General features: G+C 32.0%; 106 protein-coding genes (2 of these 106 cut by a window edge). 39 read left to right on the forward strand and 67 right to left on the reverse strand.

The window, feature by feature from the left end; all coding sequences use genetic code 11:
• From BUC03_RS04875 to BUC03_RS04885, 3 genes are all read right to left on the reverse strand, one after another.
• On the reverse strand, positions 1–692 hold the 5' portion of the coding sequence (locus tag BUC03_RS04875; RefSeq protein ID WP_317041145.1) for an MFS transporter. 478 nt of this gene lie to the left of the window's left edge; the window shows 692 of its 1,170 coding nt (coding positions 1–692); its start codon is at positions 690–692; its stop codon lies off the left edge, out of view.
• A 101-nt stretch (positions 693–793) separates the two neighbouring features.
• Positions 794–1,165 carry a response regulator gene (locus BUC03_RS04880; RefSeq protein WP_073148849.1) on the reverse strand — a complete coding sequence of 124 codons (372 nt, stop codon included), beginning with the start codon at positions 1,163–1,165 and terminating at the stop codon, positions 794–796.
• Between the two features lie 2 nt (positions 1,166–1,167).
• Positions 1,168–3,486: a sensor histidine kinase gene (locus tag BUC03_RS04885; protein ID WP_084112814.1), complete on the reverse strand. Its 2,319-nt coding sequence runs from the start codon at positions 3,484–3,486 to the stop codon at positions 1,168–1,170.
• Between the two features lie 146 nt (positions 3,487–3,632).
• Between BUC03_RS04885 and BUC03_RS04890 the strand changes: the two genes are divergently transcribed.
• From BUC03_RS04890 to arsM, 6 genes are read left to right on the forward strand one after another with little or no spacing between them, the layout of a single operon-like run.
• On the forward strand, positions 3,633–3,968 hold the full coding sequence (locus tag BUC03_RS04890) for an arsenosugar biosynthesis-associated peroxidase-like protein (protein WP_073148853.1): 336 nt from the start codon (positions 3,633–3,635) through the stop codon (positions 3,966–3,968).
• Between the two features lie 60 nt (positions 3,969–4,028).
• Positions 4,029–5,084 carry an arsenosugar biosynthesis radical SAM (seleno)protein ArsS gene (gene arsS, locus BUC03_RS04895; protein ID WP_073148855.1) on the forward strand — a complete coding sequence of 352 codons (1,056 nt, stop codon included), beginning with the start codon at positions 4,029–4,031 and terminating at the stop codon, positions 5,082–5,084.
• 1 nt (position 5,085) lies between these two features.
• Positions 5,086–5,580 carry a rhodanese-like domain-containing protein gene (locus BUC03_RS04900; protein WP_073148856.1) on the forward strand — a complete coding sequence of 165 codons (495 nt, stop codon included), beginning with the start codon at positions 5,086–5,088 and terminating at the stop codon, positions 5,578–5,580.
• The gene (locus BUC03_RS04905) at positions 5,581–6,189 is read left to right on the forward strand and encodes a TIGR04282 family arsenosugar biosynthesis glycosyltransferase (RefSeq protein WP_073148858.1); all 609 of its coding nucleotides are present in this window, start codon (positions 5,581–5,583) and stop codon (positions 6,187–6,189) included. It abuts the gene before it with no gap.
• A complete protein-coding gene (locus BUC03_RS04910; protein ID WP_073148860.1) occupies positions 6,186–7,001 on the forward strand; it encodes a purine-nucleoside phosphorylase in 816 nt (271 codons plus the stop codon). Before BUC03_RS04905 ends, BUC03_RS04910 begins: the two co-directional genes overlap by 4 nt.
• Positions 6,998–7,966, forward strand: a complete 969-nt coding sequence (gene arsM / locus BUC03_RS04915) for an arsenosugar biosynthesis arsenite methyltransferase ArsM (RefSeq protein ID WP_073148862.1) — start codon at positions 6,998–7,000, stop codon at positions 7,964–7,966. Before BUC03_RS04910 ends, arsM begins: the two co-directional genes overlap by 4 nt.
• 61 nt (positions 7,967–8,027) lie before the next feature.
• Here arsM and greA read toward each other — a convergent pair whose 3' ends face one another.
• A complete protein-coding gene (greA, locus tag BUC03_RS04920; RefSeq protein WP_073149408.1) occupies positions 8,028–8,504 on the reverse strand; it encodes a transcription elongation factor GreA in 477 nt (158 codons plus the stop codon).
• 117 nt (positions 8,505–8,621) lie between these two features.
• Here greA and BUC03_RS04925 point away from each other — a divergent pair, with 117 nt between their 5' ends.
• On the forward strand, positions 8,622–9,059 hold the full coding sequence (locus BUC03_RS04925) for a Rieske (2Fe-2S) protein (protein WP_084112816.1): 438 nt from the start codon (positions 8,622–8,624) through the stop codon (positions 9,057–9,059).
• A 54-nt stretch (positions 9,060–9,113) separates the two neighbouring features.
• Here the strand turns inward: BUC03_RS04925 and BUC03_RS04930 are convergent, their stop codons facing one another.
• A complete protein-coding gene (locus BUC03_RS04930) occupies positions 9,114–11,516 on the reverse strand; it encodes a TonB-dependent receptor (protein ID WP_073148864.1) in 2,403 nt (800 codons plus the stop codon).
• 287 nt (positions 11,517–11,803) lie between these two features.
• Here BUC03_RS04930 and BUC03_RS04935 point away from each other — a divergent pair, with 287 nt between their 5' ends.
• On the forward strand, positions 11,804–14,248 hold the full coding sequence (locus BUC03_RS04935; protein WP_073148866.1) for a hybrid sensor histidine kinase/response regulator: 2,445 nt from the start codon (positions 11,804–11,806) through the stop codon (positions 14,246–14,248).
• On the opposite strand, the gene BUC03_RS04940 is transcribed toward BUC03_RS04935, so the two are convergent.
• The 7 genes from BUC03_RS04940 to BUC03_RS04970 all read right to left on the reverse strand — a co-directional run bounded on the left by BUC03_RS04940 (position 14,243) and on the right by BUC03_RS04970 (position 20,685).
• The gene (locus BUC03_RS04940) at positions 14,243–15,601 is read right to left on the reverse strand and encodes a sigma-54-dependent transcriptional regulator (protein ID WP_073148868.1); all 1,359 of its coding nucleotides are present in this window, start codon (positions 15,599–15,601) and stop codon (positions 14,243–14,245) included. The two genes, BUC03_RS04935 and BUC03_RS04940, sit on opposite strands and share 6 nt — an antisense overlap.
• Positions 15,602–15,940: 339 nt before the next feature.
• Positions 15,941–16,246, reverse strand: coding sequence for a hypothetical protein (locus tag BUC03_RS04945; protein ID WP_073148870.1), 306 nt, complete (start codon positions 16,244–16,246; stop codon positions 15,941–15,943).
• A gap of 195 nt (positions 16,247–16,441) precedes the next feature.
• Positions 16,442–16,849, reverse strand: a complete 408-nt coding sequence (gene arfB, locus BUC03_RS04950; RefSeq protein WP_073148872.1) for an alternative ribosome rescue aminoacyl-tRNA hydrolase ArfB — start codon at positions 16,847–16,849, stop codon at positions 16,442–16,444.
• The gene (locus BUC03_RS04955) at positions 16,849–18,378 is read right to left on the reverse strand and encodes a DUF4301 family protein (RefSeq protein ID WP_073148874.1); all 1,530 of its coding nucleotides are present in this window, start codon (positions 18,376–18,378) and stop codon (positions 16,849–16,851) included. Before BUC03_RS04955 ends, arfB begins: the two co-directional genes overlap by 1 nt.
• A gap of 264 nt (positions 18,379–18,642) precedes the next feature.
• On the reverse strand, positions 18,643–19,278 hold the full coding sequence (gene pnuC, locus BUC03_RS04960) for a nicotinamide riboside transporter PnuC (RefSeq protein ID WP_073148876.1): 636 nt from the start codon (positions 19,276–19,278) through the stop codon (positions 18,643–18,645).
• Positions 19,279–19,311: 33 nt separating this feature from the next.
• Positions 19,312–20,049 (reverse strand): phosphoglycerol geranylgeranyltransferase, encoded by a 738-nt coding sequence (locus BUC03_RS04965; RefSeq protein WP_073148878.1) that lies wholly within the window; start codon positions 20,047–20,049, stop codon positions 19,312–19,314.
• Between the two features lie 3 nt (positions 20,050–20,052).
• A complete protein-coding gene (locus BUC03_RS04970) occupies positions 20,053–20,685 on the reverse strand; it encodes a 4'-phosphopantetheinyl transferase family protein (RefSeq protein ID WP_073148880.1) in 633 nt (210 codons plus the stop codon).
• A gap of 63 nt (positions 20,686–20,748) precedes the next feature.
• Between BUC03_RS04970 and ahcY the strand changes: the two genes are divergently transcribed.
• A complete protein-coding gene (gene ahcY / locus BUC03_RS04975) occupies positions 20,749–22,065 on the forward strand; it encodes an adenosylhomocysteinase (RefSeq protein WP_073148882.1) in 1,317 nt (438 codons plus the stop codon).
• Between the two features lie 84 nt (positions 22,066–22,149).
• Here the strand turns inward: ahcY and BUC03_RS04980 are convergent, their stop codons facing one another.
• The 4 genes from BUC03_RS04980 to BUC03_RS04995 all read right to left on the reverse strand — a co-directional run bounded on the left by BUC03_RS04980 (position 22,150) and on the right by BUC03_RS04995 (position 28,710).
• Positions 22,150–23,133, reverse strand: coding sequence for a metallophosphoesterase (locus BUC03_RS04980; RefSeq protein WP_159432696.1), 984 nt, complete (start codon positions 23,131–23,133; stop codon positions 22,150–22,152).
• The gene (locus BUC03_RS04985; protein WP_073148886.1) at positions 23,102–24,115 is read right to left on the reverse strand and encodes a phytase; all 1,014 of its coding nucleotides are present in this window, start codon (positions 24,113–24,115) and stop codon (positions 23,102–23,104) included. The genes BUC03_RS04980 and BUC03_RS04985 overlap by 32 nt, the downstream gene beginning before the upstream one ends.
• Positions 24,116–24,185: 70 nt before the next feature.
• Complete coding sequence (locus tag BUC03_RS04990) at positions 24,186–27,020, reverse strand: TonB-dependent receptor (RefSeq protein ID WP_143159140.1); 2,835 nt, start codon at positions 27,018–27,020, stop codon at positions 24,186–24,188.
• A gap of 178 nt (positions 27,021–27,198) precedes the next feature.
• Positions 27,199–28,710: a tetratricopeptide repeat protein gene (locus BUC03_RS04995; protein WP_159432697.1), complete on the reverse strand. Its 1,512-nt coding sequence runs from the start codon at positions 28,708–28,710 to the stop codon at positions 27,199–27,201.
• 376 nt (positions 28,711–29,086) lie between these two features.
• Between BUC03_RS04995 and BUC03_RS05000 the strand changes: the two genes are divergently transcribed.
• Together BUC03_RS05000 and BUC03_RS05005 are read left to right on the forward strand one after the other, a co-directional pair.
• On the forward strand, positions 29,087–30,061 hold the full coding sequence (locus BUC03_RS05000) for a ribonucleotide-diphosphate reductase subunit beta (RefSeq protein WP_073148890.1): 975 nt from the start codon (positions 29,087–29,089) through the stop codon (positions 30,059–30,061).
• Positions 30,062–30,086: 25 nt separating this feature from the next.
• Positions 30,087–31,778 carry a ribonucleoside-diphosphate reductase subunit alpha gene (locus BUC03_RS05005; protein ID WP_073148892.1) on the forward strand — a complete coding sequence of 564 codons (1,692 nt, stop codon included), beginning with the start codon at positions 30,087–30,089 and terminating at the stop codon, positions 31,776–31,778.
• Between the two features lie 78 nt (positions 31,779–31,856).
• Here BUC03_RS05005 and BUC03_RS05010 read toward each other — a convergent pair whose 3' ends face one another.
• From BUC03_RS05010 to BUC03_RS05025, 4 genes are all read right to left on the reverse strand, one after another.
• Positions 31,857–32,435: a DUF3332 domain-containing protein gene (locus BUC03_RS05010; protein WP_073148894.1), complete on the reverse strand. Its 579-nt coding sequence runs from the start codon at positions 32,433–32,435 to the stop codon at positions 31,857–31,859.
• 158 nt (positions 32,436–32,593) lie between these two features.
• The gene (rpmA, locus tag BUC03_RS05015) at positions 32,594–32,854 is read right to left on the reverse strand and encodes a 50S ribosomal protein L27 (RefSeq protein ID WP_073148896.1); all 261 of its coding nucleotides are present in this window, start codon (positions 32,852–32,854) and stop codon (positions 32,594–32,596) included.
• 40 nt (positions 32,855–32,894) lie between these two features.
• The gene (gene rplU, locus BUC03_RS05020) at positions 32,895–33,506 is read right to left on the reverse strand and encodes a 50S ribosomal protein L21 (protein ID WP_073148898.1); all 612 of its coding nucleotides are present in this window, start codon (positions 33,504–33,506) and stop codon (positions 32,895–32,897) included.
• Positions 33,507–33,627: 121 nt separating this feature from the next.
• Positions 33,628–34,092 carry a DUF4199 domain-containing protein gene (locus BUC03_RS05025; protein ID WP_073148900.1) on the reverse strand — a complete coding sequence of 155 codons (465 nt, stop codon included), beginning with the start codon at positions 34,090–34,092 and terminating at the stop codon, positions 33,628–33,630.
• Positions 34,093–34,250: 158 nt separating this feature from the next.
• Between BUC03_RS05025 and BUC03_RS05030 the strand changes: the two genes are divergently transcribed.
• Both BUC03_RS05030 and BUC03_RS05035 read left to right on the forward strand, forming a co-directional pair.
• Positions 34,251–35,576, forward strand: a complete 1,326-nt coding sequence (locus BUC03_RS05030) for a M16 family metallopeptidase (RefSeq protein ID WP_073148902.1) — start codon at positions 34,251–34,253, stop codon at positions 35,574–35,576.
• Between the two features lie 23 nt (positions 35,577–35,599).
• Positions 35,600–37,666 carry a M16 family metallopeptidase gene (locus BUC03_RS05035; RefSeq protein ID WP_073148904.1) on the forward strand — a complete coding sequence of 689 codons (2,067 nt, stop codon included), beginning with the start codon at positions 35,600–35,602 and terminating at the stop codon, positions 37,664–37,666.
• Positions 37,667–37,713: 47 nt separating this feature from the next.
• On the opposite strand, the gene BUC03_RS05040 is transcribed toward BUC03_RS05035, so the two are convergent.
• The 5 genes from BUC03_RS05040 to mutY are packed head-to-tail and all read right to left on the reverse strand — an operon-like array spanning position 37,714 to position 42,132.
• Positions 37,714–38,592 carry a DMT family transporter gene (locus BUC03_RS05040; RefSeq protein WP_073148906.1) on the reverse strand — a complete coding sequence of 293 codons (879 nt, stop codon included), beginning with the start codon at positions 38,590–38,592 and terminating at the stop codon, positions 37,714–37,716.
• A 51-nt stretch (positions 38,593–38,643) separates the two neighbouring features.
• Positions 38,644–39,213 (reverse strand): gliding motility lipoprotein GldD, encoded by a 570-nt coding sequence (gldD, locus tag BUC03_RS05045; protein ID WP_073148908.1) that lies wholly within the window; start codon positions 39,211–39,213, stop codon positions 38,644–38,646.
• Positions 39,194–40,540 (reverse strand): gliding motility-associated protein GldE, encoded by a 1,347-nt coding sequence (locus BUC03_RS05050; RefSeq protein ID WP_073148909.1) that lies wholly within the window; start codon positions 40,538–40,540, stop codon positions 39,194–39,196. The genes gldD and BUC03_RS05050 overlap by 20 nt, the downstream gene beginning before the upstream one ends.
• 20 nt (positions 40,541–40,560) lie before the next feature.
• On the reverse strand, positions 40,561–41,031 hold the full coding sequence (locus BUC03_RS05055; protein WP_073148911.1) for a single-stranded DNA-binding protein: 471 nt from the start codon (positions 41,029–41,031) through the stop codon (positions 40,561–40,563).
• Between the two features lie 36 nt (positions 41,032–41,067).
• Positions 41,068–42,132 (reverse strand): A/G-specific adenine glycosylase, encoded by a 1,065-nt coding sequence (mutY, locus tag BUC03_RS05060; protein WP_073148913.1) that lies wholly within the window; start codon positions 42,130–42,132, stop codon positions 41,068–41,070.
• 139 nt (positions 42,133–42,271) lie between these two features.
• Here mutY and BUC03_RS05065 point away from each other — a divergent pair, with 139 nt between their 5' ends.
• From BUC03_RS05065 to BUC03_RS05075, 3 genes are all read left to right on the forward strand, one after another.
• Complete coding sequence (locus tag BUC03_RS05065) at positions 42,272–42,562, forward strand: HU family DNA-binding protein (RefSeq protein ID WP_027885039.1); 291 nt, start codon at positions 42,272–42,274, stop codon at positions 42,560–42,562.
• A gap of 265 nt (positions 42,563–42,827) precedes the next feature.
• Entirely contained in the window at positions 42,828–44,366 is a 1,539-nt protein-coding gene (locus BUC03_RS05070; RefSeq protein ID WP_073149415.1) for an Rne/Rng family ribonuclease, read from the forward strand.
• A gap of 82 nt (positions 44,367–44,448) precedes the next feature.
• A complete protein-coding gene (locus BUC03_RS05075) occupies positions 44,449–44,928 on the forward strand; it encodes a regulatory protein RecX (protein ID WP_073148915.1) in 480 nt (159 codons plus the stop codon).
• A 66-nt stretch (positions 44,929–44,994) separates the two neighbouring features.
• On the opposite strand, the gene BUC03_RS05080 is transcribed toward BUC03_RS05075, so the two are convergent.
• From BUC03_RS05080 to BUC03_RS05175, 20 genes are all read right to left on the reverse strand, one after another.
• Positions 44,995–46,791 (reverse strand): LamG-like jellyroll fold domain-containing protein, encoded by a 1,797-nt coding sequence (locus BUC03_RS05080; protein WP_073148917.1) that lies wholly within the window; start codon positions 46,789–46,791, stop codon positions 44,995–44,997.
• Between the two features lie 245 nt (positions 46,792–47,036).
• Positions 47,037–48,128 carry a biotin synthase BioB gene (gene bioB / locus BUC03_RS05085; protein WP_073148919.1) on the reverse strand — a complete coding sequence of 364 codons (1,092 nt, stop codon included), beginning with the start codon at positions 48,126–48,128 and terminating at the stop codon, positions 47,037–47,039.
• Positions 48,129–48,229: 101 nt separating this feature from the next.
• Positions 48,230–49,390 (reverse strand): beta-ketoacyl synthase N-terminal-like domain-containing protein, encoded by a 1,161-nt coding sequence (locus tag BUC03_RS05090; RefSeq protein WP_317041146.1) that lies wholly within the window; start codon positions 49,388–49,390, stop codon positions 48,230–48,232.
• Positions 49,391–49,615: 225 nt separating this feature from the next.
• On the reverse strand, positions 49,616–50,890 hold the full coding sequence (gene bioA / locus BUC03_RS05095; protein WP_073148923.1) for an adenosylmethionine--8-amino-7-oxononanoate transaminase: 1,275 nt from the start codon (positions 50,888–50,890) through the stop codon (positions 49,616–49,618).
• On the reverse strand, positions 50,887–51,510 hold the full coding sequence (gene bioD, locus BUC03_RS05100) for a dethiobiotin synthase (protein ID WP_073148925.1): 624 nt from the start codon (positions 51,508–51,510) through the stop codon (positions 50,887–50,889). The genes bioA and bioD overlap by 4 nt, the downstream gene beginning before the upstream one ends.
• Positions 51,507–51,923, reverse strand: coding sequence for a putative signal transducing protein (locus BUC03_RS05105; RefSeq protein WP_073148928.1), 417 nt, complete (start codon positions 51,921–51,923; stop codon positions 51,507–51,509). Before BUC03_RS05105 ends, bioD begins: the two co-directional genes overlap by 4 nt.
• Positions 51,920–53,065 (reverse strand): aminotransferase class I/II-fold pyridoxal phosphate-dependent enzyme, encoded by a 1,146-nt coding sequence (locus BUC03_RS05110; protein WP_073148930.1) that lies wholly within the window; start codon positions 53,063–53,065, stop codon positions 51,920–51,922. Before BUC03_RS05110 ends, BUC03_RS05105 begins: the two co-directional genes overlap by 4 nt.
• Positions 53,066–53,482, reverse strand: a complete 417-nt coding sequence (gene mnhG / locus BUC03_RS05115; protein WP_073148932.1) for a monovalent cation/H(+) antiporter subunit G — start codon at positions 53,480–53,482, stop codon at positions 53,066–53,068.
• Positions 53,475–53,786, reverse strand: coding sequence for a cation:proton antiporter (locus BUC03_RS05120; RefSeq protein ID WP_073148934.1), 312 nt, complete (start codon positions 53,784–53,786; stop codon positions 53,475–53,477). Before BUC03_RS05120 ends, mnhG begins: the two co-directional genes overlap by 8 nt.
• Entirely contained in the window at positions 53,783–54,259 is a 477-nt protein-coding gene (locus BUC03_RS05125; RefSeq protein WP_073148936.1) for a Na+/H+ antiporter subunit E, read from the reverse strand. The genes BUC03_RS05120 and BUC03_RS05125 overlap by 4 nt, the downstream gene beginning before the upstream one ends.
• 1 nt (position 54,260) lies before the next feature.
• The gene (locus BUC03_RS05130; RefSeq protein ID WP_073148938.1) at positions 54,261–55,775 is read right to left on the reverse strand and encodes a proton-conducting transporter transmembrane domain-containing protein; all 1,515 of its coding nucleotides are present in this window, start codon (positions 55,773–55,775) and stop codon (positions 54,261–54,263) included.
• Positions 55,776–56,132 carry a Na+/H+ antiporter subunit C gene (locus BUC03_RS05135; protein ID WP_073148940.1) on the reverse strand — a complete coding sequence of 119 codons (357 nt, stop codon included), beginning with the start codon at positions 56,130–56,132 and terminating at the stop codon, positions 55,776–55,778. It abuts the gene before it with no gap.
• A 1-nt stretch (position 56,133) separates the two neighbouring features.
• Positions 56,134–56,547, reverse strand: coding sequence for a Na+/H+ antiporter subunit B (locus tag BUC03_RS05140; RefSeq protein WP_073148941.1), 414 nt, complete (start codon positions 56,545–56,547; stop codon positions 56,134–56,136).
• 12 nt (positions 56,548–56,559) lie between these two features.
• Positions 56,560–58,875 carry a putative monovalent cation/H+ antiporter subunit A gene (locus BUC03_RS05145; protein WP_073148944.1) on the reverse strand — a complete coding sequence of 772 codons (2,316 nt, stop codon included), beginning with the start codon at positions 58,873–58,875 and terminating at the stop codon, positions 56,560–56,562.
• A gap of 271 nt (positions 58,876–59,146) precedes the next feature.
• Entirely contained in the window at positions 59,147–59,587 is a 441-nt protein-coding gene (locus BUC03_RS05150; protein ID WP_073148946.1) for a hypothetical protein, read from the reverse strand.
• Between the two features lie 99 nt (positions 59,588–59,686).
• Positions 59,687–62,311, reverse strand: a complete 2,625-nt coding sequence (locus BUC03_RS05155; protein WP_073148948.1) for a TonB-dependent receptor — start codon at positions 62,309–62,311, stop codon at positions 59,687–59,689.
• Positions 62,312–62,468: 157 nt separating this feature from the next.
• Positions 62,469–63,725 carry a peptidoglycan DD-metalloendopeptidase family protein gene (locus BUC03_RS05160; protein ID WP_073148950.1) on the reverse strand — a complete coding sequence of 419 codons (1,257 nt, stop codon included), beginning with the start codon at positions 63,723–63,725 and terminating at the stop codon, positions 62,469–62,471.
• Positions 63,726–63,819: 94 nt separating this feature from the next.
• Positions 63,820–64,596 (reverse strand): DUF3108 domain-containing protein, encoded by a 777-nt coding sequence (locus tag BUC03_RS05165; RefSeq protein WP_073148952.1) that lies wholly within the window; start codon positions 64,594–64,596, stop codon positions 63,820–63,822.
• A gap of 304 nt (positions 64,597–64,900) precedes the next feature.
• Positions 64,901–66,061, reverse strand: coding sequence for a 4-hydroxyphenylpyruvate dioxygenase (gene hppD / locus BUC03_RS05170; RefSeq protein WP_073148954.1), 1,161 nt, complete (start codon positions 66,059–66,061; stop codon positions 64,901–64,903).
• 59 nt (positions 66,062–66,120) lie between these two features.
• Positions 66,121–67,284: a homogentisate 1,2-dioxygenase gene (locus BUC03_RS05175; RefSeq protein WP_073148956.1), complete on the reverse strand. Its 1,164-nt coding sequence runs from the start codon at positions 67,282–67,284 to the stop codon at positions 66,121–66,123.
• Between the two features lie 177 nt (positions 67,285–67,461).
• Between BUC03_RS05175 and BUC03_RS05180 the strand changes: the two genes are divergently transcribed.
• Positions 67,462–68,475 (forward strand): LLM class flavin-dependent oxidoreductase, encoded by a 1,014-nt coding sequence (locus BUC03_RS05180; protein WP_073148958.1) that lies wholly within the window; start codon positions 67,462–67,464, stop codon positions 68,473–68,475.
• A gap of 32 nt (positions 68,476–68,507) precedes the next feature.
• Here the strand turns inward: BUC03_RS05180 and BUC03_RS05185 are convergent, their stop codons facing one another.
• The 3 genes from BUC03_RS05185 to uvrC are packed head-to-tail and all read right to left on the reverse strand — an operon-like array spanning position 68,508 to position 72,917.
• Positions 68,508–68,879 (reverse strand): ribosomal maturation YjgA family protein, encoded by a 372-nt coding sequence (locus tag BUC03_RS05185; protein WP_073148960.1) that lies wholly within the window; start codon positions 68,877–68,879, stop codon positions 68,508–68,510.
• Positions 68,880–71,120: a patatin-like phospholipase family protein gene (locus BUC03_RS05190; RefSeq protein ID WP_073148962.1), complete on the reverse strand. Its 2,241-nt coding sequence runs from the start codon at positions 71,118–71,120 to the stop codon at positions 68,880–68,882.
• A gap of 3 nt (positions 71,121–71,123) precedes the next feature.
• Positions 71,124–72,917 carry an excinuclease ABC subunit UvrC gene (gene uvrC, locus BUC03_RS05195; protein WP_073148964.1) on the reverse strand — a complete coding sequence of 598 codons (1,794 nt, stop codon included), beginning with the start codon at positions 72,915–72,917 and terminating at the stop codon, positions 71,124–71,126.
• Between the two features lie 170 nt (positions 72,918–73,087).
• On the opposite strand from uvrC, the gene BUC03_RS05200 reads away from it, so the two are divergent.
• The 4 genes from BUC03_RS05200 to BUC03_RS05215 are packed head-to-tail and all read left to right on the forward strand — an operon-like array spanning position 73,088 to position 75,943.
• Positions 73,088–73,522, forward strand: a complete 435-nt coding sequence (locus tag BUC03_RS05200; protein ID WP_073148966.1) for an ATP-dependent zinc protease family protein — start codon at positions 73,088–73,090, stop codon at positions 73,520–73,522.
• Positions 73,523–73,525: 3 nt separating this feature from the next.
• Positions 73,526–74,398 (forward strand): 30S ribosomal protein S6--L-glutamate ligase, encoded by an 873-nt coding sequence (gene rimK / locus BUC03_RS05205; protein ID WP_073148968.1) that lies wholly within the window; start codon positions 73,526–73,528, stop codon positions 74,396–74,398.
• 3 nt (positions 74,399–74,401) lie between these two features.
• Positions 74,402–75,373 carry a succinylglutamate desuccinylase/aspartoacylase family protein gene (locus tag BUC03_RS05210; RefSeq protein WP_073148971.1) on the forward strand — a complete coding sequence of 324 codons (972 nt, stop codon included), beginning with the start codon at positions 74,402–74,404 and terminating at the stop codon, positions 75,371–75,373.
• Between the two features lie 3 nt (positions 75,374–75,376).
• Positions 75,377–75,943 carry a 5-formyltetrahydrofolate cyclo-ligase gene (locus BUC03_RS05215; protein WP_073148973.1) on the forward strand — a complete coding sequence of 189 codons (567 nt, stop codon included), beginning with the start codon at positions 75,377–75,379 and terminating at the stop codon, positions 75,941–75,943.
• Here the strand turns inward: BUC03_RS05215 and BUC03_RS05220 are convergent.
• The 4 genes from BUC03_RS05220 to ileS form a co-directional block, all read right to left on the reverse strand.
• Entirely contained in the window at positions 75,940–76,557 is a 618-nt protein-coding gene (locus BUC03_RS05220) for a lipoprotein signal peptidase (RefSeq protein WP_073148975.1), read from the reverse strand. The genes BUC03_RS05215 and BUC03_RS05220 overlap by 4 nt on opposite strands.
• Before the next feature lie 30 nt (positions 76,558–76,587).
• Positions 76,588–77,214: a DUF4097 family beta strand repeat-containing protein gene (locus BUC03_RS05225; protein ID WP_073148977.1), complete on the reverse strand. Its 627-nt coding sequence runs from the start codon at positions 77,212–77,214 to the stop codon at positions 76,588–76,590.
• A gap of 69 nt (positions 77,215–77,283) precedes the next feature.
• Complete coding sequence (locus BUC03_RS05230; RefSeq protein WP_073148979.1) at positions 77,284–77,673, reverse strand: TraR/DksA family transcriptional regulator; 390 nt, start codon at positions 77,671–77,673, stop codon at positions 77,284–77,286.
• 4 nt (positions 77,674–77,677) lie between these two features.
• Complete coding sequence (ileS, locus tag BUC03_RS05235) at positions 77,678–81,100, reverse strand: isoleucine--tRNA ligase (protein ID WP_073148981.1); 3,423 nt, start codon at positions 81,098–81,100, stop codon at positions 77,678–77,680.
• A 381-nt stretch (positions 81,101–81,481) separates the two neighbouring features.
• Between ileS and BUC03_RS05240 the strand changes: the two genes are divergently transcribed.
• Entirely contained in the window at positions 81,482–81,907 is a 426-nt protein-coding gene (locus tag BUC03_RS05240; RefSeq protein ID WP_073148983.1) for a tellurite resistance TerB family protein, read from the forward strand.
• Between the two features lie 27 nt (positions 81,908–81,934).
• On the opposite strand, the gene fbp is transcribed toward BUC03_RS05240, so the two are convergent.
• On the reverse strand, positions 81,935–82,948 hold the full coding sequence (gene fbp / locus BUC03_RS05245) for a class 1 fructose-bisphosphatase (protein WP_073148985.1): 1,014 nt from the start codon (positions 82,946–82,948) through the stop codon (positions 81,935–81,937).
• 75 nt (positions 82,949–83,023) lie between these two features.
• On the opposite strand from fbp, the gene BUC03_RS05250 reads away from it, so the two are divergent.
• The 7 genes from BUC03_RS05250 (at position 83,024) to BUC03_RS05280 (ending at position 90,145) form a co-directional block, all read left to right on the forward strand.
• Positions 83,024–83,500: a GNAT family N-acetyltransferase gene (locus BUC03_RS05250; RefSeq protein ID WP_073148987.1), complete on the forward strand. Its 477-nt coding sequence runs from the start codon at positions 83,024–83,026 to the stop codon at positions 83,498–83,500.
• 3 nt (positions 83,501–83,503) lie between these two features.
• Positions 83,504–84,757, forward strand: a complete 1,254-nt coding sequence (locus BUC03_RS05255; protein WP_073148989.1) for an aspartate kinase — start codon at positions 83,504–83,506, stop codon at positions 84,755–84,757.
• A gap of 51 nt (positions 84,758–84,808) precedes the next feature.
• A complete protein-coding gene (locus tag BUC03_RS05260; protein WP_073148991.1) occupies positions 84,809–86,620 on the forward strand; it encodes a GNAT family N-acyltransferase in 1,812 nt (603 codons plus the stop codon).
• A 40-nt stretch (positions 86,621–86,660) separates the two neighbouring features.
• Positions 86,661–87,641: a carboxypeptidase-like regulatory domain-containing protein gene (locus BUC03_RS05265; RefSeq protein ID WP_073148993.1), complete on the forward strand. Its 981-nt coding sequence runs from the start codon at positions 86,661–86,663 to the stop codon at positions 87,639–87,641.
• A 92-nt stretch (positions 87,642–87,733) separates the two neighbouring features.
• Entirely contained in the window at positions 87,734–88,372 is a 639-nt protein-coding gene (locus tag BUC03_RS05270) for an SDR family oxidoreductase (protein ID WP_073148995.1), read from the forward strand.
• Between the two features lie 4 nt (positions 88,373–88,376).
• The gene (locus BUC03_RS05275) at positions 88,377–88,790 is read left to right on the forward strand and encodes a DoxX family protein (protein ID WP_073148997.1); all 414 of its coding nucleotides are present in this window, start codon (positions 88,377–88,379) and stop codon (positions 88,788–88,790) included.
• Complete coding sequence (locus tag BUC03_RS05280; protein ID WP_073148999.1) at positions 88,787–90,145, forward strand: dihydrolipoyl dehydrogenase family protein; 1,359 nt, start codon at positions 88,787–88,789, stop codon at positions 90,143–90,145. Before BUC03_RS05275 ends, BUC03_RS05280 begins: the two co-directional genes overlap by 4 nt.
• 86 nt (positions 90,146–90,231) lie before the next feature.
• Here BUC03_RS05280 and BUC03_RS05285 read toward each other — a convergent pair whose 3' ends face one another.
• The 9 genes from BUC03_RS05285 to BUC03_RS05325 all read right to left on the reverse strand — a co-directional run bounded on the left by BUC03_RS05285 (position 90,232) and on the right by BUC03_RS05325 (position 101,503).
• Entirely contained in the window at positions 90,232–92,022 is a 1,791-nt protein-coding gene (locus BUC03_RS05285; RefSeq protein WP_073149001.1) for a hypothetical protein, read from the reverse strand.
• A 96-nt stretch (positions 92,023–92,118) separates the two neighbouring features.
• Positions 92,119–92,910: a hypothetical protein gene (locus tag BUC03_RS05290; protein ID WP_073149003.1), complete on the reverse strand. Its 792-nt coding sequence runs from the start codon at positions 92,908–92,910 to the stop codon at positions 92,119–92,121.
• A gap of 148 nt (positions 92,911–93,058) precedes the next feature.
• The gene (gene pdeM, locus BUC03_RS05295; RefSeq protein ID WP_073149005.1) at positions 93,059–93,688 is read right to left on the reverse strand and encodes a ligase-associated DNA damage response endonuclease PdeM; all 630 of its coding nucleotides are present in this window, start codon (positions 93,686–93,688) and stop codon (positions 93,059–93,061) included.
• A 4-nt stretch (positions 93,689–93,692) separates the two neighbouring features.
• Positions 93,693–94,145, reverse strand: coding sequence for a protease complex subunit PrcB family protein (locus tag BUC03_RS05300; protein WP_073149007.1), 453 nt, complete (start codon positions 94,143–94,145; stop codon positions 93,693–93,695).
• Between the two features lie 406 nt (positions 94,146–94,551).
• Positions 94,552–97,056, reverse strand: coding sequence for a ligase-associated DNA damage response DEXH box helicase (locus BUC03_RS05305; protein WP_073149009.1), 2,505 nt, complete (start codon positions 97,054–97,056; stop codon positions 94,552–94,554).
• 145 nt (positions 97,057–97,201) lie between these two features.
• Positions 97,202–97,564: an endonuclease domain-containing protein gene (locus BUC03_RS05310; RefSeq protein WP_073149011.1), complete on the reverse strand. Its 363-nt coding sequence runs from the start codon at positions 97,562–97,564 to the stop codon at positions 97,202–97,204.
• A gap of 176 nt (positions 97,565–97,740) precedes the next feature.
• Positions 97,741–98,559 (reverse strand): sugar-binding protein, encoded by an 819-nt coding sequence (locus tag BUC03_RS05315; protein ID WP_084112818.1) that lies wholly within the window; start codon positions 98,557–98,559, stop codon positions 97,741–97,743.
• Between the two features lie 195 nt (positions 98,560–98,754).
• Positions 98,755–100,350 carry an ATP-dependent DNA ligase gene (locus tag BUC03_RS05320; protein ID WP_073149013.1) on the reverse strand — a complete coding sequence of 532 codons (1,596 nt, stop codon included), beginning with the start codon at positions 100,348–100,350 and terminating at the stop codon, positions 98,755–98,757.
• A gap of 139 nt (positions 100,351–100,489) precedes the next feature.
• Positions 100,490–101,503, reverse strand: coding sequence for a ligase-associated DNA damage response exonuclease (locus tag BUC03_RS05325; protein WP_073149015.1), 1,014 nt, complete (start codon positions 101,501–101,503; stop codon positions 100,490–100,492).
• 491 nt (positions 101,504–101,994) lie between these two features.
• Here BUC03_RS05325 and BUC03_RS05330 point away from each other — a divergent pair, with 491 nt between their 5' ends.
• Positions 101,995–102,477 (forward strand): GyrI-like domain-containing protein, encoded by a 483-nt coding sequence (locus tag BUC03_RS05330; RefSeq protein WP_073149017.1) that lies wholly within the window; start codon positions 101,995–101,997, stop codon positions 102,475–102,477.
• On the opposite strand, the gene recO is transcribed toward BUC03_RS05330, so the two are convergent.
• The 3 genes from recO to gdhA form a co-directional block, all read right to left on the reverse strand.
• A complete protein-coding gene (gene recO, locus BUC03_RS05335) occupies positions 102,474–103,190 on the reverse strand; it encodes a DNA repair protein RecO (RefSeq protein ID WP_073149019.1) in 717 nt (238 codons plus the stop codon). The two genes, BUC03_RS05330 and recO, sit on opposite strands and share 4 nt — an antisense overlap.
• Positions 103,190–105,487: a type IX secretion system anionic LPS delivery protein PorZ gene (gene porZ, locus BUC03_RS05340; RefSeq protein WP_073149021.1), complete on the reverse strand. Its 2,298-nt coding sequence runs from the start codon at positions 105,485–105,487 to the stop codon at positions 103,190–103,192. The genes recO and porZ overlap by 1 nt, the downstream gene beginning before the upstream one ends.
• Before the next feature lie 138 nt (positions 105,488–105,625).
• The gene (gdhA, locus tag BUC03_RS05345) at positions 105,626–106,969 is read right to left on the reverse strand and encodes an NADP-specific glutamate dehydrogenase (RefSeq protein ID WP_073149023.1); all 1,344 of its coding nucleotides are present in this window, start codon (positions 106,967–106,969) and stop codon (positions 105,626–105,628) included.
• Positions 106,970–107,175: 206 nt separating this feature from the next.
• On the opposite strand from gdhA, the gene BUC03_RS05350 reads away from it, so the two are divergent.
• Positions 107,176–107,967, forward strand: a complete 792-nt coding sequence (locus BUC03_RS05350) for a THC0290_0291 family protein (RefSeq protein WP_073149025.1) — start codon at positions 107,176–107,178, stop codon at positions 107,965–107,967.
• 81 nt (positions 107,968–108,048) lie between these two features.
• Here BUC03_RS05350 and BUC03_RS05355 read toward each other — a convergent pair whose 3' ends face one another.
• On the reverse strand, positions 108,049–109,194 hold the full coding sequence (locus BUC03_RS05355) for a cystathionine gamma-synthase (RefSeq protein ID WP_317041150.1): 1,146 nt from the start codon (positions 109,192–109,194) through the stop codon (positions 108,049–108,051).
• 100 nt (positions 109,195–109,294) lie between these two features.
• Here BUC03_RS05355 and BUC03_RS05360 point away from each other — a divergent pair, with 100 nt between their 5' ends.
• The 3 genes from BUC03_RS05360 to BUC03_RS05370 are packed head-to-tail and all read left to right on the forward strand — an operon-like array spanning position 109,295 to position 111,349.
• The gene (locus BUC03_RS05360) at positions 109,295–110,086 is read left to right on the forward strand and encodes a DUF3298 and DUF4163 domain-containing protein (protein ID WP_073149029.1); all 792 of its coding nucleotides are present in this window, start codon (positions 109,295–109,297) and stop codon (positions 110,084–110,086) included.
• Between the two features lie 11 nt (positions 110,087–110,097).
• Positions 110,098–110,451 carry an arsenate reductase family protein gene (locus BUC03_RS05365; protein ID WP_073149031.1) on the forward strand — a complete coding sequence of 118 codons (354 nt, stop codon included), beginning with the start codon at positions 110,098–110,100 and terminating at the stop codon, positions 110,449–110,451.
• A complete protein-coding gene (locus BUC03_RS05370) occupies positions 110,444–111,349 on the forward strand; it encodes a DMT family transporter (RefSeq protein WP_073149032.1) in 906 nt (301 codons plus the stop codon). Before BUC03_RS05365 ends, BUC03_RS05370 begins: the two co-directional genes overlap by 8 nt.
• Here the strand turns inward: BUC03_RS05370 and BUC03_RS05375 are convergent.
• Entirely contained in the window at positions 111,330–111,818 is a 489-nt protein-coding gene (locus tag BUC03_RS05375) for an acyl-CoA thioesterase (RefSeq protein WP_073149034.1), read from the reverse strand. The genes BUC03_RS05370 and BUC03_RS05375 overlap by 20 nt on opposite strands.
• Positions 111,819–112,058: 240 nt before the next feature.
• Between BUC03_RS05375 and BUC03_RS05380 the strand changes: the two genes are divergently transcribed.
• The 5 genes from BUC03_RS05380 to BUC03_RS05400 all read left to right on the forward strand — a co-directional run.
• Positions 112,059–112,925 carry a YicC/YloC family endoribonuclease gene (locus BUC03_RS05380; protein ID WP_073149419.1) on the forward strand — a complete coding sequence of 289 codons (867 nt, stop codon included), beginning with the start codon at positions 112,059–112,061 and terminating at the stop codon, positions 112,923–112,925.
• Positions 112,925–113,497: a guanylate kinase gene (gene gmk, locus BUC03_RS05385; RefSeq protein WP_073149036.1), complete on the forward strand. Its 573-nt coding sequence runs from the start codon at positions 112,925–112,927 to the stop codon at positions 113,495–113,497. The genes BUC03_RS05380 and gmk overlap by 1 nt, the downstream gene beginning before the upstream one ends.
• Positions 113,498–113,501: 4 nt before the next feature.
• Positions 113,502–114,086: a nicotinate (nicotinamide) nucleotide adenylyltransferase gene (gene nadD, locus BUC03_RS05390; protein ID WP_073149038.1), complete on the forward strand. Its 585-nt coding sequence runs from the start codon at positions 113,502–113,504 to the stop codon at positions 114,084–114,086.
• Positions 114,087–114,298: 212 nt separating this feature from the next.
• Positions 114,299–115,303 (forward strand): NAD(P)H-dependent glycerol-3-phosphate dehydrogenase, encoded by a 1,005-nt coding sequence (locus BUC03_RS05395; RefSeq protein WP_073149040.1) that lies wholly within the window; start codon positions 114,299–114,301, stop codon positions 115,301–115,303.
• 13 nt (positions 115,304–115,316) lie between these two features.
• Positions 115,317–115,343, forward strand: partial view of an EamA family transporter gene (locus BUC03_RS05400; RefSeq protein ID WP_073149042.1) — the 5' end (the start) only. Its footprint extends 873 nt past the window's final position; only the first 27 of its 900 coding nucleotides appear in the window; it begins with the start codon at positions 115,317–115,319; its stop codon lies beyond the right edge, outside the window.

Genomic DNA, 115,343 nt, shown 5'->3' on the forward strand with positions numbered 1-115,343 from the left:
ACATCTGTTAAAAGAGGAGTTATATAACTAAACCAAGCAAAAAAACCACCAGTACCTATTGCTGTGGTTAATAGCACTAACCAAGGTTCTAAATGTAAAAAAACTTTTAAACCATCTTTAGGCTTTTCTTCTGTGTTTTTTTCTATAGATGGCATCCAAAAGATTAAAGATAAAATTGCAAGCAAGCCAATAGCTGCTACAATAATAAAGCTATACCTCCAAGAAATTGCTTGCCCCACATATGTGCCTAACGGTATACCTATAATATTAGCAAAAGTCAATCCGCTAAACATAATTGCCACTGCACTAGCTTCTTTACCTTCTTTAGCTAACTTACCAGCAACCACCGCACCTACTCCAAAAAAAGCCCCATGCGGTAAGCCAGATAATAATCTTGTAAAGAGAAAAAAGTTATAAGAAGGCACAATAATAGATAAACCATTAAATACGGTAAACAAAACCATTAAACCTATTAGTATTTTTTTTGGCGAAAAACTTCCTGCAATAAGTACCAATAACGGAGCACCAATAACCACCCCAAGTGCATACGAAGAAATTAAATAACCTGCTTCTGGAATAGTTACATTTAAATCTTGAGCAATATCTGGTAACAAGCCCATCATCATAAACTCTGTCATCCCAATACCAAAACCACCTATTGCTAGTGTGATTAAACTTTTCTGTATATTCATATTGCTTCATTTTGAAGCTACAAATGTAATTTGAATAAATGAAACTTATAATTTCATTTATATTTAATTTTACTTACTATTAAAAACAGCTAAGTTCTTTTTTAAATAATATAAGGTTTTATGAGTTCTCTAATTTTTTCTTTGGTAAGAGGCTTAACTAAATAGTCTTCAATAATTGAGTATTTTTTTGCTTTTTCTTTATCTGAATACGCTATAGAAGAAGTAGTGAGGTATATTTTTGAGTTTTTAAACTTTTTTTCTTCTATATTATCTAAAAACTTCCATCCATTCATTTTAGGCATATTAATGTCTAGTAGTATTATCTCTGAAGTACAAGTGTTTTCTTTATAAAAATTAAAAGCATCTTCTCCGTTACAAAATACTTTTACAGTGATATTTGCATCTATTTTAGAAATTAGCTTTCTCATTAATAACTGATAGATTTTATCATCATCTATAATACATATCTTCATAGCTATTTTTTAAAATAAAGCGTAAATTCTGAACCTTCTGTTAATTCACTTTTAACTTCTATTTTACCTCCCATAGATTGCATTTGATTGTTACTTACAAATAGACTTATACCTCTTGAGTTTTTAAAATCTTTAAAAGTACTATACATCCCTAAAATATCACTATTATTAGTTTCTAGATCCATCCCTCTTCCATTATCTTCAACCTTTACAATTTTATAACTTTTATTTTCTTGATAAGTTAGCTTGATTTCAGATTTCACATCTGGGTTAGAGAATTTAATTACATTAGATATTATATTTAGAAGTATGCTTTCAAGATAAGAAGAATTAAAACTGATTGTTGCATCTCTAGGTATTTCATTAATAATGTAGATACGATTTACTTTTATTTCTCTTTTTAAAATATTTTCTACTTTTTTTATAAACGGAAAGAGTGGAACATTTTCTATAATACCTTCTTTATCTTGCCTTACTCTTACCACTTCATTTAAATCACTTAAGGTTTCATCTAAAGATTTGGTTACATTTTCAAGTAAGTTAAACATTTGAAGTTCTTCTTCTTTATCGTCTATATCTTTTATTAATTCAATAATACCTTGAATATTACTGGAGTGAGCTCTTAAATTATGAGATATTATATAGGAGAAGTTTAAAAACCTTTCGTTTTGTTCTACCACCATTTGGTAGGAGTGTTGTAAATTTATTAGTATTTCTTTTTTATCTGTAATATCTAGAAGAGTACCTTTAATCTTAGCTAGTTCTCCAAAATCATTAAGATCACAGTCTACTCTTGCTAGCATGTGTTTGACTTTGTTATCTTCAGTTTTAATTCTACCTTCAAATGTAGATCCTTTTCTAGTAGAAAGAATATTTCGTAACTGTTGTTCATACTCTTCTACATCATCTTCATGTACAGAATTAGCTATTAAATTTCTAGTAAGCTGTGTGTTTTTATCAAAGCCAAAAAGCTCATACATCTCATTAGACCAAGTTATACTATCACTAGCTAAATCCCACTCCCAGTAACCTAATTTAGATAATCTAATAGCCATTTCCATTTGGCTACGTAAATCTTTTAGCTTCTTCTCAGATAGTTTCTTTTCTGTAATATCTTCAATTAATAAAATATGAGTTTTCCTGTTGTTTAGGTTTAAGGTAGAGTTAATTACTCTAACACAAATCTCTGACTTATTTTTACAAATTAAATGACCTTCAAATTTTTCATGATCAAGTATATTACTATAAACATCATGATTAGTTTTAATTAAATCTGAAAATCTAAAATTTGTTACCTCAGCAAAAGTAAATCCTGTACTATTTAAAAACTTACCATTTACTTCTATTAATTGTTCATTTTCGTCTAAATGAACTACACTTAAGCCTACTTCTTGAAAGATTGCTCTATATTTAATTTCAGAATTTAGTAGTTTTCTTGTTTGTAATCTAATATGATGCTGTAACTGAGCAGGTTTCTTTAAAATTAAAAAGGTTAAAAACGCAAATAATAGTGCTAAGAATAAACCAAAAATCACAAATGGAGATAATATTAAATAATGGGTTTTATGATTAATATTTATTAAATATATCTCCCATCCTGCATCTTCTACTCTAAGCTTTATTGCATTATTTATATCAAAATTTTCTTGAGGCGCATTAAAAAATTCTCTCTCTCCTGTATTAGGGTTTATTTTACTCAAGAAAGCGTGGTAACCATCTTTATTGAGTCTTCTCATTCCAGATTTTTTCAAGAAAGTATCTAAATCTATAATTACAGCAGAAAATCCCCAAAATTGATTATCAATAAAAATGGGTAATCTACCAATAATACCTAACCCCTTTTGCTTAAAGTAAAACGGACCTGCAAAATACATTTTACCTTGTTCAATTGTATATAAAGCTTCTTTTTTAGAAATTTCATACTCTAATACATTAAGGCCCAACGCCTCATTATTTCTTTCATACGGATAAACATAGTTAATAACACCATCTTTAGCCATCTCTACCCCATTAATATTAGGATTAGAGTTTAGAAGTTTTTTTGCTACCTCATCAAAATCTTTTGGGTTACCTTCTAAATCTATAGTTAAAGCTAAAGATAACGTCGTAACATAACTACTTTTTAAAATTTGATCTATATTATCTTCTACTCTTCTTAATTTCTGTGCTAAAGCACGTTCTTTTTCATTATTTTTTATAGTACTATCTTTTACTGCAATCAAAATAGATAAAAAAAGAATAACGCAAAAAGCAATCAATGCCATTAATTTAGGATGATTGTAGAACCAATTATCAAAGTATTGATTATCCTTTGGTATCATATGTAGTTAGGTAGTGAGGGTTATAAGTTAATAAATTTAACTAATACTACCAATTATGCAAATAAACAGTTAAACTATTTTATTAATATAAAGGTTTCTAATATAGAAATAGTTGTTTTACCTTTAAAAATCAACAATATAAAATTATGGCTAAAAATTATTACGATCCTTCAGATTTAAGAAAATTTGGAGAAATAACAGAGTGGAGCGAAGAATTAGGTGAAAAATTTTTTGATTACTACGGAAGTGTTTTTAAAGAAGGTGCTCTTTCTGCTAGAGAAAAATCTTTAATTGCATTAGCAGTTGCACATGTGGTTAAATGCCCCTATTGCATAGATGCTTATACTAAAGATGGTCTAGAACGAGGTATTACAAAAGAAGAAATGATGGAAGCAGTACACGCTGGCGCTGCTATAGAAAGTGGAGCAACCTTAGTACACGGTGTACAAATGATGAATAAGTATAAAAAACTATCGATGTAAGTTTTACAAAACTGAAGAGACTTAATATTCGTTATATAGTTAAGAAGCAACAAAAAATTTATGAGTACAAAATCACTTTCAGCAAGAAAAAACGACTTATCAATTCCTCAAAAACAATTAGAATATTTAAATGATGGATTATTTGCTGAAGGTGAATTACCTACTTTTAAACATAAGCTAGAGCAAGAAAACAGCTTTCCGCTGCAACCAAAGCCTTTAGAAATACTGCAGATTAATTTAGGGTATATGTGCAACCAAGTTTGCTCTCATTGCCACGTAGATGCAGGGCCAGACCGTAAAGAAATTATGACCGTAGAAACCATGCAGCATTGCCTACAGGCAATTAAAACTACGGGAGCACATACTTTAGATTTAACTGGTGGCGCACCAGAGATGAACCCCAACTTTAGGTGGTTTGTAGAAGAAGCTTCTAAAGCTGGAATCAAAGATTTTATTGTACGCTCTAACCTTACCATTATTGTGGCCAATAAAAAATACTACGATTTACCAGAGTTTTTTAAAAAACATAATGTGCACGTAGTTTCATCTCTACCATTTTATAAAAGAGAAAAAACCGACAAGCAGCGTGGCAAAGGCGTTTTTGACAAATCTATACAAGCCTTACAAATGTTAAATGCTGTAGGTTATGGTAAAGAAGGTAGCGGTTTAAAATTAGACTTAGTTTATAACCCTTCTGGAGCTTTTTTACCTAAAGACCAAACTGCGATGGAAAGTGATTTTAAAACTGCTTTAAAAGAAGATTTCGATATCGAATTTAATAGTCTTTTTGCAATCACTAATTTGCCTATTAGTCGATTTTTAGAGTATTTAATAGCTTCTGATAATTATGAAGATTATATGTATGAGCTGGTAAATGCCTACAACCCTACTGCGGTACAAAATGTAATGTGCAGAAACACCCTTTCTGTTAGTTGGGACGGTTGGCTGTACGATTGTGATTTTAACCAAATGCTAGAGCTAAAAGTAAACAGCAAGGTAAAACATATTAGTAATTATAATGAAGAAGCTGTACAAAACAGAAATATAATTGTTTCTCAACATTGTTACGGTTGCACTGCTGGTGCAGGAAGTAGTTGTCAAGGTACTGTAGCATAATATGAAACTCTTTAAAATTTTAATTCTCTTTATAAGTATTACTAGTACCGCACAAAAATCTGTGCAAGATGTGCTAGAAAAATACAATTCTCATTCTATACCTTATATTTCTGTAGAGCAACTAAAAGCTATTCAGCAAAAAGACAGCGTAATTTTATTAGATGCTCGCGAACCCGAAGAATTTCAGGTAAGTCATTTAAAAAATGCCAAATACGTTGGATTTAAAAATTTTTCTTCAGAAGAAATTCAGCAACAATTTCCAGATAAAAATCAACCTATTGTAGTGTATTGCTCTTTAGGCGTTCGATCAGAAAAAATTGGAGAAAAGCTTCAAAAGTTAGGTTATAAAAATATTCAGAATTTATACGGCGGAATTTTTGAATGGACCAACAATTATTACCCTGTATACAACTCTACCAATAAAGAAACCGACACCGTACACGCATTTAACAAAAAATGGTCTAAATGGCTTAAAAACGCTGAAAAAGTTTACTAAATGAAATCGAAAAACCTGTTAATTATATTTACTAAAAACCCAGAATTGGGTAAATGTAAAACCAGATTAGCTAAAAGTATAGGAGATATTTCTGCCTTAGAAATATATAAATATTTATTACAGCATACCGCAACAGTAACTAAAAAAATAGAAGCTGAAAAAGAAGTTTTTTATAGCCAAGCACCTATAGAAAATGACAATTTCTCTTCTACTTATTTTTTAAAGAAAACCCAAACAGGTGCAGATTTAGGCGAAAAGATGAGTAACGCCTTTCTACAAGGTTTCTCAAACAAATATGAGAAAGTAGTGATTATAGGTAGTGATTTATATGATCTTGAAACTGCAGATATACAAGAGGCTTTTCTTCAATTAGAAAAATTAGACTACGTAATAGGACCAGCAAAAGATGGCGGCTATTATTTATTAGGAATGAATAAATTTACGCCTGAAATTTTTCAGCAAATCAACTGGAGTACTTCTACAGTTTTAGAAGAAACCCTTCAATTATTAAAAAATAAAAAAGTAGTTTTATTACAAGAAAAAAACGATATAGATACCATAGAAGATATTAAACATATTAATGTCTTTCAACAATACATAAACAAATGAGATATATAGAACAAACTGTAAAATACCTTAAAAATAAAGGTTTTGAAAACCCAGAAGTGGGTATAATTTTGGGTACTGGATTAGGTAAATTACTAAATGAAGTAAATATTATTGCTGAAGTAAGCTACAACCACATTCCTAACTTTCCTACGGCAACGGTAGAGTTTCATAAAGGCCATTTAATTTTTGGTGAGCTTGCAGATAAAAAAGTAGTAATTATGCAAGGGCGCTTTCATTTATACGAAGGTTACACCTTGCAAGATGTCACCTTTCCCGTAAGAATTATGCATCGTCTTGGTATTAAAAAACTCTTAGTTTCTAACGCATCTGGCGCTATAAATCCAAACTTTAAAAAGGGTGAGTTAATGATGATTGACGACCATATTAACCTACAAGGCGGCTCTCCACTTGCTTTTAAAGGGGTGTCTCAATATGGCGAACGTTTTGTAGATATGAGTGAACCATACAACAAACAGATTTGTGATAAAATTGAAAAAATTGCAGAAGAAAAAAACATTAAACTTCACAAAGGGGTTTACGCTTCTGTAGTGGGACCTCAACTAGAAACTAGAGCAGAGTATAGAATGCTTAAAATTATTGGTGCAGATGCTGTAGGTATGAGTACCGTGCCAGAGGTTATTGTTGCCAACCATTTAAATTTACCCGTAGCGGCCGTTTCTGTATTAACCGATGAGTGCAACCCAGATCATTTAAAACCGGTAGACATTAAAGAAATTATAGCTATGGCAGAGAAAGCTGAGCCTGATATGATTGTTCTATTTAAAGAACTTATAAAAGCAGTAGAGGTATGAGCTATTTAGAAACTACTAAAGATGTGTATAAGCAAGCTGCTTTAACACCAGATGTTGGTCTTTGCTGTACAACCAATCCTATTTGGGAATTGCCTGGATTAAAAATCCCAAAAATAATGCAGGAGATGAATTATGGCTGCGGAAGCACCGTACATGCAAGAGACTTAGTAAACAACCCAAAAACACTTTATGTAGGAGTTGGCGGCGGAATGGAGCTTTTGCAATTTGCCTATTTTTCTAGACAAAAAAACGCCGTAGTTGGGATAGATGTGGTAGATGAAATGCTAGAAGCTTCTCGTAAAAACTTTCAAGAAGCAGAAGAGATGAATTCTTGGTTTAAATCAGAATTTGTAGATCTAAAAAAAGGAGATGCATTAAACCTTCCTGTAGAAGACAACTCTATCGATGTGGCTGCCCAAAACTGTCTCTTCAATATTTTTAAAACTGAAGAATTAAAAAAAGCTATTGCAGAAATGTACCGCGTCTTAAAACCTCATGGTAGATTAGTAATGAGTGATCCTATTTGTGAGCAGAAGATGAACGATACCCTGCGTAATGATGAGCGTTTACGTGCTCTTTGCTTAAGCGGAAGTTTACCTCTAAATGAATATGTAAAAATGCTAACCGATGCTGGATTTGGTACTATAGAAATTAGAGCTAAAAAACCTTACCGAATTCTAGACCCTAAAAACTATCCTACAGAAGAGTTAATTTATATTGAAAGTATAGAAGTAGCTGCTATTAAAGACCCTATGCCAGAAGATGGACCTTGTATTTTTACAGGAAAAGCAGCTATTTATTATGGTGCAGAAGATTTTTTTGATGATAAAAAAGGACATATTCTTTTAAAAAATCAACCCTTAGCCGTTTGTGATAAAACTGCTGCTGCATTAGCTAGTTTAAACCGAGAAGATATTTTTATTAGTGAATCTACTTACCACTATGATGGTGGCGGTTGTTGCTAAAATATAATATCAAAAAAAAAAGCCTCTTTCCAAGAAAGAGGCTTTTTTATAAGTTAATTTTTTAATCTCTAGAAATTTCTAAAATCTCGAAAGTCATGGTACCATTTGGCACCTGAATATCTGCAGTATCTCCCACCTTTTTTCCTAATAAACCTTTACCAATTGGAGAATCTACAGATATTTTACCCGTTTTTAAATCGGCTTCACTTTGCGCTACCAATTTATACTTCACCTCCATACCATTAGTAGTGTTTTTAATTTTAACGCTACTATGTATTAACACTTTAGAAGTATCTAGTTGAGACTCATCTATAACCCTAGCATTTGCCACAACTTCTTCTAACTTAGAAATTTTCATTTCTAACAAACCTTGAGCCTCTTTTGCAGCATCATATTCGGCATTCTCACTTAAATCTCCTTTGTCTCTAGCTTCAGCAATGGCTTGTGAAGCTGCAGGACGCTCAACATCTTTTAGTTGATTTAATTCGTCTCTTAACTTTTTAAGTCCTTCTTCAGTATAATAAGATACTTTACTCATAACTTCATCGTTTATATATACAAAAAGAACCCCATTCTCATGAGATTCTATTATAACAAATATAATAAATTTTAACAAGCTTAGCAATTATGTTACCTTCCGCCCTCAAAAAATTTAATGATGAATAGATATTTTACAGCATTGGTCAGTATTTTATTATTAATCGCTTGTAGTAGTGATAATATTAATCAAAATAACCCTTATTTACTAGATGTTAATGTAAGCTTTACTGTAAATACGAGTTTACCTCAATATACGAGTTTAAACTTCCCTAGTGACCCTGTTTATGTGAGTAATTACGGTAACGGTGGTATTGTAATTATAAATACTGGTAGCGGATACGTTGCTTGGGATGCTACTGATCCCAACCATATAAGAAATACAGATTGTACCTCTATGAGTATTAACGGTCTTACCTTAGTATGTTCTTGTGAAGATAATACCTATGATTTATTTACTGGTAATTTTATAAAAGGAGATGAACTTGAATATACTTTATACAATTACAGAGTGACAGAAGTAGGAGAAGGGGTATTAAAAGTATCTAATAATTAAATAAAAAAGACTCTCTAAAAGTAGAGAGTCTTTTGATAGATTGGTTAGTGATTTTTAAAACTTTAGAGTTACCCCTGCTAAGAAATTGATAGTTGCTTGTGGGTAATACCCAGCGCCACCGATAGTTTCTACGCCGTTTGGTAAATCTAAATTTTCAATATTGTAAGTGTAGTAATAACCATTAGAAACATAGTTTACATTAAAAATATTATTAACTAAACCTGTAAACACTACTTGTTTAAACCAAGGTGCAGTGTCCCAAACATACTGTATATTAAGATCATTCACAAAATATGAGTCTAATTTAGACCCTTTTGCCTCATAATTACTCATGTATTGCTCTCCAACAAATTTAGACAAGAAGTTTACTTGTAAGTTTTTTAATGGTTTTACCACAATCATATTTCCTAATACTAAGTTTGGTGAGTATGCTATATCTGTATCTTCAAAAGTTACAGCCTCTCCATTTAAAATAGTACTGTACTCTCTATTTTTATTTTGACTTAATGCTACGTTTGGTCGAATATTTAGATACTTATTAATTTTAAAAGTAGCATCTATCTCTAAACCTAAACGATAACTTTCTCCACTATTTCTTCTTATTGCAGCACCTTCATCATCTATTTCTCCTGTTAAAACTAATTGATCTTGATAATTCATCAAATAGAAGTTAGTATTAATCTGAGTTTTCTGGGTTTTAAAACGCCAACCTAATTCATAATCTACTAATTTTTCTTCTGTTGGTGCATCCTCTCCATTTTCAAAAGCATCTTCATAATCAGATCTTACAGGCTCTCTATATGCTACCGCTACAGAACCATAAAATTGATTTACCTCATCTAATTGATAGGTTAACCCTCCTTTTGGATTAAAGAAAGTAAAGTTTGCATCTATAGGAAAATTAGCTACATCTTCTGTTGGGCCCTCCCCTTCATAATTAATAGTTCTAAGCTGAAGGTCACCAAAAGCTGCCAGTTTATCTGTCAAAGAAACTGTAGCTTTTGCATATACATTAAAATCTGTTTTTATCGCATTGTTCTCGTAAAATGGCTCGTACGGATCATTATTTTGTGCAAATCTTGTATAAATCACCTCTCCAAAATGGTCTCCATCATAACGGTTCCAGCCTCCACCAAGTATAACATCTACTTTAGAGTTTTGGTAATTAGCACTAAATGTAGTACCATAAAAGTGGTTATCTAACCAACTTGTGTTTACTAAATCTGATGTGGTAATTAAACTTCCGTTTGCAGTAAAAGGGTTTAAACCAAAATCTTCTAAATTACCATCTTCTTCAAACTCTTCATAATAACCTTTACCTCTTGTATAATGAAATGCTAAGTTAGTAGACCAATTATTATCGTATTTTTGATTCCAAAGTAATTGATAGTGGTCTTGTTGGTAATTATCTGTTTGATTGTTATAAAACTTTTCGTTTCCATTTTCATCTTCATAAACACCTGCAGGATTGTAAGTTCTGTTATCTCTTAAAGTAGTTGCATCTATACCGTACCAAGCTTGATATGTACGCTCTTTACCACCAAACATAATTGCTTTTATTCTTGTACCATTATTTACATAACTACCTTGCACGAAATAAGATTTTAAATCTGATTCTGCACGATCTATATAACCATCACTTTTAATTTGAGAAGCTCTTGCTATAAAAGACCAGTGATTATTAATTAAACCTGTACTAAATTTAGCAGTATGTTTATGGGTGTTAAAAGAACCGTAACTGTTTGATATTTCTGCATACGCCTCATCACTATATTTATCTGTAGAAATATTTATACTTGCCCCAAAAGCACCTGCACCGTTGGTAGAAGTACCTACCCCTCTTTGCAATTGTATATTTTCTACAGAAGAAGCAAAATCTCCCATATTTACCCAAAATGTACCTTGACTTTCTGAGTCGTTAATAGGAATGCCATTAACTGTAACGTTGGTTCTAGTTGCGTCACTACCACGTACTCTAATACCGGTATAACCAACTCCGTTTCCTGCATCTGTAGTAGTAACCACAGATGGCAAATAATTCATAAGCACAGGAATATCTTGCCCTAAATTACGTTCTGCAATCTCTTCGTTTGTTAAATTACTGTAAGTAATAGGTGAGTCTGCATCTACTCTAATAGAAGATAAAAATACTTCTCCCAAGGTTTCTTGAGCATGAGTTAAATCTATATCTAAAGTTTGGTTTTCTGTTAAATTTACTTGCACTTCTTTTTTGTTTCCGTAGCTAAAAACAATAGTATAATTACCTTCTGGAAGCTGTATACTATAATTTCCATCTGCATCGGTAATAGTAGTAGTATTACTATTTTTTACTACCACTTGCGCGCTAGCAACAGACTGCTGATTTAAGGTTACTTTTCCGCTTAGCGTGTAATTTTGCTGAGCAAAAGTTACTAGACTTACTAAGAATAAGCCTATTACAAATAATACGTTTTTCATTCGTAATATAAATTTTACGAATAAAAGGGGCGATTATTCTTAAGTTAGATTAATGATAAAAAAAAATCCTGAAAAACTTATTAAATAAAGCTTTATCAGGAGTGTACACAAAAATAAAAGTAAAAAACTTTTATTATCCCTTGGCAGCATTACCCGCCCAGGTTCTTTGGGTATGATCTCAGCCTTGCGGCACCCCTTTGAGATTAGGAGCAAAACTATAAGTTATTTTTTAATTTACCATAATTTTAAGGAGATTTATCTACAGACTATTTATTTTTGGTTTTACCGTGAAAAACACAAAAAAATCTATCACCTACAAAGTACTATTTGGGTACATTTTGCTTACCGTATTTGCGGTAATTACTGTTTGGTTTATCTATGGTAAGGTTGAAAGTTTAACGCAATCTAACAAAATAGGTAATACCAATAACCAACGTTTAATTTTAATGAGTGAAGCGGTTACTTATTTATATACCGCAGAAGGAATTAGTAGAAACATTATTCAAAATCAACGGCCAGAAAAAATTAAAGATTTTAATACACAGCTAGATACTATTTCTGTATTACTGTCTTCTTTAAAAGAAACATACCCAAAAAGCGACTCTACCATTATTGATTTAGATAGTATTAATCAATTACTTACCTTAAAAAAACAAAACCTTTTAGAGTTATTAAACCTAAGAAAGAAAAATGGCAGTCAAAATTATTATGACAGAGTATTGGGTGAGTTAGAAAAAACCAACTCTATTTTTGAAGATGATAATTATGAAGAAAGATTAAAGGGCTATAAACCACACGTAAGAGCAGTATTGGTAAAATACTTAGAGTATGCAAAAGAAGATAATGCTAATAGACTAACCCAACAATCTGCAGATTCTCTTATTAATACTATGAAAAATGTATTAAGTAGGTTAGAGAGTGAAGAGATAGAATACCAAAACTCTGTTATTTCTAAAGAAAATGAATTATTAGAAAACGACAGAAACCTATCTATTCAGCTTAGAAAATTAAGATCTCAAATAGAACAAGAAGAGGTTCAAAAATCTGTAGCACAAGTAGCATCTGCACAAAAAACCTTAAATGATACTTCTAACCTAATTATTGTATTAGGTATTGCCTGCGTTATAACTATTTTGTTCTTTGTAATATTAATTATTAAAGACACCAATAAAAGCCAGAAATACAGAAGTGAGTTAGAAGAATCTAAAGCATATGCAGAGTTATTGCTTAAAAGAAGAGAGCAATTTATGGCCGCTGTCACCCATGATTTAAGATCTCCGTTAACCACCATTACAGGTTATTCTGATTTGCTAAAAAAAACCATTCTTTCTGAAAAACAACAACATTATTTAGAAAAACTCCAAAAATCTTCTGAATATATTTTACACTTGGTAAACGATTTGCTAGACTTCTCTAAGTTAGAGTCTGGTAAAATGACCATAGAAAAATTACCATTTACTCCTGCTAACCTGATAAAAGACAGTATAGATGGTATAATCCCATCTGAAGATCCTAAAAATTTAGAAATAGATTTACAGTTAGAAGAAGCTTTACAACAATCTTATTTATGTGACCCATTTAGAATTCAGCAAATACTAATGAATTTAATTGGTAATGCGTACAAGTTTACAGAAAAAGGAAAAATCACTATTAAAGGAGAATTAGACACCTCTTCTATTACTACTAATAAATTAAAAATAGTGATTGAAGACTCTGGTATTGGTATCTCTAAAGAGCAAGAAAAAGTAATTTTTAAAGAGTTCTCTCAGGCCAAATCATCTATAGAAAAAAAATATGGCGGTTCTGGACTTGGTTTGGCAATTACCAAACAATTGGTTAATTTATTAGATGGTGAAATATACTTAGAAAGTAAACTTGGCATTGGTAGCCGTTTTATTTTATTTATTCCTGTAGAGAATGCTAAACATATTTCTACCAGCAACCCTAATAAAGAAATTATAATTAATGGTAACACAGAACAAAAAAAGGTTTTTATCTTAGATGATGAGGCTACTCAACTTGCTCTTACCAACGAAATTATGAGTCAATCCGGTTTTAACATTACCACTTCTAACCAACCAGAAAATGCTATTAGAGATCTTAAAAAAGATAATTATGATTTAATTCTTACAGATATTCAAATGCCTGTTTTAAACGGTTTTGAATTAATTAGAAAAATAAAAAACAACAAAAAATTAAAACATATACCAGTTATTGCATTATCTGGAAGAACCGAAATTAGAAGAAAGTTTTATATAGAAAAAGGGTTTGAAACAAATATTATTAAACCATTTCACGCTAATGAGCTTCTTTTAAAAGTAGCTAAAATTTTAAATCTAGAATACCAAGAAGTATCTTCTAAAACACCTATAGAAACAGAAACCGATATAAAAAAATCTGATTTATATGATTTACATGATATTCTCGTTTTTACAGATGGTGATAAAGAATCACTAAGAGTATTATTAAATACATTTATAGAAAGTTCCTCTATCAACCTTGCTAAATTAGAGAGTGCAAAAGACCAAGAAAACTTAAAAGAAATAGCATTTATAGCTCATAAAATGTTGCCTATGTTTAGACAAATAAAAGCAGAAAGTGTAGTAAATATTATAGAGCAGTTAGAGAAACAAAACGAGTTAAAATTAGAAACTATAGAAATAAAAGCTTTAGTTAAAAAAGCAGTTATTAAAACTAATTTGGTATTAACAGATTTAAAAGAAAATTTATAATTTAATATCGTATTGCTTCAATTTATTGTAAAGTGTTTTTCTATCTATATTTAATAAACGAGCTGCCTTACTTTTATTTCCATTAGCTTCTTCTAAGGCGTCTAAAATTAACTCTTGTTCATTTTTATTTTTAAACAAACCGTAGTTGCTTTTTTCTTCTGGTTTATCGGTATGCATTTGCATAGGTAACTCTTCTGTATGTATTAACTTATCTTGAGTAAGTAAGACAGAGCGCTTAATTATATTTTGCATTTCTCTTAAATTACCTGGCCAAGAATAGCTTTGAAACAGCTCTAAAGCATCATCAGAAAAACCTACTACTTCTTTCTCAAGCTCATTATTTGCTTTCTCTAAAAAGTAATTAGCAAATAACATTAAATCTTCTTTTCGCTTTTTAAGAGCAGGCACTTGTATACTAAACTCATTAAGCCTGTGAAAAAGGTCTTCTCTAAAATCTCCTTCTTCTACTGCCTTTTTCAAATCTTCATTGGTTGCAGCAATAACTCTAATATCTACTTTAATTTCTTCGTTACTACCCACAGGTTTAATCTTACGTTCTTGTAAAGCTCTTAGCAATTGTACTTGTAACTCGTAATTTAGGTTTCCTATTTCATCTAAAAACAAAGTACCACCGTTAGCAGCTTCAAAGTGACCTGTTTTATCATTTACCGCTCCAGTAAAAGAACCTTTTATATGCCCAAAAAACTCACTAGAAGCAATTTCTTTAGGTATAGCACCACAATCTACAGCTATAAAAGGCTTACCAACTCTTTTACTTTGATCGTGTATATTTTTAGCTACATACTCTTTACCCGTACCGCTATCGCCTATAATTAAAACAGACATATTGGTTGGCGCTACTAATTTTATATAATCATTTAATTTTTTAGAAGCATCACTTACTCCTGCAACATAACTAGAAACTGTAGTAGATTCACTTACTTTATTAGAAGACTTAGTAGAAACTGTTTTAGGTTTTTCTGAAATTTCTTTTGCAGACTCTAATGCTTTCTGAATTATTTGAAGCATTTTTTCTGGGTTAATTGGTTTTGAAATATAATCAAAAGCTCCCGTTTTTATAGCATTTACAGCTAAATCTACCTCTGCATACCCCGTCATTAAAATGACTTTTACCTCTGGGTTATTTTCTGTTACACTCTTTAAAATTTCATTACCATCTTTATCTGGCAGCCTAACATCTGTGAGTACAATTTGAAAATTATTATTCTTTATTTTAGATAACGCATCATTCCCTGAGTGAGAGATCATCACATCAAATCCTTTTTTCTTTAAAAAGGTTTCTAGCATTTGGCAAAAAGCCACATCATCTTCAACAATTAGAATTTTAGCCATAAATAAAGATCTACTTAATTACACAAAATTATAAAATATGATGAGCTGTGGTGCAAAAAAATCATAAAAAAAGAGGCCTATTACAGACCTCTTTTTAAAATGCAGTAAAATTACTATAAAGGGTAACCTTAGACTGGTTAAGAACAAACGTTTAGTTATAGTACAAAACAAAATATTAAAAAATCACGCTTAACTACCTGAAATTGTACTATAAAAATATCTGGTTACCCCTGTAAAAAACTACTCAACTCTACTCAACTTATACGACTAGAATTTTACTGCAATTTTACCTTTAGTAAACGCCAATTAACTAAAGGCCTCTCATTTATGGATAAAGATTTATTTGGTTGGTTTAATCCACTCCCCTTCAGAATTTGTAAAAACAGTTCTAGAAGATGATTCTGAGCTTTTTATTTCTAATTTATATTCTTTATAACTATTAATATAAGCGTTTACTATAATTGCTTTAAAATCATTTTTAACAGCATTTATTACTGATGGCGGTACTTCTTGTAACTCTATTTTTTTAAATGAGCTAGTTGTTTTTTGCAACTTAACTTTTTTAGAAAAATTATTTTGAGCTATAGTTTTACTATTAACAACCATACCACATATAAACACAACTAACATTACTATCTTTTTCATAATTAGAATATTAATTATAAATAAGTATATAGAAATATCTATGCCATTAATTTATATGTAGATGAAAAATCTTCAATACACTGGATATAAAGAAGTTTACAGACAATAAAGAGAAGAAAACAAAAATTAATAACTGTAGAAAACAAAAAAATCTACAGGTATACTGTAGATTTTCAACACACTTTAATGAGCTTGTTATTGTAAGGGATTTCTTCTATTTAATTTTTTATCTGATTGTATTTTCTTTTGTTTCAACCTTTTTAGCTTAGATAATTTAGAGGGCTTTGTTTTTTTTCTTGGTTTTTGTACAATTAAGGCATCTTCTAAAATTTTAATAAATCGCTTTATTAGTAGTTCTTTATTTTTATGTTGGCTACGAGTGTGATCTGCACTTATTTGAAGTACGTTTTCTTTAGTCAGCCTATTTTTTAGTTTAAATGCTAAACGTTCTTTTTGCTCTTCAGAAAAAATATTTGAGTTAATTAAACTCCAATCTAAAACTACTTTAGTACTGGTTTTATTAGCATGTTGCCCTCCTGGTCCAGAACTTAAAACAGCTTTAAATTCTACTTCTTGAAGTAGCTCATCTACATTATTAATCATTACACTTGGTGATTTTCATTTAGCAAGTCTACCACATTTTTAACAGGGTTAAATGTGATTACTGGTACCTCTACAAAAATAGTGTTCCAATAAGCCATAGCACCGTTCCACAAACCAGGTAATTCTAAAGCTTTTACATTTCTACCAAATTTAGATTTTTTGGTAATAAAGCCTTTTTTAGGATTTACATAATCTTTAAGATTAAACTTCTCTCCCTTATAATTTTTAACGCTACAAACTAAATCTACGGGATTAAAATGTGTGGCGTTCTGTACAATTTCTTGTTGTTGAGGGTCTTCATTATCCATTTGTGCCCCTTCTACAATTTGTAATGAAATATTACCTTCTCCGTCTTTCACCCAAAAAGGACCTCCACCAGGGGCTCCTTGATTTTCTACCATACCACAAATACGAATAGGCCTATTTAGTACAGATCTTACTTCTTCTTCATTAGTTAAAGTGGTTTTTACACTTAGCTTTTCATCTAACAAATTATTAGCTGCACGTAGAATGTGCTCGTTAAAACCGTCTTTATCAATTCTATTTAAAATTTCAAAGATTCGTTCTTGCACGTTTATTAGCTCTCCTGCTAAAGCTTTTTTATATCTAGCTACGGTATCTAAATGCTCTTGTTTAATAACATTATCTATGTTTTTAATAAATATAATGTCTGCATTAATATCATTTAAATTTTCAATTAAAGCACCGTGACCTCCTGGTCTAAATAAAATTTTCCCTTCGTTGTCTCTAAATGGGTTATTATCAAAATCTACAGCAATAGTATCTGTAGATTTTTTCTGAAAAGAATAATCTACTTCAAAACAAACACCTGTTGTTTTTTCTACGCGGTCTTTAATTGATGCAAAAGTTTCTTTAAATTTATTTAAATGATCTTCTGTAACTGTAAAATGTAATCTTGCTTTGCCATTTACACTTGCGTATTTAGCTGCCTCTACTAAATGCTCTTCAAAAGCGGTTGCATAATTAGTGTTGTAATTATGAAAAGGCACTAAGCCTTTTGGTAAATTAGAGTAATTAAGACCTTCTTCTTTTAATAGGGTTTTTACAAAAATGTAATGCTGCTCATCTATAGATAATTCTTTATAATTATTTACAGATTTTTCTATTTCTTGCATTACTTCTTCATAAAAAGCAAAGTTTTTATACCCTTTGAAAAAGCCTTTAAGCACTTCAGATTTTTCTTTAGCTAAAAACTCTTCTACAGATTGTTGTTCTGGATTGTATTTTGCTAAAAACTGATGCAATGCTTTAAACATTCTAGTAGCAGCACCACTAGCAGGCACAAACTTTATTACATCTACTTTAGAATCTTCATATTTTCTAAAAAACAATTCAACCTCTTCTTCGCTAAAAGATTGTATCCCACAATTAATGTTAGCTGCACTTACCAATTCTACTTTAGGTATACCTTCTTTAAAAGTTTTTAATTGTTCTCTTACAGTATCTAAATTTAATTGATGCTTTTCTATTTGAGTAATATCTTCTTTACTTAAATCTATATCTAACATTATTGATTGAGTTATTTGCTTGATTTGTACTATTAATAAAGTGCTTTAAACTTTAGCTTTTGCCTTACCATCACCCTGCTAAAATTTTAAAGCTAATTAACATAAAATATAAATATTATCTCATACCCTATGTTAATTTGTATTTTTTTACTTATAAAAATTTAAAAATACAATTTACTTAAAAATCTAAATTGCATTTACCAAAAGATTAATAAACAGATGTGTATTTTTTACATTTTTTTTAGAACTTAATTGTATATAAAACTAAGTTATATCTTCTATGGGTTGATTAAGTAGTTTTTTCCACGCTAAATAACCATAAATTGCTAAAATAGTCATTACTAAATATAAAATAGCGCTAAACATTAATCCTTTGTAAAAGTAAAGCGGTACAGATATAATATCTCCTACAATCCATAACAACCAATTTTCTATTTTCTTTTTTGCCATAAGCCACATACCTACAAAAAAGATAGCAGTTGTTAATATATCTGTATAAGAATACCAAGCTTGCCATTTATTAAATAATTCATACACTAATATTATACTTACTAATGTGGCAATAAAAATTATAACACAGGTTTTTTTCTCAGATATGGTAGTTTTTGTAATTGGGGTAAGATGTTCTCCATCCGTTTTAAGAGTCCATACATACCAACCATATATACTCATAGAAAAGTAATAAACATTAATAAGCATATCTCCCAATAATCCATAATGAGTGAGTATGTACACAAAAAGTAATGTGCTTATCATCCCCGTTGGATATACCCAAATTTTATTCATTTTTGAAAAAACAACGCTTAGTACTCCAAAAATTACCCCTATAAACTCTAATACAATTAAATGAGTAGGAGTACCTTCATATTGAGCAAATAGCCAGTCTATAATTTCATTCATAATTAAAATATTATCTGTAAGTAATATAGGGTTTTATTTTATTGCAATTATTTCTTCTGAACTAGTATTAAGAAAGCTAGGGTTATTTTCAAAAGCTGTCCCTATTACTACCATAGTAGCTCCTGCTTGGTAAGCTTCATCTATTGCTTTTTTAGATCTAATGCCGCCTCCCACTATTATAGGTATAGAAACTTCTTTTTTTACTGCAGAAATTATTTTTGGAGAAACTCTATTTTTTGCGCCACTTCCTGCTTCTAGGTATAAAAGTTGTTTTCCAGAATATTCTCCTGCTAAAGCGGTATTTACTATTTCTTGAATATTATTTTGACTTATAGGTAAAGTTTTACTTACTCGTTGCACAGAGGTTTCTTTACCTCCATCTATCAATAGATATGCTGTAGGAATAATTTCTAATGAAGTAGTTTTGAGTATTTCTATAGATTTTACTTGTTGCTCTATTAAAAACTCTGGATTTCTACCCGAAAGTAAAGACAAAAATAAAAGTGCATCTGCTTTATTAGTAATCTGCGTAAAATCACCAGGAAAAATTATTATAGGTAGAGTAGTATTCTTTTTTAAAAGGTTTACTAATTGCTCGGTTAAGTTTTCTTTCACTGTACTACCGCCTACTAATAAATGAGAGGTGTTTTTTGGCAGCTTGCTTATCAAGACATCTATTTCAGAAAAATTTACCTTATCGGGATCTATTAAAATAGCCAACAACTTGGTAGAGGTTTTTATATGCTGCAGTAAATTAGTTTTTCTTTTCATTATTTATTCTGCTAAAAGCGTATAGACACACGTAAAACCTTCAAACTCTAAATAGTTTAATTTAAAATTAGTTTGCTCTCCTTGATAATTTAAACGAGCAGATAACTCTTCTTCATCAAAAGAAAAATCTTCTACATATATATGGTGTAAAAACAACAAACCAGGTATACCCACTAATTTGTAAATACCTTCTTTTGCTCCCCACACAATTGTTAACTTTCTAATAATTGCTTCTTCATTAGCCAAGGTGTGGTATTCTTCTAAAGGAGTAAACTTATTAGCTATTTTTAAAATTTTATCTCTTTGTTTTTCTATATCAATACCTATGGGTTTATTGCTCACTATAATCCCTGAAAACTCAAAAGAATGTGTAATAGAAATATATTTCCCGTCGTTTAAATGTGGTTTTCCTTTTTCGTCATAAAATAAATCAAAGTCTGTATAACCAGCTTCTGCCAACAAATGTCTAATACTCATAAAACCACGTTTATGAATTTCAGATTTCATTCCGTCTACTCGTTTTTGGCAGTGATCTGTTAGTTTTACATCTTTAGATAACCACTCAAACGACTCTTCAATCTTCCAAATGAAGACTTTAGTAAGTTCATCAACTGTTATAGTTTTATAAAGAGCCATAAAATTTATTAGATATTATGTATTTTTGCGCTAGAAAAATTGCGAATAAACAAATATAAGAATATGAGTACGAAAACAGTGCCTTACACGGCTTATAAAGTAAAAGATATTACCCTTGCAGATTGGGGTAGAAAAGAAATTGAACTTGCCGAAGCAGAAATGCCTGGGCTTATGTCACTTCGTGAAGAATATAAAGATGAACAACCGTTAAAAGGAGCTCGTATTGCAGGATGTTTACATATGACTATACAAACTGCGGTTCTTATTGAAACTTTAGTAGCTCTTGGTGCTGAAGTTACTTGGAGTTCTTGTAACATATTTTCTACTCAAGATCAAGCTGCTGCTGCAATTGCTGCTGCAGGAATACCTGTTTATGCCTGGAAAGGGATGAATGAAGAAGAATTTGAATGGTGTATTGAACAAACACTTTTCTTTGGAGAAGACCGCAAGCCTCTAAATATGATTTTAGATGATGGTGGAGATTTAACCAATATGGTGTTTGATAAATACCCAGAATTAGCAGAAGGTATTAATGGTCTTTCTGAAGAAACTACTACTGGAGTTCACCGTTTATACGAGCGTATGAAAAACGGAACTTTAGTTATGCCAGCTATTAATGTAAACGATTCTGTTACCAAATCTAAATTTGATAACAAATATGGTTGTCGTGAAAGTGCCGTAGATGCTATTAGACGTGCTACAGATGTAATGCTTGCTGGTAAACGTGTGGTTGTTTGTGGTTATGGTGATGTTGGTAAAGGTACTGCTGCTTCTTTTAGAGGTGCTGGTAGTATTGTTACCGTTACAGAAATTGACCCAATTTGTGCTCTACAAGCTGCAATGGACGGTTTTGAAGTAAAGAAACTAGAAAATGTATTACATAAAGCAGATATTGTTATTACTACTACAGGAAACAAAGATATTGTACGTGGTGAGCATTTTGAAGCTATGAAAGACAAAACTATTGTTTGTAACATTGGTCATTTTGATAATGAAATTGCCGTTGCTTGGTTAAATGAAAAATATGGAGACTCTAAAGTTGAAATTAAACCACAAGTAGACAAGTATACTATTAATGGTAACGACATTATTCTTCTTGCAGAAGGACGTTTAGTAAACCTTGGTTGTGCTACTGGTCACCCTAGTTTTGTAATGAGTAACTCATTTACTAACCAAACTTTAGCACAAATTGAACTTTGGAAACATGCAGATAAGTACGAAAACAAAGTTTACATGCTACCAAAACATTTAGATGAAAAAGTTGCTGCTTTACACTTAGAGAAAATTGGGGTAGAGTTAACAGATTTATCTAAAGAGCAAGCAGAGTACATTGGTGTAGAAGTAAAAGGTCCTTTTAAACCAGAATACTACAGATACTAAACCAGCTTTATGCTTACATATAAAATCGAAAAATCCCGCTTTAGGCGGGATTTTTCTTGAAAAGAAAACTTGATTTGAGATTTATTATTTGGGTATCTCATATTTATAGGTTATTTCTCCTTTCCAGTTTACGGCTTGTACCAGCATTTTGGTAGGCAATAAACTAACAATCAAAAAACCTTGTTCAGATTTTGAGAATTGGGTAAAGTCTGACTCTCCTGTAGGCCTAACATCTGAACCTGCACCTGATATAAAATGATGCGTAAACACCTTTTTAGGTTTTAAATGCTGGATGTCATGCTCATGGCCTGCAAAGTAAGCAGGAACTTTGTATTTTTCAAATATTTTTTCTAAATGATTTCGCACATAAGGTTCATCATTTACTCTTTTGCCAGAAGTATAAAGCGGATGGTGCCCAATTACAATATTCCAATCTGCAGTAGAGTTTTTCAAAGTCTTTTCTAACCACTTTTTTTGTTTTGAAGAGTCTTGCTCTTTTACTTTGGCATATTTTTCTGACTCGTAATAATCATCTTCAAAAGTATTAGTATCTAAAAAAATAAATTTTGCGGTGGTTTTATCATCTTCTAAAGTTTTTTCTACTTTAAAATAACGGTCTGGCATTGTCCATCGTTGACTTATTTTTGAATAATCTATTTGCGCTTGTACATTACCACGGTAACCGTGGTTACCTATAGCTACATACCATGGGCAAAATAGATTTGAACCATAGTAAATATCTTCAAAACTACTTTTTAAATATGGGTCGTTAACAGAAGCTATCCCGTTAGGGTAAAAATTATCTCCTACAGAAATAATAAATTCTGGTTCTAAAATAAAACCTGCCTGTTGCATAATATCTGCTACTTCAGCTTGTTTAAAATGACCATTTCTACCCCAATCACCAATTACATAAAAGTGTAAGCCATCTTCTTCTACTTGCAATTCTTTTAAATTACTATTTTCATTATCGTTATAATATTTTTTTTGCGCCAAAATATTTAACGAACATAAAAACACACCTATAAATAAGAAACTATTTAGTTTCAATAATCTTTGATAAATCATAGAAATAGAAATTTTTATTATCATTCATTGCAACAAAAAGTCCGTTAGGGAATTTTTCATTTAAATAACCCGTGTACACTTCACAACCATCTGTTTCTACTGTACCTAAATTTTTAGCGTATAAAAATTGATTGGTTTTTCTGTCAAAAAAATTAAAGGTTCCTTCTTGTTGATTAGAAACTATAATGTAACCTTCTTGGTTATTATACTTTGCTATAGCAATACCTTCTATATCTCTATTAAAATACTCACCTCCAAAACAAGAAAGCTCTTCGTTACTTGCATCTGGCTCTGCATTGTATTTTCTTACACAAACCATTTCATCTGAATAATAAATGTAGCCTAACTCTTCATCTACTGCAATTGCTTCAATTTCTTTTTCTGCGCTAAACTTACCAAACTCTCTTACTAATTTAAATTCTATATGATCTCCTGCTGGCACTAATTCAAATTGTTGTAAGTAATTAATTTTAGGTCCGTTTTTTCTACCTACAATTGCATAGGTTTTATCTGTTTTTGGAGATTTATAGATAGATATACCCATAGGGAGGTTCCACTCATTTTCTCTTTTTTCTTGAAAAACTTTAAAGCCACCTTGATCTAAAGGTTTCATATCTGGTACAGAAAATAACCTAATCTGCTCTCGTTCTCTCTCTGTAAACATTAAAATATCTGTAGTAACAGAGTCATTTAATTTTACATTATACTCTACATCTACATTATTAGGCCGCTTCATCCCATGAAGAGTTTTCTCTTCTATAATTTTACCATCTAAATTAAAAGCATAGATAGCTCCATCTGTTTCTTTATCTGTTCCAAAAACAATACTTTCTTGGGTGTTTTGGGCATTTACCCATATTGCAGGATCATCTGTGTCGTGCAAGGTAAATTCTGTAATTATATCTGGTTTAATTTCTGGTAGATTTTCACCACAAGAAATAAAACCAATAGTAGTTAAAATTACTAAGGCTTTTCTTATCATTATTATAGGGTTAAAAAGAGAGTGTTTAGTAAAAAATTACAAAACACTCTCTTGTTAGATTTTTGTAGGTTTAGTATAAGTTATATTTAAGACCAAAGGTTAGTCTTCTCTCATAATACTCCATTTGCATAGTTCTGTTTTTAGAACCTTGATAGTATCTTAATGGCTGGTTGGTAATGTTATTTAAACTACCATAAACACTTAAGTTTTTATTAATAGAGTAGTTAACATTAAAGTCTAAGAAAAATTGCTGATCGTAATAACGGTCTTCAAAATCGTTACCTCCTAATTCATCTAAATAAGCATCAGAAAAATTACCAGATAGTCTTGTGCTAAAACGCTTATCTGAATATGAAAGTGATGCATTAAACATATTTGGAGAAGATCCAGGTAAATCTAAATCTCCACGCTCATCTCCATCTTCATTTCTAATTCCGCTTGCGGTAGAATGTAAAAACGTGTAATTGGTGTAGATACTTAAGTTTTTAGCAAAACCTGGTAAAAAATCTAATTGACGTTGAAAAGATATTTCTGCTCCATAAATTTTAGCATTATCACCATTTAATGGCTGATAAATTTCAAAGTTAGTACCTTCTTCTTCTAATACATATGTATAAACAAAGTCATTAATATCTTTATAAAAAACACCTCCTGAAAGTATACCAACAGAACTAAAATAATGCTCTGCCATAAAATCAAAATTCATAGAAGTTGTAGGGTTTAAGTCTGGGTTACCTATAGAGATTTCATCATCTTCAATTTGACGGTACGGAATTAAATCTACGTAGTTTGGTCTAGCCAAAGTGTTAGTCCACGCAAAACGTAAAACTGTTTTATCTGTTGCATCATACTTTAAATGCACACCTGGCAATACATTTGTATAATTGCTAGTTTCTTCTATTTGTGTAACTATAGAAGTATCATCTACATCAAACTCGTTTCCTTTACTTTCTATTTGAGTAGCTTCTACACGAATACCAACTAAAGCGCTTAACTTATCTGTAAGCTTTTGGTTAGCCATAATGTAACCAGCATAGACGTTCTCTTTTACTTCAAAATTTTCACCTAAATACTCATCTAACACAGCTTCTTTTTCAAACAACTCTGCGTTATTAAGGTTTAAGTTTCCTAAGAAATTAGCAGAAGTAAAAATTCCTGGTTCATATTTATCATCTACAATAAAATCATTACTACCATAAAATTTGGTATTAACACTACTCAAGTTATCTAAATCACCAGATTCTGGAGAATACTCGAAGAAATCATTATCTCTGGTTTTTGTTTTAAACCTTCCTCTTAAACCAGCTTTAATTATTCCGTCTCCTTTTCCAAAAAAGTCTGCAGGCATTTCTGCATTTGCAAAAAAGTTAAAATCTTTCTCTTCTGTATATTGATTTTCTTCCGTAAGTTCATCTAATTCAAAATCACTTAAATCGGGATTTGTTACTGCGGTATGTAAAGGTTTTCTTGTATCTGACACGTCATTATTAACTTCATATTCAGATGCATAAACAATATACCTTTCTTGCGGTCTATCTTCTGAAGCTTTTGCAAAAGATCCCATCCAATCTAACTTAATGTTTCCTAATAAGTGATCTCCTCCCAAGCTGTAGTTTTGCATACGTTGGTCTTCTAATCTTCTGCTTTGCGTTCTACCACCTGCAACACCACCTTTTGTTTCTCTTTTCACTTCTGTAGGAAAACGAGTTAAATTTCCGTTTTGGATATCAAAGTCACCTATTTGTATGTCTTCTCCGTCTAAAATTTCTGAAGAATAAGCAAAACGATTTTCTCTATCGTCTCTCCAATTATACATACTCTTTACGTAGATAGAGTTGTTTTCATTAAAACGATAATCAAAATTAGCAGAAAAACTACGTCTTATACGTTGAACTAAGTATTTTCTAATTTCAAAAGTTTTAGCAAAAGGATTTACATCTAATTCTTCTAAAATATCTTCTCCGTCTTCATCTTGTTCTCCTGTATTATATTCAAACTCATTACCCCACTCTGCCTCTACATTATCTGAACCAAAATCATTATCATTTATAGATGCAGAAAGCATATAACCAAATTTTCCGTTTTTAGTACGGTCTCCAATTAAAAAAGAACCGTTTAAAATTCTTTTATCACTAATAAAATTTAAACCAGAACCTACTGTTGCAGAGAGTCTGAAGCTTTCTGGTGCAGATCTTGTTACTAAATTAACAGACCCACCAAGTGCATCTCCATCCATATCTGGAGTTACAGCTTTGCTTACCTCTATGGTTTGAATCATATCAGACGGGATTAAATCCATCTGTACATTACGGTTATCTCCTTCTGCAGATGGTATTCTACTACCGTTTAATGTTACCGAGTTTAATTGCGGTGCTAAACCTCTAACAATAATATTTCTTGCTTCCCCTTGGTCTACCTGCATAGTAATACCAGGAATACGCTTAGCTGCATCACCTATATTGGCATCTGGAAATTTACCAATCTGCTCTGTAGAAACAATATTGGTAATGTTAGTTTTATTTTTTTGTGAGTTTAAAGCTTTTGCTTGCGCACTTAACCCACTACCTATAATTTGTACCGTACCTAAGGTGGTTTCTGCAGAATTTAAAATTAATTTTACAGAGCTAGTTTTATTAGCACTTACTTCTACCTCTTGCGTAATGGTACTATAACCTAAATATTTTACAGATAATTGATGTGTACCTTCTGGTATTTCTAGTAAAGTAAACTCACCATCAAAGTTGGTTACCGTTCCCTTATTTAGTTCTTCTATCATTACAGATGCTCCAGGTACGTAAAGTCCGTTTTCATCAGTAATTGTTCCTCTTACCGCTCCTTCTTGAGCGTACAAAAAGCTAAAATTCACAGCAACAAATAATGTTACAAGTGCTAGTTTTAAGTTCATAAAAAATTTAGTTTGGTTGTTTTATTATTTACAGCAAATCTATATTTAACAGAAGGTTAGCCCTAAATTTACTAAGCAACAAAGAGTGAACAACACGTCTTTTTTATAGCTACTTTAAGGCAACAATTAAGATTTCTTTACATTACACTAACACTAATAACAAACAGGGTGGTTTTTTCTATAAATTCATAAAAAAATGCACTAATTCTTGCTTAGAATTAATAGGAAGTTTTTTTCTTAGGCGGTATCTTGCTACTCTAACACTATCTGGAGTAACTCTTAAAATAGATGCTATTTCTTTAGAAGAAAGATTTAAACGAAGTAGCATTGCCAAGCGCAACTCTGAAGATGTTAGTTTAGAATTAGCCTTTTTAGACAGTTCTTTAAAAAATTGCGGATGTACATCTTCAAAAAAGCTCATAAACTCATCCCACTCATCTTCTTGCTGCAATGCAAAATCTAATTCTTTAGCTAATTCTTTGAGTTTTGCTTGGGTATCCATTTTAGAACGCGTACTCATTTTCTTTAATGTTGAAGACAAATCTGTAATCAACTTATTTTTCTGAGCAATGTTTAAGCTATATTTAGAAAGTGATGCCGTTTTTAATTGTATAGCATCTTGAAGTTTTTTTTCTTCTATTTCTTTTTTATCTAACTCTGCTTGCAGCATACGCTGTTTGTAATTTTGCAACTTAGATTTCTCTTTTCTTTTTCTATTTATAAAGAAAAAAGAAACCCCTATTAAAAATAGTAAAGCCACCCCTCCCAATAACATGAAATTGTGGTTAGCCTCATTAATTGTGTTTTGCTTGGTTAACAATTCTATTTGCGTTTCTTTTTGTTCTGTCTCGTAAATAGTTTGTAAAACATTAAGCTGCCTAAAATTTTGTTTTAAAAATTGCTCTTCTTTTAAATCACTATACATAGAAAGATGCAGATAAGCTTTTGCGTGGTTTTGTTGTAACGCATAGGTTTTAGCTAAGTCTCTGTGCGCACTCTCTATTTGGTGATGATCTTTATATGCTTCTGCCAGAGTCAGTGCTTTTTCTGTATAACTTAAAGCTTTTTTATACTCTCCTGTTTTTCTGTAAACATCACCTATATTATTGAGTACATTTATTTGCTGTACCCCATTTTGTGTTTCAAAATAACGGAGTGATTTTTCAAAATACTCGTGAGCTAAATTAAACTGAGTTAAATCTTCATAAATACTTCCTATATTCTCGTTTACAACCGCTATACCTTCTTGGTCTTTAATTTCTTCAAAGAGCTTTAAACTATTTTTTTGATGTGTTAATGCTTCTAAGTAATTCCCCTCTTTCTCTAAGCAACTACCAAAAATACCTTCTGCTACTGCTTCAGATTTTGTTTGTTTAACCTGTTGTGCTTTATCTATATTATTAAGCAGAATATTTTTTGCTTTCTCGTAATTTTTTAATGTAAGGTAGATATGAGCTATTCTATTATTTAATAAAATATTTAAAGAATCTTGATTGTTTTTAGTGGTGATTTTTAAAGCTAAATTGTATTGCTCTATAGCCTCTCCATAAACTTCTGAAAGTTGAAAATAATCACCCAATTGAATGTATTTTTCAGAGATTAAAATAGAATCAGATTTTTTCTTTGCAATTTCTAATTGATCTTTAAAGAGATAAAAAATAGAATCTTGAAACTCATGGTTATTTGCCACCTTTTCTCTTTCTTGAGCTACTAAAAAAAATGAGTAAAAAACACAAAAAAAGAAAGTGATTTCTCTTCGCATAAACGCCTATATATGTAGTGAAAATTGTAATCGATAAACATATACACAACATGTTAATTAAAGATTAGCTAGATGTTATAGTTACTTTATTAAAATCTACATTAATTTTCAATCACTTAAAAATCAACCTATTAACAACATGTTAATAACCTCTTAGATTTTTTTTCATCTTTTGCAATTTGTAAAGCAATCATCCATTAATTTAGTAAACCGGTTTTTATCGATTCTATTTTTATACATAGTCTTGATATCAAAAGCGTTATCAAATAAAGCGAGAAAAATAATCTAAAATCTACATATAGTTATGGGCATTTTTGACAAGAGAGTTAACTACAAACCGTTTGAATATCCAGAGGTATTAACATTTACTGAAGCTATAAATAAAGCTTATTGGGTACATAGTGAAATAGATTTTACAGCAGATACACAAGATTTTCATTCTCACCTAAACATAGGAGAAAGAACGGCTATAAAAAACAGTTTATTAGCTATTGCACAAATAGAAGTTGCAGTGAAATCTTTTTGGGGTAAAATTTATGATCATTTCCCTAAACCAGAATTTAACGGGTTAGGAAGTACTTTTGCAGAGTGTGAGTTTAGACACTCTGAAGCTTACTCAAGACTTTTAGAAGTATTAGGTTATAATGATGAATTTAAAGATTTACTAGACGTCCCTGTAATTAAAGAACGTGTAGACTACTTATCTAAAGCATTACAAAACGCCAATTCAGAAGATAAAAAACAGTACGTAGTGTCTTTAATTATGTTCTCTATTTTAATAGAAAACGTATCTCTTTTTAGTCAATTTGCCATCATTTTATCTTTTACTCGTTTTAAAGGATTAATGAAAAATGTAAGTAATATTATTGCTTGGACATCTGTAGATGAACAAATTCACGCAAATGGAGGCATCTATATTATCAACAAAATAAAAGAAGAATACCCAGACTTTTTTGACCAAGAAACACTAGACCATATTAAAGAAACAGTAAAGCATTCTTTAGACGTAGAAAGCAAAATTTTAGACTGGATTTTTGAAAATGGTGAACTAGAAAATGTAAAAAAGAAAGATTTACTAAACTTCATGAAATTCCGTATTGACGATAGTATGGAAAAAATTGGAATGGAGAAAATTTACAATATCTCTGCAGAAGATTACGCACCGTTAAGATGGTTTGAAGAAGAAGTTTTTGCAAACAGCCTTGATGATTTTTTTGCAAAAAGACCCGTAGATTACACCAAGCATGACAAAAGTATCACTGCAGACGATTTATTTTAAAAATTAAAAAAACTGACAAACTCAAATGTTCACAAGCGAATTACCTTTAATAAACGATAATGATTCCCTAAGAAAAAAACTTTGGTGGAAAAATGAAGAAAGCGAACAAATACTTAATCGTGGTTATCTTTTAAAAGGAGAAACCGTAGAAGGAGCTATAGATAGAATTACTACAGCTGCCGCAAAGAGATTATACAAGCCAGAACTTAAAGAATCTTTCCAAGAGATGATAGAGCGCGGTTGGATGAGTTTAAGCTCTCCAATTTGGGCAAATATGGGTACAGAAAGAGGTTTACCTATATCTTGCTTTAACGTGCATATACCAGATAATATTGAAGGCATTACTCACAAATTAGGTGAGGTAATTATGCAAACCAAAATTGGTGGAGGTACGTCTGGATATTTTGGAGGTTTGAGAGCAAGAGGTAGCGCAGTAACAGATAATGGTAAAAGTAGTGGTGCGGTAAGTTTTATGAAACTTTTTGACACGGCAATGGACACTATTTCTCAAGGAGGAGTTCGTCGTGGTGCATTTGCTACTTATCTAGATATTGACCACCCAGATATTGAAGAGTTTTTAAAAATTAAAAATATAGGTAACCCTATTCAAAACCTATTCAATGCAGTTTGTGTACCAGATTATTGGATGCAAGAAATGATTGATGGAGATGGAGATAAAAGAAAAATATGGGCTAAAGTTTTAGAAAGTAGACAACAAAAAGGTTTGCCATATATTTTCTTCTCAGACAACGTAAACAGAAATAAACCTCAAGTTTACAAAGATTTAGGAATGCAAATTAATGCAAGTAACTTATGTTCAGAAATTATGCTTCCTTCTTCTGAAGAAGAATCTTTTATCTGTTGCCTATCTTCTATGAATTTAGAATTGTATGATGAATGGAAAGATACAGAAGCCGTTAAACTAGCTATTTTCTTTTTAGATGCAGTTCTACAAGAATTTATAGAAAAAACAGAAGGTAACTACTACCTAGCTTCTGCTAACCGTTTTGCAAAAAGACACAGAGCACTAGGTCTAGGTGTTTTAGGATGGCATTCTTATTTACAGAAAAACAATATTCCGTTTGAAGGGATGGATGCTAAAATGAGAACAACAGAGATCTTTAAGCATATTCAAAATAAAGCAGACAAAGCTTCTGAAGAGTTATCTAGAATTTATGGAGAACCAGAAGTACTTAAAGGCTACGGAAGAAGAAACACCACAACATTAGCTATTGCTCCTACCACCTCATCTTCTGCTATTTTAGGGCAAACCTCACCAGGTATTGAGCCATTTAGCAGTAATTACTACAAAGCAGGATTATCTAAAGGAAACTTTATTAGAAAAAATAAATACCTTAAGCAATTACTGCAAGAAAAAGGTATTGACAATGAAGATACCTGGAGAAATATAATGTTAGATAATGGTAGTGTACAAAAGTTAGATGAACTTACCGCGCATGAAAAAGCAGTATTTAAAACTTTTAAAGAAATAAGCCAATTAGAGATCATTCAACAAGCTTCTATTAGACAAAAGTATGTTGACCAATCTCAGAGCTTAAACCTTAATATACCTTCTGCAATACCGATTAAAGAGGTTAATAATCTTTTGATTGAAGCTTGGAAACTTGGTGTAAAAACACTTTACTACCAAAGAAGCCAAAGTGTATCTAAAGAAATGGTAAACAACCTAGTAAACTGTAGTAGTTGTGAGTCATAAAACTTATTATTAAAACAAAAGAAAAAAGAGCCTTTGAAAAATTTCAAAGGCTCTTTTTTTGTTATGATTAGCTTATTTTTAATTCGCAACAGCAAAAGCTTCACACTCATTTTTATACATATGAGTTTCAATTACCGCTAAACCAGTTTCTCTAGACGCTTGCGGATCTACTTTTACATCTTTAGTTGGTAAATGAACAATATACATACCATCTTTAAAAGAAGATAATTTAATCTCTTCCCCATTATCTTTTACAGCCGTCCAAGATTTTTCTTCAGGACTATAAACTAAATCTACTTTTTTCCCTTTTTTAGGACCATCTAAAACTTCAATATTCATTTTGTTTTTAGTAGCTGTTAGACGCATCTTATTTCCTTCGTGCTCAATAGTTTGTGTTTCTATCTCGCCCTCAGACATTGCAATTGGGTTAGATCCAGACCAAAATTCAATTACGTTAAAAATAATGGCATCCCCAAAAAAGAAAAGCCCATAAACCGGTACTATATTTAAACCCCAGAACAATAAGTTATTTACAAACTTATTATCTGTTACTTGCTCGTTCCAATCTTTAAGATTATTAAACGCGCTAAAAGACCCCAAACAACTAGAACATAGTAAGCTTAAAGACAACACAGAACAAATTAAAATTTTTCTCATAATTAAAAAGTTATTTTGATTAGTTTTTAAATCTATAAAATACTTTTAAGTACTTGTGTTTAAAACTTGTTAAATACTTAATAATCATAAATTTCTAAAACAAAAAAAGTCGTAACAACTAAATGTTACGACTTTAAATTTTAAACTAGAAAAGTATCTTAAGCTTCAAAAGGCTCTATAGATACATAAGATTTGTTATCTTTTTTCTTAGTAAATTTTACAAGACCATCTACCTTAGCGTGTAATGTATGATCTTTTCCAGCATACACATTCTCTCCAGGATTATGTGCAGTACCTCTTTGTCTTACGATGATATTTCCAGCAATAGCAGCTTGACCACCAAAAATCTTAACACCTAAACGTTTTGATTCTGATTCTCTACCATTCTTAGAACTACCTACTCCTTTTTTGTGAGCCATTGTCTTAAGGTTTTATTGTTATACTTAAGTAGTTTAGCAATTAAGCTTTACCACCATCTAATTCGTCTTGCCATTTCTTTAACTCATCCCACTTACCATCAGCAGCTAATTGAGCTTGTGCTGGCCAAGTATCTGTTACGTGACTACCACGAACACCTGCAATAATTTCAGAAATTTTTGCAGCATCAGTTTTAGCTAATTCAGCAAAAGTGCTAACACCTGCTTCTACTAAAGTTTCAGCAATTTTAGGACCTATACCTTCAATTTTCTTTAAATCATCAGCTTTTCCTGTTGCTTTTTTAGCAGTAGTTTTTTTAGCTGGTGCAGCTTTTTTTCCACCTTTAAGAGTAATATCTTCAATAAGAATTTCTGTTAAAGATTGACGGTGACCGTTTTTCTTACGGTAACCTTTACGTCTTTTCTTTTTGAAAACAATCACTTTGTCTCCTTTTAAATGACGTGTAATTTTAGCTCCAACAAGAGCTCCTTCTATAGCCGGGGCGCCCAAAGTAATATTTTCACCATCACCTGTTAGAAGAACTTTATCAAAAGAGATACTATCTCCTTCTTCTCCTGCTAAACGATGAACAAAAACCTTTTGGTCTTTTGCAACTTTAAATTGCTGCCCTGCTATCTCTACAATTGCGTACATAGCGTAACGTATTAATTAATTATTTAAAATCGGATGCAAATATACTTCTAAATAATTAAAATACAAATGTTTCAGTTTAAATTACTTTAATGTTTAAGTATTTCATTTTCAGCACTAAAAACTATCTATTTTTTTTAGTATTCCAACTATCTTTCATTAGCTGCATTACAGCTAGACTCATAACTACGGTGGTTGCCAATCCCATTAACGCCACAATAAAACTTACTGTACCTACACCTACTTTGTAACCAACATCAAAACTGCCCATCATTTTATCTACAAAACCTGGTTCTATATTACTAGCATAGATAGCAAAGAAAATTGTAAAAATTATGGTAGAGATAAAGCCTGAAGCCACCCCTACTCCAAAACCGCTTCCGTAGGTAAATTTTTTAAGTGCATTGTTTTTAGAGTGTTGCTTATAGCTCTTAATTGCAAAAAATAGACCTACACCTACAATTATTAAATTTATTGCACTTACGTATGGCTTTAAATGAAGATTAAATATTGTAAGTAGTAAAAAAACTAAAATTAACAAAACGCCTATACCCAAACCATACTTAACTGAAATTGATTGATTTTTCATGATATTATATTTTTTTCTTTATAATTTCAGAAAAATCAACTTAATACTATGATAAGAACCTGTTAATTTTACATTTTATAACATTTATCTCATGTTTGATGTAACAAATAATTATTTTTGAAGTCAAACATTTAGAACAAATCAAAATCTAATTAAACATGATTAAAAGAATTAGCTTAGCTGCTTTTACTCTTTTAGCAACTTATGCTGGCTTTGCACAACAAGTAGAGTTTACAGAGTACAAACTAGACAATGGCTTAGATGTTATTTTACATCAAGATAATACAGCTCCAGTAGTTACTGTAGGTGTAATGTATCACGTAGGAGCTAAAGATGAAGAAAAAGGAAGAACTGGTTTTGCCCATTTCTTTGAGCATCTTTTATTTGAAGGTACAGAAAATATTGAACGTGGAGAGTGGTTTAATATTGTTGCTTCTAACGGAGGTAGCAATAACGCCAACACTACACAAGATAGAACTTATTACTACGAGACTTTTCCTTCGAATAAATTAAAATTAGGTTTATGGATGGAGTCTGAGCGTATGCTTCACCCAGTAATTAACCAAATTGGAGTAGATACTCAAAACGAAGTTGTAAAAGAAGAAAAACGTACTCGTATAGACAATTCTCCTTACGGTAAAATTATTTACAGCACTGGTATTAGCCCTTACATGTTTAAAGAGCACCCTTACAAAAATTCTGTAATTGGTACTATGGAAGATTTAGATGCTGCTCAATTAGACGAGTTTAAAGCTTTTTTTGATAAATATTACGGACCAAACAACGCTACTTTAGTTGTTGCGGGTGATATTGATTTAAAAGAAGCTAAAGAATGGATTGAAACATACTTTAAAGATATACCTGCACAACCAGCTGTTGAGCGTGTAAATATTAAAGAAGCACCTATTACTTCAGAAATTGTTGCTACAGAATATGATGATAACATTCAAATTCCTGCAAAACTTTATGTTTACAGAACACCTTCTATGAAAGATAGAGACGCATATGTTTTAGATATGATCTCTTCTATTTTAACTGACGGGAAAAGTTCACGTATGTACAAAAAAATGGTAGATGAAAACAAAGAAGCTCTTCAAGTATTAGCTTTCCCTAGATCTCAAGAAGATTATGGTATGTATGTTATGGGTGCTCTTGCAATGGGAGAAACCCCTTTATCTACGCTAGGTAAATCTATGGATGAAGAAATTGCTAAGCTACAAACAGAATTAATTTCTGAAAACGAATACCAAAAACTACAAAACAAATTTGAAAACAGATTTGTAAACTCTAATAGTAGTATTCAAGGTATTGCATCATCATTAGCTACTTACCATATGCTTTACGGTAACGTAAACTTAATTAATGATGAAATAGAAATCTACAGAAGTATCACTAGAGAAGATATTAAAAATGTAGCTAACAAATACCTTAAAAAGAACCAACGTTTAAATTTAGATTACTTACCAACTCCAGAGTCTAAATAATAACTGAAAAAACAGCTTTAAAGATGAAAATTAAAATATTATCAATTTTTATAATGTGCCTAATGGTAGTGGGTGCGCAAGCACAGATTGACAGATCTAAACAACCAGAAGCAGGACCGGCACCAAAAATAAATTTAGGCTCTCCAAAAACTTACAAACTAAGTAACGGATTGCAAATAATGGTAGTAGAAAACCATAAATTACCAAGAGTAAGAGCTAGTTTAATTATAGATAACAAACCTCATTCTGAAGGAAGCAAAGTAGGTGTAAAATCTATTTATAGCGCAATGATGGGTAACGGAACCTCTTCTATGACCAAAGACGAGTACAACGAAAGAATAGACTTTTTAGGTGCTAACGTTGGTTTTGGTCAAGAGAGTGCCTTTGCTAGTTCTCTTTCAAAATTTTTCCCAGAAGTAATGGAGCTAATGGCAGACGGCCTATTAAATCCAAAATTTACAGAAGAAGAATTTAAAGACCAGAAAGACAGAATAATGGAAGGTCTTAAAGCAGAAGCTAAAAGCGCTAGTAGTATTGCCAGCAATGTAAGCGGAAAATTAGCTTACGGTGGCAGCCACCCTTACGGAGAGTTTGCTACAGAAGAAACTGTTGAAGCAGTTACACTTGCAGATGTAAAAGCTTACTATAATAACTACATCTCTCCTAAAAATGCTTACCTAGTAGTTGTAGGAGATGTAGAAGCATCTGACGTTAAAAAACTAGTTAAAAAATACTTAGGAGATTGGAAAGAAAGCACTCCTCCAGGAGCGTCTTTACCAGGCTTACCAAAAGTACAATACACACAAGTAAACTTTATAGATGTACCTAACGCTGTACAAAGTGAGCTACGTGTACAAAACACGGTTAACCTTAAAATGGCAGACGAAGATTACTTCCCTGTTTTGGTTGCAAACCAAATTTTAGGTGGTGGTTTTGGTAGTTACTTAAACATGAATTTACGTGAAGAGCACGGTTATACTTACGGTGCACGTTCTTACACTGGTGCTGATAAATATGCAAGTAGATTTTCTGCTAGCTCAAGCGTAAGAAACGCAGTTACAGATAGTGCTGTAGTAGAAATGCTAAAAGAAATTGACAGAATTAAAGTTGAAAAAGTTTCTTTTGAAGACTTAAATAACGCAAAAAATAAATTTGCAGGAGATTTTGTATTAAAATTAGAAAGCCCTTCTACTATTGCAAATTACGCTTTGAGTATAAAAACTAACGATCTTGAGAAAGATTTCTACGAGACTTTCTTAAAGAAAATCAACGCAGTAACTCAAGAAGACATTTTACGTGTTGCAAACAAGTACTTTAAAACAAATGCAATGCAAATTGTAATAGCAGGTAAAGGAAGTGAAATTGTTGAAAACATTGAAAATATTAGCTACAACGGAAAAACAATTCCTGTATTTTATTTCAATAAAGATGGTGAAAAAATAGAGAAACCAGAATACACGAAAGAGATTCCAGAAGGTACAACTGTTAATACGGTTTACGATGCTTACATCAAAGCAATTGGAGGAAAAGAAGCTGTTGAAAAAGTGAATACTGTTGCGATGACAGGAAGTGCTTCTGTACAAGGAATGAACCTTTCATTTAATATGAAGCAAACTAACGACGGAAAAAGCGCTCAATTAGTTTCTATGAATGGTATGACTTTAAGTAAAAATATTTTTGATGGTAAAACTGGTTACCAAGAAAGACAAGGTCAAAAAATAAACTTTACAGAAGAGCAAATTGCAGATGCAAAAGCTAGCGCTGGATTGTTCCCTGAGTTAAACCCTGCAGCAGAAGCAAAACTAATTGCTATTGAAAAAGTAAACGGTAAAGATGCTTATGTAGTTCAATCTTCAGAAAAAACAAAAGATTACTACGATACTGAAACTGGTTTAAAAGTTCAATCATCTACTTCAGTTAGCCAAGCAGGACAAACAATGACCAACACTACTGGTTTTGAAGATTACAAAGAAGTGAAAGGAGTTAAATTTCCTCACGTAACGAAAGTAAGCTTCGGACCACAAGAAGTTGAAATTAAGATGTCTGAAATTAAAATTAATGAAGGTGTAACTGACGCTGACTTTAAATAATTTCTTTTTAATATATTTTAAAGCCGACTCTATTAGAGTCGGCTTTTTTATTTATTTTTTCTATTAGACATATAAACACCAAACAATATAATTGCCCCAGAAACCACTTGCATTATACCAAACTTCTCTCCATCTAAAATTCCCCAAGTAAATGCCACTACAGGAATTAAGTAAGTAACAGAAGTTGAAAAAACAGGATTTGAAATTTGCACCAATCTATTAAATAGAATTTTAGCAATACCAGTACCAACTACAGATAAGATAGCGATATACCCAATAGCAGTTTGAGTGGAAGAGTCATTTAAATTTTCAGCAGTAAAAAAATCAGCAAAAAACAATACCAAAGTTGCGGGTATCATTAAAATAGAAAAACAACCTGTAGTAATACTTAACGCAGGTATTTCTTGTAAATGGCGTTTAATAATATGTACGTTAATAGCATACATTGTAGTAGCTAAAAGCGGTAAAAATGCATACAATAAATCTTCAGGACTATCCATTTTAGCTCCGCTACTAATAAGCAATACAGAGCCTATCAAACCAATTATTACCCCTATAATTTGATTTTGCGTACTTTTTATTCTGAAAATAATAAACCCAAATACAATAGATAAAATAGGAACGGTGGAGTTTAAAATAGAAACTATAGCACTGTTAATTTTCAATTCTGCAAACGCGAAAAGGAAAGCAGGAAAAAAAGTTCCTAAAAAGGCAGAAACTGCAATCCATTTCCATTGGTGCTTTTCTATATTTTTTAAACTTTTAAAACCAATAAGTAGCAGAAAAATACCTGCCATAAAGGTTCTTAAAGCCCCCAATTGAAGTGGCGTTAAACCTAGTAGTCCTTTTTTAATTAAAATAAAAGAACTCCCCCACACTAAAGAAAGAGAAACTAAATAAACCCATTTAAGTTGCTGACTACTCATTGTTAGATTTTTTGCAAAAGTCTAACTATTTATTGAAAACAACTAAATAATTTATTCTTGAATGGTAGCCCATTTCATTGTTTCCATAATATGACGAATATCGTTAGAAAGATAATCTGCCGCAGGCACAATACTATCAAAATTTGGTTGCGCTTTAAAATAAATAGAACCTGTCACAAAATGATTTACGCTATCTGTTAAATAAAACTGAGCTTGAGAAGCTGCATCGCCTCTAACTTGATAAAAAGTACCGTAAGCTTTATTTTCTACATTAATATAAGTATCTCCCTCTATTTCATCAGCCTTTATAGTGTGCTGCAATGGTAATTTTTGCGCATCTATTAACAGTTTTTCTAAGTTGTTATTCACCTGTTTATAGGTAATAAAAATTGTTCCGTTTAATAGAGGATACTCTAAGTCTACCCAACAAGGCGTATTTGTTCTAGATGCCTTTACTTGCACTTGGTTATTAATCTCAAACTGATAAGGACACGGTAATTGAATTTTTTTATAAATGGGCTCAGAATAATTTAGCGCCAAAAAAGCTTTAGGTTTTGGTTGGTACCCCTTATCACAACCAACCAAGAGAAGAAAAACCACACTAATTATCACTAACCTCATACCCAATATTTAATTTTACTTGTTTAATACGTTTGCCCTCAATAGCTTCTATAGTAAACGTATATGTTTCAAATATTATTTTTTGATTTACCTGCGGAAATGCACCAGAAATTTCTAACAAGAAGCCAGCTAAGGTTTCGGCCTCTCCCTTTTTCTCTTCAAAATAAGTTGTATCTTCCAATTTAATAACTCTATAAAAATCTTTCATAGAAGTTTTACCTTCAAAGACGTAATTATAATCATCTAGTTTTGAAAATATTAAACCTTCATCATCAAACTCATCACTTATATCTCCAACTATTTCTTCAATAATATCTTCTAAAGATATTAATCCGCTAGTACCACCATATTCATCTACTACAATTGCTAAGTGATTTTTTTTAATTTTAAAATCATTCAACAAATCATCTAGCTTTTTATTTTCTGGCACAAAATAAGGTTCTCTCAATAAAGACTGCCATTCAAAATTAGTTTTATCTAAATAAGGCAAAAGATCTTTAATATAAAGTATACCTTTTACATTATCTATATTTTCCTCATAAACAGGTATTCTAGAATATCCGTTTTCTGTTACCTCTGTAATTACCTCTTTAAAACTTTGGTCTATGCTAAGTGCAAACATATCTATACGAGGCTTCATAACTTGTTTGGTTTCTGTATTACCAAAAGACACAATCCCTTGTAAAATTTTTTGCTCTTCTTTTGTGGTATCTTCTTCTGAAGTTAGCTCTAAAGCTTGAGATAATTGATCTACACTTAAACCATAACGCTGCCTACCTAACTTACTATGTATTAGCACTGTTACCTGCCTCATAGGAATACTAAATACACTTAATAGTTTATCTAAAACTGAAAGAGGGTAAGCCATAAAATTAGAAAAGCTCACCTTATTTCTATTGGCGTAAATTTTAGGTAAAATTTCACCAAATAGTAAGATTAGAAAAGTGACCACAATTACTTTTAAAAAGAAAACTAGATCTAATTGAAAATAATAAAAATTAATACTAGAGTTTATATTAGCAAACCAAACATCACTTAAAGACTCAAAAAGCAGAACTACCGCAATATTTAAAAAATTATTAGCCACCAAAATAGTTGCCAATAATTTCTTAGGTCTATCTAATAAGCGTACTAAAATTTGTTGCTTAGCTGTAACTCCACCATCATTAACATCAAAATCTGAAGGTGTTAAAGAAAACAATGCCACCTCTGAGCCTGAAATTAATGCAGAGCAGATTAAAAGTAACACAAGAACAACTATACCCATAATATGGGAAAAATCTATAATAGAAAAAATTATATATAAACTGGGAGGTTCGAGATCCAAATTCTTTGTTTTAGTTTAACTTAAAATGGAAGGTCATCATCATTATCATCTGGTGCCTGAGATGGTTTTGCTACTGCTGGCTGTTGTTGAGCTGGTGTACTCACTCCACTCATTTGGCCTTGAGGCTGCGCACCACCACCTTGGCTTTGCTCTTTAGGTGTTAAAAAAGTAAAATCTAAACACTGTATTTCTGTAGAATAACGATCCATACCCTTATCGTCTGTCCATTTTCTAGTTTTTATTCTACCTTCAATGTAAACTTTATCTCCTTTATTTAAATATTTTTCACAAACTTCTGCAGCTTTATTACGCACTACAATGTTATGCCACTCCGTATTACTAACACGCTCACCAGTAGTTCTGTTTACATATTCTTCATTAGTAGCAAGCGGAAAACGACCAATACAACCGCCTCCTTCAAAATAATGCATTTTCACTTCATCTCCTGTATGCCCAATAAGCATAACTTTATTTAATGTACCTGATGCCATTTTTCTTTGCTTTTAAGTAAATGTAAGAAAAAACTCTTATTTGGTAAAATTGAAATTCTCTAAAAATTTTTGAATTAAAACAGGAACAGGATAGAGTTTTAAATCACTATTATCGATAACCCTGAAGTCGTTTTTCTTAAAATTATCAGGAATTTCTTCTAATTGAATCACCCAAAATTTCACCATTAATTTACGGTGCGAAAGTACGTGTTTTATAGGTTTTTTATTAAATAAATTTATATTTTTAAAATCGTCTTTTACATAAGCCTTAAATTCAGCATTATCAAGTAATTCTTCTTTACTAATTTCTATCTCTGTCTCTATTAATGGAAATTGATATAGGTTTTCCCAAATTCCACTTCCTTTTCTTTGCTGAATTACCGTTTGATCTTTAGCCAAAACCACTAAATAATTAAAGTTTTTAGTAACTACCTTCGTTTTTTTCAACTTAACAGGCAGTTTATCTATTAATCCTTGCTGAAATGCCTTACACCTAACCTGAAAGGGACAAGAAATACAATAGGGATTTTTAGGTTTACAATGCAGGGCACCAAACTCCATAATAGCTTGATTATATAAACCAGGTCTTTTTACATCTATTAAAGACTGAGCTAATTCTTTAAATTTTTTAATTCCTTCTGTAGAGTTGATTGCTAAATCTATACCAAACACACGAGAAAGCACTCTATACACATTACCATCTACTACCGCAACAGGCTCTTTAAAACAAAAAGAAGCAATTGCGCTGGCAGTATAATCTCCCACCCCTTTAAGTTTCTTCAAATCTTTATAATTGTCTGGGAATTCACCTTTTAACGTATCACTCACATACTTAGCCGTAAAATGAAGACTTCGTGCACGTGAATAATACCCTAATCCTTGCCAAAGTTTAAGAACTTTTTCTTCAGAAGCATTTGCCAAATCTTTTACCGTAGTAAATTCTTCTACAAACTTTAAATAATAAGGTAATCCCTGAGTTACTTTTGTTTGTTGCAGCATAATTTCACTCAACCAAATATAGTATGGGTTCTTTGTCTCACGCCAAGGTAGCTCACGCTTGTTAGATAAATACCAATCAATCAGTAAATTATAAAATTTCATTCCTATATTTGTTAAATTACAATGATAAAAGTTTATTTCATTACTATTTAAAGGATTAGGCTTGATTAATTGAATATTAAATTAGTATATTTGCGCCCTTGAAAAATGTAACCCTATTTATAACAAAAATAATTGTAAAATGACGAAAGCAGATATCGTAGCGAATATTTCAGAGAAATTAGGAATGGAAAAAGGTGATGTTCAAGCTACAATTGAGACTTTTATGGAAGAAGTAAAAACTTCTTTAGAAAGCGGAGATAATGTTTATTTGAGAGGTTTCGGAAGTTTTATTATTAAAACTCGTGCAGAGAAAACCGGTAGAAACATATCTAAAAACACTACAATTAAAATACCTGCACATAATATACCTGCATTCAAACCTGCAAAAGTTTTTGTTGAAGGTGTAAAAACAAACGTAGAAGTAAAATAAAACGAATTATTAATTTTTAAAATCTTGATTTATGCCAAGTGGTAAAAAGAGAAAAAGACATAAGGTAGCTACGCATAAGCGTAAGAAAAGAAGAAGAGCTAACCGTCACAAGAAAAAGTAGTTTTAAACTACTTTTTCTGTTTAAAAAGTTCATTGACATGGAAGTGAAAACAACACTTCTTCAGGATTCAAAAACCTGTGATAAATTTTGTTTAATCCATCTATACCTACCACCTGTGTAAGTATGGATAAAAATCTAATACGGATGAATAAGGAGTTAATTATTAGATCCAATTCTTCTGCTATTGATTTTGCCTTATTAAAAGATGGAAAACTAATTGAATTACATAAAGAAGATAATGATAGTAATTTTGCTGTTGGAGATATTTATATAGCCAAAATTAGAAAAGCTATCCCTGGTCTTAACGCAGCCTTCGTGAATGTTGGTTACGAAAAAGATGGTTTTTTACACTATCATGACTTAGGGCCACAAGTGTCTTCTTTATTAAAATTCATCAAACGTGTAAGCACAGGTAAACAAAAAGATTATTCTTTAAAGAACTATCATTTTGAAGATGATATTGATAAAGACGGAAGTATTACCGATGTCTTAAAATCAAATCAATCGATTTTGGTACAAATCGTTAAAGAACCTATATCTACCAAAGGCCCAAGAATTAGCAGTGAACTTTCTTTTGCAGGAAGATACATTGTACTTGTCCCTTTCTCTAACCGTATTTCAGTTTCACAAAAAATTGAAAACAAAGAAGAAAAAGACCGTCTTAAAAGACTCGTTAAGAGCATAAGACCTAAAGGTTTTGGTATTATAGTTCGTACCGTTGCAGAAGGCAAAAAAGTAGCAGACCTTGACAAAGATCTTCAAAATTTGATGAATCGCTGGACAGGGATGTGTAAAAAATTACATAAAGCAAGCACTCCATCTAAAGTACTAGGAGAACTTAATAGAGCAAATTCTCTATTAAGAGATATGTTTAACGACACATTTACCTCTATTTGTACAGATGAAGAAGCTCTTTATACACAAATTAAAGATTATGTTAGTGAGATTTCTCCTGACAGAGAGTCTATTGTAAAACAATATCAATCTAATGTTCCAATCTTTGAAAAATTTGGTATCGAAAGGCAAATAAAAACTGGTTTTGGTAAAACCGTATCAATAAGCAAAGGTGCTTATTTGGTAATCGAGCATACAGAAGCTATGCACGTTATAGATGTAAATAGTGGTAACAGAAGCAATAAAGCCAAGAACCAAGAAGAAACTGCTTTAGAAGTAAACCTTATTAGCGCTACAGAAGTTGCTAGACAATTACGCCTTAGAGATATGGGTGGTATTATTGTGGTTGATTTTATTGACATGAGCAAAGCCGAGAACAGAAAAGCTCTTTTTAACCATCTTAGAGATGAGATGAGTGACGATAGAGCCAAACACAAAATTTTACCTCCCACTAAATTTGGGTTGATACAAATTACAAGACAACGTGTTAGGCCAGAAATGAATATTAAAACTCGAGAAAAAAACCCTAACGGAAATGGAGAAATTGAAGCTCCTATCGTAGTTATTAATAAAATTAACGCTGACTTACAAAAACTTATTAAAAAAGATCACAAAAAGCTGTCTATTACAGCACATCCTTTTGTGGCCGCCTATTTAACAAAAGGTATTCCATCACCCCGAAGTAAATGGTTTTTTGACCATAAACGATGGGTAAAAATTTTACCTAGAGATGCTTACACGTATTTAGAATATCACTTTCACGATCAAAATGGTGACGTGATTATTTAAAATTTTATAAAACGCCTTTCATTAATTTGAAAGGCGTTTTTTTTATTTACAAAACTCTCTATTTTCTTTACTTTTACTCACCATGAAAAAAGAAAAACAAACCTCTTATACTTTAAAAGAAGCTACCGCAAAACTAATGAAGTTTTGTGCTTACCAAGACAGGTGCCATAAAGAAGTAGAAAGTAAATTAAGAGAAATGAATATGATACCTGAAGCCAGGCAAGAAATTATATATCAACTCATACAAGAAAATTTTTTAAACGAAGAACGATTCGCTAAAAGCTACGCAAGAGGAAAATTCAACATAAAAAAGTGGGGGAAAATTAGAATAATTAGAGAATTAAAGCTTAGAAATATATCTAGATTTAATATAGAAAGCGCAATTAGAGAGATACCTGAAAATGAATACTTATCTACCTTTCATGCTCTAGCAGAAAAAAAATGGAACAATACTAATGAAAACTCTACCATCAAAAAAAAGAAAAAAGTGGCAGATTATTTATTTTATAGAGGTTGGGAAAGTAATTTAGTTTACGAAAAACTAAATGAGTTAGAAGAGTAAACTACTCAATAAAAAAAGGCTATCTAAAATAGATAGCCTTATATATTACTCTTAAAAAGTCTAAAGTTATTCTTTTATAACTTTAAAAGTTTTGTAATTGTTATTTAATTTCGCTTTTACAAAGAAAATACCTGACTGTAAACTAGAAATATCTACACTTACATTCTCTTTGCTAGGCACGTAAGTCATCATTTTTTGCCCTAACATATTATATACTACCAACTCATCCATCAAAACATTAGATTTTAAATTGATTACGTTATTAGCAGGGTTAGGATACAACTCTATATTATTTAAAATTTCATTGTCTACAGATAATACTTCTGTAGTTGTAAAAGTTTCTGCATCAGACCAGTCACTAGCCTCTCCTGCACCACAATATGATCGAACTCTAAACTCATAAGTAGTTTCACTTTGTAAAGAAATTACGCTTACTCCAGGGACACCGTCGTTATCTGTTATTTGCTGACCGCTTGTATCTGGATCAAATCCTACTCCGCCATACTTAACTATCCAAGTACCTGAAGTTCCATTTTCCACCCAAGTAAGATCAACTGAATTATCTGTTATATTGCTTGCTGCAAGCCCAGTAACATCTGGACACGGATCTTGAGCTAACGTTGTAAAAGTTAAAACGTTTGACCAGTTGCTCTCAAAATCTACATCACAAATAGAACGAACATAAACGTCATACGCTGTATTATTTGTTAAACCTGTTAATAAATACTGGGATGTACCAGAAACTAATACAGAAGTACCAGTTGCTGCATCTGGATTAAAACCAGAAACACCGTACATTAATTCCCAATCTGTTGACATACCATTCTCTATCCATGATAAATCAACAGATTCATGGTCAAAACTTGAATAAACCAAACTTGAAGGAACACTACAAATAGTCATCATAACACAGCTACTCATATAAACACAAGTTCCTTCTGTAATTTCTACTGCATAATTACCCTCTATAGTAGGAGAAAAACTTTGACCTGTTTCACCAGCTATAGGAACGTTAGCGTTATCACAATCTACCCATTGGTAAGTTGCTCCAGTCTGATTAGCAGTAAGAGTAGAAGCGGTTACGGTCAATGTATTATCAAAACCTCCAGTAGAAGCACTTAATGCAGCCCCTGTAACAAAGTTTGAAGAAGTACCTGTTAAAGCAAAATTATTAAGAATTCCATCATTTCCATTACCAGAATTATCACTTACAACAATTAAACCTGTATTTGTACCATCTGCCACACCATCATTTAATTTATAGTATGCAACTAAATTTGCTGTGCTTGGACAAAGCTCTGCATTCATATCTGCTTGTATTTCTGCTTGCGTACGAGCTACGTCCCACACACGAACTTCATCTATGATACCGTCAAAAGGAATATTCCCCCCACTTACACGTTGGCCTATTTTTAAATTTTCACCAGTAGAAGGAGTATTTACCGCACTTAAATTACCCGTTGCTACTTGCACACCATCAACATAGGTATAACCTACCCCATTATCAATAACAAATGCCGCGTGCACCCACTGTCCGATAGGAACAGAATTTACGGGAGACGAAAGGTTACCATTTGTTCCCCCTGAAAGAAAATTAAGTTTAGCTGAAGGATCTACAATCCAAGTATTTCTAGAACCTGTAGCCGAGTTTCCGTAATCTAATATTGTGATATTACTAGAAGGCATAGCGCTTACATAAATCCAAGCCTCAAATGTTCTAGAATTAGTACCTAACACCCCCGGATAGGAAGTTTGAATATAGTCATCTGTTCCGTCAAAATCTAAGCCTACTTGTGCTTGCGAATAATTGAAAAGAAAAAGTGTTAAAAACAACACACTAAAATTGAGTAATGTTTTTTTCATAAAAATATTGATTTAGTCATTAAATGTCGGCACTAAATTTATGTAAAAATTAACAAAAACCACACTAAATTAACATAAAAATAAACCAAATTAACCTTGGAGCTATTTTTTGTCGTATTAAAAGTTTAAAATATGCAAAAACTTACACGTTTCATAAAAAAATTAAATCTACTTAAAGACAAAAAATAAACAAAAAAACCAAGCCATAAAGGCTTGGTTTTACACAATAATTTATATAAAATACTTTAAGCTTTTACCTTTCCTTTAGCTTGAGCTTCTAAGTTTTTCTCTATTTTATGTCCTGGTCTAGACCATCTAGGCTTTTCGCCTAAAGCATCTATTTTAGAGTCTTCTTTTTCTACAGATTTACGCTGAGGATGCTTTTCAAAAGGTTTTTGAACGTTTAAACCTAACTCTTTAAACATAATCATGTCTTCATTAACATCTGGATTAGGGGTAGTTAACAACTTATCTCCCGCAAAAATTGAATTTGCTCCTGCAAAGAAACACATTGCCTGACCCTCTCTACTCATATCTGTTCTACCTGCAGACAATCTAACTTGAGTTTTTGGCATAATTATTCTTGTTGTAGCTACCATTCTTACCATTTCCCATATAGAAACTTTTTGTTGTTCTTCTAACGGGGTACCTTCTACAGGAACTAAAGCGTTGATTGGCACAGATTCTGGTTGCGGATTTAACCTAGCTAAAGCTACTAACATTCCTGCACGATCTTCTTTACTTTCTCCCATACCAATAATACCACCACTACAAACGGTTACATTGGTTTTTCTAACATTGTCTAACGTTTCAAGTCTATCTTCATAACCTCTTGTAGAAATTACTTCTTTATAATAATCTTCAGAAGTATCTAAGTTATGATTATACGCATATAAACCTGCCTCTTCTAAACGTTTAGCTTGATTTTCTGTTACCATACCTAAAGTACAGCAAACTTCCATATCTAGCTTATTAATGGTTCTTACCATTTCTAAAACACTATCAAACTCAGGACCGTCTTTAACGTTTCTCCAGGCTGCTCCCATACATACACGAGAACTACCAGATGCTTTTGCTCTAAGAGCTTGTGCTTTAACTTGGTTTACACTCATTAAATCATTCCCTTCAATATCGGTATGATATCTTGCAGCTTGTGGGCAATAGCCACAATCTTCAGGACAGCCACCTGTTTTTATAGAAAGTAATGTTGAAACCTGAACTGTATTTGGGTCATGAAATTCTCTATGAACTGTAGCAGCCTCATAAAGCAATTCCATAAAAGGTTTATTATATATCTCTAAAATTTCTTCTTTTGTCCAATTATGTTTTGTTGCCATAAAATGTAAATTGTTAATCAAAAATACTAAATCAGGTTGGTTTAAAATACTCCTTTTAAAAAGTTTTTAATACTTCTTATAAATCTAAAGGGCAAATTATTCTATTTTGAGATAATTACACTTACTGCATTCCCACCAAATCCTACTGCATTTATCATAATAGTTTTTAAAATTTTTGTTGAATTTTTATCATTTTCATAAAACGGATTTTCTATGAAATGGTTATTTTGAAGCATAAGTAAAGCCATTTCTAAACTCATAGCTCCTGAAGCTCCAAAGGTATGACCTATTAAAAACTTATTAGAAGTTATTAATGGAAGTTTACTTTTAAATACTTTCTTTATAGCATTTATCTCTGCCCAATCTCCTTTTCTTGTACCCGGAGCGTGCGTAACAATAGCGTCTACATTTTCTATTCCTGCTGTTTTTAAAGCCATTTTCATAGACTGTTGAAGACATTGAGCATCTTTAGATATAGATATGTTATGCACTAATTTTTCTGTACCATAACCTAAACCTAATATCTCTGCTTTTGCATTAGTAGATTGCTTTTCTAAACAAAAAATAGAGGCGCCTTCACCTAAAATCATAGTATTGGAAGACTTATCTATTTCTAAACTTCTATTAGGCCATTGTTCTTCTTTATTATATTTTGCATATAATTTTACCGCATTCATCTGGGCAATGGTAAATGGAGTTAAAGGAGCTTCACTACCCCCTACTAAAAAGCGATTTGCCATACCGCTATTTAACCAAGCAGCCCCATTTAAAATACTATGTAGAGCTGTAGAACAAGTAATGGAGTGACTTAACTCTGGCCCTTTACTACCTAAATCTTGCAATACCCAAGAAGAAACATTACCTAAAGTAGTAGTAGGTGAAGCTAATGCAGCTGTTTTTCCTTCTTCTAAATATTGTTGATGATATTTTTCAAATAATGAAGTAGCTCCTCTGGAAGAACCGATATTTACACCGAAATCGTTTTGATTCCATAAAGAATCTTTTGTAGCTTTTCTTGCTGAAGCAATAGCATACAAAACAGAATTATCTAAATCTTTGTAACGATTGTTACTAGTTTTTAAATCTTCAATAGCTAATTTACCTTCTTTATTAAGTTGAGATACATAAGATTGCTCACCCTGAAATATTTTAGAAGTAAATAAAGGCTTCCCTTTTAAATAATTTTGCCAAACCTCATCTGAAGTATTTCCCAAAGCAGAAATAGAAGCAAATGAACTTATGAATATTTTATCTTTCAACACCTAGCTTTTCTTTTATGCAAATATCTAAACTAATAGCATAAAAAAAAACTTCGGAAAAATACCGAAGTTTTTTAAAATTAGGATACCCCAAACCTAATTTTACATAACCCTTTTAAATAAAAATTACAATACAAATATTACATTATTTTAATTAAAAATAAAAGAAAAATTTAACATTTTTTAATAAAAATAAAACATAATATCTAAAAAAAGTGAATTTAACACTTATATTTCATCAAAGTTTTCTAATAAATTTAAGATACAATCGTATATTTTCTCTAATTCTTCCTTGTTAATTACATAAGGACAGGCTATGTAAATCGTTTTACCTAAGGGTCTTAAATAAATTCCGTTAGACATAAAATAATTATAAATTTTATCTCTTAAATTTCCGTAGCGAGAATTTTCTACTGCTAGATCTAAGGCATAAATTGTACCTATACACCTTGTGCTTTCTACTAACGAATGATTTTTTACCCGATCATCAAAAGCTAAATGTTGTTCATTAATTTTTTTTATATTTTGCTGTATTTCTTCTGAAGTTAACAATTCTATCCCTGCTAAAGCGGCTGTACAAGCTAATGGGTTAGCTGTGTAGGTATGGCCATGAAAAAGTCCTTTTGCAATATCTTCATCATAAAAAGCATCAAAAACTTCTTGCGTACAAGAAGTAGCTCCCATTGGCAATAAACCTGCTGTTAATGCCTTTGACATACAAACTACATCTGGCTGTTCTTCTAAATAATGAGAAGCAAAATACTCACCTGTTTTCCCGAAACCTGTCATTACTTCATCTGCAACAAGAATAATATCTTTTTCTCTGCAAAACTTTAAAACTTGATTTAAACCTTCTACATCATGCATTTTCATTGCTGCTGCACCTTGCACTAATGGCTCATAAATAAATCCTGCTAGCGGTGTATTTTGATGTATTTTCTCTATTTTATTTAAAATTTCTTGAGTATTATTTCCGTTAGGAACTGGTATACGCTCTACTTTAATAAAATGATCTTGAAAAGCTCCATTATACACAGAAAGATCTGAAACAGACATTGCTCCAAATGTGTCTCCGTGAAAAGCTTCTTCAAAAGCTAACATTACTTTTCTATCGTTATGTTGATTGTAATGGTATTGTAATGCTATTTTAATTCCTATTTCTGTAGCAGTAGAACCATTATCATTGAAAAATATTTTTTGCTGCTTGCTTGGTAAGATTTCTACAAGTGCTTCTGCTAATTTTATTGCGGGTTCATGTGTAAAACCACTAAACACTACTTGATCTAGCTGCTGCATTTGCTGATGTACCTTATTGGTAATATACGTATTGCAATGCCCGTAAACCGCGGTGTACCAAGATGAAATCCCGTCTATGTATTCTTTACCTTCTTCATCTGTTAAAATTACTCCTTTTGCCTTCTTTATAGGCAACATCTCTTGTTTAATTTTATGCTGTGTTAACGGATGCCAGATGTGTTTTTGATCTCTCTTTACTAAACTCATAGTTTTTTTAAATTTTCACGAAATTTATCTGCATATTCTTTCACCACATTTTCATCAAAATAAGGTTCTTCATCAATTCTACCAATTATTGGTACTTGCGTTATTTGTTTTATAATAGACTCTGTAGATGGGTTTTCTTTACCACTAAATATAATTCCGGCACAAGATAAACCTCTATTTTTTAAACTTTCTATTGTTAAAAGCGTGTGGTTTATACTACCTAAATAATGCCTAGACACCACAATGATTTTATCTTCTGAAGAAATTAAATCTGCAATCGTTTCTTTTTTATTAATAGGCACTAATAAACCTCCTGCGCCTTCTATCACCAAATAATCATTTTTAGAAGAAGGTCTTTTTAAATTTTTAGCCTTAATCTCTACGCCATCTATCTCTGCAGCAGCGTGTGGACTCATAGGAGTATTTAGTGCGTAGGCATTTGGGAAGAAATTTGTTTCTCGATTACTTAATAGTTTTTCTACTTTATGTGTGTCTGAATATTCTAAATCTCCTGCCTGAATTGGTTTAAAATAATCTGCTTTCAGAGATTCTGTAACTATTGCAGAAGCAATTGTTTTTCCTACTTCTGTACTAATACCAGTAATAAAAATAGTTTTCATATTACATTAAATTTTTCTTTACAATCTTCACAACGATATTCATATTTTGTATAGATAGGATATAAGCCTAGTAATAAAAAGTTAACAATAAAAGCTAGAAAAGCTTTTATATCGTTCACATTAGTAAAATAGTCTATTTTACTCCCCTTACATTTTGGACAATAAACTTCACCTCCATTATCATCTAAAGAATATGCACTTAACTCTGCCAAGACACTTTCTGCTCTTGCTTTGTCTTCTTTTAATACTAATAATTTCACACCACCAATAGCGTTACTTATTAAGGGGTCTGTATCTATCGTGTATTGATCTGTGATTAAAACGTGAATACCTTCTGCCTCTAACCTACCTTTAAAAATCTGAGCTTCAGATGAAAATTGATAGGTGGCTATTTTTATATATTTTTCTTTCATTTAATTGCTTCACTTAGTAACTGCAAAACTGAGAAAATTTCTTCTTCTGTGTTATAACTATGTAAACAAAAACGCAAACGCTCTTTACCTTTAGGCACGGTTGGAGAAAGAATAGCTTTTACCAAAAAATTTTGTTGTTGAAGTCTTTCTGCAACCAATTTAACTCTATGATTACCAGAAATAATACAAGATTGAATAGCAGAATCACTTTTATTAAAATAGCTAGCAAGTTCCAAAACATCTAATTGATTTTTAAAGTAACAAATATTTTGCTTTAGCATTTCTATTGCTGAAGTATTTAAAAGCTCATGATATGCAGAAGATATAGTTGCAACTGCGTGTGGAGAAATAGAAGTGGTGTAAATTAAACTTCTAGCAAAATTTATTAAATATTTTTTTAATACTTCACTACCTAAAACAACAGCACCGTGAGCACCTAAACCTTTACCAAAGGTTATTATTCTAGCAAAAATTTGTGAATGCAAGTTTTTATCTTGTAGCAAGCCTTCACCTTTTTCTCCAAAAACTCCAATTGCGTGAGCTTCATCTACCACTAAAAAAACACCATTATCTTCACAAAACTGTACTAATTCTTCTAGATCTGGAGTATCCCCATCCATTGAAAAGACAGACTCTGTTACCACAAAGATATTTCCTGTTATATTTTGACGAGCAACTTTTTGTTTTAAATCGCTTAAATTATTGTGTTGATACTTATAAGAAGTAGCTAAACTTAAATTTAAACCATCTCTAATAGAGGCATGAATATGTTCATCATAAAAAATTACGTCTCCGCGCTGCGGAACGCTAGAAAAGAAACCTAAATTAGCATCGTATCCTGAATTAAATAAAAGAGCACTTTCTGCTTGATGAAATTGAGCTATTTGTTTTTCTACTTCTTGATGAAGAATTGAATTACCAGACAATAACCTAGAGCCTGTGGAGCTATTTAACGGTAAATCTTTTTGCTCTAGTTTAGCAGATGCTTCTGTGTATATTTTTTTATTTTTAGCAAAGCCTAAGTAATCATTAGAAAAAAAATCTACTCCAGCTTTTGGCAAAGACAAATCTCGTAAAGAGCTTTCTTTTTCCCTTCGCTCTAGTTTTTTAAGTATTCCGTTAGGGATTTGATTATTATTCACTTATAATAAATCTGATTTTTTATGCTCGGTTTTATCTTCTTCTTCATCTTCATCTTCAAACTCTTCACCGCTAGATAATTTATGTGAATTAGGTTGATATTTACCATCTAGCTCATCTGTAATAGATTTACCCCACATTTTGTTGCCTGAAAAATAAGAGGCTCTACCAATTAAATGTGCGCCTACTGGAGAAGTTAATATAATAAACAAAACTATAGCCAATACTCTAGAGGTGACAGATAAATCGTCAAAATAAACGGCTGCACTTGCTAAAATTAAACCCACGCCTAATGTTACTGCTTTTGTAGTTACAGAAATTCTTAAATACGTATCTGGCATTCTTACAAAACCAATAGCGGCCAATAAAATAAAAATTGCGCCTAAACTAGATAATATGATGATTAAAATATTACTCATCTTGTTGTTCTTCTCTTTGTTGTTTCTCTCTTTTCTTTCTATTTCTCTTCTCTAAATAATAAGAAAAGGCTACCGTACTTAAAAAGGCTATTAATCCCAAAATCATAGCGATATCGAGAAATGTAGACTGATCATAAACTATACTGTAAATTGCAATAAGAGTAATACCTATTGTAATTAACAAATCTAGCGCCACTACTCTGTCTGCTATACTTGGCCCCATAACAAATCTACAGAACACCAAGAGAACAGAAACTGCTAGTATTGGTAAAATTATATAATATAAATACTCTTCTATAATCATCTTAAAATTTCTAACAAACGTTTTTCAAATCCGTTTTTAATATCATCTATAAAATCTTGTTTATCTTTTAAATACATAGCGTGCACATACAATACTTTTCTATCGTCTGAAACATCTAAGCTTAATGTACCTGGCGTAAGGGTTATTAAATTTGCTAATAATGTAATTTCTAAATTTGTTTCTGCATCTAGCGGCACTCTTACAATACCTGGCGTCATGTAAAAGGTTGGAGTAACCACATCATAAGCTACTTGTAAATTAGCTTTTAACAACTCCCACAGAAAAAAAAATATAAAACCTATAAGTTTAGGTACTATTTTAAAATACTTAGCGCTACCTCTTCCTTTAGTTATAACATACATTATAATAAAGCTGAGTATAAAACCAAACAAATAATTGGCAAACTCAAAACTACCTGTGATAGCCACCCAGATAAACGTAAGCAATATGTTAGATAAAAATCTGTTTTTCATCTTAATTATTTTGTGGCATTACCGCATCTATGTATTGCTGATTATTTATTAACTCTGATGCTATTCTATTAGATAATTGTTGCATATGTTCTGCACCAAAACCTATATACAAAGAAACTCCTGCTAACATCACTATGGGCGCAAGAAATTGAAACTTTCTTGCTTTATCCATTTGTTTAAAGTACAAGAAATGTTTTCTTACTGGTAACTCTTCTCCTTTTTTCCAAAAAACTTCAGACCATAGTTTGGCAACTACCAATAAGGTTAACAAACTACCTAATATAATTGCTCCCAACAGCACATAATTCTTCTCATTTAATGTTGCTATAATTAGAGAAACTTTTGGCCAAAAACCAGAAAATGGTGGCACCCCAATTAACGATAGTAACGGAATAAACATTAACAAACTTAACTTTGGATATTTATCATATAAATCTCCTAAAAGCTTTACATTATTAGTCCCTTTAATTCTATAAATTAAACCACTAATCATAAACAAGTTAGTTTTCACCATAATATCATGTATTAAGTAAAACACCATTCCTGCCAAAGCTACTTTGGTAAACATCCCCAAACCACCTATCATAAAACCGATGTGACAAATTATTAAGTATGAAAATATTTTTCTTACATTTTTTTGCACCAAAGCACCTATTGCTCCACTAAATAAGGTGAGTACAGCAATCACAATTAATAAATCGTTTAAAAATTCATTATCTAGAAAAATAAGACTAAATATTCTAATTAGCGCATACACTCCTACTTTGGTTAGTAACCCTCCAAATATTGCAGCAACAGCAGATGGCGGAGTATGGTAAGAGGCTGGTAACCAAAAATACAATGGGAATACTGCAGATTTAATTCCGAAACCTACTAAAAATAAAATGGCCGTTACTTCTACTAAGTGTCTGTTTTTTAATTGCGGTACCAAGACTGCCAGATCTGCCATATTTAAAGATCCTGCTAAACCATACAATACAGCTATAGCAGTTAAAAATATAATGGACGCTAGAATATTTAAAGTAAAATATTTTACTGCACCTTCTATCTGTGCTTTTTCTCCCCCAAGTGTTATTAACACAAACGAAGAAATGATAATAATCTCAAACCATACGTAGAGATTAAATATATCTCCTGTTAAAAAAGCGCCTGTTAAACCCAATAATAAAAAATGGTATATAGGAAAATAACCAAACCTTAGTCTTGCTGGAATTACAGAGGCTGCTGAAAAGAAAGAAACTGCCATCCCTGCAATAGCGGTTAATAACACTAAAGTTGCAGAAAGCGTATCTGCTACAAAAGTGATACCGTAAGGAGCCTCCCAGTTTGCTGCTTGCACTGTTTGCGTACCGTAATGCCAAACCTTATAAAACAATAAAGCCGACAGAAAAACACCTATAAAACCACCAACTATACTTATTATTTTTTGCGTCTCTATCTTTTTCCAAAAGAACATTAGTAAGATGCTCAAAAACAATTGAAACAATAGCGGATATAGTAAAAGTTGCTGAGTCATTTATTTAATTTCTTCTTCAATAGTGTTCATTTCATCTAAATCATCTGTTTTCACAGCTTGATAAGCCCTTTTTATTAAAATAATAGCAAAAGACTGTAACCCAAAACTTATTACAATTGCAGTTAATATTAATGCCTGCGGAACAGGGTCTGCATATATTTCTGTAAAAACTTTAGAACCATCTGGTATAATTGGCGGATGCCCTTTAGTAATTCTTCCTAATAGAAATATTAATAAGTTAGCACCATTACTAATAATAATTAAACCTATAATTAATTTTACCATACTTCTTCGCAACATCATATATAGACCTGCCGCATAAAGTAATCCTGTTATAATAGCTAGTAAAAACTCCATATTATGCAGATTCTGAAATTGTAAAAATAATGGTAAGTGTTACACCTTGTACCACTATATAAACACCAATATCAAAAAACATTGCTGTACCTAAAGCACCTAAAACTGGTATGGTGTCGTGCATCCAAAGACCCGTCATAAAAGGTTCATCAAAACCAATTACAGGTAATAGTCCTGCTAAAAATGAAACAGCTAAACCTATTGGCATTAAAAAACCTGGGTGAAATTTTAATAGTTTTTTGGTGTCTTTTAATCCGTTAGCAAATGCGTGCAATACAAATGCTATAGATGCAATTAAACCGCCTACAAAACCACCTCCTGGCAAATAGTGCCCTCTCAATAAAATAAAAATAGAGAACAAGAGTAATATAGGCAATAAGTAATTAGATGCTGTTCTTAATATAAGTGTCTTCATAAGTCTACTTCATTATTTTTGAAAACGTTCTACACTCTTCAACCTTAATTTTAATAGTCCAAATACCCCAATTGCAGATATAGCCAATACAGAAATCTCTACCATAGTATCTGCCCCTCTAAAGTCTACTAAAATTACATTTACTACATTTTTTCCGTGTGCTAACAAGTAAGAGTTTTTGGCATAAAAATCACTTATCTCACTATTTACAGGCTGAGCTAAAACTTCTAAAGCTAAAATGGAAATTAAACCCCCAAATGCAATTGAAAGTATACCATCTCTAATTCTCATTTTATAATCAGAAAGGTTTAAATACTTCGGAAGTTTATATAACACCAACACAAATAAAATTACAGTTAATGTGTCTATTGCAAATTGGGTCATTGCTAAATCTGGTGCGCTATAAAAAACAAACAACAAACAAATTGAATATCCCATAATCCCTGTAGAAACTACAGCTGCCAATCTAGATTTGGCAAAAACTATTAACCCTATAGATAGTACTAAAATGGTTAAAATAACCACCTCATAAACTGTTATTCTTGCAAAAGAAGAATAATCTACCTTATAAGTGGTTCCGTCTAAGAGCGTGAAACCCATTAAAGAAATTAAAAACAGAACAATTATGGAAATATAATTTCTAAGGTATCCGCTTTGAAAAGTGCTGGTCCAAAAACCAGAAAAATTAGTAAATCCTAAAACTACATTTTCTATAATAGACTTAGGTGACAGCTTATCAAATTTGGCAATAAATTGCTCTAACTTTTTAGAAGGCTTCAGTAAAAAATAAAGTAGTAAACCAGAACCTATAGTAAGTGCACTTAATCCTAAAACTGGAGTAAATCCGTGCCAAAGTTTTAAATGAATTTCTGAAGTATTTAAACCCGTAGTTTGCACTATTGGTTTTACTAAAGAATCTTGAAGTAAAAAGGGAAAAACACCAAAAACAAAACCTGCTACCGCTAATAAAACAGGAGGAAACCATAATAAAAAATGAGGAAACTTCACTTTTTCAAACTTTTCTGGTAGTTTTCCTACAAATGGTTTAACACCCGCAACATATCCTGCATACGAGATTAAAACATTGGTGATAATAGCAAATGCTGTTAATAATATGGCAGAATTCTCTAAATGAAGAGTACCCTCGTAAATTAAATCTTTTCCTACAAAACCTATACTTGGCGGAATACCAGCATTAGATATTGCTGCTAAAATACCTGCTATTGCAACTGGTAACATTACTTTTCTTAATCCTGATAATTGTGTGATATCTCTAGTACCTGCTTGATGGTCTACTACTCCTGTTACCATAAAAAGCGTTGCTTTATACAAAGCGTGAACAATAATAAATACCCCTGCAGCAAGAAAAGATTCTTGAGTACCTAACCCAATTAAGAACACCAAAATACCTAAAGCAGATATTGTAGAATATGCTAATACTCCTTTCATATCTGTTCTAAAAAGACAGTGAAACGCAGAGTAAACCATAGTTATTAAACCTACAATAGTTAAAGTAGTATTCCAAAAATTAGTAGACCCCATTAGCGGACTTAGCCTAAACAACAAATAAATACCAGCTTTTACCATAGTTGCAGAATGTAGATAGGTAGAAACGGGAGTTGGCGCTTTCATTGCACCTGGTAACCAGAAATGAAACGGAAATTGAGCAGATTTTGTAAAGGCCGCTCCAAAAATTAAACAACCTACTAGTAAATAATAATCACTATTAGCTATTAAATCTTTATGCTGCAGCATTTCAGAAATATCATAAGTACCAGTTATACTCCCTAAAACCAAACCTCCGGCTAATAACAACAAGCCTCCTAAACCAGTTATCCCTAGTGCTGTAAAAGCAGATTTTCTAGAGGCTAAACTTGTATTATTAAAACCAATTAAGAAGAATGAGCTTATGCTTGTTAACTCCCAAAAAACAAAGAGAGATATTAGGTTATCAGAAAGTACTAAACCTAACATTGCCGCCATAAATACAGCTAAGTAGCCGTAAAATCTATCTAAGTAATTATTCCCTTTTAAATATGCAGATGTGTAAGCAAATACCAAAGTACCAATACCCGTAATCATTAAACTAAATAATAAAGACAGACCATCTAGTGTAAAACTTAAATTAATACCTAAAGACGGAATCCACTCATAAGTTTTATGTACAATCTCATTGTTCGAAATATCTTTTATAAATCGAACAAAATAAATAAATAGGCTTAATGGAATAAGCGCAGGCAGTAATGCAAGTTTGCCGCTTACAATGTTTTTTCCTCCAAAAAATAGGAGTATAGCAAAGACAAAACCTGTTAATATAGCTATTAGCATAATTTTTTAGTAGGATAACAAATATAATGGTAATAATTGATTTAACCGTACCTAAACGCCTTATACACTATGGGTTTAACAACATCATAACATTTTAAATGTTAATGCTTTTTTAAAATTTTAACAACTATTAACCTTTAGATATAAGATTAACATTATCTATAAAATTACTAGGACTTTTCTTCTAAATAAAGAAGAAAAGCCCTAATTGTATATTTTGCTATTCCATGTATTTTAATACATCAAACAGACATAAAGAATTTCCAGAAAATTAAAACCAAGCAGCCCAAGGAATCATTGCTAACATTGCTATTAATGCTAGAGGGTAAAAAATAGCTAATGTTTTAAATTTTGGAGCTGAAGACAATTTCTTTTTATGCTTAGAATAACCTATTGTAATTAATGCGATTGCTACAATCATTAATAAAGGATGCTCTACGTTGTAAAGTCTTAAAACACTATCTCCCATTATATCTTTTACAGGAATACCTTCTGTAAACCAAACAATTTTTGGAGAAAGGAAAAATAAAATTATCCCTATAAGCAATTGAATATGCGTACATATTAATGCAAACAAAGAAACTCTAAAATCTTTTGGCGCATAAGATCTTTTGGTAACTGCACCTACTATAGCATTTAAGGTTGCTAAAACAACTACTAATAATACTAAATATGCCCAATAAGAGTGAAGGTGATAAATTGCTGTATACATAACTTTATTTTTTTTGAAGTGTAAAGATAATTTTTTTACACAAAAAAACCGCTACTATTAGTAGCGGTTTTTAGAAGATATATTATAATGTTATACTTCTTAGAATGAATACTTCACTGCAAAATTCCAAGTAAGACCATTACCATAATAGTAACCGTAGTTATCTTTAATTGAAATATATTCGTGATCTAACACATTGTATATGTTAGCAGATAACTGAACTTTGTTATCTCCTAAGTTCAGGTTGTAAGAACCTCCTAAATCAAATAATGAATAAGGATTTAATTTTTCAGTTTCATAATCATCACCAACTGCAACAGCTAAACCTAAATCTTCTACATCAACTTGACCATACATATCTGCATAGTAGTTCCAGTTTACGTACATTGAAAATTTGTTAGCAATAATATCGTAATTAGCACCTAAACCTGCACTAGTTTGAGGAGCTCTACCTACTTTAACACCAGATAAGTCTCCAGAAATCTCATCTACAAATTCTGATGTATCATCATTTCTAATTCTAATTGGGGTACTACCATCATACTCCCAGTTACCTGCAGTTGCATAACCTGTTAAAGTTAAGTCTTCCATAACTCTCCACTTAGCATCAATCTCTAAACCTTTATGTAATTGAGCGATATCTGAAAATAAGAAAGTTGCATTTTCTATATCTTGGTAAGAACCAGATGCATTTAAGAATCTATTTTCCCATTTAGTATGGTAAGCATTTAAGTTAACTTGGAAGTTTCCAGTTTCAAAACGGTAACCTGCTTCAAAACCAACAATCTCTTCGTTATCTACTTCTGGATCTGCTAATTCTGTATTATCACTATAGCTTGGGTAGATATTATCTAAAAATGGTTGTCTAGAATATTTTCCTGCATTAGCAAAAATTGTATTTCCTTCCATAAACGCCCAAGACGCCCCACCTTTTACATTGTATCCTGTTTTGTTTACAGTTTTAGATTCTCTAGTTTCTGCAAAGTTACCTCTATCTTCTCTCTTATATGATTGGTTAGAAAGAGACCCTTGTGCAAATACAGAGAATTCATCGTTAGCCCACTCTACTTGACCAAAACCTCCTTGGTAATTAATATTTTCAGAGTAATCGTAGTCAACTCTTTCTCCTTCATCTGCATAGTTAAATAATGCTGACCAAGGGTCTGGGTTAAATGTTTCTGTTACCGTATGGTTTTCATCACCTCCAAAGTTCTCGATTCTACCTTGAAGACCTAACAAGTCTGTTAATTGTCTAAAGTGATCTCCTCTATAAAATCTAATATCTGCACCTACATTAAATGTTAAGTTTTTTAATGTATCATACTCGTAGTTAACTACAGAACCATACCAAGCGTGATTGTTTACAGATGCTCTTAATAACGCTCCGTTATAACCTTGACTGTAACCACCTTCTATTGTTTGGTTGTATTCTTCTACATATGTCCAGTCTATTAAACCGTTATGCGTATCATAAGCTCCGTCTAGATTATCACCTTCAACGTCTCCTGGGTAGTCTATATAACTAGGACTGTTTCCGTAAGTTCCTGTTCCTCCACCTCTACCAAAAGAAGCATAAACAACTGTAGATAGGTTAGAGTTTTCAGAAATATCCCAATCCCAGTTTAAGTTCATCACTGGTTTATGGTAGTAATTTCTTCTAGAAGTTAAATACTCTCCGTTATTAAAACCGTAGTTATCGTTATATCTTGTTCCATATTCATCATACAATTCTAAATCTTTTGAATAGTTTTGATCGTGCCATTGTGGAGCTCCAGTAACTAAGAAGTTGAAATTGTGATCTCCTGCTTTTTTACCAACTGAAAAGAAATAGTTTTGACCTTCACCTTTAGTACCATTAGCGTATTTGCTATGAGCTTTCCAGTAATCTACTAAGAAAGAAAATCCCCATCCGTTATCATTCATTCCTGTATCGTAAGAAACAGTTCCTTTCATGTAACTACCGTTACCTACCATAACTCTAGCAAAACCACCTTCTGTTCTATTAGTTGCTTTAGTTACTATGTTAACCGTACCTCCAACTGAAGATATTGCTAATTTTGAAGAACCTAAACCTCTTTGTACTTGAACAGCATTTGCTATATCTGTAATACCTGCCCAGTTAGACCAGTACATATTACCATCTTCCATTCCGTTAATTGGCTGACCATTTAATAAGAAAGCAGTATTTGACTGACCAAAACCTCTAACAAACATTTGAGAATCTCCAAAACCTCCAGAAGCACCAGCTACATAAATGTTTGGAGTGTTTTTTAATACTTGAGGAAACTCTACGTTACCAACAGCTCTCTGCTGAATTTCTGCTCTTGTTATTGTAGAAGCAGCAATTGGAGTTTTTCTATCTTGTTGTAAATCAATAACCCCTCTACCAACCACAACAATCTCGTTAAGAGCATTATCATCTGCAGTTAAGTTAATTTGTCCTAGCTCAACAGTTTCTCCATCTTTTACACTAAAAGAAACTTTTTGTTTAGCAAAACCTATATAGGTAATTACTATTTCTCCTTCTAGATTCCCTTCACCTACATTTAGGGTGAACATTCCATCAAAATCTGTAGTGGTACCATTAGAGGTTCCAGCTACCATTACGTTTGCTCCCAATAAAGGAGTACCATTTTCAGAATCTACAACAGACCCTTTAATAGTACCTTGAGCAAAAATTACACTCGTTGCTAAAAGCAACAACATTGTAAACAGTTTTTTCATTTTGCAGTTATGTTTAGTATTTGATTTGCCGTGCAAAAAAAACAATTACTTAGCTATTAAGTTTTAACTCGCCATTAACAGTCAATCTTCAATGTTAAGGAATTGTTATGCACGCACAATAGTTAGCGTTGCAATATATACAGAAAAGTTGTAAAACCTAAAGAATTTTGTTAGGTATCTTTTTAAATGGAATAGAATCTAGCTCTGATTTTAGTTTCTCTATAAAAACAAAATAGTCAGGCTTTAATATTTCTTTTAATGGTTCTGAGCTTGGTAAATCTTGTTTATAAGGGTCTACTTGCTCTCCATAAACCCAGAAACGATAACACACATGAGGACCTGTAGCTAAACCTGTACTTCCTACAAAACCTATTACATCTCCTTGCTTAACACGCTGCCCTACCTTTACATTTCTTTTAGACATGTGTAGGTATTGTGTAGTGTATTTATCGTTATGCCTTACTTTTACATAATTACCATTACCACTTGTGTAGCTAGATTTTATAACAACACCATCTGCCGTTGACCAAATTGGCGTACCAGTGGGAGCTGCATAATCTGTACCTTTATGTGCTTTCCATCTTTTTTGTACAGGATGAAATCTTCTTTTTGTATATCTAGATGATATTCTAGAAAACTTTAATGGTGCTTTTAAGAAGAAACTTTGTAGTGAATTAGCTTCTTCATCATAATACTTAGCGTAACCGCTAATACTATCATTACCATATTCAAAAGCAAAATATGGATTTTTATAATGAGTTAATACTGCTGCTTCAATATTCTCTATTCCAGCATAAACCGTATCATTTATATATTTTTCATTATAAATTAATTTAAACTGATCTCCTTTTTGAATTTTAAAGAAATCTATCTTCCATCTATAAATATCTGCTATTTTATCTGTTAAAGCTATACTTAAACCTTCATTATCCATTGCTCCAGAAAGAGAAGAAGTAATAACTCCAGAAGCAAACTTACGTTTTATAGTTACCGGTTTTTTTGCGGTGTAGGCATTTATTGTATCATTTAGATCTATTACAGTGTAGTTTATTCTATCATTTTCATAAATAAAAGCTTTTACTGTAGCACTTGTATCTTTTGTTTTAAGTATAGTATATGGTTTGCCTGCTATAATTTTGGCTGGATTAAAAGTATCCATCACTTTTTCTGATATTCTAAAAACATCTCCGCGACTTACACCATTAGCATCCATAATAGCACCAAAGCTATCTCCAGATTTTATAGTATCTCTTACTACTTGGTAATTATCTAACACGTAACCATACTCTTTAACCGGAGGTGGTGTTTTTTTTACGTTAGAAATTTTATTTTTATTTTCTGATTTTTTATCATCTTGGCAAGAGTATAAAACAACAGAAAAAATAAGCGCTACTACAATATATATATTTCTCAAAAGGGTTATTATTTATAGGGTAGGCAAAATTATTTAAAGCAATACACCTATACAACTATAATACTTTAAAATTATTACTGAAATGAACAAGTAATTAATCTACAATTACCTTAAATGGGTGAGCTAAACCTTTAAAAGCTTCTAAATCTGCTTCTAAAGAGCCTACAGCTAGATCTGCTTTAATTTTTAAAGGAATTTTGTTTTCATCATTACTTACCCAAAATGTTAAGCTTTCTTCTTCTTTAAAAATTCTATCTGCTTGAACATAAGGCCTAAACTTAAGAGAGTTTATTTTTCCGAATTTAGTTTTGAGAACTTCATGACCTAAAAAAACAGTTTTAAATTTATAGTTTTCATTATCAAAAAATAAGTCTACAAAAATCTCATCTCCTTTTTTTAAATTATCTATATCTATTTTGTTTCTTAAATAATAAAATACAGACAGCATATCTTGCACATTAGATTTTGTGCTAAATGTTTCTTCTTTATTATTTTCAAGGTTTTTTACTTTTGCTTTGTTTGAAGCTTGATCAAAATAAATAATTTTATTTTTTGTGTGTCCGCCTTCATTAATATCTCTTACAAATTTTAGTGGCAAATCTGTATCTTGCTCAATATAGGTTTCATAATTATCATCTACTTTAAAAAATACATCTAACAAACCTGTAGATTTTCCTTTACCTATCACGTGATAAACTTTTTTAGATTCAAAAGTTTCACTCTTTGTTTCTAAAGTTGCATAACTAGCATTAAACCAACCGTAATGAATTCTGAATTTAAACCACTCACCACCTTGGTATGACTTTTTTTGAGCCCTTGCAGGTATTGTTAACAGTGAGCTTAAAAAAAGAAAAAAAATGATTTTTTTCATATTGTAAAGTTAGGTTAGTATAAATATTACAAAACATACGGTTTCAAATACTATTCCAAATATATCAAAAAGAAAAAGCCCTATCAAAAATTTGATAGGGCTTGTCCTTATTAACCAACTAAAACTTAAATTTATGAAAAAAAATCTTTCTCAAAATCATTTTTGGTAACCACTCCAAAAATGCTGGGCAAAAGTATAACAGTAACACCTAGTACGCAACCTTAATTTTACATTTAACTATTTACAATGTAAATAATTATAAAATTCTTGTTTTAGCTAACAATAATTTAATGATTTCTTAAAATTATAATGTTCCTCTCAAACTTTGCTCTCTTTCTATAGACTCAAAAAGGGCTTTGAAATTACCTGCGCCAAAGCCTTTTGCTCCCATTCGTTGAATTATCTCAAAGAAAAGTGTTGGTCTATCTTCTACAGGCTTAGTAAATATTTGTAATAAATAACCTTCTTCATCGGCATCTATCATAATACCAAGACTCTTTAATTTTTCTATATCTTCTCTTAATTCGTGGTCGTGGTCTGCTAATCTTTTAGGTACAGCTTGGTAATAAGTTTCTGGTGGAGTTGATAAAAACTCTATCCCTCTTTCTCTTAATGCTGCAACGGTAGAAATAATATCGTCTGTTGCAACGGCTATATGTTGCACTCCCGGACCTTCATAAAAATCTAAATATTCTTCAATTTGAGATTTTTTAATTCCTTCTGCTGGTTCATTAATAGGAAATTTTATTCTTCCGTTACCATTACTCATTACTTTACTCATTAAAGCTGAATAATCTGTATGTATTTGTTTATCATCAAAAGAAAGGAAATTTACAAAACCCATTACATCTTCATACCATTTTACCCAAGTATTCATCTCTCCCCAACCTACGTTACCAACCATATGATCAATGTATTTTAAACCTACTGGTTCTGGATTGTATGGAGAATTCCACTCTACAAAACCTGGCAGAAAGGTACCTGTGTAGTTTTTTCGTTCTACAAACATATGAACCGTTTCACCATAAGTATAAATTCCTGCTCTTACTACTTCACCATGTTCATCTTTTTCTACAGTTGGCTCCATAAAAGATTTAGCTCCACGTGCGGTAGTTTCTTCCCAAGCACTTTTTGCATCTTCTACCCATAACGCAACCACTTTAACCCCATCTCCGTGCTTTACAATATGATCATTAATTGGGTTACTTGAATTTAAAGGGGTAGTTAGTACTAGTCTTATTTTGTCTTGTTTTAACACATAAGATACAGTTTCTCTACTCCCTGTCTCTAAACCTTTATACGCATAAGACTGAAAACCGAAAGCTGATTTATAAAAGTGAGCCGCTTGTTTAGCGTTACCTACATAAAACTCTACGTAATCTGTACCCATAAGCGGAAGAAAATCTTCTGCGCCTTCAAAAATTTTTTCTAATCCGTAATCTACGTTCTTTATATCTTTACTCATTACTTAATTTATTGGGGTTAAGTTTATTTTATAATTTTTATTAACTGTAAATTTTATATTTAATCGTGATCTACCCATGATTGGTAATATGTACCATCTGCTATTTTCATTCCTTCTTCTGTAACTTTTAAAGGTCTAAAAGTATCTACCATAACCGCTAACTCTTCTGTTTTAGATTTACCAATACTTCTTTCTACTGCTCCTGGGTGCGGACCGTGAGGTATTCCTGCTGGATGAAGAGAGATATGCCCTGCCTCAATATCATTTCTACTCATAAAATCTCCATCTACATAATATAATACCTCATCACTATCTATATTACTATGACTATATGGAGCAGGAATAGCTTCTGGATGATAATCATACAATCTCGGACAGAAAGAACAAACTACAAAGGCATCTGTTTCAAAAGTTTGATGTACTGGTGGCGGTTGGTGTACTCTACCGGTAATTGGCTCAAAATCATGAATAGAAAAAGCATAAGGGTAGTTGTACCCATCATACCCTACCACATCAAAAGGGTGGGTTGCATAAATAGTATCAAAAATTGCTCCTTCTTTTTTTATTTTAATTAAAAAGTCTCCTTTTTCATCGTTAGTCTCTAACTCATAAGGTTGGCGTATATCTCGCTCACAAAACGGTGAATGCTCTAACAACTGACCAAAATGATTTCTATATCTTTTTGGCGTATAAATAGGTCTATGAGACTCTACTATAAAAAGACGATTGTTTTCATCATCAAAATCTAACTTATAAATAGTACCACGAGGAATCATTAAATAATCTCCGTACTTAAAATCTAAATTCCCTAAGTGAGTTCTTAATTTACCGCTTCCTTTATGTATAAAAATAAGCTCATCACAATCTGCATTTTTATAAAAATAATCTTGAGTAGACTCTTGAGGAGATGCTAAAATTATGGTACAATCTTGATTGGTAAGTACCGCTTTTCTACTCTCTAAATAATCTGGAGCTGGCACTACCTGAAAACCTTTAAATTTATAAGATTTTATATTTTTTTCAATAGCAATTTTTGGAGAAACATCATAACCTTCTTTTATATCTTTTATTTGCGTTGGTCTGTGCTCGTGATATAAGTTGGATGACATTCCATCAAAACCAATGGTTCCAAAAAGTTGTTCGTAATACAAGCTACCATCTGGTTTTTTAAAAATTGTATGGCGCTTATGAGGGATCTTCCCTAATTTATGATAAAATGGCATAATTATTTAGTGCTTTTTACAAATATCGCAATTTTTTTTTGTTTTACTGAAATGTTAAAACTACAATTCCTAAAAAATTCAACATAAATTAATAATGGCTGTTTTATAGAAAAATAAACACATTTACTGTAATGTTATTCATTATTATTCGATTAATTAATTACTAAAAGAAAGACCATGAAAAATATAAAAATAGGGATACTTGACCAGTCTATAATTAGATATGGTTCTAATGCCAGAGAAGCGCTTTTAGAAACTGCAGAAACGGTAAAACTAGCTGAAGATTTAGGTTATAATAGATTTTGGGTTTCTGAACATCACAACTCTCCAGCAATTGCAGGCTCTGCCCCAGAAATATTAATGGTTAAACTAGCAGATGCTACTAAGCACATAAAAATTGGTAGCGGCGGAATAATGCTACCTAACCATAGTGCTTTTAAAATGGCTGAAAATTTTAGAATGCTAGAAACACTTTTTCCTGGTAGAATCGAAATGGGAATGGGGCGTGCCCCTGGCGGAGATAGAATAAGCGCAATGCTATTAAACCCCTCTAACACATTTAAAGAAGAAGATTACCTAAAACAAATAGACCATTTACAGCATTTTTTTAGAGATACCGCAGCTACAGAAAACGGAAGAATTTATGCAATTCCGCAAGCAGAAAGTGTACCTAACCAATGGGTTTTGAGCTCTAGTGGCGGTAGTGCTAAAATTGCAGCTGAAAAAGGATTAGGGTTAGCAGTTGCTAAATTTATAAACGGAAACGTGCCTCCTGAAGTAGTAAAAATATATCGCGATAACTTTAAACCTTCTGAAAGTTTAAAAGAACCTAAAGTTTTGCTTTCTTCTTTTGTTATGTGTGGAGAGAATGAACAGATGGCTACTAACATGCGTAAGTATATGGATTATACCTTAGTGCAGTTTGAAAAAGGAAATTTTGGTAAAAGACCGAGTTTTAAAGAAGTAGAAGCATACAAGTTTGATACTTATGAAGAACAACGTATTGAAGCAAATAGCAACCGAATAATATCTGGAACTCCAGATAAGGTTAAGTGGGAGTTAGAAAAAATAGCAACAGATTATGATGTAGACCAATTAGTAATAACCACCATGAGTTATGATAAACAACTGCGTTTAAAATCTTTTAAATTAATTGCAGAGGTAATGAATTTACAACCTCAATTAGTGTAAACTTGAATCTACTTCAGAAGAAAATTTATTACTTATTTTTTCTGAAGTATTTTTTCTACTACTAAAATAGTAATAAACGCTGCGGTATATGCTGCCATATCTTTCCAATCAAAAGAAGAACCTACCAAAATATCTGTAGACCTATTTCTAGAAATATTTAATAGTTTTAAGACATCTACATACTGACATATTTCAACTAAATAAGAAATTAGCAATACCAAAATTGCTACATACAATGTTTTAAAAGAGAAAAAAGTTTTTACAAAACAATACATGACAAAAACAATAATATAATCTCCCAAAACATTACGTATAAAACCACCGTGAAAATAACGCTCTATGCCTACTTCTATTAAAAAGAAGAATATAGTAAGCAGAAGGTATTTGTAGTTAAACCTAAACATTTAAAACCAAAAACCTAAACTAAAAAACCACTCACTTTGGTCTCTTTCTGGAGAATACGAATATTTAACTTCTACGGGGCCTATAAAAGTCTCTATACCGTAACCCAATGCTAAACCTGTATATTTAGGCAATGAGAAAAAGTCTATAGAGTTAAACAAATCGTCTTTTATATTTGCAATATTATAAGTTGCTACTAAATGGTGCTTTGGGTAAAGCTCATAATCTACTTCTGCTAATGCTTTTATGTAACTATCTCCTCCCACATACAAAAAGTCATACCCTAATAAAGGTCTAACATTATTAACAAAGTAATTTCCGTAGCCTCCTAAAAAGAAGTCTAGACTATTCATATCTGTTTCACCTAATCTAAATCCTAAATCTGACTGTAATCTAACCGAAAATTTATTTAGCGGAGAAAATGCATATCCTGCAGAACCTCTAAATATTGAAAATGGCTCAAACTCAAATGTTGATTTAGAATCTAATAAGTACCAATGAAAATCTCCTGTAAAATGAGCGCCTTTTGAAGGGAAATAAGCGTTATCATATTTATCATATTCTAAATAACCAAATGTACTAAACAAGTTACTTTGCTCTAAAACAGTAACAGGATATTCTTCGTTATTTTCATTTTCTATAAAAGTTTCTGTATCAGAGTTTGTGTATTTATGCTCTACCCCTAAGCCTACTTTAAATTGCTTTATTAGAAAAGTTTCTGCATAAAATTGGTTGGTAAAATCAGAAAAAGAAACCTCTACTTTGTTTACATTATAATCACCTAAATCAAAATTATCTTCTATAAACAGAAAAGGTACACCTTGATTAAATTGATTGTATCTTGATTTTAAACCTATACTCCAATAACTACCTTTATCTATATAATAGTTAAAATTATACCTAAAATTATCTCCTACTATAACATCTAATGATAAAATATCGTTTTTTAAGAATAAGCTTTTTTGGGTTAAATTAACCAAAGCAGCAAACCTGTATAATTCATCATAATGCAAAGAGCCTTTAATTAAAGTTTTTACGTTACTTTCATGTATATTTAAGACTAGGTCTTTTTTTCCGTTTGATTTAGACACTAATTCATATTCAATTTTTTCAAAATTACCTGTAGCAGAAAGATTATTAATTCCTTTATTTAATGTTTGGTAAGAAATTTTAGAATTAGTTTCTAATTTAAGTTTCCCTCGTATATAGTTTCTTGGGTAAGCAGAATTACCTTTAATAGAAATTTCATTAATATATATAGAATCTTCTAAAACTACTTTTTCTTTTAATACTGATTTACCTTTTTGTTGGCTTGTAATTTTTTTTAATTCTGGCAAAAATTTCTGAGCTTCAAGTTCTCCTTGCTTAATAATAGCTTCTCCCTCATCAAATGATAAAATGGTAAATTCTGTTATATCTGGTTTTATGTAAAGATCTGTTTTTTCATACTTTGTCTCCATATCCTTAATAGTTCTAAGGTTATTAATTTGAGTAAGTATTTCAAAGGCTGTTTTTAATTTTGTTCTATCTACTAAACTATCTTGTACATCTACCCCTATAACATAATCTATCCCTCTTTTTTTAATTTCTTCTACGGGATAATTATTAGTCACCCCTCCATCTGTTATTAATTGCCCATCAATTTCAACAGGACTAAAAATAGAAGGTATAGACCCGCTAGCTGCTACTGCTTTTGCTAATGAACCGTGATCTAAAATTACTTGTTTCCCCGATTCTATATTTGTACCTATACAAAAAAACGGAATAGGCAGTTTACTAAAATCTTCTATTTGATCTACGTGAGCGGTTAATTGAACTAATAAATTGTATAAATTTTGACCTTTAGATAGTCCTGATGGGAAACTGATTTTAAAATTTTGAAAAGGCAAAGTCAACGCATAACGCTCTGATTCTTTTTTTTCATAAAATGTTTTTACCCCTCTTGGCAATTCATCTTGAATTAACTTCTCAAAATCTGTTTCATGAAAAATAGAATCTAATTGATGAGCAGAATAGCCAGAAGCATACAAAGAACCAATAATTGCCCCCATACTTGTTCCCCCAATATAATCTATTCTAACTCCAGACTCTTCTAACACTTGCAAAGCGCCTATGTGTGCTAAACCTTTTGCGCCACCTCCGCTTAAAATTAAGCCTACTTTTAAATCTTTAGGTTGTTCTTGCGCCCACCCTAATTGGGTAAAACCTAACATAAGTATTATATACCTAAAAATTAATTTCATCTGTTATTTTGAATGATAATGATTATAAATTAAACTTCCTTTAGAATTACCTATTATTTCTATTAACTCTTCTTTTTTGGCTGTACTAATTCTTTTTACAGATCTAAAATGCTTCAACAATTCTACAGCTGTTTTTTCTCCAATGCCTGGTATACTTTCTAGCTCTGTACCTAACGCTGCATTACTTCTTTTATTACGGTGAAATGTAATCCCGAATCTGTGCGCTTCATTACGTAATTGCTGAATAATTTTTAATGTCTCCGATCTTTTGTCTAAATATAATGGAATTGAGTCTCCTGGGTAAAAAAGTTCTTCTAGTCTTTTAGCTATACCAATAATGGCTATTTTTCCTCGTAAATTTAAATCTTCTAGTGCTTTTACTGCAGAAGAAAGTTGCCCTTTACCTCCATCTATAATAATTAATTGCGGTAATGGTTCTTCTTCATTTAAAAGCCTTCTATATCTTCTAAAAACCACTTCTTCCATCGAAGCAAAATCGTCTGGCCCTTCAACAGTTTTAATATTAAATTTACGATAATCTTTTTTACTAGGTTTACCATTTTTAAAAACCACACAGGCCGCTACAGGGTTGGTTCCTTGTATATTAGAATTATCAAAACACTCAATATGCCTTGGCTCTACTCCTAATCGTAAATCTTTTTTCATTTGCGCCATAAGGCGATTAACATGCCTATCTGGATCTACAATTTTCATTTGCTTAAAGCGGTCTTGCCTAAAGTACTTTGCATTTCTTAAAGATAAATCTACAATTGCTTTTTTGTCACCTAATTTAGGGACAGTAACTTTTATATCTTCTCCTACATCTACAGAGAAAGGAACATAAATTTCTCTGGTTTTAGAGTTAAATCTTTGTCTAATTTCTGTTATTGCAAGTTCTAGTAATTCTCTATCTGTTTCTTCTAACTTTTTCTTCATCTCTATTGTATGAGAGCGAATAATACTCCCGTGAGATAACTGCAAAAAATTAACATACCCGTAGCCTTCATCACTTACAATACTAAATACATCTACATTGTTTATTTTAGGGTTAACTACCGTAGATTTACTTTGGTACTTTTCTAAAACTTCAATTTTCTCTTTTATTTGCTGGGCTTCTTCAAACTCCATTTGTTCGGCATGCCTATTCATTTGCTCCCTAAACTGCTGCAGAGAATCTTTAAAGTTACCTTTTACAATTTGCCGAATGTGTTCTATATTCTTACTGTATTCTATTTCTAATTGATTTCCTTCACACGGACCTTTACAGTTACCTAAATGATATTCTAAGCAAACTTTATATTTACCTTGCTGAATTTTTTCTTCAGACAAATCATAATTACAAGTTCTAAGTTTATATAGACCTTTAATTAAATCAAGTAGGGTATTTACAGTTTTAAAACTAGTGTAGGGACCAAAATACTCACTCCCGTCTTTTACAATTCTTCTAGTAGGAAATACTCGCGGAAAACGTTCATTTTTTATACAAATCCAAGGATAAGTTTTATCATCTTTCAGCATTACGTTAAAACGCGGCTGATATTTTTTAATTAAGTTATTTTCTAATAGCAACGCATCGGTCTCTGAGTTTACCACTATATGCTTAATGGTTTTTATCTTCTTAACCATGACCCCAATACGGTGACTGTCATGCTTTTTATTAAAATAAGAAGAAACCCGTTTTTTAAGATTTTTTGCTTTCCCTACGTATAAAATCTTATCATTTTTATCAAAATACTGGTATACGCCCGGGCTATTGGGCAATGTTTTTATTTGAATTTCTACAGAAGGTGTATCCATAATTCAAATATAATTTATGTTTTTCACTAAGCACAAATCATAAAACTTTTTATTCTGAAATAATTTCACTTATAAAATATAACCTTATAATTAACTATAACGACTAAAAATTAGATGTTTTTACATAAAATTAAAAAACCTTCCGTCTAAAATTGTTTAGATTTGTTTATATGACAAGTAAATCAAAAAAAATAATTGGGAGAGTAGATAAGGCTGATTTCCCTGAGCTTAATTTAAAAGATATTGCTATAAAAATAGATACCGGTGCTTACACCTCTTCTATACATTGTGACGATATTCACGAAAAAGACGGAGCTTTATATTGCAGGTTTTTAGACAAAGAACACCCAGATTATAACCACAAACCTCTTATTTTTAAAAATTACAACACCATTAAAGTACGCAGTAGCAACGGTATAGCTCAAAAAAGGTATGAAATTAAATCTACCATAAAAATTTTTGAAAAAGTTTATAAAATATCACTTTCTTTGAGCGACCGAAAAGAGATGAAATTTCCCGTCCTTATTGGTAGAAAATTTTTAAACAATAAATTTATTGTAGATCCACAATTAAAAGATATATCCTTCAATTTACAAGAACACTAAGTTATGAACATCAAAATTTTATCTAGAAATCAAAATTTATATTCTACTAAACGTCTTGTAGAAGCTGCAAAAAAACGCAAGCATGAGGTGGAGGTGATAGATCCTTTAAAGTGTGATATTGTTATAGAAAAGAGAAAGCCTAATATTTATTATAAAGGTGGTTACATAGAAAATGTAGATGCTATTATCCCTAGAATTGGTTCTTCTGTAACTTTTTACGGTACAGCAGTAGTACGCCAATTTGAAATGATGGGTGCATTTACCACCATAGACTCTGAAGCTTTAGTGAGAAGTAGAGACAAGTTAAGAAGCTTACAAGTACTTTCTAGAGCAAGAATAGGTTTACCAAAAACTGTTTTTACCAATTACTCTAGAGATGTAGAAGGAGTTATAAAACAAGTAGGCGGCACTCCTCTAGTAATAAAGTTACTAGAAGGTACACAAGGCCTTGGTGTTGTTTTAGCCGAAACCAATAATGCGGCACAATCTGTAATAGAGGCGTTTAATGGTTTACAAGCAAGAGTAATTGTGCAAGAATTTATTAAAGAAGCTAAAGGGGCAGATGTTAGAGCTTTTGTGGTAGATGGTCACGTAGTTGGTGCAATGAAACGTCAAGGTAAAGAGGGTGAATTTAGATCTAACTTACACCGTGGTGGTTCTGCAGAAGTTATTCAACTTTCTGATGAAGAAGAAATTGCTGCTGTAAAAGCTGCAAAAGCAATGGGACTTGGGGTTGCTGGTGTAGATTTATTACAAAGTACTCGCGGACCATTAATTTTAGAGGTTAACTCTTCACCAGGTTTAGAAGGTATAGAAAAAGCTACAGGTAAAGATATTGCAAAAACAATTATAAGGTTTATTGAAAAAAACGTTTAATTTATGGGAATGATTGATGAAAATAACGTTCTTACTTTATTAAATAAAAAAATATATCCTGGAGAAAAAGCGAAAGTAAATTTTAACACAGCTAAACTTTACACTACTACCACTGTTGAAGTACCTATAATTATAGAACGTGCTATAGAGCCCGGACCAACTGTATTAATCACCGCCGGCATTCACGGAGATGAGCTAAACGGGATAGAAATTGTTAGGCAATTAATTTCTAGAGGTATTAACAAACCAGAAAAAGGAACCATTATTTGCATACCTGTAGTTAATGTATTTGGTTTTTTAAGTATGACTCGTGAATTTCCAGATGGTAGAGATTTAAACAGAGTTTTTCCTGGAGCTAAAAAAGGACCTTTAGCTAGTAAATTTGCTTATGTTTTTACAGAAGAAATTCTGCCTGTTGCAGATTATTGCTTAGACTTTCACACAGGAGGGTCTAGTAGATTTAATGCCGCACAAATTAGAGTAGAAAAAGGAGATGAAAAAATGCTAGAACTTGCTAAAATTTTTAACGCTCCCTTTACTGTTTACTCTAAAACTATTTCAAAAACTTATAGAAAAGCCTGCTCTAAATTAGAGAAACCTATTTTACTTTTTGAAGGCGGCAAATCACAAGATAGTAATAAAGAAATTGCTAAATATGGAGTAGAAGGCACTCAACGCATTCTTGCCCACTTGGGTATGTTGAAAAAAGAATTTACAGTCCCTAAAACCACCCAAGAATCTATTTTAATAGAACATAGTTTGTGGATGCGTGCTAAATACAGCGGGTTACTGCATATAAAAATTCCTATTGGCAAGAAAGTAGAAAAAGGAGAATACATAGCCACCATCACAGATCCGTATGGTAGTTTTAGACATAAAGTTACAGCTTCTAATACTGGTTATATAATTAACGTTAACCAATCTCCCATTGTTTATCAAGGAGATGCTATTTTCCATATTTCAAAAGACGCTTAATTTATGCTTAAAAAAGAAATAAGGCTAGCCTCTAAAACTAAAAGAAACCAACTTAGTGCAAATAATATAGACGAAAAAAGCATTGCAATTGCCAATCAACTTTTAGCTCTAAATATCTGGCAATACTCTTTTTACCACCTATTTCTTTCTATTGAACAATTAAAGGAAATAAACACAGAATACATTCTGCATATTTTAAGCGGAAAAGACAAAAATATAGTAGTCTCTAAAAGTGATTTTGAAGCATTAACGATGAAGCATTTTCTGCTTACAGATGCTACTCCTTTAAAAGTGAATAAATGGGGAATTCCTGAGCCTGTAAACGGTATTGAAATTTCACCGAAACAAATAGATGTAGTTTTTATCCCCTTACTTGCATTTGATCTAAAAGGAAATAGAATTGGCTACGGAAAAGGTTTTTATGATCGTTTTTTAAGCGAATGTAAAACAGATGTGATAAAAATTGGCTTGTCTTTCTTTGAAGCTGTAGAATCTATAGAAGATACTAACGAAAATGACATACCGTTAGATTACTGTATTACTCCAGAAAAAGTATATAATTTTAATTAAGCCTCTGTTTTTTCTTCTTCTTTAGGAAAAGCTTTTTTATTAAAAAGAATTAAAAGACCAACTCCTACGGTAATAGCAGAATCTGCAATATTAAAAACAGGCTCAAAAAAGGTAAAATATTGACCACCCCAACCAGGTATCCATTCCGGCAAATAACCACTCCATAACGGGAAATATAGCATATCTACCACCTTACCGTGAAAAATGGTACCATAACCACCCGCTTCTGGTAAAAATGATGCTAATTGGCCGTGACTATCGTTAAATAATACTCCGTATAATACAGAGTCTATAATATTACCCAAAGCTCCTGCAAAAATTAAAGCTACTGCACTTACCAAAATAACAGATCCCTTTTTTCTTACAGAATCCCATAACCAATAACCAATACCACATATAGCTACTAATCTAAAAAGAGTAAGAATTAATTTACCGTATTGACCTGGTATTTTTGCTCCCCAAGCCATTCCTTCATTTTCAACAAATAAAATTCTAAACCAATCAAAAACTTTAATTTCTTCCCCTAAAACAAAATGGGTTTTAATGTAAACCTTAGAAATTTGATCTATTAAAAGGATTAATATGATAAAAAGAGATGCTTTCTTTAACGACATTTCATTGCTTTTGGGGTAAAAATACATTTTTTATTGTATTTTTTTCACTTCCACATCTCCATTAATAGATTTTATCTCTATCAAATTGCCGAAATTTAATTTTTTGTCTATAAACAGGCTTCCGTTATTGGTTTCTGCGGTTACTTTAGCATTTTTAGTGCTTATAAAAACGTCTCCTTGAAGAGTATTAATTAACGCTTTTCCGTAGTAATTTTGCAACACACAATCTCCTGAATTTAATTCTGCTTCTAGAAAATTAAATTTTCCCTCGCCATATACAGAAGCAATATTAGAGACAATTATCACTTTTAAATTTTCTGGCACTATTAATTTTAAATTAACTGCATACACTTTATGAGCACTTAGCTTATCAAAACCACTGGTTAAAATTTCTTTATAAGCAGAGGCTATATAAAGTTTATTAGATGTTTGTTGAGCGGTTATTTGAATATCATTAAAATATTCACCTTCAGAAATGGTAAATAATTTAATTTCTTTTGTAGAAACAGTAGAAATTTCAACTTTAAAAATTTCATCTGCTTGAAGTATAATTTCTTTAACTCCACCTGCACTAAATGTTTGTATACGTTCTCTTTGTGCCTTTACATGAAATTGCACTAATAACATAAATACAATACTAAAAACTTTAGAAACCATACGTTTATAAAAACAAAAAACGCTCCAAATAAAGAAGCGTTTTATATAAATTTTAAAATATCAGAGATATTACTTCTGCATATTTTTAGCCTCAATACTTAATGTTGCGTGAGGTACTAACTTTAAGCGTTCTTTTTGAATTAACTTACCAGTTACACGGCAAATACCATAGGTTTTATTCTCTATACGAATAAGTGCATTTTTAAGATCTCTAATAAACTTCTCTTGACGAATTGCCAATTGAGAGTTAGATTCTTTACTCATCGTTTCACTCCCTTCATCAAAAGCTTTAAAAGTTGGTGAAGTATCATCTGTACCGTTGTTACTATCATTCATATAAGCACTTTTATACAAATCTAATTGAGCGGTAGCTTTTTCTATTTTATCTAAGATTAAGACTTTGAATTCTTCTAATTCTTTATCTGAATACCTTTCTTTTTCAGTAGTATCTGTTGCCATAGTTTTAGTTTTTATTAATTGATAATTGAGTGTTTACATCATCAAAACTAATCTCCACTCCATTATCTAACTCTTCTACTAGTTCGAGATTTGCAGTAAGAGTTTCGGTTTTTATATACTCAACATTATCTAGAACAGCGTCCTCGACTACTCCGTCCTTTTTAATTTTAATACTGATTTTGTCTGTTACTTCAAATCCAGAGTCTTTACGAAGGTTTTGTATTCTATTTACCAATTCTCTAGCAATACCTTCTTTCTTTAACTCATCATTAATGGTAACGTCTAGTGCAACTGTAAGTCCGGCATTACTTGCAACTAACCAACCCTCAATATCTTCTGAAGTAATTTCTACATCATCGAGACGCAAAGTAGTAATTTTTCCATTAATTTCAATGTTAATTTCTCCATCTTGCTCAATAGCAGCAATATCTGCAGATTCCATCTTATTAACAGCTACTACAACGTGTCTCATATCTTTCCCAAATTTAGGTCCTAGCGTTCTAAAATTAGGTTTGATATTTTTCACTAAAATACCTGAAGCATCATCAATCATTTCAATTTCTTTGACGTTTACCTCAGATTTTATTAAGTCTGCCACTTCTAGTATTTGGTCTTTCACTGTTGCATCTAAAACAGGAATCATAATACGTTGCAATGGCTGACGAACTTTAATCATTTCTTTTTTACGTAGTGATAATACTAACGAAGAAATAATTTGTGCCATTTCCATTTTTCTCTCTAAAGATTTATCGACAAAAGATTCTTCTTTAACTGGAAAATCGGCCAAATGTACACTTTCAAAACTTTCTTTCTGTGTAGCTTTCGTTAAATCTTTGTAAAGTCTATCCATATAAAATGGAGCAATTGGAGCTGCTAATTTTGTTACCGTTTCTAAACACGTATAAAGTGTTTGATAAGCAGAAATTTTATCTTGCTCATAATCTCCTTTCCAGAATCGTCTTCTGCTTAAACGTACAAACCAGTTACTTACATTTTCTTGTAAAAATTCTGAAATTGCTCTAGCTGCACGTGTAGGCTCATAACTATTATAAAAATCATCTACCTTACCAATAAGTGTATGTAATTCTGAAAGAATCCATCTATCAATTTCTGGTCTGTCTTCTAATTTCACATCATCTTCTGCATAAGTAAACTCATCTATATTTGCATATAGAGAGAAGAATGAGTAGGTGTTATAAAGTGTACCAAAGAATTTTCTACGAACCTCAGCAATCCCTTCTATATCAAATTTTAGGTTATCCCAAGGGTTTGCGTTAGCAATCATGTACCAACGAGTAGCATCTGGACCAAAAGCTGCTAAAGTTTCAAAAGGATCTACAGCATTACCTAAACGTTTAGACATTTTTTGCCCGTGTTTATCTAACACCAATCCGTTAGAAACTACATTTTTATAAGCAACATCATCAAAAATCATAGTTGCAATTGCGTGAAGCGTATAAAACCAACCACGTGTTTGGTCTACCCCTTCTGCTATAAAATCTGCTTTTTTATCTCCATTTTCTACTTGTTCTTTATTTTCAAACGGGTAATGCCATTGTGCGTAAGGCATAGAACCAGAATCGAACCAAACATCAATTAAGTCTGACTCACGTTTCATTGGTTTTCCTTCTGAAGAAACTAAGGTAATTTTATCTACTACATTTTTATGAAGATCTACCAGATTATAGTTTTCTTCACTCATATTGCCAACTTCAAAATCTGCAAAAACATCGGCCTTCATTAATCCGGCTTCTACAGCTTTTTGCATTTCTTCTTTCAGTTCTGCAATTGAACCAATAATTTTTTCTTCTTTACCGTCTTCTGTTCTCCAGATTGGTAACGGAATTCCCCAGAAACGAGAACGAGAAAGGTTCCAATCGTTTGCATTAGCTAACCAGTTACCAAAACGCCCTTCTCCAGTAGATTTTGGTTTCCAGTTAATACCCATATTCAACTCGTGCATACGGTCTTTTACATCTGTAACTTTTATAAACCAAGAATCTAATGGGTAATACAAAATTGGCTTGTCTGTACGCCAGCAATTTGGATAACTGTGTACATATTTCTCTACATTAAAAGCTCTATTTTCTTCTTTTAATTTGATGGCAATTTCTACATCTACAGATTTTTCTGGTGTATCTTCTGCATCGTAATATTCATTTTTCACATATTTACCGGCAAACTCTCCCATTTCTGGTCTAAACTTACCTTGAAGATCTACTAACGGTACTAAATTTCCGTTTTCGTCTTCTACCAACATTGGTGGCACCTCTGGCTTTGCTTGTTTTGCTACCAAAGCATCGTCTGCCCCAAAAGTTGGAGCGGTATGTACAATACCTGTACCGTCTTCTGTGGTTACAAAGTCTCCAGAAATTACTCTAAAAGCATTTTCTGGATTATTATGTGGTTTTGCGTATGGCAATAATTGCTCGTAAGTAATATCTACTAAATCTTTTCCTTTAAAATCATTTAATATTAAATACGGTATTTTTTTATCACCCTGAGTGTAAGCTTTTAAAGCTTCTTCATTTTCTACTAAATGAAATTTCTTACCAAAGTTTTTAGCAACTAAATTTTTAGCCAGTACAATATTAATTGGCTCAAAAGTGTATTGGTTATAAGTTTTTACCAATACATAATCAATTTTTGGTCCAACAGTTAATGCTGTGTTACTTGGTAACGTCCAAGGAGTAGTGGTCCAGGCTATAAAATAAACTGGCTCATCTTGAATTTCATCAATCTTACCTAAAACTGAACTATTAAAAGTTTCATTTTTTACTGCTTTAAATTGTGCAGTTACAGTAGTATCTGTTACATCTTGATAAGTACCTGGTTGGTTAAGCTCGTGAGAACTTAAACCTGTACCTGCTTTTGGTGAGTATGGCTGAATGGTGTAACCTTTGTAGATTAAACCTTTTTTATAAATTTCTGAAAGTAGCCACCATACTGTTTCCATGTATTTAGACTTGTAAGTGATATAAGGCTCTTCCATATTTACCCAATATCCCATCTGCTCAGTTAAATTAGACCAAACATCTGTATAACGCATTACAGCATTTTTACAAGCTTCGTTATATTCTTCTACAGATATTTTTTTACCAATATCTTCTTTGGTAATCCCTAATTCTTTTTCTACACCTAACTCTACAGGAAGTCCGTGAGTATCCCAACCTGCTTTACGTTTTACTTGAAAACCTTTTTGAGTTTTGTAGCGGCAAAAAATATCTTTAATACTTCTAGCCATTACGTGATGAATCCCAGGTAAACCGTTGGCAGAAGGTGGCCCTTCAAAAAACACATACGGTTCTTTACCTTCACGGGTAGTTATACTTTTATCAAAAATATCTTCATTCTTCCAAAACTCTAGAATTTCTTCTGCTACTTTAGGAAGGTCAAGTGCTTTATATTCAGTAAACTTCTTACTCATCAGTGCTCATTTTATAATGACTCGCGAAATTAAGTATTTTTAAGAAATTTGACCTCTAATTGTTTAAAAAACCCGAATACTTATTTATAAAAGTTTTTTTTACTATAAAAATTTAAAATTAATTCTTGTATATACATTTCAGAAACACAACCTATACTTCTAATTTTTAATCGTTTACAAACAAATAACCACAACAGGAATTACAAGTAAAACCACTCAAAATAGCTTGATAGGTAACCATAAAGCAGAGGATACATTTTCACTTAATAACATCTATTATTTAAAATTGACTCTAAATAGGTAAGATTATATTCCGCTAATAATTACAGAGTAATTTAAAACTACTTTATATATATTTGCAGCCAATTTAAGATATAAATTATGTCATATTCAGATTTATTTGGTAGCGGAGAGCACACCAGAAACCTTGGGCATTTTGCTTCTATTGTTAATATTGCTGCCGTAGATGGAGAAATTAATAATGAAGAGAGAGAGGTTTTAGAGCGTTTAGCTAGAAAACTTGATATTCACGATAGTGAATTTGATAAAGTGGTTGAAAACCCTTCTTTATTTCCTATTACACCTCCGCATACTACAGAGAAACGTTTAGAAAGATTATATGATTTACTAACTGTGATTTTTGCAGATCACGAAATGGATAACGAAGAAGAATTTTTACTTAAAAAGTACGCTATTGGTTTAGGTTTCTCTTCAGAAACTTCTAAACAAATTATAGAAAAGTCTATTAAAATTTTAGGAGGTAAACTTAGTTTTGATGATTACCAATATCTATTAGACAGAAAGTAAGCTCCCGCTTACTTTCTGTTTTTTATTTTATTTGTTTTTTGCTTTTGCAATAAACTCTTCTGCTTTATCTACCATGTTTTTGCTTCCGCAGAAAAAAGGAACTCTTTCATGTAATTCTTGTGGTTTTATATCCATAATTCTTCTTTCTCCATCACTTGCTTTTCCTCCTGCTTGCTCTGCAATAAAAGCCATTGGGTTACCTTCATATAAAAGTCTTAATTTACCATCTGGATATTTAGAACTACTAGGGTAAATATAAATACCGCCTTTAATCATGTTTCTATGAATATCTGAAACTAAAGAACCTATATACCTAGATGTATATGGCCTATCACCTTCTTCTGCTTGACAGTATTTAATATAATCTTTTACTCCTTGCGGAAATTGTGCATAATTCCCTTCATTTACAGAGTAAATATTTCCATCATCAGAAAATTTCATATCTGGGTGAGAAAGATAGTACGTTCCAATTGCAGGGTTTAGTGTAAAACCATTTACCCCGTGACCTGTAGTATATACCAACATAGTAGAAGTACCATAAATAATATATCCTGCTGCAACTTGTAAATTTCCTGGTTGTAAAAAATCTTCCATAGTTACCGGGGTTCCTACTGGAGTAACTCTTCTATAGATAGAAAAAATAGTTCCTACAGAAACATTCACATCAATATTAGAGCTTCCGTCTAACGGATCCATCAATACAACATATTTGTTTTTGTGGTCGTTGTTTTGACCTTGTATAGTGATATACTCGTCATTTTCTTCAGAAGCAATACCGCAAACGATTTCGCGATTAGTTAAAGTCTGAATAAATTTTTGGTTAGCATAAACATCTAATTTTTGTTGTTGCTCGCCTTGTATATTAGTATCACCAGCCGCTCCAGTAATATCTACTAGCCCCGCTTTACTTACCTCATGATTTACCACTTTTGCAGCTAATCTAATAGAATTAATAAGACGAGAAAGCTCTCCTGATGAGTAAGGAAAGGCTTGCTGGTTCTCTATAATAAATTCACCCAGCGTTTGGAGTTTTTTTGACATGTTTCTTGTGTTTCTCAAACAAAAATAGAAAAAAAGTGTTTCTATTAGTTATTTTTGTTGGTAAACTATTAAAAAATGAGCAACCGAGTAAGAAAAGCTTTAGAGACAGACATGCCTGCTGTGTTAGAATTAATTAACGAATTAGCAGTTTATGAACGTGAACCTAATGCCGTAGAAGTAACAACAGAAGATTTAGTGAGAGATGGATTTGGAAAACAGCCGCTTTTTAATTGTTTTGTTGCTGAAGAAGACAATAAAATTGTAGGGATGGCTCTTCTCTATTTTAGATATTCTACCTGGAAAGGCAAAACGGTACACTTAGAAGATTTAATTGTAAGTGAATCTTACCGTGGCAAAGGATTTGGAATGATGCTTTACAAAGAAGTGATGAAATTTGCCTTAGAAAATAAAGTTAAAAGAGTAGAATGGGTAGTATTAGATTGGAATGCTCCTGCTGTACAATTTTATAAAAATACTGGAGCTACCGTTTTTTCTGAATGGGATACCGTACAATTTGATCAAGATTCTATTAAAAAGTTTTTAAACCTTTAAAGAATGAATATTTTTAAGTTTGGTGGCGCATCTGTAAAAGATGCTATGGGAGTGAAAAATGTGGCAGAAGTTTTACAACAAACAGGTGTAAAAAACAAAGTGGTTGTAGTTTCTGCAATGGGAAAAATGACCAATGCTTTAGAAAAAGTTATAGATGCATATTTTGAAAAAGATGAAAATTTAAAAAATTATATTCTAGAAATTGAGGTATATCATCAAGAGATTTTAGAACATCTTTTCTCTAAACAAAACCATTCTATTTTTGGTAAAATAGCACACTATTTTGAAGATTTAAAAGCTTTTTTAAACAGAAATAAATCACCTAATTATGATTATGTGTACGACCAAATAATTTGCTATGGTGAATTAATAAGTACTACTATTGTATGCGAGTATTTAGAACAAATAGGTATTCACAACCAGTGGTTAGATGCCAGAAATTTAATTAAAACGGATGCAACTTATAGAGACGCTAAAGTAGATTGGATTGCAACAGAGTTACAAATTAACTCCAACATTACTTCAGATAATTTATATATAACACAAGGCTTTATAGCTTCAGATGCTAACAACTTCACCACAACACTTGGCCGTGAAGGAAGCGATTATACCGCAGGTATTTTTGCTTATTGCTTAAAAGCAAAAGATGTTACTATATGGAAAGACGTAGATGGCGTTTTAAACGGAGACCCTAGAGTTTTTAAAAACACACAATTATTAGAAGAAATAAGTTACGAAGAAGCTATAGAGTTGGCTTTTTACGGAGCTTCTGTAATTCATCCAAAAACTATTCAGCCTTTACAGAAAAAAGAAATTCCGCTTTTAGTAAAATCATTTTACCATCCAAAAAACAAAGGAACCACAGTTGGTAAAGGAAAAATAATTAATCCGCACATACCTTGCTTTATAGTAAAAAAAGACTTGGTGCTTCTATCTCTTTCTGCCTTAGATTTCTCTTTTTTTGTAGAAGAAAATATTAGTGAAATTTTTGCATTATTTCATAAATATCAGGTAAAAGTAGATCTTATTCAAAACTCTGCAATAAGTTTCTCTGTGTGCGTAGATAATAAATTTAAAAACGTAGATAAATTAATTACACACCTAAAAGCTAAATTTAAAGTAAAGTATCATAAAGATGTATCTTTATATACTGTGAGGCATTTTACCCAAGAAGCTATTAATCAAATAGAAAAAAATAAAACTATTTTATTAAAGCAAATTACACGTCAAACAGTACAGGTGGTTACCAAAGAGTAAAAAATCAATCGCTTAAATTTAGTATCTTTGTCACAAAAATAAATATTTAATATGGGGTTTATTTCTGCTAAAGAAGTGGCTAAAGGTCTTAATTTAGATAAGTTTGGTATTTTAGGAACCGCTCTAGGTGCTTCTTTAATGAAGCTGACTAAACTTAGCCATTTTAATAAAGTATATGCAGATAGAAAACATCTAAATGCCCCAGAGTTTATAGATTCTATTTTAAAATATTTAGAAGTAGATTTTGAAATTCCTGAAAAAGATTTAAAAAGAATCCCTAAAACGGGACCTTTTATTGCTGTTTCTAATCATCCTCTAGGGGCGATTGACGGTATGATTTTAATGAAAATTTTAATTGAAAAACGTCCAGATTTTAAAATAATAGCCAATTTTCTTTTACATAGATTAGACCCATTAACTCCTTATATTTTACCCGTTAATCCTTTTGAAGACAGAAAAGAAGTTCAGTCTAGCTCAAAAGGCTTAAAAGAATCTATTTTACATCTAAGAAACGGTAACCCAATTGGTATTTTTCCGGCAGGAGAAGTATCTACCCATAAAGAAGATAAAATTATTGTAGACAGACCTTGGTTACCAGAAGCAATGAAGCTTATTCAAAATTCTGAAGTACCAGTAGTTCCTATATATTTTCACGCAAAAAATAGTGCCGCTTTTTACAAACTAGCAAAACTTAATGATTCTATTAGAACAGCTAAGCTACCTAGCGAAATGCTTTCTCAAAAAAACAGAAAAATTAAGATGAGAATAGGAAACCCTATTTCTTTAGCAGACCAAAAAGAACACTTAGAATTAGACGATTATACTAATTTTATTAGAAGAAAAACCTATATGCTTTCAAGTGGCTTTAATAAAAAAAGTCTCTTAAAAAATATTCATATCCCTACTCAAATTAAAATTCCGAGGTCGCCTAAAGAAATTGCAGGAGAGACCGAAGAATATTTAATGGAGGCAGAAATAGAATTTTGCCGAGAAAACGATAAACGTTTACTGCAAAGCAAAAACTACGAAGTATTTCTTGCCAAGAGAGAAAATATACCCAACATTGTAAAAGAAATTGGACGTTTACGTGAAATTACTTTTAGAGCCATTGGTGAAGGGACTAATAATGCTACAGATTTAGATGAATTTGACGATTACTACCACCACCTTTTTCTTTATGATAATGAAGCTCATAAAATTGTAGGAGCATATAGAATGGGGTTTGGTAAAGAAATTTTTCCTGCTCACGGCATAGATGGTTTTTACCTACAACAACTATTTAGATTTGAACCAGAACTTTATAAGTTAATGGGAGAATCTATAGAAATGGGCCGTGCCTTTATTGTAAAAGAATACCAGCAAAAACCAATGCCTTTATTTTTATTATGGAAAGGAATAGTACATTGTACCTTACGCTTCCCTGAACATAATTACCTAATTGGCGGAGTAAGTATTAGCAACAAATTTTCAGATTTCTCTAAATCTATGATGATAGAGTTTATGAAATCTCACTACTACGATCCGTATGTGGCACAATACGTAAGACCTAAAAAAGAATACAAAGTAAAACTTAAAGACGCCGACAAAGACTTTGTGTTTGATGCTACCGAAGCAGACCTTAATAAGTTTGACAAGATAATAGATGAACTAGAACCAGACAGTCTAAGAATGCCTGTTCTATTAAAAAAATATATTAAACAAAATGCTAAAGTTGTAGCTTTTAATGTAGATCCGTTATTTAATAATTCTGTAGATGGTTTAATGTATATTAGAATTGCAGACTTGCCAGAATCTACCGTAAAACCTGTAATGGAAGAGTTACAAGAAGAGCTAGAAAAAAAACTTAATAATCGTAACGACTAAAAACTATATAAGTTTATTTATTTTACTGTGGTATAGCACAATGGCAATAGCACAGTATAACGTTACAGGAAAAATTATAGACGCCCAAACACAAAAACCAATTGATGGGGCTAGCATTTATTTTAACGGAACAACTATAGGTACTATTTCTAATAAAAACGGATACTTTACTCTTACTTATCTACAAAATACAAAAGCACCGTTAATAATTAGCTCTTTAGGTTATGCAACTCAGCAATTTGAGATTAAGGCCAAAGAGAACAATCTAAATATTGTTGCATTACAGCCCAGTATAGAATCTTTAGAAGAAGTTTTTTTAGAAACCGACCCTTGGTCTAGAGAAAAGAAACTAAAATATTTTAGAGAATGGTTTTTAGGAAAAGATTATCAAGAAAAAAATTGTGAAATTTTAAATGAAGATGCACTTAAACTTCGGTTTTCACCTACAACAAAACAATTAACCGCAGAGGCTACAAAGGTTTTAATAATTAAAAATAAATACCTTAATTATAAAATAAATTATCACCTCATCAATTTCACTTTACAGTTTGAAGAATTAAAAGGGTTGGATAAAAAGTATTACCAACCTTACTCTTTCTATTACTCAGGTACTAGTTTTTTTGAAGAGTTAAATGAGAAAACAAAAAAGAAATTCTTAAAAAGAAGAAACAATACTTTCTTAGGATCTATCACTCATTTTATGCGCTCTTTAGCTCATAAAGAATTAGAAGAAAACAGTTTTAGAATTTTTAACAGACATTTTGAAACCCAACCTTATCGATATTTGCAAATTGATAAAATAGAAGGTATGACACGTGTTACCATAAGTCAACCTAAACTTACTATTCTATATAACAATGAAGAACAATCATTTATTCAATTAGTAGAAGAAAAAGATTCTACTAACTTTTACATTGATAATTTAGGAAACTTCTATCCATCTAATCTATTCTTTTTTGGAGGGCAAATGGGAATTAAAAGAGTAGCCAACCTTCTTCCGCTTAATTATAAAGTAAATTGAGTTAGTTTACTATTGTTAATCCTTTGTTATTTATGCTTTTTTTGAGAGCTTTTACAAAACATACTTCCTAAATTGAAATAAAAAAATTAATTATGGAAAAAGTATTGATAGCTGGAGCAAACGGAACAACAGGAAGAGAAATTGTAGATATTCTCATACAACATCAAAGTTATGAGCCTGTTGCAATGATTAGAAAAGAAGAGCAATCTGCTTATTTTGAAAATAAAAATGTACAATACAAACTTGCAGATTTAGAAGGAGATCTTACAGAAGCCGTAAAAGGAATTGATCGTGTAATTTTTGCTGCTGGTAGCGGCGGAAATACTGGAGATGAGAAAACAACAGCCATAGATCAAGACGGAGCAATTAACCTAATAGATAAAGCCAAAGCTGCAGGGGTTAAAAAGTTTGTTATGCTAAGTTCTATGGGTACAGAAAACCCTTCACAAAATCCAGACTTACAGCATTACCTAGAAGCTAAGAAAACAGCAGACAAGCATTTAAAAGCTAGCTTTTTAGACTATAGTATTGTAAGACCTGGTGCGTTAACTAATGGTGAAAAAACCAATAGAATTAAAGCAAAAGAACATTTAAATGAGTACGGAGAAATCTCAAGAAAAGATGTAGCGCAAGTAATTGTAGATTGTTTGCCACCAAACGTATTACAAAATAAAACTTTTGAAATTTTAGAAGGAACTTTAGCTACAGAGCTAGCTCTTCAAGAAGTATAAAACTATGAACAATAACCAACTTGCCTTTTTATTAGCTAGAATTACTTTAGGTATAAATTTCTTTTTACACGGCTTAGTTAGAATTCCGAAACTAGTAAATTTTGCCAATGGTGTAACTAAAGGCTTTGAAGACACCTTATTACCATTAATTTTAGTGAAACCAATGGCGTACGGTATACCTATTGTAGAAATTATTTTAGGTATACTGCTAACCCTTGGTATAAGTAGTAGAAAAACACTTACCGCTACTGCAGTTTTTATTATTATACTTATTAGCGGTAGTGCTTTTAAAGAAGATTGGGGTGCCATTAATGTTCAAATGTTATATGCCTTATTCGTATTTTTTCTGATAAAAAATTTATCACAAGAAGTTTGGACAATAGGTAGTAAAATTAACCAAACAAACAAACCCCAATGATAGTAGATGAATTTGATATTTTTGTGATTGGTACAGGTACTGCCGGAAAAAGAGTAGCAAAAGACTGTGCTAATGCAGGTTGGAAAGTAGCTATTGCAGATAATAGAGAATATGGAGGTACTTGCCCAAATAGAGGTTGTGATCCCAAAAAGGTACTTGTTGGTATAACAGAAATCTTACAGAGATCTCAAGATATGATAGGTCTGGGTATTACAAAAATGCCAGAATTTAGTTGGGAAGACTTGCAAAAATTTAAACTTAAATTCACAGAAGAAGTCCCTATAGCTACCGAGAGAGATTTAGATAATTTAGGGATTACTATGTATCACCAATCTCCTAAATTTCTTGACGAAAACACACTTTCTGTAGAAGGGAAAATGGTAAAAGCAAAAAAAATCGTAATTGCAACAGGCCATAAACCAATGCCTCTCTCTATACCTGGTGCAGAATTAATGCTGAAAAGTGATGATTTTTTAGAACTAGATAAACTCCCTAAATCTATGGTGTTTATTGGTGCAGGTTACATCGGGATGGAGTTTGCACATATTGCGGCTCGGTTAGGGGTAGAAGTTACTGTAATTGATTTTGAAGATAGACCATTATCTAATTTTGATGAAGACATGGTAAACTACTTAATAGATGCTTCTAAAGAGTTAGGTATTAAATTTATTTTTAATGCGAAAGCAAAAAGTATTGAGCAACTTAAAAAATATATTAGAGTAACTGCAGAAAACAAAGAAGGTGAAGAAATTACCGCTAAAGCAGAAATGGTTTTTAATACTGCTGGTAGAGTACCCTCTATAGACGGTCTAGATTTAGAAACTGGTAAAGTGGCTTTTACTAATAAAGGAATAAGTGTTGATAAGCACTTACAAAATACTACCAATAAAAATGTATATGCTTGCGGAGATGTTTCTGATAGTGAAGGTTTGCCATTAACTCCACTCTCTTCTCAAGAAGCACGAGTAGTCTCTGGTAATTTATTGGGTAAGTATGAAAAAACAGAAGCCATTTATCCACCACAACCTTCCGTAGTTTTTACCATTCCTAATTTAGCTTCCGTAGGTATGACTGAAAAAGAAGCTAAAGAAAAAAATTTAGACATTGTAGTAAAACAAAAATCTGCCCGTAGTTGGTTTAATTCTAAAAGAATTGCTAATCAATATTATGCCTTTAAAGTGATAAAAGACAAAAAGACAGAACAGATATTAGGAGCTCACCTTGTAGGTCCAGAAGCTGGAGAAATGATTAATATATTTTCTATGGCAATGTCTAGTAATCTTACTTGTGAAGATTTGAAAGCAATGATTTTTGCCTACCCCACGTGGACTAGTGATATAAAAAGTATGATTTAGTTTTTATATTAAATCTAATAACCAAACACTGAAACCTCTATTAAAAAGAAGGTTTCAGTGTTTAATTTATATATCCATTTCTAAATTTAGGCTACTTCGTTTTTTTGATTATTCATATTTAATTCTTTTTCACACAATCGTAAATCTGAAATAAATTCTGAATTATTAATGGTTTTTTGAGCAAACAATTGTTTATAATAAGTAATACCTTTATTTAAATTCTGAAGAAAACGTTCGTACTTTTTAACTTCTCTTTTATTAGAAAAATCTGTATTCTCTCTCAGTTCTTTTAAATAATCTATATAAAGTTGAAGCTCTTTAATAAACATATGTGGTCTATAACCTGACAACACAGTTTTACGACCGTAGATATGATCTACTAATTCTTTTAATGAATAATTACCTGAAAAATAGGCTAAATTTGGCCCAGGGCAAACCGTTACAAAATCCATATTTTTCACAAACTGAAAATTATAATTGATAGCCGCTGTATTACATAAACCAGTACACAAACACTCTTTTTGATATACTAATTTACTCTCTTTTTCTTTTTCTTCCACAGACATATCTGACTGTTGTATATGGGCAACTTTTAATTTTTGATATTTATGAGAAGCAGTACAAATTGGCTTTTCTGTAAATTCTGTATTAGCTTGTAACAGTTTTTCTGGACAAGCACTACCAGGTTTATTTTTTAATAAATTTAATCTTCGGTAATCTTCTCCACTTGCTCCTTTTAGGTAATTAAACCGAACTCCCAAGGGAGAACTATGGCTCAATACAATATCTCTTGCTTTAGCATTTTGTAACTTTTTTAAAGTTTCTTCATCTACATTTGTAGCCTCTTTACAAAGTAAAAATGGAGACCCCCAGCCTGTAGCATCTACCTTATAATAATCTTTTAATAGTTTGTCTTCCTCAAACGTACCAATGCCTCCCTGCACCGTTATTTTTATATCTGGTAATTGGTTAAATACCTTTTCTTCTGAAAAATAATTTTGATATAAATTTTTTAACTCTAAGGTTAATTCTTCTTTCTTTTCTTTAAATTCTTCTAAAATAGGCCCTAATAAAAATCCATCTGTAGCAAAAGCGTGACCACCACAATTTAAACCAGATTCAATTCTAAATTCACTTACCCAAATACCACGTTTTGCTAAATATTTTCCTTGAATTAAAGCAGATCGGTAATCGCTCACCTTTATAGCAATAGCTTTATTAAAAACACCGTTACTATCTGGTTGAAAAGATTTAAAAGACGATAAATAATTAAATAACCTAGGATTCATTCCTGCGGAAAACACGAGAGTAGAATTCTCTAAATCACTTTCTGCATAACCTTTTAAAGCCTGTAATGCATCAGATCCATTTTCTACAGGTTCACTGTTTTTCCCTATTTGTTCTCTGTCAACTTTTGTCATTATATTTACTTCTATAGCTCCTGGCTTTACTTGACCTCTAAGTTCTTTTTCTAGATCATTTTTAGCAGAAACATCTTCTAACTGCGTAAAACGTAAATATTTCTGTTTTAACTCAGTCACTTCTGGAAGCATTTCAAAGTATTTTGTAATATCTGAAGTTGCAGTGAAAGCTGCATTTTTTACTTCTTCTACTTTCTTTTTTACCTCTGTGTTTATAAGGTTTAGGTAATCTGTAATTCTCTTAGCTCTAAAGTTGATTTCATTTTTAGAAATAGGAATGTATTTTTGGCGATTAAGCTTATAATAATAAGCTCTCATTTTTTCAATTAAATGATCTTCAATAATTGAAATAGAAGAATTAATACCAAAATGAGCAACTTTTACAGGGCTATCAATTGTATATGCTATTCCCATAACAGGAATATGAAATTGATGCGGAGATATAGCGTTTTTCATTTATTTTGAGTTTAATTCTCAAAGATGAAAAGCTAACACCTCTTATAATATGATATTTATCATATTACACTATTCATTTTAAACAGAATTAATCTTCTAGTTATTTAATTTTTGATGGATTGGGTTTTGTTTTCTATTCACAAAACCATGATAAACAACATTTAAACCAATTAAAATTGCGGCTCCTAAAGCAACGTAAGCAACCACGTTTTCTACTCCGTGGTGTCTTGTATAAATTGTAAATAAAGCCCAAATACCAACCGCTGCAAACTCTCGCATATTACGTGTATATATGATTATAATATTTAAAATTGCAGCAATCACTATCATTATAATTGTCCATTGTACTTCAGAAAAAATGCCTCCGTCCCATTCTATTTTGGCCAAATAAGCGGCAATATTAGCGATAGTAGCTACGGCAATCCAACCAGAATATAAACAAATTGGCCACCAACTAAACGCAATAACTTTAAATGGCGCGTCCCAACGTTCCATATTGGTATTGAGAATAATTTTTATAAGAGATATAAGAATTAAAACCATAAAAATAATTGACAAGCCTGTATATTCATACAACCAAACTAACACCCAAGTTGCATTAGCTATATTGGCAATAAAAAACCAGTAGTTGGTTTGTTGCAGAAATTTTAAATCGGTTTTAGGTCCAAAGGCTTGGTACATTTGGTAAATTGTGAATGCCAAAAGGCTCAAATAAATAACACCCCAAATTGCAAAAGCATAATCTGCTGGTGTAAATAAGTTATCGTACTCATGGCTCAAAGTTCCCATGGTGTTTCCATTAGGTTTGAGAATTTGTGTAGAATAACTCATAGTTAAAGTTATTAATACAGATATAAAATTAAGTAAAGAAAGTAATTTTGGTTTCATAATTTCTTGTAATTTTTATCATTAGATTTTATCTAAGTATAGTTTCTCTTACTTCTTGTTAAGAATCTTAAACTAGCTTAGAGTACCATAACTTTATTGAAATTTACCAAACACCACGATAAACCAACGTTAGTACGAAGTTAAAGTTTTACATTACCTGTATTACTTTTGAGCTAGCACACACAAAAATTTGATCTTCAGCTTCTGGTTTCATTAAAAACACACCTGTAAATTCACCAAAAGCAGGCAGAATGAGCTGATATTTACTTTTAAAAAAACATTTTAACTTTAAGTGTTGTTTAGCCATACCTGCAAGTCGATAACCTGGATGTATGTGCCCGCAGATATTAAACGTATTTTCTTGTTCTTCTGGGTGGTGCGTTAACTTAAATTTACCTAATTGTAGCTCTTGATAAATTTTTACTTTTAATGCCTCATAATGCAAGGGAGAAATAATGTCATGGTTTCCGGCAATTAAAACAACCTCAGCGGTTTGTATTGCAAGCCAATTTTCAAATAAATTCCACTCTAGGTTTTTTGCACTATGAAAAAGATCGCCCAAAAAAATTATTTTTTTGGGCGAATATATTTTAATAGACTCTGTTAATTTATTGAAGTTAGAAAGAATAGCATCTTTAGGTACGGCGCTACCATATTTTCTGAAATGAGAAATTTTACCTAAATGTACATCTGCAATTAGTAACGTTTTTTGCTCTTCCCAATAGGCTACTCCACTACTTGATAGTTGAAAATGATTATTTTCTATTTCTATTTTCAAGCTATTATTTTACTTCTTCAAACACAATTTCTTTTTCTGTTTTTGCTATGGTTGCTAAATAAAAAGGCTGTGTCATTACCATTGTAGCTAAACCATCTGGATGAGTAATTTTATACTTAAAAGTAACTTTATTTTTTGCTTCTACGCTTTCTACAATACTTATAGCGTGACCGCCAGTGGTTCTTTGTTTATCAAAAATTGCTAATAACATTTGCTTGTTAAAATCAATAGATATAAACGAGGTTGCTGCACTTTTTTCATTAATATTAATTTTCTCGAAAAGCGCATTCCAATCTTGTTGATTGTCTATAACCGTTTGTTGTTCTTCTATTCCTTCTGCTCCATCTCCGTATAAATCTCCTTTAGAAATAAGATTAATGGTGATATTTTCATTGTTTTTTGCTGAATTACAACTAAACATTACAATAGCAAGACAGATATAAACTAGATTTTTCATTTTTTAAATTTTGATTAGAAAGGCTAAGATAATTCATAGATGCTAAATACTGGTTATTCTTAACAAGCTTTTTGCGTTAGGGATAGCAGTGAAAATCCCACAATAAGTTGTAGCGACAGCGAAAACTTATGAGGAATTGCAACGGATAGCCTGACCCGGTAGGGAAACGCCCAAGTAAATTTATTTTTATCCTTCCGAGTTCTTTTTCTAACACTTCAGAACCCACCTTCCCTAAATTAGGGAAGGAACATTTTATAAAGCTCCTCTCCTTAGAAAAGGAGAGGTGGCAAAACTTGTTTTGGCGGAGAGGTTTGAATCCCTATAAATTAGAAGGTAAAACTGTAGGGTTATCTATAAAAGATTGAGGTCGTTTAGAGCTTTTTTAAGGTTCCTGCCTGTGCAGGAATTATTTTTCGAGTTGTTTAAGCATACGCTGAATGCGATCTTCTAATTTTTCTGAAGAGAGCTTTTCTCGTAATCGATCGGTGATGATGGGAAATGAAAATGGAGTTGGTTTTTGACAGGATTTCCAAACGATTTTTTGCTGATGAATTCGCTCTAATGCCAACCGTAATCTGCCTTCTTCTAATTGATGCTCAAAGGTTTCTCGGAAAGCTTGTTGAAATAATAAATTATCATCTTCATAATCTCGAAATACATCAAACAACAATTGAGAGCTTGACTGTAAGTGTTTACTTTTAATCAATTTATTGGGATAACCGGTAAAAACCAAGCCAGCAACCACGGCAATATCTCTAAATTTTCGGCGAGCCATTTCGGTCGCGTTTAGGCTTTTATACAAATCGTCCATTAAAAATTCTGCGGAAAACAAATTGTTGTCTAAAACTTGTTGCATATCAATCTCTTGGTCTGAAAGCAGCTCGAAACCATAATCGTTAAACGCAATGCTGAAAGAAATTGGCGACAACAAACTAATGCGATACGCCAATAAACTTCCCAAAGCTTCGTGCACAAAACGCCCTTCAAACGGATAAAAAATAGCGTGATAACCTTCACGAGTTTTAAAAGTTTCGATAAGAAATTCATCTTGTTTTGGGATGATCGACTCTAATTGTTGTCGTTCTAAAATAGGTTGAAGTGCTGTTAATTCGGGAGACTTCTCGACAGAGCTTGTCTTGAGCGAAGACGAAAGGCTCGAAGTGACAGAAAGACTTTCTGCGGCTTCGTATAATTCTTCCCGAAGTAATTCACTCATTTGTGCAGAAAAGGTCATTCGGCCGCCCATCCAACTTGGCACTTTAGCGGTTTTCTTTTTAGACTTGCGTACCAATACCTGCATTCCTTTAATTCTCGAAAGTTCTAGGTTTCTGCCAGCAAACATGAACACGTCTCCTGGTTTTAATTTAGAAATAAACCACTCTTCTACCGTACCAATATAACCGCCTTTTATATATTTTACAGTAAGCATAGCGTCACTAACAATTGTCCCGATCTGCAAACGATGACGCATCGCAACACCACGATGGTTGACTTTAAATTTACCGTCGTCTTCAATTTCTACCTTTTTATATTCGTCGTAGGTTTGCAAACTTTGGCTTCCTTTCGTGATAAAATTTAAACACCAACGCCACTCGTCTTCGGTTAAACCTTGAAAGCAGAATGTCGATTTAATTTCAGGGTAAATTTCATTGGGGTAAAATCCGTCGGAAACCGCTAAAGTCGTTAAATACTGTACCAAAACGTCGAAACTTTGCAGGTACGGAATACGATCTTCTACCGCTTTTTTCTCAACCGCTTTTTGTAGTGCGGCCGCTTCAATAAGTTCCATAGCGTGCGTGGGCAAGAAGTAAATTCGGCTTGCTTTTCCCGGTTGGTGACCACTTCTCCCGGCGCGTTGTAAAAAACGAGCGACGCCTTTTGGTCCTCCAATTTGAATAATGGTTTCTACCGGAGCAAAATCTACTCCTAAATCTAAACTTGAGGTGCAAATAACTGCTTTTAGACTTTCGTTTCTAATCGCTTGCTCTACCCAAAGTCGCGTTTCTTTGTTGATGCTCCCGTGATGCATTGCCACTTCTCCGGCAAATTCGGGATACTTATTCATTAATTTTTGAAACCACAATTCACATTGCGAACGCGTATTGGTAAAAATTAATGTAGTTTTTGAATTGTTTAAAATCGGAATTATTTCATCTAACAAATGCAAACCCAAATGTCCACGCCAAGGAAATTTTTCCATTGACTCCGGAATAATCGACTTGACTTCTATTTGCTTTTGAATATTCGCTTTGATTAATGTTGAATTTTGAAGTGCTTCACCTTCGGCTCCCAACAAAACTTCTTGCGCCTGCGGAAGATTACCGATAGTGGCCGAAATACCCCAAATTTTTAAATTTTTTGAAACGGTTTTTAAGCGAGAAAGTGCTAATTCTGTTTGAACGCCACGTTTACTCCCTAGCAACTCGTGCCACTCATCGACGACAATCGCATTTAGATTTTTAAAAAGTTTCGGGTAGTTTTTTGAAGAAAGCAATAAATGTAAACTCTCTGGCGTAGTAATTAACAAATCGGGCATCGACTTTTTTTGCGCCGCGCGTTCTTTTTGAGAAGTATCGCCGGTGCGAATCCCAACAGTTAATCCCGAGTTGGTTTCTTCTGCAAAACGAGTAGCCGCTTGCGCAATTTCAACAGAAAGTGCTCGAAGCGGCGTGATCCAAATGGCTTTTAGGCCTTTTTGAGGTTTGGTTTTATAATTGGGATTTTGCTTTAGGTATTCTAAAACAATCGGCACCCAAAGCGCGTAAGTTTTTCCGCTTCCAGTAGGTGCGTTTAAGAGTCCGTTTTTCCCTTTGAGATAAGCATCCCAAGTTTTTTTCTGAAAAGGAAAGGGCTTCCAACCTTGCTGGGTAAACCAATTTTCTGCAATGGTTAAAAGCTCTTTTTTGTTCATCTTGTTTATTACTTTACTTCAGAATCTGTGTTTACCCTTCCGTCATTCCTACGGAATGCCACCTTCCCTAAATTAGGGAAGGAACTTTAGAAGTTCCTCTCCTTTTAAAGGAGAGGTGGCAAAACTTGTTTTGACGGAGAGGTTTCTATTCAAAATTATCTTCTATTTCTTTTAATACAGACGGTAAAAAATCAAAAACCATTTTATTTTCAAAACGTAAAACTTTAAATCCTAGCTCCTCTAATCTTTTATCCCTTTTCCTATCTTTCTCTTCAGCAGTTGCATTTTTATGAACTTCACCATCTAATTCAATAATCAATTTTTCTTGAGCGCAATAAAAGTCTACAATGAAATTTTCAATGCTATGTTGTCTTCTGAATTTTCTTCCTTTCAATTGTTTTCTCTGCAAATGCTTCCAAAGAAAAGCTTCCGCAGGAGTTAAGTTTTCCCTCAATTCTTTTCGGAAAGATTCTAAATATTTTCTGTTATGAATTGGTTTATTTTTCATTTTAGCTATTTGAACCTTTCCGTCATTCCAACGGAATGTTACCTTTCCTTAATATTTACCCTTCCGAATTTTTCTTATCAGAAAAATCCACCTTCCTTAAATTAGGGAAGGATCATTTTTTTTGCTCCCCTCCTTTTCAAGGAGGGGAAAACTTCACTTGTGAAGTTGGGGTGGTTTTACTCTTCTAAATGTAAAGTACCAAAAATATTAGCATCTTTCCACCCTTGGTTTTTATCTACTCCAGGAACATAGACAGAGCCAAAAAAGTTCTCACGTTCTTTACTGCTATCGTTGTCGCAATATGCCAATGCAAAACCTACATTTTTACCCGCGGAAAGTTTTACAGGTTCTACACTATTATTTTCATCTTGATAGGTGTCTGGATAAATTTTTACTTTTAACTCCCAAACTGTTGTATTTCCTTCTGTTTTATGAGCAGATTTCACATGGTCATTATATAAATGTGGTTCTTTATCTGGACCAAAATCTACCACATTACCATCTAGTGCTACGTGATAAGCAAATGCGTTATGACCGTATTGGTGCTCTCCTCCAGAGTTATCTTCATCTATAAATACTTCTACGCAATCATCATCCCACCAAGTTTTAAAAGGATCTTTATACTGATCTATTAAAATATCATCTTGAATTTCTACTAATAAATAAATAGCTTCTTCATTCCAAGTAAGTTTATATTTACCTTGAAAATCTTCTTTGGTATAATCGTCACCTACCCAATTTTGGTCAAGTTGGTACCATTCTAAATTTTGCCAAACAGTATCGTTTGCAACTCCATCAATTGCTGGCGCACTCTGAGCTTTTGAGACACTTCTTAGTTGGTGATTTTCTTTTTCTTGTTTAGTCTCTGAAGTAACTTCTTTTACCTCATACACTTCTTCCTGTTTTGGTTTTTCTGAAGTAGTTTCTTGTTTTTCTTCTTGTTTACAAGCAAAAAGCAAACTCACCAAAACTGCCGAATACAATATTTTTTTCATTTATATATTTATTTTATTAAAGTCTTAAAAGTAAGTATTTTCAAGGGTTTAGTTAGAATTTAGGTGAATGATTTTACCCTCCCGTCTTCTTTCGCTATCGCTTCAGAAGCCACCTTCCCCAAATTAGGGAAGGAACTTTTTAAGTTCCCCTCCTTAAAAAGGAGAGGTGGCAAAACCTGTTTTGGCGGTGAGGTTTCATTTCGGAATTAATGCTTTTAAATCTTCTAATGTATTGGCTTCTTCAATTTTTTTGTCTTTTCGCCAACGTAAAATTCGAGGAAAACGGGTAGCGACTCCACTTTTATGTCGGCTCGATTCAGCAATTCCTTCAAAAGCAATTTCAAACACGTGATGTGGCGTTACACTTCGTACCGGACCAAAACGTTCTAGCGTATTTTTCTTGATCCACGCGTCTACTTTTCGAAATTCTGCATCTGTAAGTCCGGAATAGGCTTTTGCAAAGGTTACCAATTCTTCTTTCTCATTGTCCCAAAGCCCGAAGGTGTAATCGGTAAATAAATTACTTCGCCTTCCGTGGCCACGCATCGCGTAGGTTAACACCGCATCGATGGTAAGCGGGTCGACTTTCCATTTCCACCAATCACCTTTTTTTCTTCCTACGAGGTAAGGAGAATCCCAACGCTTCAGCATTAATCCTTCCGATTTTACTTCACGTGATCGCTCCCGTTCTTTAGCGGCTTCCTCCCAAGTTTGAAAAGAAATGGTTGATGATAAATGTAGCGGAATCTCTTCCGAAGCCACTTCCGTAAAAAGTTGTTCTAAAATTTCTCGTCTTTTTTGATAAGCTTTTTCTCGAATATCTTCGCCTTTCCATTCTAAAATATCGTAAGCTTTTAAAATGACCGGCGTTTTTACTAAAAGTTTTTTGGTAATGTTCTTTCGGCCGATTCGGGTTTGTAGATCTTTAAACGTACCGATTTCATTCTTCGGAAAAGGTAAAATCTCTCCGTCTATCACCGTCCCGTCGGGAATAAGATTGATAAATTTTTCAAATTCTGGGTATTTATCGGTCACCAATTCTTCCCCTCTACTCCACACAAACAATTCTCCGTTTCTAATAATTACTTGCGAACGAATACCATCCCATTTATGCTCGGCTGCCCATTCTTTTACATCTCCCAAGCTTTGCGGTTCGCCTTTGACCGCATAAGCCAAATAAAATGGATAAGGTTTAGAGAGGTAATCTTCTGGATTTTCTTCAAGTACCAAATCGGTAAACGTGGTGGTTGCAGGGTCCCAATTTCCCATCAATTTATAGGCGAGAATATCTTCATCTATTTCAGTGGCTTTTGATAAAGCACGCGTCATTAATTTCTGACTTACACCAATTCTAAAACTACCGGTAATGAGTTTAGTGAATACAAAACGTTCGTAATAATTTAAACTGAACCAATTTTCGTACAAATACTCTTTCTTTTCTTCTTCTGAACGAGCTTTTAACTCTATAATTTCTTGAAGAAACTGATGTAAACTTTTCTCTGAAGATTCTTCTGAAGGCGGAATTACTAAAGCAATCGTTTCTGCCAAATCGCCCACAATGTGATACGACTCTTCAAACAACCACATCGGAATTTTAGAAAACTCTGAAGCCCATTCTCTCATTAATGTGGTATTTACAGGTCTTGGTGGGCGACGATGAGAAAGAATAGCAATGGTCCACACTTTATCTTTATCGGTTGCAATTTTAAAGTAATATACAAGCGCCTCAACTTTTAGCGTGGTTTTGTTGGTGCTATCTAAAGTACGTATAAGTTCTGCAAATTGCTTCATTTTGTTTATTTTACCCTTCCGTCATTCCTTCGGAATGCCACCTTCCCTATTTTAGAGAAGGAACTCTTTTAAACACCTCTCCTTACTAAGAAGAGATATTAAAACAAGTTTTAACGGAGTGATTTTATTTAAAAATTTTTTAGTCCTTTTCTTTGCTCGTTTGCTCGGCATTTTCTTCTTCATATTGCGTTTGCTCGGTTCTGGCATCGTAACCCTGTTCTGCTAAAAAGCGAGAAAAAATATCGGTATAACCGTGCGTACAAATTACTTTTTCTGCTCCTGTTGCTTTAATAGAAGTAAGCAAACCTTGCCAATCACAATGATCAGACAAGACAAAACCCTTATCTATAGCTCGGCGACGGCGCGCACCACGAAACGTCATCCAGCCACTGGCAGATGCTGTTACATAAGGTACCATTTTTTTAATCCACGGTGATCCGTGTGTGCTTGGTGGTGCAATCACAATATTACCTTTGATGTCTTCTTTTTTAGTATCTCTTGTAATTTTTTGGGTTGGTGGCAAGTCTGCAATTTCTCTAATCACCTCTGTCATATTCTCAACCGCGCCGTGCGTATAAATTTTACCAATAGAAGTGTCTAAATGTTTTAAAAGACGTTGCGCTTTCCCTAAAGAGTATCCAAACAAAATGGAAGTTCTACCATCTTCTTTATTTTGTTGCCACCACGTATTGATATCATGAAAAACCTGTTGCTGCGGCACCCATTTAAAGGCCGGTAAGCCAAAAGTACACTCGGTAATAAAAGTATGGCATTTCACCACCTCATACGGAACGGCCAAGCCATCTTCTTCAGTTTTATAATCGCCAGTGAACACCCAAACCTCTCCTTTATGTTCTACTCTAATTTGTGACGAACCAATTATATGACCAGCAGGATGAAGTGAAAATTTGACTCCGTTAATGGTGAAAGTTTCGTTCCACGCTTTACCAGCTACCACAATATCACCTAACCGATGTTTGATAATTGGCACGTTGGTGTGATGCGTAATGTATTGTTGATGTCCCCACCGAGAATGATCTGCATGACCGTGCGAGATAATGGCTTTTTTAACCGGTTTCCATGGGTCTAGATACACATCGGCGGCTTCACAATATATTCCATTTTGGTTAAATGCGAGTAATGGTGTTTTCATGTAACTCAAGTTAGTAAAAAGCAATTTTGAAATTTGGTATTTGCCGAAATCTTAGCGGAAATTTAAGAGGTGTTGGGTTGAATTTAACTAATTGATTTGGTTTGGGGAGTTTACAGAAGTAATTGTTTTTGTTGAAGTAAGCATGATGAGATGCTGAATCGAGTTCAGCATGACGAAGTAGAAGTGAAACTAAAAATGAAGTTGGCTAGAAATATTAATAATTGATTGGAGGTGTTGAATTAGAGAAAAACAAGTATTGTACAGAATGAAGCTCGAGGTGAGATGCTGAATCAAGTTAAGTATTACATTGGGGTTGGAAGGTGGTGACAACTTTTATTTGCGTGAGGGATAGTAGCGGCATCCTTTTTTGCTTTATATAAGTGACTTTTCGGCTTTGATAAAAATGACAAGCAAAAAAGATATAGCGAATAGCCCGACCCAACGGGACACGCCCTTAAAATTGTATCTTTGATGGAAAGATTAGAATTGAAATGCAAGTAGAAATAGTAAATATAGAGTCGAAATTACTAGCTGGGTTAAAAACTAAAATGAGTTTTAGTAATAATAAAACTGAGGAATTATGGTCTGCATTAATGCCAAAAAAACATTTAGTAAAGGCTAAAAATAATGACTTATTTTCTGTAGAAATTTATCGTGACGTAAGCTTTTTTAAAGCTTTTGATCCTACAAAAATATTTGAGAAATGGGCGGCAGTTGAAATTGATTCTGCTGAAAATATACCAAATGATTTTGAGGCTTTACAAATTTCTAAAGGATTGTATGCAAAATTTAATTATAAAGGAAAAGCTAGTGAAGCAGCTGCTTTTTACGGAAAAATTTTTGGTGGATGGCTACCAAATTCTGATTTTGTATTAGCTAACCGGCCACATTTTGCGGTGATGGGTGAAAAATACAAAGGAGATAGTGAAGATTCTGAAGAGGTAATTTATATTCCTATAGAGAAAAAATCTTAAAATAGTTGATGCAGAATATCTAGAGAACGTGGTTTTTTAAAACCGTGCAAATGCAACTCAAAATAAAGAACAAGCATTTCTATAAAGTTTTTTCGTTTTACCTGATTGAGTTTTATGGTAGAGGCTGTATTATAATTGACCAACAAAAATTGCTTTAGCAATTCTGAATTTTCATTTTGGATGCAATATTTATTGGTATCATCTAATTGATATTCACCATCGAGTAGGTTAAAATATGGCAAATCTGGATGGTATTGGTGCGGATAAAAACCTAAAAATGAGCTAAGCTTTACCATAAATAATAAATGAAAATTGGCATATTTTTCATTTGCATCTAACCATAAAAACGACTCTTCTAAAAACTGAAAAAGTGATGTATTTTGTTCTTCTTCTTGTATGGCTTGGTGTAATACTTCTGCCAAAAACATAGCTATAGAAGATTTATATATGTTTGTTGTTAGCGTTTGGTAAGCCGGGTTTACTTTTGCTTCTTTAAAACTTTCTAACGTGCCTTTGTCTTTATGATTGGCTTCTATATCTAATAGGGTTAGCGGCTGAAACATCGAAGCTCGAAGTTTTCCTTTTTTAGATTTTAAAACTCCACGTACGAGGTAAGATTTGAGTCCGCTACTTTGGGTATATGCTTTTACAATTAAATCTGCTTCGCGATAACGAATGGAATGAATGATAATGGCTCTTGTTTTTACCAACATTAGCGAATAACCATAATTTTTGTGACCTTGGTTTCTATTTGGTCTGCAGAAGTTATTAATACCAAGTAAACTCCAGAGGCTACTTTATATTTTCCGAAAGCGCGAGTATCCCATTGTATACTACCACCTTGTGAATACTCTTCATACACCAAATTACCTTCTATGTCTGTGATTTTCACATTAGCACCTTCTATTAACCCATCTATAGTAACCATACCAGAATAGTTAGGTCTTACAGGATTAGGATATGCTCTTACATTTTCTAAAGTTTCTTGAGAAGATGTTGCAGAACCTTGAAAAACAACGATCCCTTTATCTGTACCAATATATACTTCTCCAGAACTATTATCTACTTCTACATCTACTACAGAATTAGACGGAAGAGGAGAGTTTGCTGTAGTGAAATTATAAATAGTTTCTTGACCATTAGATGAGATGTAAAATACACCACTTTCTGTAGCAATCCATTTATTATTATTACCATCTACTTCAATGTCTGCAATACTAATACCTGCTAATAACTCTTGTGCCACCCCATCATCATCTAATATGATAATTTCTTGAGCTTCTGCGGTAGTAGAACTAAACATAGTAGATGGACTATAAAGCACACGTAAACCACGTGCGGTTCCTATCCATAATTGATTATTATTATCTAATGCAACTGTGGTAACATAATCTTCTGGTAAGTTACCACTCTCTCCTGCTAATCTTGAAAAAGTACCGGTTGAACTTTGATATCCTACCAAACCGTACTCATAACTTCCGAAGTAAATATTATTAGAATTATCGATAATTAAGTCACTAAATCCTAAATTTTGTGAGTAAAAATCTGGACTTGGTATGGCTGAAGTGATATCTACCGTAGTAAAACTATTATCATCTGGAGTAAAGCTAAATAATCCGTGTAAAACTCTAGTTACATTACCCCACAACCTACCACTGTTGTCAAAATAAATTCCATTTACCCGAGTATCATTAGCTACAGCAGTTCCATTATTTATTAATTCTTCTATAGGAGAATTGTTTTGATTGTAAACTTCTATTATTTCGTTATCTTCTATTTGTACTAATCCATCGTAAAAAGAACTAATAAAAACTTGGTCTACATTATCTGGATTGATGGCAATATTCACTAAGGTTTTAGCTCCAATATCTTCATAAGGTATATTAATCCATTCATCATTATCTAAATGACTTGCTCCATAACTTTCTAAAGGGTATGGGTTATAAAATACATCGTAATCACCATAAACCACCCATAACTCATTAGGGATGACTTCCATATTAAAAACATTATTTCTTAAAGGTCCACTTGGACTTAAATACTCATATACTGCGTTGTTAGAAAGTGTATGTATAAGGCCTTGGTTAGCATCACCTATAAAAATATCATCTCCTACAGATGTAACGGAAGAAAAACTAGGAGTAAACTCTAAATTATTTATACCAAACTCATAAGTTTTATTTAGCTGACTATTATAAACTTCTAATTTAGTAACATATAGAATATAAAATGTATCTTCATCTGCATAAATATCTCTTACATTCCCATTTAAATTCATTAATAGACTAGCACTATTTTGCTCTATTTCATATAAAATATTAGCATCACTAACACATATAACTTTATCGTTAAATACAGTAATACGTGTAACTGTAGTTAAATTTGGAACTTGTAACCACTGTGAAAAATCTATTAGATTAGGGTTGTTTAAAGAAACATACTTTACACCTTCTCCATTTGTAGCTGCATATATAGTGTTATTTTGTACAGTTACTTGACTTACCTCTAATTGACTCCCTGCACTACCAATAAAATACGTATCACCAAACTCTAGCTTTTCTATATCATAAACAGAAATACCGTAATTGGTAGAAATTAATATCTTATTATCTACTTCATAAAAATCATTAATTTTTCTATTTTCTGGTGAAACAGTTTCTTTCTCTGTAATATCTATAATTTGAAGGTCTTTTTGAGTATCAAAATCATACACATTAATTAAACCTGTTTCGTACCCTATTAAAACAAGGTTATAAGTACTAGAATAGTATATTGCAGAAATATCTTCTCCTGAAATCCCATTAATGGTTGATATTTTTTCTATTTCTCCAGAATTATTATTGTAATAAAAAATAGAGTTTTGAGCCGCTGCAAAAACTCTATTGTTAGATGAATAGGTATCTATAATATTATAATATGAATACAAACCCTCCCAGCTAGAAGAATAATCTTGTGCTGAAATTGAAAAAGAGAATAAAAAACCTAATAAAAAAGTGTAAATCAACTTCATAAAACAATATCTAATGCAATAACCTTACTTTTTACTGAATATTGCGTTTATTGGTTACAAATATATCTGAATAAAGCTCATAAAAAAAAGGCTGCAGATTTCTCTACAGCCTTTTTTGTTATATAAGGTTAGTTGTATTTAAACCGCTCCTTGAGCAAGCATTGCATCTGCTACTTTAACAAATCCTGCAATATTTGCACCTTTTACGTAGTCTACATAACCGTTACCATCACTACCATACTTTACGCAAGCTTCGTGAATGTCGTTCATAATTTGGTAAAGTTTACTATCTACCTCTTCTGCTGTCCAGTTTAATCTTAAAGAGTTTTGAGACATTTCTAAACCAGAAGTAGCTACACCACCTGCATTAGATGCTTTTCCTGGAGAAAAGAAGATTTTTGCTTTTTGAAAAACCTCTACAGCTTCTGGAGTACAAGGCATATTTGCACCTTCTCCTACAAGAATACAACCATTATTTACCAATGTTTCTGCATCTTCTTGGTTTAATTCATTTTGTGTTGCACATGGTAAAGCTACATCACAAGTTTCAGCCCAAGGAGTTTTCCCTTCGTGATATTTAGCATTTGGATATGTATCTAAATACTCTTTTATACGGCCTCTTCTTTCATTTTTAATTTCCATCACTAAAGAAAGTTTTTCTTCAGTTAAACCTTCTGCATCATAAATATATCCAGAAGAGTCAGAAAGTGTTACAATTTTAGCTCCTAATTGCATAGCTTTTTCTGCAGCATATTGAGCAACGTTACCAGAACCAGAAATCACAACTGTTTTATCTTTTAAAGAATCTCCTTTAGTTTTTAGCATATTTTGTGCAAAATATACGTTACCGTATCCTGTTGCTTCTGGTCTAATTAAAGAACCTCCATAGGCTAAACCTTTACCTGTTAAAATACCAGTAAATTCATTTTGAAGACGTTTGTATTGGCCAAACATGTAACCTATTTCTCTAGCTCCTACACCTATATCTCCCGCCGGTACATCTGTGTTACCACCAATATGTCTAGACAACTCTGTCATAAAACTTTGGCAAAAACGCATTACTTCATTATCAGATTTACCTTTAGGGTCAAAATCTGAACCACCTTTACCACCACCCATTGGAAGTGTTGTTAAGCTATTTTTGAAAACTTGCTCAAAGGCTAAGAACTTTAAGATACTTAAATTTACAGAAGGGTGAAATCTTAATCCTCCTTTATATGGACCAATTGCAGAATTCATTTGTATTCTAAACCCTCTGTTTACTTGGATGTTACCGTTATCATCTGTCCACGGAATTCTAAACATAACTACACGTTCAGGTTCTACCATTCTCTCTAGTAACATTTTATTTTGATACTTTTCATTCTCTTCAATGAAAGGTATGATAGTTTCTGCAACTTCGTGCACAGCTTGTAAAAACTCAGGTTCATGAGCATTACGCTGACTAACTTTATCTAAAAAATCTTGAACATTTTTTTTCATAATATTGTATAAAATGTATTTTTTATAATTTAAATGTGAAATATCGATGCAAATATAAATTTAATTAAGTAGAGCAAATCATTTTTTTTCATATTCTTAGAAATTTTAAGATTTTTTAAAGATTTAAAAATAAGAGTATTATCTGTGTGGTTTTATTTCGTTCTAACTAATGTTTTTATATATTTGCCTGTAAAAGACCTACTTCTATGAAAACCAACTACCTAATATTGGCTTTGATTGCTATTGTTTCTGTTAATAGCTTTTCATATTCTCAAGGATTCTCACAAGAGATAGGAGTGACATTAGGACCTGTAGCATTTAAATCTGATTATGGTTTAAGAGGAAGCTCTGAGACTAATTTTGGAAATATTGGGTTTGGTATTGGATTATTACACTATATCAACTTTTCTTATAGAGCAGATTGTAATTGCTACTCTAGAGACACTTATTTTAATGATCACTTTAAAGTAAGAACAGAATTAGATTACCACACTACTACTTTAGATCATTTTGGCGAGTTTGCAGATCAAGATACAGAAAACGGACTTAAATTAAGATCTATGCACGGTAAAGCAAAAGTTCTTGAAATAGGGCCTTCTCTAGAATGGTACCCTAGAAGTATTACAGATTTTGATAGTAATCGTTATAGTTTTGCCCCTTATGCTAGCCTTGGTATACATTTTGTCTCTTTTAGTCCAGAGGCAACTACAGATTTACCAGGAAGTTTAGGTGCTGCTTCTAACACTTATCCAGCATTTTTAGCTCCAGCAGGAGAAGACCCATATATAGATACTTCTTCTGGAGGTACATATGCGGTAACGTGGAGTGTTGGTACTAGATATAGATTAAATGACCAAAGTGATTTAATTTTAGATGCAAGATGGCATTTTTATGGGTCAGATTTTGTAGATGGATTAAACCACAATAACCCTCAGAACGAAGCAAATGATTGGATGTTCTGGTTAAACATTGGTTATGTTTTCTACCTTAACAACTAATTAAAAAGATAATACAACTATAAAAAAAGAGCTGTTAGATTAATTTCTAACAGCTCTTTTTTATTACTTCATATTTAAATTTTAAGCCAAAGCTTGTTTTAAATCATTAAGCAAATCTTCTTCGTCTTCTACTCCTACACTTAATCTAATTAAAGAGTCTACAACACCTGTTTTTTCTCTTTCTTCTTTTGGTATAGATGCGTGCGTCATACTTGCCGGGTGACCAGCTAAAGATTCTACCCCACCAAGAGATTCTGCCAATGTAAATACCTTTAATTTCTCTACAAAACTTACAGCGTCTTCTAAAGAATCATTTTTAGTAGTAAAAGAAACCATTCCTCCAAAATCATTCATTTGCCTTTTAGCAATTTCATGATTAGGATGACTTTCTAAACCAGGCCAGTATACTTTATCTACTTTTGGGTGGTTATTTAAAAACTCTGCTACTGCTTTACCATTTTCACAGTGACGTTGCATTCTAAGGTGTAATGTTTTTATACCTCTTAAAACTAAAAAGCTATCTTGAGGTCCTGCTACAGCTCCACTTGCATTTTGAATAAAGTATAATTTATCTGCCAGTTCTTTATCTTTTACCACTAGAGCTCCCATTACCACATCACTATGCCCGCCTAAATATTTAGTGGCACTATGCATTACTAAGTCTGCTCCCAAATCTAAAGGTTGTTGTAAATATGGTGTTGCAAAAGTGTTATCTACACCTAATAAAACATTATGTTTCTTAGCCACTTTTGCTGCAGCTTCAATATCTATAATGTTCATCATTGGGTTAGTTGGTGTTTCTACCCATATCAATTTTGTATTTTCAGAAATATGTTTTTCAATATCTTCTGCATTTTGCATACCAATAAAGTTAAACTTAATACCAAAATCTTTAAAAATACTAGTAAACAATCTATAAGTACCACCATACAAATCGTTAGTAGAAACTACCTCATCACCTGGTTTTAATAGTTTTAAAACAGCATCTATGGCAGCTAAACCAGAGCCAAAGGCTAATCCGTATTTACCATTTTCTATACTCGCAAAAGAGTTCTCTAAAGCAGTACGAGTTGGGTTAGCACTTCTAGAGTACTCAAAACCTTTATGACCGCCTGGAGTACTTTGAGAATAAGTAGAAGTTTGGTATATAGGTGGCATTACAGAACCGTAAGCTGGATCTGTATTTTCTTGTCCGCCGTGAATTGTTTTTGTGTTAAATTTCATAATTTTCTTTTTCTTTTTTTATCTTTTAAGCAAATGTACTATTCCGTTTGTGTTTAAACAAAAACACAGTATCTTTAATTTTAATGATGAATTTATTTAAACTATGAAAAAAATTTTGAGCTTAAGTTTTTTAGTCGTTTTTCTTTTCAATGCTTGCAAAAGTGACTCAAAAAAAGAAGATACTTCTGTTACAGAAGAGTCTTTAACAGAAGAGAGCTCTGTAGAGTTAACTTCTATTTCTATAGATTCTAATGCTTTTGAAATTTGTAAAGAAAATGAATGTCCTACTATAGATTTAAATTATTTAGTAGCGAAAGGAAAAAATGCAGATAAAATCAACCAACAAAACCAAGCCTATCTTGTAGAAATTTTTAACAGTACTCCAGATTCTTCTTCCTCTAAAAATTTAGAAGAAGCTGCTGAAAGTTTTATAAAAGAGTATTTTGAATTTAAAAACGAATTTCCTGAATCTCCTGCAAGTTATGAAGCAGAACTTTATCAAGAAGAATTAGTAAAAAATGATAGCTTATTAACTTACAAAACTAAATTTTACCTTTTTACAGGTGGAGCGCACGGCTATGGTGCTATTAGGTTTTTAAATTTTAATACAAAAACTGGAGAAAAATTAAGTATCTCAGATTTATTTTCTAACGAAGAGGCTTTCACTTCTTATGCAGAGAAACAATTCAGAAAAAAATTCAATATTATTTCACAGAGTATTAACTCTAACGGATTCTTTTTTGAAGATGATACTTACTCTCTACCAGAAAATATAGCTATTACAGAAAACGAAGTGATTTTAATTTACAATCCTTATGAAGCAGCTAGCTATGCGCAAGGGCAATTAGAACTAATCTTCAAAAAAGAAGATGTACAAGAATATTTAAATTTTTAAAAACAAAAACATTGAACAAAGTATATTACCTCTCTACTTGTGATACTTGCAAGAGAATATTTAAAGAAATAAATCTTCCTGAAAATTTTGAGAAACAAGACATTAAAACTAATCTTATTACAGAAAATCAGTTAGAAGAGATGCACAGACTCTCTAACAGTTACGAAAGTTTATTTAGCAAAAGAGCAAGATTATATAAAGAGAGAGATTTAAAAAACAAAGAGCTAACCGAGCAAGATTTAAAAAACTTATTATTAGAACATTATACTTTTCTTAAACGACCTGTATTTATTATAGATCAAGAAATTTTTATAGGAAATAGCAAAAAAACAGTAGAAGCCGTGAAGCAAAAACTGCATGGATAAAAGAATTCTCGCCATATTTGCTGCCATAGGTGCAAGTACAATTTATGGCATTAACCATACTTTAGCAAAGGGGGTAATGCCTACATTTATTATGCCTTTTGGCTTTATATTTTTACGAGTACTGGGAGCAGCGGTTCTTTTTTGGCTAGTGAGTATATTTTACCCTTGGGAGAAGATTGCAAGAAAAGATTACCCTCGATTAATTGCCTGTGCTGTTTTTGGTATGGTAATAAATATGCTGTTCTTTTTTAAAGGTTTAAACCTATCTACACCAATTAACAGCTCTGTAATTACTACACTCTCTCCTATTATGGTATTTGCATTATCTACACTCTTATTAAAAGAGCGCATTACCTTACTAAAAATTACAGGAATTATAGTGGGCTTAAGTGGCGCATTATTACTAATATTTTTTAGTAAACCAAGCATAGGGGAAGCTTCCGACACTATGCTTGGTAATATGTATTTTGTAATTAATGCACTTTCTTTTGGTGCATATTTAATAATTGTAAGACCATTAGTGAAAAAATACAGCACTATTACCCTAATGAAATGGATTTTCACTATTGCCGTAGTAATCAACTTTCCAATAACTATTTCAGAATTTCAAGAAGTAGAGTGGCTATCACTTCCCTTTCATGCCATTTGGAAAATGGGGTTTGTAGTATTAGGCACAACCTTTTTCACTTACCTATTAAATGTTTATGCACTAAAATACCTATCTGCCTCTACATTAAGTGTTTTTATATATTTACAACCACTCATTGCAATAACTTATTCAATTTTTGTTGGAGCAGATACACTAAGCGTTATTAAAATAACAGCTGCATTACTAGTTTTTATAGGTGTATTTATGGTCTCTAAAAACCCATCTACTACTAAAGCTCATCAAGATTAATATTTTTTGGTAACCTTCCTGCTTTACGCGTATCTTCTTTGGTTAACATTTTAAAATCATCTGTTCTAGATAAGTTATCTAAGCCTTTTACCAAGTACTCTGGTAAAGAAGTTAACTTTCTACTTTTTAAATCTATCCAAGAACCTAACATTTCACAACTTGCACAATGTTGCCCTTTATGGTTATAAATATTATGTACAAACTCAAAAAACATTCCGTCTTCAGATAAACCTTTTAACTCTAAAGTAACGGTTACAGGCTCACCAGAAAATATCTCTTTAAAGTAGTAAATATGTTCATAAAAAACCACCGGACCAATATTAAGCTCGGCCAATTGTTGTTGCCCAAAACCATTTTGCATTAAGTAAGCCATTCTGGTATGGCTCATAAAATTCATATACGCTGAGTTAGCTAAATGACGGTTTGCATCTATATCACTCCATCTAATTTCAAATTTCTTAGAAAACATAACTTGTATTTAATTTTAAAAAGTAAACATAACAAAAACTACTATGCAAGCATAACTATTCGTCTATTTTTTGTAGTAGAGCAAACCCTACGGGCCGGGCTATTCGTTATATCTTTTTTAAGTTTTACCCAACTAAAAAAAGGATGCCACTACTATCCCTTTTGCAAAAGCAAACAATCTGCATAAAGTCTATTAACATTATTGTTTTTATTACCTTTGCACAACATTTAAATGCAGCAAATGATTCAATCTATGACCGGCTTTGGGAAGAGCATTATAGAACTTCCTAATAAAAAAATCACTATAGAGTTAAAATCTTTAAATAGTAAAAACTTAGATCTTAACGCAAGAATGCCTTCTCAATACAGAGAAAAAGAACTTGAATTAAGAGGCACAATCTCTAAATCTCTATCTAGAGGAAAAGTAGATTTCTCTTTATATGTAGAAGCTACTGGAGAGGTTACCTCTGCTTCTGTAAACAAAGAAGTGGTAAAAAAATACATGCAGCAATTAAAAGAAATACCTTCTACAGAAAATGCAGATGATATTTCTTTATTAGAAATTGCAATGCGTTTACCAGATACTTTAAAAACAGAACGTGAAGAAATAGATGAGTCTGAATTTAAAGCAATAGAAAACGGTCTAGAAGAGGCTTTGAGAGAAATTAATAGCTTTAGAGAAGATGAAGGTAGAGCATTAGAAAAAGATTTTAATTTACGTATTGGTATTTTAGAAGAATTGCTAGCTAAAGTAATAGAAATTGACCCAGATCGTATTGCATCTGTAAAAGATAGATTGCAAAAAGGCATTGCAGAGCTAAAAGAGAATGTAGATGAAAATCGTTTTGAACAAGAACTTGTATACTACATTGAAAAATACGACATCACAGAAGAAAAAATTAGATTAGAAAATCACCTAAGCTATTTTAAAGAAACACTTAACTCACCTGGCTATAACGGAAAAAAATTAGGCTTTATAGGTCAAGAAATTGGTAGAGAAATAAACACCATTGGGAGTAAATCTAACTTTGCACCAATGCAAAAATTAGTGGTGCAAATGAAAGATGAGTTAGAAAAAATTAAAGAACAACTGTTAAACGTATTGTAATGATTGAAGGAAAGTTAATTGTATTTTCAGCTCCATCTGGTTCTGGCAAAACTACTATAGTTCAGCATTTATTAAAACAAAAAGACCTTAACCTAGACTTTTCAATTTCTGCTACTTCAAGAGAAGCAAGAGAAAATGAAACCCATGGTAAAGATTACTACTTTATGTCTTTAGATGAGTTTAAAGAGCATATTAAAAATGAAGACTTTTTAGAATGGGAAGAAGTTTACCGTGATAACTTTTACGGTACTCTAAAAAAAGAAGTAGAACGTATTTGGGAGCAAGGCAAACACGTTGTGTTTGATATTGATGTGGTTGGCGGTTTAGACATAAAACATATTTACCCAGAGCGTACATTAGCTGTTTTTGTAGAACCACCAAGTATAGAAGAGTTAAAAATTAGACTTAAAAAGCGTAAAACAGAAACAGAAGACCGTATAAATATGCGTGTAGCAAAGGCTTCTATAGAAATGGCTACAGCCCCTCAGTTTGATTTTATTATTATAAATAACGACTTACAAAAAGCCTTAGATGAGTCTTACCAATTGGTAAAAAACTTTATAAATAACTAAACAAGTGCAAAAAAAAGTAGGTTTATATTTTGGCAGTTTTAACCCAATACATATTGGGCATGTGGTTATTGCAAACCATATGGTAGAATTTTCAGATTTAGACGAGGTATGGATGGTGGTTACTCCACACAACCCTTTAAAAAAGAAAAGCACACTTTTAGCAGACCGAGATAGGCTAGATATGGTATATAGAGCTACTAAAGAATATGAAAACATTATAGCTAGCGATATCGAGTTTAATTTACCACAACCTAGTTATACTGTAAACACACTTGCTCATTTAGAAGAAAAACACCCTCGCCATCAATTTGCTTTAATTATGGGAGAAGATAATTTAAACACTCTTCATAAATGGAAAAATAGCGATATAATTTTAGAGCGTTATGAGGTTTTTGTATACCCTAGAGTTACCAATTCTGAAGTAAAGGAAGAGTTTAAAAATCACCCTAAGATTACTCAAGTCAAAGCTCCTATTATGCAAATTTCTAGCACTTTTGTTAGAAATGCAATTAGAGACCATAAACGTATTACTCCTCTTTTACATCCTGAGGTTTGGAAATATATAGATGAAATGAATTTTTACAGGTAACCCTGTTAAAATTACACACATACATAAACACAAAGCCGCCTTGCATATTATTTGCAAGACGGCTTTGAAATAACCAACCAAAAAATCTATTTTAATAACGGAAGCTTTTCTATATAATTGTATAGATGATAGCTAATGAATGTTAAAAAAAATAAATCATTACCTCTTAAATCTACAGAGAGTTTAACTTTGAAATAAATTCTAATAAAACTATGAATAGAGATGCTAAATTTGCAGTATTAGGCGGAGGTAGCTGGGCAACTGCTATCGCTAAAATGTTATGTGAAAATGTAGACCAAATTTATTGGTATATGCGTAACGAAGCAGCCATAGAGCATATTCGTAAAGAAGACCATAACCCTAATTACTTAAGCTCTGTAGAGTTTAATAATAATCAGCTTCAACTTACTAGTAATATTAATGAAGCCGTACAAAACGCAGACTATCTTGTTTTTGTAATCCCTTCTGCTTTTTTAAAAACAGAACTAGATAGACTAACAGTACCCTTAGAAGGAAAAGTAATTTTTAGTGCTATAAAAGGCATTGTACCAGAAACAAGTTTAATTGTAGGAGAACACTTTCACAAAATTTATAATATTCCGTTTGAAAATATAGGAGTAATCACAGGACCTTGCCATGCAGAAGAAGTAGCGCTAGAGAGATTATCTTACCTTACTATTGCTTGTGCAAATGAAAACCACGCCAACTTTTTAGCTAATCACTTAAGTAGCCACTATATTAAATGTAAAACTAGTGAAGACGTAATAGGTACAGAATATGCCGCTATGCTAAAAAACATATATGCTATTGCGGCTGGTATAGCGCACGGGTTGGGTTACGGAGACAACTTTCAGAGCGTACTTATGAGTAATGCAATAAGAGAAATGAAGCGTTTTATTAAAAAAACCCATAAAATGAAACGTAACATTAATGATTCTGCTTATTTAGGCGATTTATTAGTAACCGGATACTCCGTTTTTAGCCGAAATAGAATGTTTGGTAATATGATTGGCAAAGGTTATACCGTACGTAGTGCTCAAATGGAAATGAATATGGTAGCAGAAGGCTATTATGCTGCTAAAAGTGCTTATAAAATTAATGAAGCCAAAGAAAACCACAAAGCTAAAACCCCTATCATTGATGCTGTATACCAAATGCTTTATAAACAAAAAGACCCTAAATCTATTTTTACAAAGCTTACAGATAAGTTAGATTAAATAAGTACAAAACTTGAAAAACAACGCACTTAAAGGAGGT

The sequence above is a fragment of the Mesonia phycicola genome, from assembly GCF_900141885.1.
Classification (GTDB): domain Bacteria; phylum Bacteroidota; class Bacteroidia; order Flavobacteriales; family Flavobacteriaceae; genus Mesonia; species Mesonia phycicola.

Coding starts and splice junctions, on each gene's coding strand:
- BUC03_RS04910 (WP_073148860.1), top strand. CDS start 6,186: ATGAGATATATAGAACAAACTGTAAAATACCTTAAAAATAAAGGTTTT.
- mutY (WP_073148913.1), bottom strand. CDS start 42,132: ATGAAATTTTATAATTTACTGATTGATTGGTATTTATCTAACAAGCGT.
- BUC03_RS05240 (WP_073148983.1), top strand. CDS start 81,482: ATGTCATATTCAGATTTATTTGGTAGCGGAGAGCACACCAGAAACCTT.
- gdhA (WP_073149023.1), bottom strand. CDS start 106,969: ATGAAAAAAAATGTTCAAGATTTTTTAGATAAAGTTAGTCAGCGTAAT.
- BUC03_RS04905 (WP_073148858.1), top strand. CDS start 5,581: ATGAAATCGAAAAACCTGTTAATTATATTTACTAAAAACCCAGAATTG.
- BUC03_RS05000 (WP_073148890.1), top strand. CDS start 29,087: ATGGGCATTTTTGACAAGAGAGTTAACTACAAACCGTTTGAATATCCA.
- BUC03_RS04925 (WP_084112816.1), top strand. CDS start 8,622: ATGATGAATAGATATTTTACAGCATTGGTCAGTATTTTATTATTAATC.
- BUC03_RS05075 (WP_073148915.1), top strand. CDS start 44,449: ATGAAAAAAGAAAAACAAACCTCTTATACTTTAAAAGAAGCTACCGCA.
- gmk (WP_073149036.1), top strand. CDS start 112,925: ATGATTGAAGGAAAGTTAATTGTATTTTCAGCTCCATCTGGTTCTGGC.
- BUC03_RS05330 (WP_073149017.1), top strand. CDS start 101,995: ATGCAAGTAGAAATAGTAAATATAGAGTCGAAATTACTAGCTGGGTTA.
- BUC03_RS05320 (WP_073149013.1), bottom strand. CDS start 100,350: ATGAAGCAATTTGCAGAACTTATACGTACTTTAGATAGCACCAACAAA.
- arsM (WP_073148862.1), top strand. CDS start 6,998: ATGAGCTATTTAGAAACTACTAAAGATGTGTATAAGCAAGCTGCTTTA.
- BUC03_RS04890 (WP_073148853.1), top strand. CDS start 3,633: ATGGCTAAAAATTATTACGATCCTTCAGATTTAAGAAAATTTGGAGAA.
- BUC03_RS05040 (WP_073148906.1), bottom strand. CDS start 38,592: ATGAGTAGTCAGCAACTTAAATGGGTTTATTTAGTTTCTCTTTCTTTA.
- BUC03_RS04980 (WP_159432696.1), bottom strand. CDS start 23,133: ATGATTTATCAAAGATTATTGAAACTAAATAGTTTCTTATTTATAGGT.
- BUC03_RS05380 (WP_073149419.1), top strand. CDS start 112,059: ATGATTCAATCTATGACCGGCTTTGGGAAGAGCATTATAGAACTTCCT.
- BUC03_RS05125 (WP_073148936.1), bottom strand. CDS start 54,259: ATGAAAAACAGATTTTTATCTAACATATTGCTTACGTTTATCTGGGTG.
- BUC03_RS05200 (WP_073148966.1), top strand. CDS start 73,088: ATGACAAGTAAATCAAAAAAAATAATTGGGAGAGTAGATAAGGCTGAT.
- BUC03_RS05395 (WP_073149040.1), top strand. CDS start 114,299: ATGAATAGAGATGCTAAATTTGCAGTATTAGGCGGAGGTAGCTGGGCA.
- pnuC (WP_073148876.1), bottom strand. CDS start 19,278: ATGAATGAAATTATAGACTGGCTATTTGCTCAATATGAAGGTACTCCT.
- BUC03_RS05350 (WP_073149025.1), top strand. CDS start 107,176: ATGAAAACCAACTACCTAATATTGGCTTTGATTGCTATTGTTTCTGTT.
- ahcY (WP_073148882.1), top strand. CDS start 20,749: ATGAGTACGAAAACAGTGCCTTACACGGCTTATAAAGTAAAAGATATT.
- BUC03_RS05135 (WP_073148940.1), bottom strand. CDS start 56,132: ATGGAGTTTTTACTAGCTATTATAACAGGATTACTTTATGCGGCAGGT.
- BUC03_RS05155 (WP_073148948.1), bottom strand. CDS start 62,311: ATGAAAAAACTGTTTACAATGTTGTTGCTTTTAGCAACGAGTGTAATT.
- BUC03_RS05065 (WP_027885039.1), top strand. CDS start 42,272: ATGACGAAAGCAGATATCGTAGCGAATATTTCAGAGAAATTAGGAATG.
- BUC03_RS05230 (WP_073148979.1), bottom strand. CDS start 77,673: ATGGCAACAGATACTACTGAAAAAGAAAGGTATTCAGATAAAGAATTA.
- mnhG (WP_073148932.1), bottom strand. CDS start 53,482: ATGAGTAATATTTTAATCATCATATTATCTAGTTTAGGCGCAATTTTT.
- BUC03_RS05270 (WP_073148995.1), top strand. CDS start 87,734: ATGGAAAAAGTATTGATAGCTGGAGCAAACGGAACAACAGGAAGAGAA.
- uvrC (WP_073148964.1), bottom strand. CDS start 72,917: ATGGATACACCTTCTGTAGAAATTCAAATAAAAACATTGCCCAATAGC.
- gldD (WP_073148908.1), bottom strand. CDS start 39,213: ATGAGGTTAGTGATAATTAGTGTGGTTTTTCTTCTCTTGGTTGGTTGT.
- ileS (WP_073148981.1), bottom strand. CDS start 81,100: ATGAGTAAGAAGTTTACTGAATATAAAGCACTTGACCTTCCTAAAGTA.
- BUC03_RS05360 (WP_073149029.1), top strand. CDS start 109,295: ATGAAAAAAATTTTGAGCTTAAGTTTTTTAGTCGTTTTTCTTTTCAAT.
- BUC03_RS04930 (WP_073148864.1), bottom strand. CDS start 11,516: ATGAAAAACGTATTATTTGTAATAGGCTTATTCTTAGTAAGTCTAGTA.
- BUC03_RS04940 (WP_073148868.1), bottom strand. CDS start 15,601: ATGGCTAAAATTCTAATTGTTGAAGATGATGTGGCTTTTTGCCAAATG.
- BUC03_RS05210 (WP_073148971.1), top strand. CDS start 74,402: ATGGGAATGATTGATGAAAATAACGTTCTTACTTTATTAAATAAAAAA.
- bioA (WP_073148923.1), bottom strand. CDS start 50,890: ATGAGTTTAGTAAAGAGAGATCAAAAACACATCTGGCATCCGTTAACA.
- BUC03_RS04900 (WP_073148856.1), top strand. CDS start 5,086: ATGAAACTCTTTAAAATTTTAATTCTCTTTATAAGTATTACTAGTACC.
- BUC03_RS05130 (WP_073148938.1), bottom strand. CDS start 55,775: ATGACTCAGCAACTTTTACTATATCCGCTATTGTTTCAATTGTTTTTG.
- rimK (WP_073148968.1), top strand. CDS start 73,526: ATGAACATCAAAATTTTATCTAGAAATCAAAATTTATATTCTACTAAA.
- BUC03_RS05290 (WP_073149003.1), bottom strand. CDS start 92,910: ATGAAACCAAAATTACTTTCTTTACTTAATTTTATATCTGTATTAATA.
- BUC03_RS04885 (WP_084112814.1), bottom strand. CDS start 3,486: ATGATACCAAAGGATAATCAATACTTTGATAATTGGTTCTACAATCAT.
- hppD (WP_073148954.1), bottom strand. CDS start 66,061: ATGAGTAAAGATATAAAGAACGTAGATTACGGATTAGAAAAAATTTTT.
- BUC03_RS05260 (WP_073148991.1), top strand. CDS start 84,809: ATGGGGTTTATTTCTGCTAAAGAAGTGGCTAAAGGTCTTAATTTAGAT.
- BUC03_RS05370 (WP_073149032.1), top strand. CDS start 110,444: ATGGATAAAAGAATTCTCGCCATATTTGCTGCCATAGGTGCAAGTACA.
- BUC03_RS05215 (WP_073148973.1), top strand. CDS start 75,377: ATGCTTAAAAAAGAAATAAGGCTAGCCTCTAAAACTAAAAGAAACCAA.
- BUC03_RS05165 (WP_073148952.1), bottom strand. CDS start 64,596: ATGAAAAAAATCATTTTTTTTCTTTTTTTAAGCTCACTGTTAACAATA.
- BUC03_RS05315 (WP_084112818.1), bottom strand. CDS start 98,559: ATGAAAAAAATATTGTATTCGGCAGTTTTGGTGAGTTTGCTTTTTGCT.
- porZ (WP_073149021.1), bottom strand. CDS start 105,487: ATGAAGTTGATTTACACTTTTTTATTAGGTTTTTTATTCTCTTTTTCA.
- BUC03_RS05120 (WP_073148934.1), bottom strand. CDS start 53,786: ATGATTATAGAAGAGTATTTATATTATATAATTTTACCAATACTAGCA.
- BUC03_RS05190 (WP_073148962.1), bottom strand. CDS start 71,120: ATGAAATTAATTTTTAGGTATATAATACTTATGTTAGGTTTTACCCAA.
- BUC03_RS05175 (WP_073148956.1), bottom strand. CDS start 67,284: ATGCCATTTTATCATAAATTAGGGAAGATCCCTCATAAGCGCCATACA.
- BUC03_RS05375 (WP_073149034.1), bottom strand. CDS start 111,818: ATGTTTTCTAAGAAATTTGAAATTAGATGGAGTGATATAGATGCAAAC.
- BUC03_RS05035 (WP_073148904.1), top strand. CDS start 35,600: ATGAAAATTAAAATATTATCAATTTTTATAATGTGCCTAATGGTAGTG.
- BUC03_RS05250 (WP_073148987.1), top strand. CDS start 83,024: ATGAGCAACCGAGTAAGAAAAGCTTTAGAGACAGACATGCCTGCTGTG.
- rpmA (WP_073148896.1), bottom strand. CDS start 32,854: ATGGCTCACAAAAAAGGAGTAGGTAGTTCTAAGAATGGTAGAGAATCA.
- BUC03_RS05145 (WP_073148944.1), bottom strand. CDS start 58,875: ATGCTAATAGCTATATTAACAGGTTTTGTCTTTGCTATACTCCTATTT.
- BUC03_RS05140 (WP_073148941.1), bottom strand. CDS start 56,547: ATGAAGACACTTATATTAAGAACAGCATCTAATTACTTATTGCCTATA.
- BUC03_RS05325 (WP_073149015.1), bottom strand. CDS start 101,503: ATGAAAACACCATTACTCGCATTTAACCAAAATGGAATATATTGTGAA.
- BUC03_RS04955 (WP_073148874.1), bottom strand. CDS start 18,378: ATGTTAGATATAGATTTAAGTAAAGAAGATATTACTCAAATAGAAAAG.
- BUC03_RS04880 (WP_073148849.1), bottom strand. CDS start 1,165: ATGAAGATATGTATTATAGATGATGATAAAATCTATCAGTTATTAATG.
- fbp (WP_073148985.1), bottom strand. CDS start 82,948: ATGTCAAAAAAACTCCAAACGCTGGGTGAATTTATTATAGAGAACCAG.
- BUC03_RS05285 (WP_073149001.1), bottom strand. CDS start 92,022: ATGAAAAACGCTATATCTCCGCATCAATTTCATATTCCTGTTATGGGA.
- BUC03_RS05010 (WP_073148894.1), bottom strand. CDS start 32,435: ATGAGAAAAATTTTAATTTGTTCTGTGTTGTCTTTAAGCTTACTATGT.
- BUC03_RS05275 (WP_073148997.1), top strand. CDS start 88,377: ATGAACAATAACCAACTTGCCTTTTTATTAGCTAGAATTACTTTAGGT.
- BUC03_RS05280 (WP_073148999.1), top strand. CDS start 88,787: ATGATAGTAGATGAATTTGATATTTTTGTGATTGGTACAGGTACTGCC.
- BUC03_RS05025 (WP_073148900.1), bottom strand. CDS start 34,092: ATGAAAAATCAATCAATTTCAGTTAAGTATGGTTTGGGTATAGGCGTT.
- BUC03_RS05255 (WP_073148989.1), top strand. CDS start 83,504: ATGAATATTTTTAAGTTTGGTGGCGCATCTGTAAAAGATGCTATGGGA.
- BUC03_RS05180 (WP_073148958.1), top strand. CDS start 67,462: ATGAAAAATATAAAAATAGGGATACTTGACCAGTCTATAATTAGATAT.
- BUC03_RS05305 (WP_073149009.1), bottom strand. CDS start 97,056: ATGAACAAAAAAGAGCTTTTAACCATTGCAGAAAATTGGTTTACCCAG.
- BUC03_RS05300 (WP_073149007.1), bottom strand. CDS start 94,145: ATGAAAAATCTAGTTTATATCTGTCTTGCTATTGTAATGTTTAGTTGT.
- BUC03_RS05105 (WP_073148928.1), bottom strand. CDS start 51,923: ATGAAAGAAAAATATATAAAAATAGCCACCTATCAATTTTCATCTGAA.
- BUC03_RS05005 (WP_073148892.1), top strand. CDS start 30,087: ATGTTCACAAGCGAATTACCTTTAATAAACGATAATGATTCCCTAAGA.
- BUC03_RS05080 (WP_073148917.1), bottom strand. CDS start 46,791: ATGAAAAAAACATTACTCAATTTTAGTGTGTTGTTTTTAACACTTTTT.
- BUC03_RS04990 (WP_143159140.1), bottom strand. CDS start 27,020: ATGAACTTAAAACTAGCACTTGTAACATTATTTGTTGCTGTGAATTTT.
- BUC03_RS05310 (WP_073149011.1), bottom strand. CDS start 97,564: ATGAAAAATAAACCAATTCATAACAGAAAATATTTAGAATCTTTCCGA.
- BUC03_RS05225 (WP_073148977.1), bottom strand. CDS start 77,214: ATGGTTTCTAAAGTTTTTAGTATTGTATTTATGTTATTAGTGCAATTT.
- bioB (WP_073148919.1), bottom strand. CDS start 48,128: ATGGCAACAAAACATAATTGGACAAAAGAAGAAATTTTAGAGATATAT.
- BUC03_RS05220 (WP_073148975.1), bottom strand. CDS start 76,557: ATGTCGTTAAAGAAAGCATCTCTTTTTATCATATTAATCCTTTTAATA.
- BUC03_RS05265 (WP_073148993.1), top strand. CDS start 86,661: ATGGCAATAGCACAGTATAACGTTACAGGAAAAATTATAGACGCCCAA.
- rplU (WP_073148898.1), bottom strand. CDS start 33,506: ATGTACGCAATTGTAGAGATAGCAGGGCAGCAATTTAAAGTTGCAAAA.
- recO (WP_073149019.1), bottom strand. CDS start 103,190: ATGTTGGTAAAAACAAGAGCCATTATCATTCATTCCATTCGTTATCGC.
- BUC03_RS05185 (WP_073148960.1), bottom strand. CDS start 68,879: ATGTTTAGGTTTAACTACAAATACCTTCTGCTTACTATATTCTTCTTT.
- arsS (WP_073148855.1), top strand. CDS start 4,029: ATGAGTACAAAATCACTTTCAGCAAGAAAAAACGACTTATCAATTCCT.
- BUC03_RS04985 (WP_073148886.1), bottom strand. CDS start 24,115: ATGATAAGAAAAGCCTTAGTAATTTTAACTACTATTGGTTTTATTTCT.
- BUC03_RS04945 (WP_073148870.1), bottom strand. CDS start 16,246: ATGAAAAAGATAGTAATGTTAGTTGTGTTTATATGTGGTATGGTTGTT.
- BUC03_RS04965 (WP_073148878.1), bottom strand. CDS start 20,049: ATGAAAAGAAAAACTAATTTACTGCAGCATATAAAAACCTCTACCAAG.
- BUC03_RS05070 (WP_073149415.1), top strand. CDS start 42,828: ATGAATAAGGAGTTAATTATTAGATCCAATTCTTCTGCTATTGATTTT.
- greA (WP_073149408.1), bottom strand. CDS start 8,504: ATGAGTAAAGTATCTTATTATACTGAAGAAGGACTTAAAAAGTTAAGA.
- BUC03_RS04970 (WP_073148880.1), bottom strand. CDS start 20,685: ATGGCTCTTTATAAAACTATAACAGTTGATGAACTTACTAAAGTCTTC.
- BUC03_RS05030 (WP_073148902.1), top strand. CDS start 34,251: ATGATTAAAAGAATTAGCTTAGCTGCTTTTACTCTTTTAGCAACTTAT.
- bioD (WP_073148925.1), bottom strand. CDS start 51,510: ATGAAAACTATTTTTATTACTGGTATTAGTACAGAAGTAGGAAAAACA.
- BUC03_RS05150 (WP_073148946.1), bottom strand. CDS start 59,587: ATGTATACAGCAATTTATCACCTTCACTCTTATTGGGCATATTTAGTA.
- BUC03_RS05055 (WP_073148911.1), bottom strand. CDS start 41,031: ATGGCATCAGGTACATTAAATAAAGTTATGCTTATTGGGCATACAGGA.
- arfB (WP_073148872.1), bottom strand. CDS start 16,849: ATGATTAATAATGTAGATGAGCTACTTCAAGAAGTAGAATTTAAAGCT.